Source organism: Acinetobacter sp. WU_MDCI_Abxc222 (assembly GCF_025514755.1).
Lineage (GTDB): Bacteria > Pseudomonadota > Gammaproteobacteria > Pseudomonadales > Moraxellaceae > Acinetobacter > Acinetobacter geminorum.
The window spans coordinates 57,672-173,014 of record NZ_JAHPVG010000004.1 but is presented as its reverse complement, the minus strand read 5'-3'; the positions used below and the strand labels follow the sequence as shown (position 1 = coordinate 173,014).

105 protein-coding genes and 3 pseudogenes (2 of these 108 cut by a window edge) are annotated in these 115,343 nt (G+C 39.7%); 59 read left to right on the top strand and 49 right to left on the bottom strand.

Annotated elements, in window-relative coordinates:
* The 10 genes from KTJ10_RS08750 to KTJ10_RS08705 all read left to right on the top strand — a co-directional run.
* Positions 1–30, top strand: the end of a protein-coding gene (locus KTJ10_RS08750) for a winged helix-turn-helix transcriptional regulator (RefSeq protein ID WP_262441804.1). Its footprint begins 348 nt before the window's first position; only the last 30 of its 378 coding nucleotides appear in the window; its start codon lies off the left edge, out of view; the stop codon is at positions 28–30.
* Between the two features lie 148 nt (positions 31–178).
* Positions 179–628 (top strand): hypothetical protein, encoded by a 450-nt coding sequence (locus KTJ10_RS08745; protein WP_002114763.1) that lies wholly within the window; start codon positions 179–181, stop codon positions 626–628.
* Between the two features lie 35 nt (positions 629–663).
* Positions 664–3,300 carry a type I DNA topoisomerase gene (gene topA, locus KTJ10_RS08740; RefSeq protein WP_005066066.1) on the top strand — a complete coding sequence of 879 codons (2,637 nt, stop codon included), beginning with the start codon at positions 664–666 and terminating at the stop codon, positions 3,298–3,300.
* Between the two features lie 89 nt (positions 3,301–3,389).
* A complete protein-coding gene (locus tag KTJ10_RS08735) occupies positions 3,390–4,148 on the top strand; it encodes a hypothetical protein (RefSeq protein WP_005066068.1) in 759 nt (252 codons plus the stop codon).
* A gap of 126 nt (positions 4,149–4,274) precedes the next feature.
* Positions 4,275–4,856, top strand: coding sequence for an HdeD family acid-resistance protein (locus tag KTJ10_RS08730; protein WP_170247622.1), 582 nt, complete (start codon positions 4,275–4,277; stop codon positions 4,854–4,856).
* A gap of 114 nt (positions 4,857–4,970) precedes the next feature.
* Entirely contained in the window at positions 4,971–6,950 is a 1,980-nt protein-coding gene (locus KTJ10_RS08725) for an ATP-dependent helicase (protein WP_199977410.1), read from the top strand.
* A gap of 73 nt (positions 6,951–7,023) precedes the next feature.
* The gene (locus tag KTJ10_RS08720) at positions 7,024–7,263 is read left to right on the top strand and encodes an RNA recognition motif domain-containing protein (RefSeq protein WP_002115113.1); all 240 of its coding nucleotides are present in this window, start codon (positions 7,024–7,026) and stop codon (positions 7,261–7,263) included.
* A 9-nt stretch (positions 7,264–7,272) separates the two neighbouring features.
* Positions 7,273–7,635 carry an ASCH domain-containing protein gene (locus KTJ10_RS08715; protein WP_199977413.1) on the top strand — a complete coding sequence of 121 codons (363 nt, stop codon included), beginning with the start codon at positions 7,273–7,275 and terminating at the stop codon, positions 7,633–7,635.
* A gap of 80 nt (positions 7,636–7,715) precedes the next feature.
* Positions 7,716–8,219, top strand: a complete 504-nt coding sequence (locus tag KTJ10_RS08710; RefSeq protein WP_005066079.1) for a DUF6586 family protein — start codon at positions 7,716–7,718, stop codon at positions 8,217–8,219.
* Between the two features lie 112 nt (positions 8,220–8,331).
* Positions 8,332–8,610 (top strand): hypothetical protein, encoded by a 279-nt coding sequence (locus tag KTJ10_RS08705; protein ID WP_002114792.1) that lies wholly within the window; start codon positions 8,332–8,334, stop codon positions 8,608–8,610.
* A 36-nt stretch (positions 8,611–8,646) separates the two neighbouring features.
* Here the strand turns inward: KTJ10_RS08705 and KTJ10_RS08700 are convergent, their stop codons facing one another.
* The 4 genes from KTJ10_RS08700 to KTJ10_RS08685 all read right to left on the bottom strand — a co-directional run bounded on the left by KTJ10_RS08700 (position 8,647) and on the right by KTJ10_RS08685 (position 12,524).
* Positions 8,647–10,356 carry a cation:proton antiporter gene (locus KTJ10_RS08700; RefSeq protein WP_005079171.1) on the bottom strand — a complete coding sequence of 570 codons (1,710 nt, stop codon included), beginning with the start codon at positions 10,354–10,356 and terminating at the stop codon, positions 8,647–8,649.
* Positions 10,357–10,503: 147 nt separating this feature from the next.
* Positions 10,504–10,659 (bottom strand): 50S ribosomal protein L33, encoded by a 156-nt coding sequence (rpmG, locus tag KTJ10_RS08695; protein ID WP_001205031.1) that lies wholly within the window; start codon positions 10,657–10,659, stop codon positions 10,504–10,506.
* A 12-nt stretch (positions 10,660–10,671) separates the two neighbouring features.
* Positions 10,672–10,908, bottom strand: coding sequence for a 50S ribosomal protein L28 (gene rpmB / locus KTJ10_RS08690; RefSeq protein ID WP_000048256.1), 237 nt, complete (start codon positions 10,906–10,908; stop codon positions 10,672–10,674).
* Positions 10,909–11,075: 167 nt separating this feature from the next.
* Positions 11,076–12,524: a coniferyl aldehyde dehydrogenase gene (locus KTJ10_RS08685; protein ID WP_262441800.1), complete on the bottom strand. Its 1,449-nt coding sequence runs from the start codon at positions 12,522–12,524 to the stop codon at positions 11,076–11,078.
* A 112-nt stretch (positions 12,525–12,636) separates the two neighbouring features.
* Here KTJ10_RS08685 and KTJ10_RS08680 point away from each other — a divergent pair, with 112 nt between their 5' ends.
* The 5 genes from KTJ10_RS08680 (at position 12,637) to KTJ10_RS08660 (ending at position 16,465) form a co-directional block, all read left to right on the top strand.
* Positions 12,637–13,329 (top strand): TetR/AcrR family transcriptional regulator, encoded by a 693-nt coding sequence (locus tag KTJ10_RS08680; RefSeq protein ID WP_002114968.1) that lies wholly within the window; start codon positions 12,637–12,639, stop codon positions 13,327–13,329.
* A gap of 74 nt (positions 13,330–13,403) precedes the next feature.
* The gene (gene purU / locus KTJ10_RS08675; protein WP_005066088.1) at positions 13,404–14,267 is read left to right on the top strand and encodes a formyltetrahydrofolate deformylase; all 864 of its coding nucleotides are present in this window, start codon (positions 13,404–13,406) and stop codon (positions 14,265–14,267) included.
* 380 nt (positions 14,268–14,647) lie between these two features.
* Complete coding sequence (locus tag KTJ10_RS08670; protein WP_213688911.1) at positions 14,648–15,397, top strand: energy transducer TonB; 750 nt, start codon at positions 14,648–14,650, stop codon at positions 15,395–15,397.
* Between the two features lie 43 nt (positions 15,398–15,440).
* Positions 15,441–16,061 (top strand): MotA/TolQ/ExbB proton channel family protein, encoded by a 621-nt coding sequence (locus KTJ10_RS08665; RefSeq protein ID WP_001011664.1) that lies wholly within the window; start codon positions 15,441–15,443, stop codon positions 16,059–16,061.
* Positions 16,061–16,465 (top strand): ExbD/TolR family protein, encoded by a 405-nt coding sequence (locus KTJ10_RS08660; protein ID WP_000885432.1) that lies wholly within the window; start codon positions 16,061–16,063, stop codon positions 16,463–16,465. Before KTJ10_RS08665 ends, KTJ10_RS08660 begins: the two co-directional genes overlap by 1 nt.
* A 57-nt stretch (positions 16,466–16,522) precedes the next feature.
* Here the strand turns inward: KTJ10_RS08660 and msrA are convergent, their stop codons facing one another.
* The 7 genes and pseudogenes from msrA to lgt all read right to left on the bottom strand — a co-directional run bounded on the left by msrA (position 16,523) and on the right by lgt (position 21,413).
* Positions 16,523–17,047 (bottom strand): peptide-methionine (S)-S-oxide reductase MsrA, encoded by a 525-nt coding sequence (msrA, locus tag KTJ10_RS08655; RefSeq protein WP_004794799.1) that lies wholly within the window; start codon positions 17,045–17,047, stop codon positions 16,523–16,525.
* A 100-nt stretch (positions 17,048–17,147) separates the two neighbouring features.
* Entirely contained in the window at positions 17,148–18,203 is a 1,056-nt protein-coding gene (locus KTJ10_RS08650) for a DUF4105 domain-containing protein (RefSeq protein WP_262441799.1), read from the bottom strand.
* Positions 18,204–18,217: 14 nt separating this feature from the next.
* Entirely contained in the window at positions 18,218–18,727 is a 510-nt protein-coding gene (locus tag KTJ10_RS08645; RefSeq protein WP_262441798.1) for a dihydrofolate reductase, read from the bottom strand.
* 44 nt (positions 18,728–18,771) lie between these two features.
* Positions 18,772–19,614: a thymidylate synthase gene (gene thyA, locus KTJ10_RS08640; RefSeq protein ID WP_017482022.1), complete on the bottom strand. Its 843-nt coding sequence runs from the start codon at positions 19,612–19,614 to the stop codon at positions 18,772–18,774.
* Positions 19,615–19,757: 143 nt separating this feature from the next.
* Positions 19,758–20,145: pseudogene (locus KTJ10_RS08635) on the bottom strand (hypothetical protein); the annotation flags it as partial.
* 9 nt (positions 20,146–20,154) lie between these two features.
* Positions 20,155–20,514, bottom strand: coding sequence for a hypothetical protein (locus tag KTJ10_RS08630; RefSeq protein WP_262441797.1), 360 nt, complete (start codon positions 20,512–20,514; stop codon positions 20,155–20,157).
* 80 nt (positions 20,515–20,594) lie between these two features.
* A complete protein-coding gene (gene lgt / locus KTJ10_RS08625) occupies positions 20,595–21,413 on the bottom strand; it encodes a prolipoprotein diacylglyceryl transferase (protein ID WP_213385075.1) in 819 nt (272 codons plus the stop codon).
* A 93-nt stretch (positions 21,414–21,506) separates the two neighbouring features.
* On the opposite strand from lgt, the gene KTJ10_RS08620 reads away from it, so the two are divergent.
* Positions 21,507–22,286 carry an NRDE family protein gene (locus KTJ10_RS08620; protein WP_262441796.1) on the top strand — a complete coding sequence of 260 codons (780 nt, stop codon included), beginning with the start codon at positions 21,507–21,509 and terminating at the stop codon, positions 22,284–22,286.
* 49 nt (positions 22,287–22,335) lie between these two features.
* On the opposite strand, the gene KTJ10_RS08615 is transcribed toward KTJ10_RS08620, so the two are convergent.
* The 5 genes from KTJ10_RS08615 to KTJ10_RS08595 all read right to left on the bottom strand — a co-directional run bounded on the left by KTJ10_RS08615 (position 22,336) and on the right by KTJ10_RS08595 (position 28,297).
* Positions 22,336–24,528, bottom strand: a complete 2,193-nt coding sequence (locus KTJ10_RS08615; protein ID WP_262441795.1) for a PhoX family protein — start codon at positions 24,526–24,528, stop codon at positions 22,336–22,338.
* 205 nt (positions 24,529–24,733) lie between these two features.
* Complete coding sequence (locus KTJ10_RS08610) at positions 24,734–26,686, bottom strand: PhoX family protein (protein ID WP_086265048.1); 1,953 nt, start codon at positions 26,684–26,686, stop codon at positions 24,734–24,736.
* 175 nt (positions 26,687–26,861) lie between these two features.
* The gene (gene tatC / locus KTJ10_RS08605) at positions 26,862–27,632 is read right to left on the bottom strand and encodes a twin-arginine translocase subunit TatC (RefSeq protein WP_033849475.1); all 771 of its coding nucleotides are present in this window, start codon (positions 27,630–27,632) and stop codon (positions 26,862–26,864) included.
* Positions 27,629–28,066 carry a Sec-independent protein translocase protein TatB gene (gene tatB, locus KTJ10_RS08600; RefSeq protein WP_002114889.1) on the bottom strand — a complete coding sequence of 146 codons (438 nt, stop codon included), beginning with the start codon at positions 28,064–28,066 and terminating at the stop codon, positions 27,629–27,631. The genes tatC and tatB overlap by 4 nt, the downstream gene beginning before the upstream one ends.
* Before the next feature lie 12 nt (positions 28,067–28,078).
* On the bottom strand, positions 28,079–28,297 hold the full coding sequence (locus KTJ10_RS08595) for a Sec-independent protein translocase subunit TatA (RefSeq protein WP_002114991.1): 219 nt from the start codon (positions 28,295–28,297) through the stop codon (positions 28,079–28,081).
* Between the two features lie 254 nt (positions 28,298–28,551).
* Between KTJ10_RS08595 and KTJ10_RS08590 the strand changes: the two genes are divergently transcribed.
* Complete coding sequence (locus KTJ10_RS08590) at positions 28,552–29,427, top strand: AEC family transporter (protein ID WP_262441794.1); 876 nt, start codon at positions 28,552–28,554, stop codon at positions 29,425–29,427.
* Positions 29,428–29,637: 210 nt separating this feature from the next.
* On the opposite strand, the gene rdgB is transcribed toward KTJ10_RS08590, so the two are convergent.
* The 7 genes from rdgB to KTJ10_RS08555 all read right to left on the bottom strand — a co-directional run bounded on the left by rdgB (position 29,638) and on the right by KTJ10_RS08555 (position 38,095).
* Positions 29,638–30,264, bottom strand: coding sequence for an RdgB/HAM1 family non-canonical purine NTP pyrophosphatase (rdgB, locus tag KTJ10_RS08585; RefSeq protein WP_125518863.1), 627 nt, complete (start codon positions 30,262–30,264; stop codon positions 29,638–29,640).
* Between the two features lie 174 nt (positions 30,265–30,438).
* Positions 30,439–31,026 carry a tetratricopeptide repeat protein gene (locus KTJ10_RS08580; protein WP_005804213.1) on the bottom strand — a complete coding sequence of 196 codons (588 nt, stop codon included), beginning with the start codon at positions 31,024–31,026 and terminating at the stop codon, positions 30,439–30,441.
* Complete coding sequence (gene metW, locus KTJ10_RS08575) at positions 31,023–31,616, bottom strand: methionine biosynthesis protein MetW (RefSeq protein ID WP_001217230.1); 594 nt, start codon at positions 31,614–31,616, stop codon at positions 31,023–31,025. Before metW ends, KTJ10_RS08580 begins: the two co-directional genes overlap by 4 nt.
* A complete protein-coding gene (locus KTJ10_RS08570; protein ID WP_002114709.1) occupies positions 31,616–32,776 on the bottom strand; it encodes a homoserine O-succinyltransferase MetX in 1,161 nt (386 codons plus the stop codon). The genes metW and KTJ10_RS08570 overlap by 1 nt, the downstream gene beginning before the upstream one ends.
* Positions 32,777–32,859: 83 nt before the next feature.
* On the bottom strand, positions 32,860–34,557 hold the full coding sequence (gene leuA, locus KTJ10_RS08565) for a 2-isopropylmalate synthase (RefSeq protein WP_005066113.1): 1,698 nt from the start codon (positions 34,555–34,557) through the stop codon (positions 32,860–32,862).
* A gap of 458 nt (positions 34,558–35,015) precedes the next feature.
* Positions 35,016–35,699: a Fe2+-dependent dioxygenase gene (locus tag KTJ10_RS08560; RefSeq protein ID WP_262441792.1), complete on the bottom strand. Its 684-nt coding sequence runs from the start codon at positions 35,697–35,699 to the stop codon at positions 35,016–35,018.
* Positions 35,700–35,806: 107 nt separating this feature from the next.
* Positions 35,807–38,095, bottom strand: a complete 2,289-nt coding sequence (locus KTJ10_RS08555; RefSeq protein WP_262441791.1) for a TonB-dependent receptor — start codon at positions 38,093–38,095, stop codon at positions 35,807–35,809.
* Positions 38,096–38,509: 414 nt separating this feature from the next.
* Between KTJ10_RS08555 and tig the strand changes: the two genes are divergently transcribed.
* From tig to KTJ10_RS08535, 4 genes are all read left to right on the top strand, one after another.
* Positions 38,510–39,844: a trigger factor gene (gene tig / locus KTJ10_RS08550; protein WP_002114878.1), complete on the top strand. Its 1,335-nt coding sequence runs from the start codon at positions 38,510–38,512 to the stop codon at positions 39,842–39,844.
* Positions 39,845–40,037: 193 nt separating this feature from the next.
* Positions 40,038–40,643, top strand: coding sequence for an ATP-dependent Clp endopeptidase proteolytic subunit ClpP (clpP, locus tag KTJ10_RS08545; protein WP_002114870.1), 606 nt, complete (start codon positions 40,038–40,040; stop codon positions 40,641–40,643).
* Positions 40,644–40,748: 105 nt separating this feature from the next.
* The gene (gene clpX, locus KTJ10_RS08540; protein WP_002114726.1) at positions 40,749–42,062 is read left to right on the top strand and encodes an ATP-dependent Clp protease ATP-binding subunit ClpX; all 1,314 of its coding nucleotides are present in this window, start codon (positions 40,749–40,751) and stop codon (positions 42,060–42,062) included.
* A gap of 151 nt (positions 42,063–42,213) precedes the next feature.
* Positions 42,214–42,930: a DUF2846 domain-containing protein gene (locus KTJ10_RS08535; RefSeq protein WP_262441790.1), complete on the top strand. Its 717-nt coding sequence runs from the start codon at positions 42,214–42,216 to the stop codon at positions 42,928–42,930.
* A 24-nt stretch (positions 42,931–42,954) separates the two neighbouring features.
* Here the strand turns inward: KTJ10_RS08535 and KTJ10_RS08530 are convergent, their stop codons facing one another.
* From KTJ10_RS08530 to KTJ10_RS08510, 5 genes and pseudogenes are all read right to left on the bottom strand, one after another.
* Positions 42,955–43,509 carry a DUF2059 domain-containing protein gene (locus tag KTJ10_RS08530; protein WP_033849457.1) on the bottom strand — a complete coding sequence of 185 codons (555 nt, stop codon included), beginning with the start codon at positions 43,507–43,509 and terminating at the stop codon, positions 42,955–42,957.
* A gap of 142 nt (positions 43,510–43,651) precedes the next feature.
* The gene (locus KTJ10_RS08525; protein WP_002115045.1) at positions 43,652–45,178 is read right to left on the bottom strand and encodes a fumarate hydratase; all 1,527 of its coding nucleotides are present in this window, start codon (positions 45,176–45,178) and stop codon (positions 43,652–43,654) included.
* A 228-nt stretch (positions 45,179–45,406) separates the two neighbouring features.
* On the bottom strand, positions 45,407–47,551 hold the full coding sequence (pta, locus tag KTJ10_RS08520; protein WP_262441789.1) for a phosphate acetyltransferase: 2,145 nt from the start codon (positions 47,549–47,551) through the stop codon (positions 45,407–45,409).
* 45 nt (positions 47,552–47,596) lie between these two features.
* A complete protein-coding gene (locus tag KTJ10_RS08515; RefSeq protein ID WP_005066132.1) occupies positions 47,597–48,799 on the bottom strand; it encodes an acetate/propionate family kinase in 1,203 nt (400 codons plus the stop codon).
* Positions 48,781–48,900, bottom strand: a pseudogene (locus KTJ10_RS08510) (hypothetical protein). The gene KTJ10_RS08515 and the pseudogene KTJ10_RS08510 overlap by 19 nt, the downstream one beginning before the upstream one ends.
* Before the next feature lie 659 nt (positions 48,901–49,559).
* Between KTJ10_RS08510 and edd the strand changes: the two are divergent.
* The 5 genes from edd (at position 49,560) to KTJ10_RS08485 (ending at position 55,933) form a co-directional block, all read left to right on the top strand.
* Entirely contained in the window at positions 49,560–51,413 is a 1,854-nt protein-coding gene (gene edd / locus KTJ10_RS08505) for a phosphogluconate dehydratase (protein WP_262441788.1), read from the top strand.
* Between the two features lie 20 nt (positions 51,414–51,433).
* Positions 51,434–52,063, top strand: coding sequence for a bifunctional 4-hydroxy-2-oxoglutarate aldolase/2-dehydro-3-deoxy-phosphogluconate aldolase (eda, locus tag KTJ10_RS08500; RefSeq protein WP_262441787.1), 630 nt, complete (start codon positions 51,434–51,436; stop codon positions 52,061–52,063).
* Positions 52,064–52,248: 185 nt separating this feature from the next.
* The gene (locus KTJ10_RS08495) at positions 52,249–53,607 is read left to right on the top strand and encodes a GntP family permease (RefSeq protein ID WP_262441786.1); all 1,359 of its coding nucleotides are present in this window, start codon (positions 52,249–52,251) and stop codon (positions 53,605–53,607) included.
* A 17-nt stretch (positions 53,608–53,624) separates the two neighbouring features.
* Positions 53,625–54,137, top strand: coding sequence for a gluconokinase (locus KTJ10_RS08490; protein ID WP_130127805.1), 513 nt, complete (start codon positions 53,625–53,627; stop codon positions 54,135–54,137).
* Positions 54,138–54,304: 167 nt separating this feature from the next.
* Positions 54,305–55,933, top strand: coding sequence for an NADP-dependent glyceraldehyde-3-phosphate dehydrogenase (locus KTJ10_RS08485; RefSeq protein WP_086265039.1), 1,629 nt, complete (start codon positions 54,305–54,307; stop codon positions 55,931–55,933).
* A 117-nt stretch (positions 55,934–56,050) separates the two neighbouring features.
* Here the strand turns inward: KTJ10_RS08485 and KTJ10_RS08480 are convergent, their stop codons facing one another.
* Complete coding sequence (locus tag KTJ10_RS08480; protein WP_199992582.1) at positions 56,051–57,316, bottom strand: glutamate-5-semialdehyde dehydrogenase; 1,266 nt, start codon at positions 57,314–57,316, stop codon at positions 56,051–56,053.
* Between the two features lie 299 nt (positions 57,317–57,615).
* Between KTJ10_RS08480 and KTJ10_RS08475 the strand changes: the two genes are divergently transcribed.
* Positions 57,616–58,929 (top strand): alpha/beta fold hydrolase, encoded by a 1,314-nt coding sequence (locus KTJ10_RS08475; protein WP_182917638.1) that lies wholly within the window; start codon positions 57,616–57,618, stop codon positions 58,927–58,929.
* Between the two features lie 56 nt (positions 58,930–58,985).
* On the opposite strand, the gene KTJ10_RS08470 is transcribed toward KTJ10_RS08475, so the two are convergent.
* Both KTJ10_RS08470 and nagZ read right to left on the bottom strand, forming a co-directional pair.
* Positions 58,986–59,828, bottom strand: coding sequence for a class I SAM-dependent methyltransferase (locus KTJ10_RS08470; RefSeq protein ID WP_262441785.1), 843 nt, complete (start codon positions 59,826–59,828; stop codon positions 58,986–58,988).
* 80 nt (positions 59,829–59,908) lie between these two features.
* Positions 59,909–60,928, bottom strand: coding sequence for a beta-N-acetylhexosaminidase (gene nagZ / locus KTJ10_RS08465; protein ID WP_101664124.1), 1,020 nt, complete (start codon positions 60,926–60,928; stop codon positions 59,909–59,911).
* Between the two features lie 192 nt (positions 60,929–61,120).
* Between nagZ and KTJ10_RS08460 the strand changes: the two genes are divergently transcribed.
* The 14 genes from KTJ10_RS08460 (at position 61,121) to KTJ10_RS08395 (ending at position 75,778) form a co-directional block, all read left to right on the top strand.
* Complete coding sequence (locus tag KTJ10_RS08460; RefSeq protein WP_057086332.1) at positions 61,121–63,304, top strand: carboxy terminal-processing peptidase; 2,184 nt, start codon at positions 61,121–61,123, stop codon at positions 63,302–63,304.
* A gap of 137 nt (positions 63,305–63,441) precedes the next feature.
* Positions 63,442–64,731 (top strand): glycosyltransferase family 4 protein, encoded by a 1,290-nt coding sequence (locus tag KTJ10_RS08455; protein ID WP_262441858.1) that lies wholly within the window; start codon positions 63,442–63,444, stop codon positions 64,729–64,731.
* Between the two features lie 24 nt (positions 64,732–64,755).
* Positions 64,756–65,307, top strand: coding sequence for a phosphatase PAP2 family protein (locus tag KTJ10_RS08450; protein WP_017482038.1), 552 nt, complete (start codon positions 64,756–64,758; stop codon positions 65,305–65,307).
* 99 nt (positions 65,308–65,406) lie between these two features.
* Positions 65,407–65,607, top strand: coding sequence for a Fe-S cluster assembly protein IscX (gene iscX, locus KTJ10_RS08445; protein ID WP_004698764.1), 201 nt, complete (start codon positions 65,407–65,409; stop codon positions 65,605–65,607).
* Positions 65,608–65,720: 113 nt separating this feature from the next.
* Positions 65,721–66,152 (top strand): nucleoside-diphosphate kinase, encoded by a 432-nt coding sequence (ndk, locus tag KTJ10_RS08440; RefSeq protein WP_000963851.1) that lies wholly within the window; start codon positions 65,721–65,723, stop codon positions 66,150–66,152.
* Positions 66,153–66,276: 124 nt separating this feature from the next.
* Positions 66,277–67,512: a 23S rRNA (adenine(2503)-C(2))-methyltransferase RlmN gene (gene rlmN, locus KTJ10_RS08435; RefSeq protein WP_002115097.1), complete on the top strand. Its 1,236-nt coding sequence runs from the start codon at positions 66,277–66,279 to the stop codon at positions 67,510–67,512.
* Between the two features lie 14 nt (positions 67,513–67,526).
* The gene (gene pilW, locus KTJ10_RS08430) at positions 67,527–68,327 is read left to right on the top strand and encodes a type IV pilus biogenesis/stability protein PilW (protein ID WP_181949727.1); all 801 of its coding nucleotides are present in this window, start codon (positions 67,527–67,529) and stop codon (positions 68,325–68,327) included.
* Positions 68,318–69,109 carry a helix-turn-helix domain-containing protein gene (locus KTJ10_RS08425; RefSeq protein WP_262441784.1) on the top strand — a complete coding sequence of 264 codons (792 nt, stop codon included), beginning with the start codon at positions 68,318–68,320 and terminating at the stop codon, positions 69,107–69,109. The genes pilW and KTJ10_RS08425 overlap by 10 nt, the downstream gene beginning before the upstream one ends.
* A 21-nt stretch (positions 69,110–69,130) precedes the next feature.
* Positions 69,131–70,246: a flavodoxin-dependent (E)-4-hydroxy-3-methylbut-2-enyl-diphosphate synthase gene (ispG, locus tag KTJ10_RS08420; protein WP_262441783.1), complete on the top strand. Its 1,116-nt coding sequence runs from the start codon at positions 69,131–69,133 to the stop codon at positions 70,244–70,246.
* Entirely contained in the window at positions 70,243–71,535 is a 1,293-nt protein-coding gene (gene hisS / locus KTJ10_RS08415; protein WP_044101238.1) for a histidine--tRNA ligase, read from the top strand. The genes ispG and hisS overlap by 4 nt, the downstream gene beginning before the upstream one ends.
* A 28-nt stretch (positions 71,536–71,563) precedes the next feature.
* Positions 71,564–72,262 carry a YfgM family protein gene (locus KTJ10_RS08410; protein WP_017398816.1) on the top strand — a complete coding sequence of 233 codons (699 nt, stop codon included), beginning with the start codon at positions 71,564–71,566 and terminating at the stop codon, positions 72,260–72,262.
* Positions 72,262–73,407, top strand: a complete 1,146-nt coding sequence (gene bamB, locus KTJ10_RS08405) for an outer membrane protein assembly factor BamB (RefSeq protein WP_262441782.1) — start codon at positions 72,262–72,264, stop codon at positions 73,405–73,407. The genes KTJ10_RS08410 and bamB overlap by 1 nt, the downstream gene beginning before the upstream one ends.
* Before the next feature lie 188 nt (positions 73,408–73,595).
* On the top strand, positions 73,596–75,005 hold the full coding sequence (der, locus tag KTJ10_RS08400; protein WP_005066184.1) for a ribosome biogenesis GTPase Der: 1,410 nt from the start codon (positions 73,596–73,598) through the stop codon (positions 75,003–75,005).
* Between the two features lie 116 nt (positions 75,006–75,121).
* Positions 75,122–75,778 (top strand): 4'-phosphopantetheinyl transferase family protein, encoded by a 657-nt coding sequence (locus KTJ10_RS08395; RefSeq protein WP_262441781.1) that lies wholly within the window; start codon positions 75,122–75,124, stop codon positions 75,776–75,778.
* A 71-nt stretch (positions 75,779–75,849) separates the two neighbouring features.
* Here KTJ10_RS08395 and secB read toward each other — a convergent pair whose 3' ends face one another.
* From secB to rsgA, 4 genes are all read right to left on the bottom strand, one after another.
* Positions 75,850–76,308 carry a protein-export chaperone SecB gene (secB, locus tag KTJ10_RS08390; protein WP_002115005.1) on the bottom strand — a complete coding sequence of 153 codons (459 nt, stop codon included), beginning with the start codon at positions 76,306–76,308 and terminating at the stop codon, positions 75,850–75,852.
* 27 nt (positions 76,309–76,335) lie between these two features.
* Positions 76,336–76,593, bottom strand: a complete 258-nt coding sequence (grxC, locus tag KTJ10_RS08385; protein WP_002114715.1) for a glutaredoxin 3 — start codon at positions 76,591–76,593, stop codon at positions 76,336–76,338.
* Positions 76,594–76,604: 11 nt separating this feature from the next.
* Complete coding sequence (locus KTJ10_RS08380) at positions 76,605–77,021, bottom strand: rhodanese-like domain-containing protein (RefSeq protein ID WP_000443006.1); 417 nt, start codon at positions 77,019–77,021, stop codon at positions 76,605–76,607.
* 98 nt (positions 77,022–77,119) lie between these two features.
* On the bottom strand, positions 77,120–78,181 hold the full coding sequence (gene rsgA, locus KTJ10_RS08375) for a ribosome small subunit-dependent GTPase A (RefSeq protein ID WP_005066188.1): 1,062 nt from the start codon (positions 78,179–78,181) through the stop codon (positions 77,120–77,122).
* A gap of 125 nt (positions 78,182–78,306) precedes the next feature.
* Between rsgA and orn the strand changes: the two genes are divergently transcribed.
* The 3 genes from orn to KTJ10_RS08360 all read left to right on the top strand — a co-directional run bounded on the left by orn (position 78,307) and on the right by KTJ10_RS08360 (position 80,699).
* Positions 78,307–78,873: an oligoribonuclease gene (gene orn / locus KTJ10_RS08370; protein WP_000099436.1), complete on the top strand. Its 567-nt coding sequence runs from the start codon at positions 78,307–78,309 to the stop codon at positions 78,871–78,873.
* Positions 78,874–79,026: 153 nt separating this feature from the next.
* Positions 79,027–79,758 (top strand): Bax inhibitor-1/YccA family protein, encoded by a 732-nt coding sequence (locus tag KTJ10_RS08365; RefSeq protein WP_004794670.1) that lies wholly within the window; start codon positions 79,027–79,029, stop codon positions 79,756–79,758.
* 137 nt (positions 79,759–79,895) lie between these two features.
* Entirely contained in the window at positions 79,896–80,699 is an 804-nt protein-coding gene (locus KTJ10_RS08360; protein ID WP_031944198.1) for an enoyl-ACP reductase, read from the top strand.
* A gap of 69 nt (positions 80,700–80,768) precedes the next feature.
* Here KTJ10_RS08360 and KTJ10_RS08355 read toward each other — a convergent pair whose 3' ends face one another.
* From KTJ10_RS08355 to leuS, 6 genes are all read right to left on the bottom strand, one after another.
* Complete coding sequence (locus KTJ10_RS08355) at positions 80,769–82,163, bottom strand: efflux transporter outer membrane subunit (protein ID WP_086265082.1); 1,395 nt, start codon at positions 82,161–82,163, stop codon at positions 80,769–80,771.
* A 22-nt stretch (positions 82,164–82,185) separates the two neighbouring features.
* Positions 82,186–84,180, bottom strand: a complete 1,995-nt coding sequence (locus KTJ10_RS08350; protein ID WP_002114873.1) for a MacB family efflux pump subunit — start codon at positions 84,178–84,180, stop codon at positions 82,186–82,188.
* 2 nt (positions 84,181–84,182) lie between these two features.
* The gene (locus KTJ10_RS08345; RefSeq protein ID WP_017398821.1) at positions 84,183–85,523 is read right to left on the bottom strand and encodes a MacA family efflux pump subunit; all 1,341 of its coding nucleotides are present in this window, start codon (positions 85,521–85,523) and stop codon (positions 84,183–84,185) included.
* Positions 85,524–85,630: 107 nt separating this feature from the next.
* Positions 85,631–86,620, bottom strand: a complete 990-nt coding sequence (holA, locus tag KTJ10_RS08340; RefSeq protein WP_057086334.1) for a DNA polymerase III subunit delta — start codon at positions 86,618–86,620, stop codon at positions 85,631–85,633.
* Between the two features lie 18 nt (positions 86,621–86,638).
* A complete protein-coding gene (lptE, locus tag KTJ10_RS08335; RefSeq protein ID WP_002115142.1) occupies positions 86,639–87,148 on the bottom strand; it encodes an LPS assembly lipoprotein LptE in 510 nt (169 codons plus the stop codon).
* Positions 87,149–87,175: 27 nt separating this feature from the next.
* Positions 87,176–89,800 carry a leucine--tRNA ligase gene (leuS, locus tag KTJ10_RS08330; protein ID WP_199992588.1) on the bottom strand — a complete coding sequence of 875 codons (2,625 nt, stop codon included), beginning with the start codon at positions 89,798–89,800 and terminating at the stop codon, positions 87,176–87,178.
* A gap of 534 nt (positions 89,801–90,334) precedes the next feature.
* On the opposite strand from leuS, the gene KTJ10_RS08325 reads away from it, so the two are divergent.
* From KTJ10_RS08325 to KTJ10_RS08310, 4 genes are all read left to right on the top strand, one after another.
* On the top strand, positions 90,335–92,059 hold the full coding sequence (locus tag KTJ10_RS08325) for an acetolactate synthase 3 large subunit (RefSeq protein ID WP_005079103.1): 1,725 nt from the start codon (positions 90,335–90,337) through the stop codon (positions 92,057–92,059).
* Positions 92,059–92,550: an acetolactate synthase small subunit gene (ilvN, locus tag KTJ10_RS08320; protein ID WP_002114824.1), complete on the top strand. Its 492-nt coding sequence runs from the start codon at positions 92,059–92,061 to the stop codon at positions 92,548–92,550. The genes KTJ10_RS08325 and ilvN overlap by 1 nt, the downstream gene beginning before the upstream one ends.
* Before the next feature lie 32 nt (positions 92,551–92,582).
* Positions 92,583–93,599: a ketol-acid reductoisomerase gene (gene ilvC, locus KTJ10_RS08315; protein ID WP_004698717.1), complete on the top strand. Its 1,017-nt coding sequence runs from the start codon at positions 92,583–92,585 to the stop codon at positions 93,597–93,599.
* Positions 93,600–94,061: 462 nt separating this feature from the next.
* Entirely contained in the window at positions 94,062–96,116 is a 2,055-nt protein-coding gene (locus KTJ10_RS08310) for a GGDEF domain-containing phosphodiesterase (protein ID WP_086265023.1), read from the top strand.
* A gap of 348 nt (positions 96,117–96,464) precedes the next feature.
* On the opposite strand, the gene KTJ10_RS08305 is transcribed toward KTJ10_RS08310, so the two are convergent.
* Positions 96,465–97,037: a TetR/AcrR family transcriptional regulator gene (locus KTJ10_RS08305; protein WP_130173199.1), complete on the bottom strand. Its 573-nt coding sequence runs from the start codon at positions 97,035–97,037 to the stop codon at positions 96,465–96,467.
* A 327-nt stretch (positions 97,038–97,364) separates the two neighbouring features.
* Here KTJ10_RS08305 and KTJ10_RS08300 point away from each other — a divergent pair, with 327 nt between their 5' ends.
* The 7 genes from KTJ10_RS08300 (at position 97,365) to KTJ10_RS08270 (ending at position 106,796) form a co-directional block, all read left to right on the top strand.
* Positions 97,365–98,228 carry a hypothetical protein gene (locus KTJ10_RS08300; protein WP_130173198.1) on the top strand — a complete coding sequence of 288 codons (864 nt, stop codon included), beginning with the start codon at positions 97,365–97,367 and terminating at the stop codon, positions 98,226–98,228.
* A gap of 231 nt (positions 98,229–98,459) precedes the next feature.
* Positions 98,460–100,052, top strand: a complete 1,593-nt coding sequence (locus tag KTJ10_RS08295; protein ID WP_002117155.1) for a peptide chain release factor 3 — start codon at positions 98,460–98,462, stop codon at positions 100,050–100,052.
* Between the two features lie 69 nt (positions 100,053–100,121).
* Positions 100,122–100,964 carry a hypothetical protein gene (locus KTJ10_RS08290; RefSeq protein WP_130173196.1) on the top strand — a complete coding sequence of 281 codons (843 nt, stop codon included), beginning with the start codon at positions 100,122–100,124 and terminating at the stop codon, positions 100,962–100,964.
* Positions 100,965–101,054: 90 nt separating this feature from the next.
* A complete protein-coding gene (locus tag KTJ10_RS08285) occupies positions 101,055–101,996 on the top strand; it encodes an RsiV family protein (RefSeq protein ID WP_262441856.1) in 942 nt (313 codons plus the stop codon).
* Positions 101,996–102,808 carry a TatD family hydrolase gene (locus tag KTJ10_RS08280; RefSeq protein WP_262441780.1) on the top strand — a complete coding sequence of 271 codons (813 nt, stop codon included), beginning with the start codon at positions 101,996–101,998 and terminating at the stop codon, positions 102,806–102,808. The genes KTJ10_RS08285 and KTJ10_RS08280 overlap by 1 nt, the downstream gene beginning before the upstream one ends.
* A 124-nt stretch (positions 102,809–102,932) precedes the next feature.
* A complete protein-coding gene (gene acnA / locus KTJ10_RS08275; protein ID WP_262441779.1) occupies positions 102,933–105,689 on the top strand; it encodes an aconitate hydratase AcnA in 2,757 nt (918 codons plus the stop codon).
* 345 nt (positions 105,690–106,034) lie between these two features.
* Complete coding sequence (locus tag KTJ10_RS08270) at positions 106,035–106,796, top strand: tRNA threonylcarbamoyladenosine dehydratase (protein WP_262441778.1); 762 nt, start codon at positions 106,035–106,037, stop codon at positions 106,794–106,796.
* Positions 106,797–106,859: 63 nt separating this feature from the next.
* Here KTJ10_RS08270 and KTJ10_RS08265 read toward each other — a convergent pair whose 3' ends face one another.
* Complete coding sequence (locus KTJ10_RS08265) at positions 106,860–106,982, bottom strand: hypothetical protein (RefSeq protein WP_199977468.1); 123 nt, start codon at positions 106,980–106,982, stop codon at positions 106,860–106,862.
* Positions 106,983–107,078: 96 nt separating this feature from the next.
* Here KTJ10_RS08265 and KTJ10_RS08260 point away from each other — a divergent pair, with 96 nt between their 5' ends.
* Positions 107,079–107,978, top strand: coding sequence for a LysR family transcriptional regulator (locus KTJ10_RS08260; RefSeq protein ID WP_262441777.1), 900 nt, complete (start codon positions 107,079–107,081; stop codon positions 107,976–107,978).
* 31 nt (positions 107,979–108,009) lie between these two features.
* Here the strand turns inward: KTJ10_RS08260 and KTJ10_RS08255 are convergent.
* From KTJ10_RS08255 to KTJ10_RS08230, 6 genes and pseudogenes are all read right to left on the bottom strand, one after another.
* A pseudogene (locus tag KTJ10_RS08255) lies at positions 108,010–108,404 on the bottom strand (hypothetical protein).
* A 178-nt stretch (positions 108,405–108,582) separates the two neighbouring features.
* Positions 108,583–109,092, bottom strand: a complete 510-nt coding sequence (locus KTJ10_RS08250) for a hypothetical protein (RefSeq protein ID WP_262441776.1) — start codon at positions 109,090–109,092, stop codon at positions 108,583–108,585.
* A 335-nt stretch (positions 109,093–109,427) separates the two neighbouring features.
* A complete protein-coding gene (gene dusA / locus KTJ10_RS08245; RefSeq protein ID WP_262441775.1) occupies positions 109,428–110,432 on the bottom strand; it encodes a tRNA dihydrouridine(20/20a) synthase DusA in 1,005 nt (334 codons plus the stop codon).
* Between the two features lie 142 nt (positions 110,433–110,574).
* Positions 110,575–111,765 (bottom strand): MFS transporter, encoded by a 1,191-nt coding sequence (locus KTJ10_RS08240; protein WP_262441774.1) that lies wholly within the window; start codon positions 111,763–111,765, stop codon positions 110,575–110,577.
* Positions 111,766–111,780: 15 nt separating this feature from the next.
* Positions 111,781–112,191 carry a RidA family protein gene (locus KTJ10_RS08235; RefSeq protein ID WP_046812611.1) on the bottom strand — a complete coding sequence of 137 codons (411 nt, stop codon included), beginning with the start codon at positions 112,189–112,191 and terminating at the stop codon, positions 111,781–111,783.
* A 68-nt stretch (positions 112,192–112,259) separates the two neighbouring features.
* Complete coding sequence (locus KTJ10_RS08230; protein WP_262441773.1) at positions 112,260–113,186, bottom strand: DMT family transporter; 927 nt, start codon at positions 113,184–113,186, stop codon at positions 112,260–112,262.
* Positions 113,187–113,424: 238 nt separating this feature from the next.
* Here KTJ10_RS08230 and KTJ10_RS08225 point away from each other — a divergent pair, with 238 nt between their 5' ends.
* The 3 genes in view from KTJ10_RS08225 to KTJ10_RS08215 are tightly spaced (at most 12 nt apart) and all read left to right on the top strand, a layout consistent with a single transcriptional unit that may run on beyond the window.
* Positions 113,425–114,552, top strand: a complete 1,128-nt coding sequence (locus KTJ10_RS08225; RefSeq protein ID WP_032052909.1) for a Re/Si-specific NAD(P)(+) transhydrogenase subunit alpha — start codon at positions 113,425–113,427, stop codon at positions 114,550–114,552.
* Positions 114,553–114,563: 11 nt separating this feature from the next.
* Positions 114,564–114,878: a proton-translocating transhydrogenase family protein gene (locus KTJ10_RS08220; RefSeq protein ID WP_000230434.1), complete on the top strand. Its 315-nt coding sequence runs from the start codon at positions 114,564–114,566 to the stop codon at positions 114,876–114,878.
* A 12-nt stretch (positions 114,879–114,890) separates the two neighbouring features.
* A protein-coding gene (locus KTJ10_RS08215) for an NAD(P)(+) transhydrogenase (Re/Si-specific) subunit beta (RefSeq protein WP_017387605.1) crosses the window boundary here: on the top strand, positions 114,891–115,343 show its 5' end (the start). 1,002 nt of this gene lie beyond the right edge of the window; 453 of the gene's 1,455 nt are visible here — the first part of the coding sequence; the start codon lies at positions 114,891–114,893; its stop codon lies off the right edge, out of view.

Genomic DNA, 115,343 nt, shown 5'->3' with positions numbered 1-115,343 from the left:
ACACTTGTTAATGGCCATCTGAATCCTTAATGATATTTGTGTCAGCTCATCGCAATTTGCACTGTGAAATCTGACTATTTTGAAGCGTGCCCCTGTATCGGGCATTATTTTTATGATGAAACTTGCGTTTTCTGGTCAGCTTATGCAACTCTAATAAAAGAGATTAATAGGTTTTGCTATGGACAATATGGGAATTTGGGTTACCGTTATCATTGTTCTTTTCGTACTAGGCTCCATTTTTGGTTTAAGAGTGAGCCCACGTGAAAAGGCACTTGGTATTATGCGTGATAAAGCTCGTAAAATGGGTTTACACCCACGTGTAATCGTTGCACCTGAATGGACACATGTCCCAATGGCGACTGAAAAGCGTGCCAGCATGGTTGCTTATTATAGTGTATTGATTCCCGATGCCCGTTTATCTTTAATGCGTGCTCGTGTTGTAGACGGCAAATTAAAAGTGGTTCAGGGTGATGAGAAATTTAATGATTCTCCCATTGCATTAAAAGGGATTTATGCTATTGATATGCAGGCAAACTGTGTAGGGCTTTATTGGGATGAGGAATCAGACCTGAGAGCAACACAATTAGATGAGATGAAGGCTTATCTGTTGAACTTGGCTAAAGCCTGATTTTTAAATTTATTGGTATAGGAATAACATTTTATATGGCGAATACCTCGCGCTCTGCATCTCAAAGCACAGCATCTACTGCACCTGCTGCACATAAACGTGCCTTAGTGATTGTGGAGTCGCCTGCCAAAGCGAAAACCATCAATAAATATCTGGGTTCGCAATACATTGTAAAGTCTTCTGTAGGTCACGTGCGTGATTTGCCAACAGGTGGCAGTAAATCAACTGAGAAAAAGCCGGCTGCGCGGACGAAACTCACTGAAGCAGAAAAAGAACAAAAAGCCAGTCAGGCTTTAGTTAATCGTATGGGGGTTGATCCTGAACATGGTTGGGAAGCTCATTACGAAGTTCTGCCAGGTAAGGAAAATGTTGTTGCTGAACTAAAAAAACTCGCCAAAGATGCCGATGCAATCTATCTCGCAACGGACTTGGATAGAGAAGGGGAAGCCATTGCTTGGCACCTAAGAGAAGTTATTGGTGGTGATGACAGCCGTTATCATCGCGTGGTATTTAACGAAATTACTAAAAATGCCATTCAAGAAGCATTTAAACAACCTACGCGCCTAGATTTAAACCGAGTTAATGCTCAGCAAGCACGCCGTTTCTTAGACCGTGTTGTTGGCTTTATGGTTTCACCATTGCTGTGGGAAAAGATTGCCCGTGGTTTATCGGCAGGTCGTGTACAGTCTGTAGCGGTGAAACTGGTTGTAGAGCGTGAAAGAGAAATTCGTGCTTTTATTCCGGAAGAATACTGGCAAGTTTTTGCAGACACGCAAGCCAAGAAAGATGACATTCGTCTTGAAGCAGTTAAGCAAGCTGGTAAAACCCTTAAACTGAAAAATAAAGCTGAAACTGATGCTTTATTGGATGTTTTAAAAGGTGCTGAATATAAAGTTGCACAGCGTGAAGATAAACCGACTAAGGTAAATCCAAGTGCACCGTATATCACTTCAACGCTGCAACAAGCTGCAAGTACACGTTTAGGTTTTTCTGTAAAGAAAACCATGATGCTGGCACAGCGTCTATATGAAGCAGGTTTTATTACCTATATGCGTACTGACTCAACGTTCTTGAGTGATGATGCAGTAAGCATGGTACGTGCTCATATTGAAAGCCAATTTGGTGAGAAATATTTACCGGCGAAGCCAAACCGCTATGGTAACAAAGCGGGTGCTCAAGAAGCCCATGAAGCGATTCGTCCTTCAAATGTTGCACTTACAGGTGATCAACTTGCGGGTGTAGAGCGTGATGCTCAGCGTTTATATGATTTGATCTGGCGTCAGTTTGTTGCATGTCAAATGACTCCAGCAGAATATTTATCTTCAACTTTAACGGTTGAAGCTGCAAATGTTGAATTGAAGGCAAAAGGCCGTACGCTTGTATTTGATGGTTTTACACGAGTGCGTGGTGCTAACAAGTCTGATGACGATATTATTTTGCCTGCAATTAAAGTAGGTGAAATTTTAAAATTAGAGAAGTTAGACCCCAGTCAGCACTTTACTAAACCACCTGCACGTTTTACTGAAGCTTCTTTGGTTAAAGAACTCGAAAAACGTAGTATTGGTCGTCCTTCGACTTATGCAGCGATTATTTCTACAATTCAAGAACGTGGCTACGTTAAGTTGGAAAACCGTCGTCTTTTCGCCGAAAAAATGGGTGAAATCGTGACAGATCGACTTGATGAAAGTTTCAATAACTTGATGAACTATGCCTTTACAGCAGACCTAGAAGGGCAGCTCGATAAAGTTGCAACAGGCGAGCGTAACTGGAAAGAGTTACTTGATACTTTCTATGGTGACTTTAAGAAACGTCTTACCAATGCTCAAGGCGAGCACGGCATGCGCCGCAACCAGCCGGTTGAAGTGCCAGCGGTACATTGTCCTGAATGTTCACGTCCAATGCAGATTCGTACAGGTACAACAGGCGTATTTTTAGGTTGTTCTGGATATAACTTACCGCCTAAAGAACGCTGTAAAGGAACCTTGAACTTAACGCCAGTTGAGTCCTTAGCTGCTCTTTCTGATGATGATGGTGCTGAAACCGCAGACTTGATGTCAAAACATCGTTGTGCGAAATGTGGCACAGCCATGGACAGCTATGTGATTGATGGTGGTCGTAAACTGCACGTATGTGGTAACAACCCTGACTGTGATGGTTTTGAGCTTGAAGAAGGTGAGTTCAAGATTAAAGGCTACGATGGCCCAACCATTCCGTGTGATAAATGTGATGGTGAAATGCAGCTTAAGACTGGTCGTTTTGGTCCGTATTTCGCTTGTACAAGCTGTGACAATACTCGTAAAGTCTTGAAAAGTGGTCAGCCTGCACCTCCACGTGTAGAACCGATCAAGATGGAACATTTGCGCTCAACAAAGCATGATGATTATTTCGTGTTGCGTGATGGTGCTGCTGGTTTATTCTTGGCTGCAAGTAAATTCCCGAAAATTCGTGAAACACGTGCGCCAAAAGTTGCGGAATTGCGTAGTGTTGCCGCTCAGCTTGATCCTAAATATCAATTTATTTTACAAGCACCAGACGTAGACCCTGAAGGTAATCCGACAGTTGTGAAATTCAGTCGTAAGAATCAATCACAATATGTAGGCTCGGAAACTCCAGAAGGTAAACAAACCAAATGGAACCTAATTTATCAAAATGGTAAATGGGTTGAGGGCTAATTAAGTCCACAATAAAAAATGCTAGCTCAGCTAGCATTTTTTATATCTAAAACAATAAAAGAAAATTTTTAAATGTATGGGGAAAAAGAATGTGGAAAAACATTCGAGTTTTATGTTTGTTAATTATTTTATTGATTGTTGCTGTTCAGGCATGGCGAGATCAAAACCAAGACTGGAATCAACCTATTGTTGTCGTTTTACATCCTATTAATGCAGATGGTTTGCAGACAACGCAGAGCTATATCCATCAGTTAAAATACACTGATTTTGAGAGAATAAGAAATTATTTGGGAGAATGGTCGCAACACTATCGTGGTCAATCAGGAAACTTTGTAATTCGTTTAGGTCAGCCATTACAGCAACGACCTCCTGAGGTTCCTCAAAATGCCAATATCTTTCATGTGATGTGGTGGAGTTTAAAGTTCCGTTTTTATGCATGGCGCCATCAACAATCTGAAGACAATGGGGCATCACTTAAACTCTATTTAAATTATTATGATCCCAATTATCAAAAAGTTTTGATCCATTCGACTGCTTTGGAAAAAGGTCGTATTGGTAGTGTGAATTTATTTGCGACTAAAACACAAGCTTCCCAAAATCAGGTTGTGATTGTTCATGAGCTATTACATGGCTTTGGGGCACAAGACAAATATGATTTAAAAACTGGTCAACCGCTTTATCCTCTAGGTTACGCGCACCCTGAAAAAGTGCCTTTATATCCGCAAACTGACGCTGAAATCATGGGTGGTCGAACACCATTATCTGAGCAGAGCAGTAAAATGCCGAATGGTTTACATGAAACGATAATAGGTTTACCTACAGCTCAAGAAATTGGTTGGGTGAAATAAAATTGTGGATAAATACTGCTTTATCCACATTAATTGATAAGAAACGATGCAGATTTTATACAGACAAAAAATGTGAAGTGGATCACTATTATTAGGTAGATGAAATTCTAATACCTGATAATAAGAGTGGCCATGATGAAAACTGTCGGTAATGATTTGGTGCGCAATCAGTTACATGCTGATCGTAAGTGGTATTTGATATTAGGCTTTGTGCTTATTGGCTTCGGTCTGATTTTGTTTAGTTCATTACCATTTGCGACCTTTTCTGTCGTTTTTTTATTTGGAATACTCATGATGGTCGGAGGTGTTTTACATCTTGTTGCGGCTATTAGTGTTTTTAAAGGCGCAAGCCGATGGTTATGGGCACTGTTTGGTGTACTTTATTTAATAGCGGGTTATTACGCTTTTTCTACTCCTGTAAAAACAGCGGTAGTTTTAACAAGCTTACTATCGATTGCACTTATCATCGCTGGGACTATACGTACAATAAACGCGATTTTACTTAAGCCAATTACGGGCTGGGGCTGGACTTTATTTTCCGGATTATTAACACTCGCTACAGGTATTTTAATTTTGGTTTCTAAAGATTCACCTTTTTGGGTGTTAGGAATGTTCCTTGCTATTGATATCCTATTTCAAGGAATTAATTTTCTAGGTTTGGCTTCTGCGATTAAGCATCTACCATCTAGTTCAAAAACAGTATCTTAAATAAGAATATTGAATCAAAGAGCACTTTAGGTGCTCTTTTTGTTTTTAGGACGGGCAGACGCATCTATGGTTGGGTCTGTTAAACTATGTCTTGGTGTTTTAGCGATATGTGTTATGAGTCTTGCAAAATTAATTAATGAACTAAATGCTCAGCAAAAAAAAGCAGCCACGACATCTGCGCAGAACTGTTTAGTTTTGGCGGGTGCTGGTTGTGGCAAGACAAAGACAATTGTTGCACGTGCCGCCTATTTAATTGATCAAGGCTTACCAGCGAATCAAATCCAGATTTTAACTTTTACTCGACGTGCTGCGAGTGAGATTGTTGCAAGAGTAGAGCAGCATGTAGGAGCACAGGCAAAGGGCCTAAGAGCTTCGACTTTTCATACTTTTTGTATGTATTTACTGCGCCGTAATCCACAAGCTTTTGGCTTAAATCAATTTAGTATTATTGATCGCGATGATCAGTTACTGATGTTCCGTTTATTAAGAGGTAAAGACAAAGATAATGTTTTACCTAAAGCGGCAGAGCTGTGTGATTTATATTCCTATGCAAGAAATACTCAAACCAAGCTTTCTGAAGCACTGCTTAAGCAACTTCCAGAAGCATATGAGCACAAGGCACAAATTGCTGAGTTGATGAAAACTTATGAGCAACGTAAAAGAGAGCGTAATTTTTTAGATTACGACGATATCTTGTCGATTGTGGCTGTTCATTTACAAAACTCAGAAGCGTTGACCAATTGGGTGGCAGGCTTTTGTCAGGCATTGCTAGTTGATGAAATGCAAGATACAAACCCTTTGCAATGGGCTTTATTGCAGCCCTTAATTGGTAAAGTGAAGTTATTTTGCGTGGGTGATGATGCGCAGTCCATTTATGGCTTTCGTGGTGCAGACTTTGAAAATATTCACTCTTTTAAAGAACGAATACCCGATGCAGAAGTACTTACACTGGCTTTAAATTATCGCTCGACCCAAGAAATTCTAGATTTATCAAATTGGTTGTTGGAACATAGCCCAATTGATTATCAAAAACAGCTACAAGCGCATCGTGGCCAAGGGCAAAAGCCACAGCTACATTTGTTTGGCAATGAATTTGAAGAAGCAAACTGGATTGCACAAGATTTAATAACGCGGCATCAGCAAGGTGCAAACTGGCATGACCACATGGTGTTAGTCCGTTCTGGCTATAGTGCCCGATATCTAGAAGGGGCTTTTATTGCTGCTGAAATACCTTATCGTTTTATTGGTGGGGTAAAGCTTCTTGAGTCGGCTCATGTAAAAGATGTACTGAGCCTGTTACGTATTGTGAGTAACCCTCACGATGATTTGGCTTGGATGCGTTTTTTAACCTTGTGGGATGGGATTGGCGATGTTGGAGCGAGTAAGTTAGCCCAAGAGTTGATGGGAATTGTTGATGTCGAGGAGCGCTGTCAGCGACTTGAACGCCATGGCAAGGTACCACTACAAGCGATTTTAATTTTAAAACAGTTAGATGTATTACAGCAGCATGTCGAGGCAAGTATTGGCTTGGCTCTCGATGCTTTAGGTGAACAGCTAGAGCAAAATTATAAAACTAAAGATTGGTCGCGTCGTTTAAAAGACTTTGATTTGGTTAAGCAACTTGCACGAAAGCATGCGTCGTTAGGTGAATTCCTTGAGGAATATGTACTTGAGCCAATTTCAGTTTCTGAAATTGAAAAAGCTGCTGATCAAGATTTGGTAACTTTAATTACGATTCATTCAGCTAAGGGTGCCGAACAGAAAGTTTGTTATGTACCTCACGTATCGCCAAATCAATATCCTTATGCAAGGGCTCAGGGTGATTTTGATGATGTTGAGGAAGAACGCCGTGTGCTATATGTTGCCTTAACGCGTGCTGAAAATGAATTAATCTTGACGAAGCAAAATCTTAATACGTGGTCGCAAGACACTTATGATGAGCAAGGTCGTAAAGTTGAGAGTTATTTCTTAAATGATCTGCCTGCACACTTGGTTCAAGCAAAAATTCATAGGCAAGTACCTCAGCAATTTACTAAAAAACAATGGAACAGATCTCCTGCAGTAAATTTAGGTTTTGGTATCGATCTGGACTAAACTACTGTATAAGACGCTGTGATTACTTAAATGTATATTGGCCCTCCCTTTTATTGCCAATTAAGGTTAGAAAATGAAAATATTAGTTCGTAATTTAGATCGTGCTGTAAGTGAAGCTGAAGTTTTAGAGTTGTTTAAGGCATATGGTAAAGTTGATACATGTGTTCTTGTGACTGATAAAGACACAGGTAAATCGAAAGGCTTTGGTTTTGTTGAAATGCCGAATCCACGTGAAGCGATTAAGGCAATTAAAGGCTTAAATACGCTTAAAGTTAAAGGCTATGGAATTCGAGTTAAAGCAGCCGAAGAATAAGTTTTCCTGATGAAAAGACAATTTTTAGCTCTCTCGATTGTAACGCCCAATGGTATTCGTATTGCTGAAGGTATCAAAACACTTGAAGTGCGTTCATGGGTGCCTACGCAGTTACCAGTGAAGGATCTATTAATTGTCGAAAACCAGAACTTTCTGGTTAAAGATACTGATGAAGAGGAAGGGGTTGCTGTCGCTTTAGTTGATGTCGACTCTGTTCATGCTTGGCGAAATGAAGAAGTCAATTTAGCCTGTGCATCTGCTTGGAGTGAAGGCTATTTTGCTTGGATCTTAAGTAATGTCCGTCCTATAAAACAGCCAGTGAAAATTTTAGCTAAACGTAAAATTTATCAAGTTGAGCTGGATTTACCATAAATAACGTTGATTTTATCAATGGAGTCGTTAAGCTAAGAATAGCTATTGCAATGGCGATTTTAGAACAGGAAAGTTTAGTTATGTCACGTGTTGCTCGTTATCATGCCGATCGTACCAATCAGAAGCTCTATTTTGCACGTCTAGCGTGTCAACAGGCAGAGCAGACCGATCATGTGCAGCAGGTACAAGCTTACCGTGAAGCAGCTGTATTTCATTTACATGGCGCAATGTTAGCGTTCTTACAAGAATTAGTACGTTATTACCGTTTAAATGATTTGCAACCCACCTTAAAATCTATAGAGGAACATATGGCGGCAAAAGGGCAGGTTTCTCCTGAAGTATCCGTTTTGCAGCAATTGGCAAAAGATGGTTTTGTTGCAGAGTTAAAACGAGCTTATCGTATGTGCCAATACGCCCCAGAACCAAAAGAACCGACTCCGGAAGAAGAGACTTCTTCTAACCTCATTATTAAAGTGACACAAGGGCCTCAGTCTTGGTTGCCAGATGTTAAAATCTTGCGTGAATGGCATCGAGAATTAAGTCATTTAATTGATGGTTTTCGTAACGAAATGGTCGAGTTCTAAAATTAAACTGCCTAGATGCTTGAAATTTAGACTAGGTGTGCCTATATAAATAAGACAAGAGATGCAAAGTGCAAGGGTGCTTTGCCACCATGTTGAAACATGGAGGAAGTATATGTCTATACAGCAATTGAAAGAGTTATTTGGAAATCAAGAAGCAGTGTTGGAATTAGTTCAACTCGAAGGTGGTGAACTCGCCTTGCGTAATGCAGGTTCTGAGAATGAACCCTTGGTTAAAATTCAATTTAGCGATGAAGTCAAAGCAATCTTGGGTGAGCAGACTCCAGTTGTTGCTCAGCATATGATTCAGGCTGCATTGTTTGGACTGCTGGAAAAGCAGGTAAACGAGTGGCAGGCTGAGGTATTAGACGAACAGCCTAAATTCTTGAGTTAAAAAAAGCGTACTCTTGAGTACGCTTTTTATATGGAGTTAATGAACTGTTGACTGATGAGCAAGCTCGATCTGATTTAAGATGTGGTGGCTCATATTCTTTGCCATTTCTTCTTTTGCATAGAACACCTCTCCAATATTTTCGTCACGGATAACCGCCGCCTCTTCTTTGCTTTCCGCGCAAATTAATACCTGAATTTGTGGGTTTAATTGCTTGGCAATCGCCACAATACGGTGAATATCTAAAATATCCATAGGTGAGATTACTAAGAGTCGTGCATGCATGATATGTGCTTGAATTAAAACACTCGGTTCAGTAGCAACACCACTCACAGCAGCAATATTTGCATTACGTAGTTTTTCTACGATTTCACGATTCTCTTCTGCAATAACGACTTTAATATTCTCATTAATTAAATTTTCAGTAATACGTCTTCCCACACCGCCATATCCCACAATCACAACCTGATCACGTAAGTAAGCTTGATCAACTTCATCGGGTAACATTGCTAATGGGTCACCACTACGTTCAAGCAGTCGAGCTAAGTGAGAGCGCTCACGAATCCAACGTTGTACAGGTTCAATCGCTGAGAAGATGAAAGAGTTAAGCGTAATTGAAAATAAAGCGCCCGCTAGAATTAAATTCTGAGCTTCTAAGCTTAATAGGCCTAAAGAAACACCCAAGGTCGCCAAAATAAATGAAAATTCACCAATCTGTGCAAGGCTTGCCCCGACTGTTAAAGCTGTATTGATTGGATAGCGGAAGAATAAAACCAGTGCCATTGCAGCAAGAGTCTTACCCACCATAATAATCGCGATAACAGCTAAAATATGTAGCGGACTCTCCACAAGAATATGTGGATCAAACAGCATACCCACAGAAACGAAAAATAAAATCGAGAAAATTTCACGTAGTGGGAGAGTCTCTTCTTCTGCACGATGGCTAAAGTCTGATTCTTTAACGACCATACCCGCAAAGAATGCCCCTAAAGCCATTGAAACCCCAAAGATGGCATAAGAGCCGTAAGCAATCGAAACAGCAGCAGCGACGACGGTCAGTGTAAATAGCTCTCGTGACCCTAAACGAGCAACGAATTGCATAATAATAGGTACAACACGCTTGCCTACAATAAGCATAAAGGCAATAAAGCCAATCACCTTTAATAAGGTTATCCCAAGGGTTAACCAGATATTACCGTCTGCACCTGCCGGTGCTTTTCCACCGAGTAAAACAGCTGTAGCCGGAAGAAGTACTAAAACCAGTACCATCACTAAATCTTCGACTAACAGCCAACCCACAGCAATTTTGCCGTTAACTGAGTCTAAAAGACCTCGGTCTCCTAATGCTTTTAATAATACAACCGTGCTCGCACACGATAGACTTAAGCCAAAAACGAGTGCAGACCCGAAACTCCATCCCCATAGCATTGAAACGCCAATACCAAGTAAGGTTGCAACAGCGATCTGTAAAATTGCGCCAGGCAAGGCAATACGACGAACTAGTAATAAGTCTTTTAATGAAAAGTGCATCCCTACACCAAACATCAGGAACATGACCCCGAGTTCTGCAAGCTGGTTGGCAAGGTGGATATCTGCTTCTATACCCGGTGTATTTGGGCTAATAATAATTCCGGCAATTAAATAGCCGATAAGAGGGGGGAGTCGTAATCGGGCTGCAATATAGCCAAAAATGAGGGCAACGCCGAAACCAACAGCAAGTAAAATAATTAAATCTACGTCATGCGGCACTAAAAACTCCTTTTACGTGAGTTAGGCTAAAAACAAGCATAAAAAATGCCAAGGCGGAATGTAGAGAAAGTTTAACAAAAAGGTGGGTATAAAAAAAATGCAAAAAAAAACGACTTCATAAAGAAGTCGTTTTTTTCGAGGCTAAAATTATTTGATTTTAGCTTCTTTGAAAATCACGTGTTGACGGATTTTTGGATCAAATTTTTTGATTTCCATTTTTTCCGGCATAGTACGTTTGTTTTTAGTCGTGGTATAGAAGTAACCTGTACCAGCTGAAGAAACGAGGCGAATCTTATCACGCATTGCTCAGACTCCTTAGATCTTTTGACCTTGAGCACGAAGGTCTGCAACAACCTTTTCGATACCCAATTTGTCAATAATACGCATACCTTTAGTGGTTAAACGAAGACGTACAAAACGTTTTTCGCTTTCTAACCAGAAACGGTGGTGGTGCAGGTTCGGCTCGAACCGGCGCTTGGTTTTGTTGTTGGCGTGTGAGACGTTGTTACCAACGACTGGACGCTTGCCGGTAACTTGGCAAACCTTAGACATGGTGTAACTCCATTGATTCAGCCAACAGCAAATCTGTGGCCAGTCATACTAAATGTAAACGGATGAATTCATTCAAGGGGCGTTTTATACCAAAAATACGATTAAAAGACAAGCGAAATTGGTAAAAACGAGGCATGATTTAGTATAACAGATCATGCCTTGATCAGTTAGCGCAACAAGGTTTTCGAAATGAAACGATGAATCGGCTTATTGAACGGTGGAAGAATGTATTTAAGGCTATAAAGTTTTGGATTTGACATCACCGAACGCTCATGAGAAAGGCTAAAAAAGCCCTCTGGTCCGTGATATTTACCCATACCTGATGCACCAATTCCGCCAAACGGTAAATCATCTTGTGCAACATGGGTAATCACCATGTTAATTCCGAAATGCCCTGAATGGGTGTGCTGTGCAATATAGTCAGCACGCGCTTGATCATAATCAAAATAATACATCGCTAGAGGACGTGGACGACTATTAATGAATTCGATGACTTCTTCTATTTGGTCATATTCTAAAATTGGCAGAATAGGCCCGAAGATTTCATTTTGCATAATATCCATTGCGGTCGTCACGCCAGTGACTAAAGTTGGCGCAATTTTACGGACATCATCTAAAATTTCATTTTGCGGATTAATTTCAACAATACGTGCACCTTGATCACGGGCATTTTCAAGATAACCCTGAATGCGGTTGTACTGTTTATCATTAATAATAGAGGTGTAGTCTTGGTTGTTGCGGAAATGAGGATACATTCCAGCCACAATCAATTTAAAGTTTTCGATGAACTCAGCAGTTTTGCCTCGTGGTAAGAAAATATGATCTGGCGCAACACAAGTTTGTCCTGCATTCCATAATTTACCTACAGTAATACGCTGGGCAACATCTTTCATGTCCATTGATGCGTGTACTAAGGCAGGAGATTTTCCGCCCAACTCAAGAATAACTGGAACTAGATTTTGAGCTGCGGCTGCCATCACTGTTTTACCAACAGAAGTTGAGCCTGTGAAAATCATTTTGTCAAAAGGCAAATGACTAAACGCATCTGAAATAACGCCACCACCATTTACCACAGCAACTAATTCTTGTGGGAATGCTTCTGCTAATGCACTTTCAAGGACACGTCCAAAATTTGGAGAGGCACTAGAAATTTTGATCATGGCATGGTTGCCTGCAGCTAGTGCGCAGATTAGAGGTCCAACCGAAAGTAATAATGGGTAATTCCATGGTGTAATAATACCAATCACACCCATAGGCTGATATTGTACCCAACCTTTTGCTGGCTGATGTAATACACTGATATGGCGTTTTGAAGGTTTCATCCACGCAGTCAGATGCTTACTGTAATATTTGATTTGTTCCAAACTCGTGAGTAGTTCACCAATTTTTGTTTCCATAATTGCACGATTGCCGTAATCAAGGTTAATTGCTTCGGCAATCTGATCTTGATATTTTACCAAGACTCTTTTAAGACGAGCTAAACGATCAATACGCTCTTTAGCAGTGGGTACCGGATGACGTAAATAAGCGAGCTTTTGTTGTTCAAGCAAGTCATGTAAATGCTTAACATCATAAGGAAGCTGAGTCTCTGGATTTGTTTTTGTTTGACTGTTCATCGGTACTTACCAAATATACTGATATACTTATTTTTTAGAGTAAATACTCTAAATAGTCAAGTCGGTTTATGTGTTTAAGTCTTAACCATGTGAATTATTAAAGGTTATTAAAATGTCTCTACCTAAAGCTCTGAAGACAAAAGACCGGATTTTACAAATCAGTTTGCAGCTTTTTAACGAGCGAGGTGAACGGTCGGTTACAACCAATCATATTGCGGCGGAGCTAGGTATTAGTCCTGGAAACTTGTATTACCATTTCCGGAATAAGCATGAAATTATTAAAGAATTAATGTACCAATATCAGGTTGAGACTTTGGAAATGCTTTCTTTACCTGAAGACAGACCATTAACGACCAATGACAAAATCAACTATTTTCAAGTATTAAGTGGTCAACTTTGGAGTTACCGTTTTATCCATCGTGATGTCTATCATTTAGTTGAAAGTAACGAAGACTTTAAAAAGATTTATCCTCGTTTTGCGGGACAGGTCATGCAACAGGGGCAAAAGATTTATCAAGCCTTTGTCGATGCCGGCCTTATGAAAATGACGCCATCTGAAATTGAAGCGCTCATTATTAACTTATGGATTGTATTAACAAACTGGACAAACTTTTTATATATGTCTGGTCACATTAGTGACAATAACCATTTAGAAGAGAAATGGGTTTGGCAGGCATTACGTCAAATGGTTTTCCTTGAAGGTCCTTATCTTATGGGGGAAAGTCGAGCAACTTACGAGCAGTTGCTTGATTCACTGGGGCCTTCTGATCTATTCGCCAGCTTGTCGTCGTTAAAAGATGAATAGTTGTACTTGCCTATTTAGAGCGCTAGAATACTCGGCTTATTAAAAATTTGACTCAATTAAGTGATATTAACCAAATGAATATGACCACTGCCAATACAGCCCGTTTACTGATTACTTGTGAAGACAAGCCTGGGATCGTACAGGCTGTATCGAGCTTTTTGTACCACCAAGGTGCAAACATTACCGCGCTTGACCAGTATGCGACGGAAGCTCAGGGTGGACGTTATTTCATGCGTGTTGAGTTTGAACTTGACCATTTACAGTCACGCAAAGATGCATTAATTCAAACATTTGCTGCCAACGTTGCTGAGCGTTATGGCATGCAATGGCGTCTTGCTTTCGTAAACGAAATTAAAAAGGTTGGTATTTTAGTTTCTAAAGTCGACCATGCTTTACTTGAGTTATTGTGGCGTCATGCACGTGGGTCGTTACCTTGTGAAATTACACACGTGATTTCTAACCACGAAGATTTACGTGAATCTGTTGAGAACTTCGGTATTCCATTTACTGTAATTAAAGTAACTAAAGACAATAAAGCTGAAGCTTATGCACAAATTGATGAAATGATGCAGGGCAATGACTTGTTAGTTCTTGCACGTTACATGCAGATTTTAAGCGAAGATTTTGTTGCGAAATGGGAAATGAAAATTATCAATATCCACCATTCTTTCTTGCCAGCTTTCGTGGGTGCTAATCCATATAAGCAAGCTTATGAAAAAGGTGTGAAGTTGATTGGTGCGACAGCTCACTATGTGACGGCTGACCTAGACCAAGGCCCGATTATTGAGCAAGACGTTGAACGTGTAAGCCACGATTATAATGTTGAGCAGTTACGTGAACTTGGTGAAGATGTAGAGCGTAATGTATTAGCTCGCGCAGTAAAATGGCATTTAGAAGACCGTATTATTGTTGATGGTAACAAGACAGTTGTTTTTTAAATAACGCTTATTTAAAAAAAGCACGCTTCATGCGTGTTTTTTTATATCAAAAAAAATATTGAAATGATATAACGTAACAATATTGAATGAGTTTATGGTAAGATTTGATCTCTTCATAGTGAAATTAGCCTAACTATATAAGTTAGATTAAACACTTTGTGAACAAGAGATACGCGTTCATGTAACTATGAGAAAACAAAAGCAAAGACACTCAACTGATACAAATTAGTGATATTGAGCAAATGTTTTTCTCAAAAAATAGTTGCAAATGAAAACACTTCTCATTTATTATTGTGGCACTTTATTGTTCTATCCGATGTTTGAAATCGTTTCTACAAATAGAAATCTGAAATCATCATCCATTAGGTAATTAGATTCTTATGAGTCAATCTTCCGCAGCCTTAAACTCTCCCAATCCGATGAAAAAGAAAGTCATCACGGCGCTAATTGCGGTTGCAATTGGTCATATCGGGGTCTTATGGGCGGTCAGCCATATTAAGCCTGCTGAATTAAAGCCAATCGAGAAGAAGCCTTTACAGGTACGTTTCGTAAAAATTCAAGAGCAACCAAAACCACTACCTCCTAAGCCAAAGGAACCGCCTAAAAAGCCGGAACCTAAAAAAGAGGTAAAAGAAGTTAAAGTTGTTGAAAAGCCTGTGACACCACCTAAAAAAGTGGAAAAAATTCAACAGGTGAAAAAAGCTGAAACACCAAAAGAAACAGTAAAGACAGAACCTAAAGTTGAAACCAAAGTGGTAACGACAACTATTACTGAAAAAGTTATTGAAAAACCAAAACCAGTGGTACAAGAAGCGCCTAAAGCTCAACCTGCCCCAGATCCATCACCGAAACGCGTTTCAATTGGTGGTTCGGGTGTACAGTGGAGCCGCTCACCACGTTTAACAGTTTCTTCAAAAGATTTACAAGGCGAAGCACGCTCTGTCATGGTACTCATTGAAGCCGATGAAAAAGGCAAAATTATTAATGTACGAGTGACTAGAAGTAGTGGTATTTCAAGTCTAGATGACAAAGTAGTCCGTGCTGTTCGCGGTGCGAAATTTAAACCTTATATGGAAAATGGTGTTGCTTATCCAATTAAAGCAGAGCAACCCTTTGATTTAACCCCTTAAATGAATTTGAGTCCCAACGGCTAACCTTAATCAGGAGTTCAATATGAACTTTTCAATCTATTGGCAACATGCAGATGCAGTGAGTAAAACCCTGTATTTCATCTTATTGGCAATGTCGATTGCTACCTGGACAGTTTTCATCTTACGTTTGATGGGGACTCGCCAGCTAAAACAACAAGCTTATGCTCAACTTTCTCAGGCTATCACTTCGTTAAAAGCAAAGTTACAACCTTTGAGTTTTGAACAGCGTAAAGCGGTTGCAGAGCAGGCATTACTTCGTCAGATTTCTGCTGAAAAGGCCAATGCTGATAAAGGTATTTCTGTTTTAGGAACAATTGCTTCAATTGCACCATTCGTAGGTTTGTTTGGTACTGTTTGGGGTATTTTCCATGCGCTGGTTGCCGTAGGTAAAAGCGGACAAGCAGGTTTGGCTCAAGTGGCTACACCAGTAGGTGAAGCACTTATTATGACTGGTCTTGGTCTTGCAGTTGCGATTCCAGCGGTATTAGCTTATAACATTTGTGTACGTGCAAACCGTGGTCTTGCTCATGACTTACAAGATCAAGCGCACAGCTTGTTAATTGACACAATGTTGCAGCAAGACTCAACTGTAAAGTCTGATGTTAAAACTGCACAGCAAAGTTACGTTGGAGGTCAAGCTTAATGGCTTTTCAATTGGGTGAAGACCACGATAGTGGCATGAATGAGATGAATCTCATTCCGCTAATCGACATTATGTTGGTGTTAATGATCATCTTTTTGGTCACAGCAACAGTTGCCAACCCATCGATTCCATTAACGCTTCCTAAAACAACTGCTGAAATTATTGATCCACCACCAAAAGCAATTACGATTAGTATCAATGCAAATGGTGAAGTGGCTTGGGATACTCAAGTAATTAGCCTAGATGAGCTTCAAAAACGTTTTCAAGAAGCAGGTCAAGGCGATGTTAAACCAACAGTTCAACTTCGTGCTGATAAAGAGTCGAAGTACGATACTGTTGCTCAGGTAATGTCTCGCGCCAGTGAAGCCGGACTGAGCGATATTGCCTTTGTAAGTGAAAACTAAAATTTAGTTTACTCAATAAAAAAGCAACCAAACTGGTTGCTTTTTTATTGTTCTGATTTATTGGTCTTTCATCAGATGCTGGAATTTACTATATAGCTTGAGCAGCTTTGGTGGAATCGCAAAGTTGCAATAACCTTGTGAAGGATTCTTTGCATAGTAATTCTGATGATATTCTTCTGCTGGATAGAATGTCGGAACAGGGGACAGCTCAGTCACAATATCAAGATCGTCATTTTTTAGAGTCTGAATCGTGTGTTCCGCTGCCTGCTTTTGCTCTTCATTATAATAGTAAATAACAGAGCGGTATTGTGTGCCGATATCATTACCTTGGCGATTTAAAGTCGTTGGATCATGAGTCGCAAAGAACACGTCGAGTAACTGGGAGTAAGTTACTTGCTCTTCATCAAAGTCGACTAAGATCACCTCAGCGTGCTGGGTGTCTCCTTGACATACTTGCTCGTAGGTAGGGTTAGTGGTGTGTCCACCTGCATAACCACTAGTTACTTTTTCTACACCGCGTATTTGTAAAAATACAGCTTCGACGCACCAAAAACAGCCGCCGCCAAATAATGCCTGTTGCATTGTTTTTCCCTCTATTTCCTGCCTATTACAATAGGGTTTATGTATTTAAAATACAAAGTAAAGCATGTATAAAAAAGTAAAGAAAAGTGCATTACTTATTTCATTTAGCTTTAGGTAAACCTTGTCGAACGATTTGAGAGAAGTGTTCACTACTCTGATCTGAGAGCTGTTCAAAATTTTCAGTTCTTGGGTTGATATGCGCAATTTGATACCACTGTTTTAAACTGATATTTTGATTAAGTGCTTTAAGGTCATATAAATAATTAGGTAAGTAACCCGAAGCGATTAGACGATAATCTTTGGGAAGCTGATATGGGTTAATTGCTTGAACCATATCAAAAATTAAAGTTGTACAGTTACTCGTAAGGGTGTTGTACCACTCAGGCTTCTTGCGTAGCTCATCCGATTTCTTAAGATATTCTAAAAATAGCGCTTTTTGCTCGCTACGCGGCATATTGACTGGAAAATTATAAACTTGCTCTTTACGGATGTTGCTACGCGTATAGACAATATCTTTTTCATCAGAAGCAATTAAGCTAAGTTCATATTTTCTAAAAAAGCCACCAATTGCCGAAAACTCTTCAGTTTTTTCTTTGCGAATCTCTATTGAGAAGACTAAAGGTTGCTGATTCTTAAATTCGAAGCTTACCAGTGTATGAGCAATTTGTGGTCCCATCCAGTAAGAGGCAATGATGTTTATGCCATTTAATTGCTTAAGATCAAATGTTCGGGTTTCCCATCGCACATCATAAGTTCCGTCAGGATGCCAGTTGAAGTTACGAACATTGTGCAAAGTAACTACATCGCCGTGCTTTTCGTAACTCAGCATATTGGCAACTTCTGGGTTCCAATCACGATCTTGACGTGCGGTAATCGAAAAATACCAGACTAGTGAACAAGCAAAAGCAACAAGGTAGATCAGGATATCAGTACGGCGGCTAATAAGATGGCCTTCAACATATAAGCCAACCATACTGAGTGCAAAAGCAATCCAGATGCCAATAAGTATGCGACTACCTAACCAGCCAAAAGGTTGTTGGACCCAGAGCGCTACGCATACCCAAATACTAGAGAACACAATAAACAACGTGAATAGACTATGTAACAGCCCAAAAAGTAGAGCAATAATAAATTCACGTGTTCCGATATTGTGCATAGGCATCCATAAAATTATTTTTTATAAGTCGCAAACTCGAATGAAGTTCCTGATTTTTCATCAACTTGCTGTTCACTCGCAATTTTATGAAATTCACTCGGTATTGTTGGATAATGTGCATCACCTTGCACATCTAAGTCAACATGAGTAAGTTCAAGACGGTCTGCAATCGACAATGTTTGCTTAAAGATTTCACCACCACCAATAATGAACAAAGCTTGTTTTTCGGTATTCTTTACATCTTCTAAAGCTGCATTTAAAGCATCTTCAATTGAATACGCAACTTTAACGCCATCAAATTGCCAGTTAATATCACGGGTAATTACCCAGTTCACACGGTTTGGTAGAGCACGGCCCATAGACTCAAGGGTTTTACGACCCATCACGACCACGCCACCTTGTGTGATTTCTTTAAAGTGTTTTAAGTCGGCAGAAATATGCCATGGCAACGCATTGCCTTTACCAATACAATGATTTTTGTCCATTGCCACAACGTGGACAACTTCTATATTTTGCCATGCCATAATCTTATTCTCTAAACCGTAATCTAATGAAATTTAAGCCGTCGTTATACTGCAACTGGTGCTTTAATTGCAGGATGTGATTCATAACCTACAATTTCAATATCTTCAAATTTGAAATCAAATAAATCGGTTATTTCTGGATTTAGTTTCAATTGGCATAGCGGTAAAGGCTCACGGGTCAATTGAAGTTTAGCTTGTTCAAAATGGTTGGCATAAAGATGCGTATCACCACCAGTCCAGACAAAATCACCTACACCTAAACCGCAAACTTGAGCAATCATATGGGTGAGTAGGGCATAACTCGCGATATTAAAAGGTACGCCTAAAAACACATCGGCACTACGTTGATAAAGCTGACATGACAATTTGTTATCTTGTACGAAAAATTGGAAGAGCGTATGGCAAGGCGGTAAAGCAACTTGTCCAGCTTCATTCGGGTTCCAGCCAGAAACAATTAAACGGCGTGAATTTGGATTGGTTTTAATTTCATTAATTAACCATTTAATCTGGTCGAAACCATCTTGGTTATAAGAGCCGTCTGCATTTTTGGTTGCGCCGAAATTACGCCATTGATGACCATAGACTGGTCCAAGTTCATGCTCTGGACGTCCAAAGCGAGCAGTTTGTTCTGCGGTTGCCCATTCATCCCAAATTGAAACTTTATTGTCTTTTAGATATTGGACGTTGGTGTCACCTTTTAAAAACCAAAGTAACTCAATCACAATCGAGCGGAAATGAACTTTTTTTGTGGTGAGTAAAGGAAAACCTTTAGAGAGATCAAAACGCATTTGATGACCAAATACAGAACGGGTTCCTGTGCCTGTACGGTCGCCTTTGTCACCGCCATTATCAAGGATATGTTGTAGTAGGTCTAAATATGCACGCATAACACTCTCGAGTTCGGATTAATTCCATAAAATAGAAGGGAGATAGCTCAGAAGATAAATAATTACTCAATAGAGCTGCTTCATCATGAACCACTGAAGATGATACCTGTTGTAGCTCAAGATGAAAATCTAAAATTAGTTCTAAGATATTTTTGCTGAATGTGTTTAGTTAAATCTTTTAGCTCGATTTTGATAAATCGAGACAAGAAAAAAGCCAACTAGTACAAAGCCTAAAGCTTGTATGAGGTGAATCCATTTATGCTGAACAGGGAGCAAATACATCAAAATAATAATGATCAAAATAGGATAGATTTTGATTAAAATCCTCAAGCCCGATTTGCCTGATGTGTTGTTTGAAAGTTTAGTATTCAAGTAATGCCCAATATGTAAACCAAACCCGAAAATAAGGCTGAGTATTGTATAAATAGGGGATAAGTGCTGAACTTGATTGGCTGCATAAACTGCAACACAAACAACAATAATGAATATAAGTTTGATATGACGTGGTGCGTTGTACCAATAAGCCAGCATATATTGAGCCTATTTATTAAAAAGTGATTGAGGTGAAAAAATAAAAGCAGCAAGCGCCATAAAAGCGATTCCTTGCACACCCCAGATCAGCAAGTTCGGCATTGTTTTTACAAAAATAAGTGCAAATAAAAGAGCGATAGGAATCCAAGTCAGCAGGCGGTAAAGTAGGCCAGTTGGATTTTTCTGAGCAAAATGTAATTTAAAATAGCGGCAGATTAAAAAGATAACACCCGTGCCAGTAAACATTAAAATCGTATCTAAGGGCAAAGGCAGGTATTGATATAGCCCAATACAAATAGCCAAAGTAATAATTAAAATCACTAATTTTTTAAATGTCGGGACTTGTGTGTCAAACCAGAATTCCAGCATGGCATATCTTCATTTTTAGGAGAGTAAAAACTGTAGCATAAAAAAGAAAAGAGGAGCCGAAACTCCTCTGATTTATCATATTAACTGTTCTTTTGTGGACCCCAGTCATAAATTTTCTTTTGGTAGGCATACCACATCATCCAAAGGCCAATCAGCAACATTGGAACGGTAAGGATCTGACCTTTAGTCATCCAGCCAAACAGAATAAAACCTTGATCGGCATCTGGTTGACGGAAGAATTCCATTACAAAACGTGCAACGCCGTAGCCCATTAAAAATAGAGCAGAAACAGCCATACGTGGACGTGGTTTTGAACTAAACCACCACAAGATAATAAATAGGATTAAGCCTTCACAAATTGCTTGATAAATTTGTGATGGATGGCGTACCAGTTGTAATGGATCAGTTGGGAAGATCATACCAAATGGATAATTTGGGTCAGTTACTGCACGACCATATAACTCCCCACCAATGAAGTTACCAAATCGCCCAAACATTAAGCCAGTCGGTACACATGGGGCAATAAAGTCGAGGGTTTGGAACCATGTTTTTTGGTATTTTTTACACCAAAATAACATCGCAATCATGACGCCTAAAAAGCCGCCGTGGAAACTCATGCCGCCTGTCCAGACTTGAAATAGCCAAATCGGGTTTTCGAGAAATTTATCAAACTCATAGAACAGGACATAGCCGATACGACCGCCCAGAACGACACCTAAAGCACCGTAAAACACCAGATCGGAAACCATGTCCGATGTCCAGCCATCACGCTGTTTGGCACGGTAGGAGGCAAGTCCCCAAGCGCATAAAAATGCCAATAAATACATGAGTCCATACCAATGGACTTGAAGAGGTCCTAGATGTATTGCGACCGGATCGATATTAGGATAGGTCAGCATTGCTGCTCCTTGATCTTACGTTTTGACAGATTGTAGCGGAATGATGTGAAAAATGTTGTACATTCAATGTGTAAAGATAGGGAATAAGAAAAGATGTGTATTGTGGCTTTAGCATGGCATGTTCTGGATGATATGCCCTTATGTCTTATGTCAAATCGGGATGAGTTCTACCACCGACCAACAGCTTTATTGCATCAGTGGCAACACACACCAATTATTGCTGGGCAAGATTTACAGTCGGGTGGTACTTGGATGGGTGTAACTCCTCAAGGTCGATGGGCTGTGTTAACCAATTTTAGGGATGGGCGAGATCAAAAAACATATGAAACTTCTCGGGGGCACTTAGTTCAGGCTTTTTTAGAGTCTGATTTATTGCCGATTCGATTTGCTAAGCAATTAGAACAGCAGCAACAGAACTTCGCTGGCTTTAACCTGTTTATGGGAAATGCTGATCAAGCAGTTTATATGAGTAATCGTGGTGAAGCACCGCAAGTATTAGCCAATGGTGTTTATGTGGTTTCGAATGGCTTAATGTCTGAACATTGGGAAAAAACCAGACATTTAAGAACACGTTTTACGCAAGAGTTTTTGCCTATGCTTCAGCACCAGACGGAAGAGTTAACTTTGCAACACGCTGCATGGGATATTCTTGAAGATGAACGTAAGGTCACAACTGCATTATTACCCAATACGGGCATTCAGCCAGAAATGGAAGAGTTATTGTCATCGACTTTTATTCAAAGCCCTGTGTATGGCACACGTTGTTCAAACTTTCTAAGAATGACCAATAATGAATGGCTTTGGCTGGAAAAGACTCAGCAAGGCGAGCATAGTGGGCAAATTGTTCAGCAGCAGGTTCTCTTAAATCGATGATAATAAAAATGCCGATCAATCGACCGGCATTTTCATAGTTATAAACGAATTAGCCCGCGATCACACCGCCATCTTTACGGGTAATCACAACAGTTGCTGAGCGTGGGCGCGCAGTTTTGTTGTTTGGATCTTTCTGGGTTGCTGGCCAGTTACTTGTTGGGGCATCATATTTTTTAGACTTTTCCCCAGGGTGTTGAACATTAATGAAAATTGCTTTGTGGTCTGGAGTCATCGCAATACCTGTAATTTCACACTCTTTGGGCCCAACAAGGAAGCGACGTAGCGTTTCATCTGTTACTTTAGCACCCACTAAAGTTTGCTGACCATTTGACGTAGTTGCAGTAGTACCATCTCCAATCTGGCCTGGTAACGCAGCAAGCATCATACAGTTAGTGACATCAGTGTATGCGCCATCATCTGTTTGAATCCAAAGTACACCACGTGGGTCAAACCACATACCATCTGGAGATGACAAATCATTGTTGTCTGTCAGACCCGATAAGTTAATGTTTGAAGCCATAGATGCTTCTGCACCAAACAGATAGATATCCCATTTGAAGGTTTCAGCAGTGGTTTTGTCATCAGTTTCTTTAAAACGGATGATATGACCGTTTACATTACCTTTTTGTTGCTCTTCTTTACCTTTGATATCTGTGTAATTACGTGGGTTAGCTGCATCGGTTGGGTAGCTTGAACCACGATTCGAGTTGTTAGTTAGAGTGACATAAATTTCGCCGTTCACTGGATTAACTGTACACCATTCTGGGCGATCCATTTTTGTAGCGCCGACGGCGTCACCCGCCAAACGTGCAAATGTCACAACATCCGCTTGAGATTTAAATGGGTAGGTGGTGTTGCTTTCATTTAAACCATTTTTGCCATAAGCAAGTTCAATCCATTGACCTGACCCATCATTATTAAATTTGGCAACATACAGCTTACCTGCGTTCATATATTTGTCACCAGTCGTATAACCACCATTTATATCCTTAGCATCCCAAGCAGCCGTTGATACAAATTTATAGATATACTCGCCAGTTGAGTCATCGCCCATATAAAATGCTAATGGTTGACCTACTACGGCACGACAAGCACTGTCTTCATGTGCAAAACGACCAAGTGAAGTACGTTTAACTGGATTTTGACGTCTATCAAATGGATTAATCTCAACCATCCACCCGAATGTATTTGGACCGTTACGATAGTCTTGGGTAGCTTGTGCAGCATTTACGTCGGCATTCCAGCGGTCATATAAGTCTTGTGACTCTACTTGACCAATTGCTGTTTCCCAGCCGTAACGTGAACCAGATCCTGCTTTTAAGCCATAGCGTTTCAGTGCAATAATTTCTTCTGGAGTACGTAACGCGTCATCAGTCGTACTACGAGCAAAGTAACCAATAAAGTTTTCTTCGGTAGTTAAGTATGTGCCCCAAGGGGTATGACCATTACCACAGTTATTATGGGTGCCACGTGTTTTACGGGCAGTCGGTGAGAAGCGAGTTGCAAGCAAGCCAGAACCAGCTGCTGCACCTGCAAAATTCATTTCTGTTGATGCTGTAATACGGCGGTTAAAAACAGAACTTTTATCAATTACTACTTTTTGAGTTATTGGATCTTTTTTAATGTGAACAATAGATACGCCATGTGCATTTGTTTCACGAATCACTTCATCTTCAGGGCGGCGTCCATCAACTTTTGTTGGACCTTTTGGGTGAAGGAAGGTCTGGTTGATATATTCGTGATTCATCACCAATAAGCCTTCAGCTGAAACATTCCCATCAAATTTGTCTGTTGAAGTATTTAAACCAAAGAAATGCATGCCGTCATGGCAGTCACCAGAACGTAAAAGGAAGCTTGGGCCAGATGGAATATTGTTGTCATCCCATTCGCCAATATCAGGGTTGATTGAATCACCTAAAGCATAAATGACATTGGCTTCATAACCTTCAGGCACTGTCACAATATCATGTAAATTTTTAGCAACTGGGGTAAATGTGAGTTTTTCTGGTTTTTTATTTGGATCTACAGGTGTAGTTCCGCCATTGTTTGAACCTGAATCATCATCGCTATCATTACAGCCTGTTAAGGTAGAGGCTAAAGTTAGCGCTACAGCACCACTTGCTGCTTTAGTAATTAAACTACGGCGACTGATGTGTTGTTCTAAGATGTCGCGGAAGTGGATATTGTCAGAAGTATTATTATCCAATTCTTGGTCTTCATGATATGGCGTCAGCTCTGTCATGGGAAATTCCTAAGTAAATAAAGAGATTGTTCTAAAATTCTTCATGAGCTTAGTTTGTGAATGTGACGAGGCGTTGACGTTTTGATGATAAGTTAATGAAAAGTTCTGTAATTTTTCATTTAATTTTCATAAAAAGTAAAAGCTGAATGTAAAAACATTAAAGCTGACCTTAGCCAGCTTTAATGTTTAAAGAGGTTATGAAAAATTATTTAGTTGTGATTGAAGGGGCAATTGGGTCGGCTGTAATATAGCCGACGTTAGCACTATAACCATTATTGTAATTTTGGTTAATTAATGCCTTAACATCCTCAGGTACACTACTACTATCGCCTGGATGTTGGAAGTTGCTCATGATGTAAGTCCAACCGTTGATTGAATCTACAGCATGTAAACCTGTTGACTCTGCACCTGCTGGTGTAGAAAGTAAACGTGTTAACTCTTTGGTATCTACATTGTATGCCCACAAGAAGTTGTTCACGTGGTTACCTGAGTCTTCACCAATGAATAATGTGCGTAAAGTTTCAGAGAACTTCAGATTGTCTGGGCTAGCAATTTTGTCTGGGTTCGCTGTATTACCTAAACTATCTTTCGTAGCAAGATCTTCACCCATGAGTAGCATATATGAGTAAAGAGGAACCCACTCACTATTGATTGCACTGCCTTCATTGTCTGTAAAGCTATTACCTAATTTATGTGCAAGTACGCCACCAGCAGTAATTTTTTTAGAGAATGCGACATTATGTCCAGCGACATAACCTTTACCGCCAATGACCATTGAATCTTGAATATTAGCTAAAGCAGAGTACGCAATTTTATCTTTAATATTTACGTTAGTACCTTCCATCTTGGTAAACGCCATACTTGCACCTTTTAGTGCTGCATAACGATGTGTTTCCAAGAAAGCGGCCGCTTTTTCCATACCTGGTTTAAGTTTGACCCAAAGCTGTTTCTTTGCCAAAGTGATTTCAGTATAACTAGCATCATTTGGGTTAGTTGTTAAACTTTCCATGATGTCAGTTGATTTAATCCCACCAGCAACTAAATCCTCAATTTCTTTACTAGTCGCATGGCCAAGTTTGATCCATTGAATGCTAGCAGTTGAGGTTTCAGTTAGAGTATTAATGTATTTAGCAACATAGAGCGTACCTGCCGATAAATCTTTTTCTTTATCAGCAACGAACATGAAGAAACCACCGTTGGTGTAGTCATCTCCCATAAGCGCTGTACGGTTGTCTGGCATAACATGGATAAGTTCGTGAGAAATACGACCTAAACAATAGTGCTTTTTAATGCTACCCGTACCATCAAGGTTAACTGTTACTTCTGGCAAATGACCGTAGTTATAAGGGTTTGCTTTAGTTTCATCACCAAAGAAGTATTTACCAAGATATTTTGGATCTGTACCGCCAATGCCTTGATTGAATGCATCTGGTTCGTATTCTTCACTTGATAAGTGAGTGTTCCAAGGTGATAAGCTAGCACCGCAAGTAATCCATAAACCGTGTACTGGTGCAGTATCAACGTTGAAGTATTTTTTAAGTTCTAGGTGACCTGTTTTTTGGTCTTGATCCAACGTTAAAATTGCGATTGGAGATGGTAGTTGACCGTAAGTATCGCCACCTGCTTGGTCTTTAGAGTTATATTCAAATTGAACAACATGGAACACAGGATTTGCTACACCTTCAACTTTCGCACCTTCTAATTGAATTAGAGATGAACCATCTGGACAGTCTGAAAAGAATTGACGTTCTTTGCCAGCAATTGATTTATCCATAATTGGATTGCCATTAACATCAAAATAACCACCCGCGATAATTGTTCCACCACCGTGCTTTGGTACGCTATCACCTGTTTTAAAGAAGGGTTTATAAGCGAGTTGGTATTCAGTACTGGTTGAATTTTCCCAATCAATTTTTAATTTAGAATTCACTAAAGTAGTTGCGCGATCTGCTGCAGTTGTTGGCGCTGGCATTGCTGTGAATTTTGCATTTTTAAATTTGCTTGGTTGTGGTGTTGGAGTGATTGCTGAACTGTCATCACTATCATTACAACCTGCTAACGTTGCTGCCGTAGCCATCGCTCCTAATGGTAGAAAAGGAATCCCCGAAAACCATTTTAAAATTTCGCGACGCGTTGGTTGAGTAGAAGCAGTTGTCATAAGAAATCCGTAAATTTTGTGGGTATATTTGTTGAGTTGATTCTATGGACTGAAAATGACACTTTTCTTACATTTTTAAGTCACTTTGAAGACAGTTTATTGCTTTGTAGAATAAAAAGTGTTCTACATAAAAAAGCCTGAACTTCGAGGTTCAGGCTTTTTCTTAAAAATCATTTTATTCAGCAGAATGGACTTTTCTTTTCTCAAGAATTTTACCAAAGAGTAGGCCAAGTTCGAAAAGCAACCACATTGGAATTGCTAACATTACCATTGAAATTGCATCTGGTGGTGTAATAAACATCGCTACAAAAAAGCATCCAACAATGATAAAACGTCGCTTTTCAGCAAGGCTTTTTGTATTTACCACACCGATTAAAATAAGGAGTAGCGTCGCGATTGGAATTTCAAAAGTCAGTCCAAAAACTAAAAATAGCTTTAAGCAAAAGCTTAGGTAGCTATTAATATCCGTCATTGGTGCGACAGTTTCAGGCGATACACTAATAAAGAAATGTAAAATTGCCGGAAGGGTAATGTAATATGCAAAAGCAACGCCCGCATAAAACAAGACAATACTACCGATGAGTAATGGCAGTGCTAAATGACGTTCTTTTTGATAGAGTGCTGGACGAACAAATGACCAGATTTCATAAAGAATAAATGGCATTGCCAGCACAAGTGCGACAAATAAATTGAGTTTAAAAGGCGCCATAAAGGTTGCAGTGACATCTGTTGCAATCATTGACGAGGAGGTTGGAAGTTGCAGCCTCAAAGGTTCAGATAGTAATTGGTAAGTATTATTTCTAAAAGGTAATAAGCAAAAAAATAAAAATAAGGTTACTCCGACAATCCTAAATAAATGACGTCGTAAAACGACCAAATGGCTCATGATTGGCATTTGGTCTAAATTTTCCTGATTATTTACAGTGGTTGAAGGCAGTTGGTTCATACGGCAATCTTCAATTTAACAGGTGATGTCTCTGAAATATCAGTTGATGATGCTAAAGGCATAAATTTTCTAATGTATGGGACTTTATAATGGCCTGATATAGGAAGACATATCCGAATAGGTTGGGGCACTGATTTGGTTGCCTCAGCCTTATCTATATTTTCAGAAATATTCTGCTTTTGAATTTCTTCAAGCTGTTGTTGTACTTTACGTTCTAGTGCTTCAATGCGGTTGAGTTCTTCTTGCATCTCTTTTCGAAACTCAGAAAGACGCAACTCTTGATCAATCTCATTTTGCAAATTGGTAATATAACGTTTTAGGCGAACATACCAACGACCAGCAAAGCGTGCAGCTTCTGGAAGTTTATCCGGACCTAAAACTAAAATTGCAATAATTGCAAAACAGAGTAGCTCTGTCATTCCTACATCAAGCATGGTCGAAAACCTTTAGCTTTTTACTGATGTGCTGTCAGGTGTTTTGACTTGGGCATCAATTGTACGTGGAGTATTAAGAGCAGTAGTCTCATCTTCTTCACGAACTGATTTTTTAAAGTCTTTTACTGCCCCGCCTACGTCTTTACCGATATTTTTTAATTTCGACGTACCGAATAATAAAATAACGACAATTGCAAAAATAACGACATGCCAAATAGATAAACCGGCCATGATCTTATACCTCTTTTCAGTTTGCTTTATATCAACAGGTTGCCATGACAGGAATGTGACATTTATATGTCATTTTTAAGACAATGAATGGCTGCCAAAATCTAAAAAGTTAATTTTATAAACTGCATATCTCCTTTTTTTTTATTTATACATAGTTTGAAAAGAGTCACTTAAATTACTTGAAATGGAGAGTACATTTCATTTTGAAAAGGTGTAGCATAGCAAGCTGATTTTAATGAGCAAGAGGAGAGAGCGTGGCGCTACTACTGCCTGTATTGGCATTTATCACAGGACTTCTACTTGCTCAGACTTCCATTGCAGAAACCATAAAACCTATTCTTTCAGCTTGGCTTGCCCGCTTACTGATTCCAATTGTTATTATTTACAACATGGTATTTTATCAGTCAGGTAGTTTGAGTTTAATGCTGTTTAGTTTCGGTTCAGCATTTCTTATTTTCTTTGCCTATTTAGCTCTATTTAAAGACAGGTTATTAGCGCTTTGCGTGAGTTATACCAACATGGGGTGGCTAGGCTTTCCCTTTGCCATGGCTTTATTTGGCCCTGATGCTACGGCTCCTATTGTGGCCTTATATATTGGTATGTCTCTTTTTGGAAATGCATGGGCTGTTACGGCAGTCACCACTGCACCACAAAGTAAACTCAACATATTAAAAAAGGTTTTAACTTCTCCACCATGTATTTCAATATTTTGTGCACTTTTACTTAGGTCGTTAGGTGCTCAACATATCGAGCATCCTGCTATACATTGGGTATATGAAGTTGCCAAGTTTGTCATGACTTTTGCTGGTATGTGTGTGCTGGGAATGTGGCTACGCCGTACTCGTGTGCATTTGAAAGACTTAATTTACAGTACAAAAGCTCAAGCATTTAAAGTAGTGTGCGGATTTATTCTCTGTGGCTTAACTTATAGATTTTTACCCATTCCAAATATCAGCCAGCAAATTGGAGTGATGTTTTTAATGTTCTGTCTGCCGCCAGCTGCCAATATTGTAGCACTAGAAACACATTACCAAGGGACGGGAAGATCTGCTGCTTATATTGCTTCGGGGACGATTGTGAGTTGTGTGTGTATTGCGATTTATGCTGTTTTTTTGCATTTTTATTTCTAAGAAAGATGATTAGATCAGACGGCCTTTGAATGGTGGTTATATGCTTATTTTGTGTATGTAGGCAATATTTACTTTTGTTTCGTCAAAAGTAACAAAACCATTTGTCGAACTGACGACACATCCTTGATGTCGCAGTTCGACAGGCGACATCCATGTCGCCTAGCACGATAGCAAATGGCTTTAACGTTAAACTAAAACCGATATAAAGTTTTATTTCTGCAAGCTCTCTCTAAATAACTGCATCGCTTGTCCACGATGACTAATCTTGTTTTTGTCTTCTTTAGACAATTCAGCGCTAGAAACTTGTAGCTCAGGCAACCAGAACAGTGGGTCATAACCAAAGCCATTTTCGCCACGTGGCGCTTCTAAAATTTCGCCGTACCAGATGCCTTGGAAAATTTGTGGTAATGGGTCTTCCGCATGAGTGACTAAAGCAAGTACACATACAAACATACCTTCAATCGCTTCACCATTTTTACGAAATGGCAAAAGGTCATTTAATAATTTGGCATTGTTCGCTGCATCGTCACCATGCTCTCCAGCATAGCGTGCTGAGTAAATACCAGGTGCGCCGCCTAAGACTGGTACACAAATACCAGAGTCGTCAGCCATAGCAGGTTTACCTGAAATTTTAGAGGCATGGCGAGCTTTAATAATGGCATTTTCAATAAAGCTTAAACCATCTTCAATTGCATCAGGAATATTAAGGCGACCTTGAGGAATAATTTCTACTGGTAACTTAAGCTGTTCAAAAAGTTTTTCAAACTCTGCGACTTTACCTTTGTTATTGCTGGCAAGAACTAAACTGCCCTGATCAAACCAATGTGGGGTAGACATAATAAAACCAAACTTTATAGCTAATATCGAACGTGAGTTATGTTACGTGTTTTTTAAGAGGGGATATAGAGGGAAATAAATAGAATATAAAATGGGACAACCTAAACTAAAGCCACCTTGTAGAGCATACAAGGTGGCTTTAGTCGAGTAAGGTTTTTTACGGATGAACCGTTATTATTGTGCTTGAATCCATTTGTCCGCACGGTCACGTGCTGTACGGATTTGTTCTTGAGTTAAGTTTGCTGCTAGAGCAGTTTTCTTACCTTCAGATAAGCTAATCACTTTATTGTCGAGCATGCCATCACGAGTTGAAAGCTCATACCATTGGTAAGCACCAACGTAGTTTTTCTTTTGCTCTTCCATCATCGCAAGGTTATAGCTTGCACGGTTATCACCATTGCTTGCTGCTTTTTCAAAGTATTTACGAGCCATAGACTCATCTTTTTTAACACCAATACCATCGGCATACATGCGGCCTACGTTTAATTGTGCTGGCGATAAACCTTGATCCGCTGCTGCTTTAAACCATGCGAAAGCCTGTTTGTCATCTTTTGCTACATCTTTACCATATTGATAGTGTGTACCAAGATAAAACTGTGCGCCTGCTTGACCAGCTTTTGCTGCTTTCTGAAGATCGTTAATCCCCATTGTTGAAAAACGTGCAGCCTGACTCGCAACCGATTGTGGCTGGGCGATATAATCTGCATGAGCCTGCATACTTAGCAGTCCTGCAAATAGTGTGCTAAATAATGTCTTTTTCATAGTGCACTCACTCGATAAATAGCGACTTCACCAAACAAATTAGGAACATGTTTGCTTAACAGGCTTCCCTGCTGATTTCCATTGACGGCGAGTCGATTAATAATTTGTATCTGATTTTCAGCACATAGTGCTTCGAAATCTTTAAATGTACATAAATGAATGTTGGGGGTGTTATACCACATATATGGTAGAGCATCCGATACAGGCATCATTCCTTTTAATGCAAGAAAAGAGCGAGTCTTCCAATGTGCAAAGTTTGGAAAAGTAATAATTGCCTGCTTACCCACACGCACCATGTCTCTTAATAAAACATCGGGTGCATCTACGGCTTGCAAAGCTTGTGCCATAACCACATAGTCGAAGGACTGGTCTGCAAAGCGGCTTAAGCCGAGATTCAAATCTTGTTGAATAATATTTAACCCGCGACTGACGGCAATTGCAATCTTTTCTTGATCAATTTCTAAGCCATAAGCACGAATTTGATGCTTTTGGCTCATATGAGCGAGTAATTCACCGTCACCACACCCTAAATCGAGTACGCTTGAGCCGGGTTTAATCCACTTTTCTGCCAGTTGTTGATCAATACGCATTAGCTTGCCTCCAGTGATGTCGATTTTAAGTGTTCTTCACCGCCTAAGAAAGCGCGCATGGTTTTGACATACAGTGGAATCGGGAATAAGAACGAGTCATGACCTTGTTCAGCATCAATGTCGAGATAACTTACAGGCTTATGATTGGTAATAAGTGCATCTACAATTTCTTGTGAGCGGCTTGGTGCAAAACGCCAGTCAGTTGTGAATGAGACAATAAGGAACTGGCATTTAGTTTTGCCCATTGCTTCAGTTAAAGAATGACCGTACTCACGTGATGGGTCAAAATAATCTAAAGCTTTGGTCATGATGAGATAAGTATTGGCATCAAAGTTACGGCTGAACTGTTCACCTTGATAACGTAAATAGCTTTCGACTTGAAACTCGACATCAAAACCGTACATAAATTTGCCAGATTTTAAATCACGGCCAAATTTTTGTTTCATAGCTTCTTCTGAAAGATAGGTGATATGACCGACCATGCGAGCCAGAATTAGTCCGCGTTTCGGATAACTATCATTTTCTAAATAACGGCCATGATGGAAGTCTGGATCAGACAAGATTGACTGACGAGCAACCTCATTAAATGCGATATTCTGTGCTGAAAGCTTTGGTGCACTGGCAATAATCACACATTTTTGTAGGCGGTCAGGGTAGTCTACGGACCATTGTAGTGCTTGCATGCCTCCTAATGATCCACCAACCACTGCATACCAGACATCTACACCCAAACGGTCAGAAAGCATGGCCTGAGTTTTAACCCAGTCGCGTACCGTTACTAATGGGAAATCAGGTCCATAAGGGCGATTGTCATTTTCAGGATTTGGTGAGGTCGGGCCAGTTGAGCCATTACAGCCACCAATATTATTGAGCGAAACTACAAAAAACTTATTCGTATCGATTGCCTTACCCGGGCCAATACAACTATCCCACCATCCAGCTTTTTTATCATCTTCGTGGTGATAACCTGCTGCATGATGATGTCCGGAAAGAGCATGACAGATTAAAATTGCATTTGATTTATCAGCATTTAAAGTGCCGTAAGTTTCGACCATTAGTTCAAAACGTGGCAAAACACGATCACATTCAAGGTGTAATGGTTCTTCAAATTGGAACTTTTGCGGAGTGACTAACCCCACTGAATCAGCTGGAAAAGACACGGGAACATTTCGCCTTTTAAATCTTTCAGGAATAAAAAGAAAGGATACCAAGCTAGGTATCCTTTCCAAAGTCTTTTTTTTAATTAAACAGCGGCAGCAACAACCTGATCTGTACTTAAAACACCTTGATCAATCAAACGGTTGGTACACGCAATAATTGCTTCAATGGATGAGGTGACTGTATTGTCATGAACACCAGCACCAAACGAACCTTTACCAGTACCTTTTACTTGAAGTTCAATTAAAGTTAAGGCTTTCGCATTTGCACCTGAACTAATACTACGTTCTTCATAGTTCAATACGTCAATTGGTAATTGAAGAGCATTTAAGAATGCAGAAATTGGCCCGTTACCTTCACCACGAAGTTGTTGTGTTTCACCTTCGACATCAATATCAAGTTCGATAATTTGAGTGCCATTAATGTCAGATAACTTGTAGTGTTTGACTGTGTAGTGATGATTCTTCACATCAACATACGCGTCTTTAAATAACGTCCAGATTTCTTTAGCGTTAATTTCTGTACCGTTCTCATCAGCATATTGTTGAACAACTTGACTGAATTCGATTTGCAAACGACGTGGTAATACAACGTTGTAGTTTGATTCTAATAAATAAGCGATACCACCTTTACCAGACTGACTATTTACACGAATTACAGCATCGTAGTCACGGCCCAAATCTTTCGGGTCGATTGGTAAGTAAGGCATATCCCAGATTTCTTCGTTTTTCTGGTACTCGAAGCCTTTTTTGATCGCATCCTGATGTGAACCAGAGAATGCAGTAAATACCAAGTCACCTGCATATGGATGACGAGGGTGTACAGGTAAACCAGTACATTCTTCAACTGTTGCAATCACTTCATTAATGTTAGAAAAATCTAACTCAGGCGCTACGCCTTGGGTATACATGTTTAATGCAATTGCTGCAACGTCAACGTTACCTGTACGTTCACCATTACCGAACACACAGCCTTCAACACGGTCAGCACCCGCCATAATAGCAAGTTCTGATGCAGCAATACCACAGCCGCGGTCATTGTGGCAGTGAACAGAAATGATTACGCCATCACGACGCGCCAAATTACGATGCATCCATTCAATTTGGTCTGCATAAACATTTGGTGTAGAAACTTCTACAGTCGCTGGCAAGTTTAAAATCACTTTATGATCTGGACGTGCATCCCAGATTTCTGTGACGGCATCACAGACATCTTTAGCGACTTCTAATTCAGTTGCAGAGAAACATTCTGGACTGTATTGGAAAATCCAGTCAGTTTGAGGATATTGAGCCGCATACTCTTTAACTTTTTGAGCAGCATTAATTGCTAATTGTTTTGCGCCATCAACATCTACATTCAACACCTTTTGACGGAAGGTTGGAGAGTTCGAGTTATAAATATGTACAATCGCTCGTTTAGCGCCTGCCAAAGATTCAAAAGTACGTTCAATTAAATGGTCACGTGCTTGAACCAAAACTTCAATGTATACGTCATCAGGAATATGATTTTCTTCGATCAACATACGAGTAAAATCGAAGTCAATTTGAGACGCAGAAGGGAAACCGATTTCAATATGTTTAAAACCGATTTTCACAAGCATTTTGAACATTTTGAATTTTTGTTCCATGTTCATCGGTTCAAAAATTGCTTGGTTACCGTCACGTAAATCGGTACTCATCCAGATTGGCGCTTTTGTAATTTCGTTATTTGGCCATTGGCGATCTGGTAAATCCACACGTTGGTACATACGGCGGTATTTTTTGCTAGGGTCAGCCAACATCATGAGAAAACTCCTTGTCTCGTAGCGCGGTTGCTCTGGATATATTTAAAAGGCAACGTCTCTACTTAATATATGGTATCTAATTCAGAAAAATTAAAGGTAATTTTGAAGTGCTGCTTTAAAAAGCAGACAAAATTTTTATACGCGCGCTTGGCGCAGCATCAGGAGTTGCAGATGATGTCTTGCTTGAGTAGGCTGGGCAAACAAGTAATTCGTTTTCATCTCTAGACCGTGAAATAATAAGTTTGGTGGTTTGCAGGTAATCTTGTTATTTAGATATATCATATCTAAACAATGATTACACCTTGTGCAAAATTCTTATCATAATTTTAGTTAAGTTGTTTAGAAAATAATTTTCTAATTTTGCGCCATTTTGTTTTTTGTGGGAAATAATTTTCATATTTTTGCCTTCTTAAGGTAAAAAAGATTAGCTGGTCTTAAAAAGGCAAAAATAAATATAGTTACAGTTCTGACCACATACGAATTAAATTATGATAAATGTTCGTGAGCTTCATGACTTCTGAATAGTTATCGCCATGTGCTTTACGTAGTTCTCGAATGCTCTCATCAAGATTAAATAAAAGGTGGCGTTTACTATCGTCACGGACCAAACTTTGTACCCAGAAAAAAGAAGCAAAACGAGTACCTGAGGTAATACTACTGACTTCGTGCAGGCTGGTCGAAGGGTAGAGTACTACATCACCTGCGGGTAATTTGACTTCGTGATAACCATAAGTGTCTTCAATAACGAGGTCACCGCCTTCATATTCATCAGGTTCGCTTAAAAATAGCGTACAAGATAAATCGGTGCGGAGCTGCTCAGAAGTGCCACGGATAAGACGAATTGAGTTGTCCACGTGAAAACCGAAGCTTTCATATTTATCATAACGATTAAAAAGCGGTGGAATAATTTTGTGGGGTAGGGCCGCAGCCTGAAACACTGGATTTTGCCAAATTGCTTTGATGACAATATCACTTAAATGATGAGTAAGCGGGTCTTGTTCAGAGAGTTGCTGATTTCTTTTAACAGAAGCAGATAAGGTGCCAGCCGTCACTTTTCCACCTACCCAATTGGCTTCTTCCATAAGTTTACGAAACTCGGCAACTTGCTCTTTGCTTAAAACATTGGGGATATGATGAATCACAGCAAACACCTTTTAATATAGATACTTCATTTGTAAAAATAGCCTCATGACGAGGCTATTTTATATGAACTTCAATTAATTCCATAAATAAATTATGGAATTTAACCTTAGTACTTAAAGTTAATCGCTAAGACAGCATTACGACCATTGCCTTCAAATGCGTAGTGAGCTGCATGTGCACTAGTGAAATAACGCTTATCAGAAATATTATTAATATTAAGCTGTAAGTTTACGTTCTTGTTCACGTCGTATTTAGCCATAGCATTGTAAATAGTATAGGTTGGCAAGTATTTCGGAGCAGTTGTGTTCACAAAAACTTGATCACGATATTCAACACCAGCGCCTAAAGTCAATTGAGGCATTACTCTGTAAGTAGACCATAAGGTAGCGCTGTTCTTCGCTACAAATGGTAATGGTTTACCTTCTTGAGCAACCGCATTGTATGCCGCTTCAGTGATTTCACTATCTAAATAGCTATAGCCTGTAGAAACGTCCCATTTGTCGGTAATTTTCCCATTCAAACTAATTTCAAATCCATCAACTTTACTTTTACCAGCATTAGCTGTCGTGTTCGGATCAATTTGGATACGTGTATTTTGCTTTTCAGTACGGAAAACTGCTGCTGTTAAATTAGCACGGTTATTAAACAGGTCCCATTTAGTTCCTAACTCGAAAGTACGAGCTTCTTCTGGTTTTAGATCATTTGCACTCGCACTTGCAGCACCTGAGTCGCTAATAGAATCTGAACCAGTATCACCTTCAGCGAGCACACCTACTGGGTTTGCTGACGTAGCATAGCTTAAATAAATACTACCATCTTCTGTTGGTTTAAAAACTAAACCAGCTTGGTAAGAGAAGTAGTCTGTATCGCTTTCTAATTTATCACCAGCTTTATGAGGAGTACGTCCACTTACGTCCTTATTATATTTTTTCTCAGTTTCAAATTTATCCCAACGAACGCCTAGGTTAAGTAACCATTGTGGATTAAATTCGATACTATCTAAAGCATACACGCCTACATTATGACTACGTGTCGTAGATTGTGCTGTGATAGATCCACGCTTATCTGTGAAGGCACCATTTCCAGGATTATTTAAACTCGTACACCAACCATTTGCTGCTGCAGCTTCTGAAGTACAATTTTTAATATTGCTGTCTAAAATAGTAGATGTGGTTTCACCTTTAGCATTAGTAAATGTATATACACCTTGGTCGGTCTCTTGGAAGCTCCATTCAGTTCCGACATTAAAAGAATGTATTAATGAACCAGTATTAAATTTACCTCTCAAAGAAAGCTGATCGCTATAAGCATCGCTATCTAAGATACGGCTTAAAGCGCGGCGAGCGATTGTGCCTCTGTAAATGTTACCCTTAGAGTCATCAGCATTCGTATAAACATAATCAGATTTAGATTTGTTGTAAGTTGCTACATTCGATAAGGTAAGATTTTCATTAAAATCATGTTCTAACTTAAATGTACCAATATGGTTTTCACGTTTATCAAAATCACGTGCTTTCCAACCATAGTAGGTTCCTGCTTTTACATCAACAGGTTTACCATCACCAGGTGTTACTGTCACTCCTGGAGGAGGAGTTGTTGGATTTGCATTGTTAAATGGGATACCGGCATCTGGTTCATCATTACTACGTAAATAGTAGTAGCTCAGTGTTCCGCGAGTTGCCGTATCTAAACCAAATGCAAGACTTGAGGCAATACCGGCACGAGCATATTCAGCGCCGTTACTCTGACCAGCTTTTTCATTTTCGTGACCCATGATAACTACACGACCAGCAATGCCATTTCCAAAGTCTTTGTTGGCATCAAGTTGGATATGACGATAGTTATCAGTACCGCCTTGGATACTGCCTTGATAAACGTCACCTTCATGAGCAACTTTAGGAATTAAGTTAATACTTCCGCCAACGCTACCACCACCACCAAGAGCAGAAGAAGAGCCTTTGATGACTTCTACTTGTTCAATGGCAAACATATCGCGATTTTGAGACGTTGTATTACGAACACCATCAACATAAATAGAAGACTGACCGCTATAACCACGAATGTAAGGCATATCGGTAAACGGTGTACCACCTTCACCAGCACCTAACGTAATACCAGGTTCATAGCGTAACGCTTCGAGTAGGGTATTAGAGTTTGTATCTTTAATTAATTTTTGAGAAAGAATAGAGACTGATTTTGGTGTGTCTTTGAGAGGAGCTACGAATTTAGAGTTTGCAGACTGATCTACTTTTAAAGATTCTTCTTGAGTCGCTTTAGCATGAATTGTTGGTAATTGTGAAACTGCTTCTTGCGCGATGGCTGTTGTTGCAATCATTGATAGCGATGAAGCTATTGCAGAAGAAACAATTTTTTTACGTGTTCTAATCAAAGACATAACTTCAGGACTCTAAAACTAAAAGGTTATGCGAATAATAATAATTCTTATTTATATGTACAGTTTGTGTTAATTGGATTTGCCAATTGAATTATGAAGAGAAAATGAATAATTGAATGGTAAATTGTACTTTTATGTAGCTAATCTACTGATTATTGGTAATTGTTTATTAAAGCGATTAAATTCAAAGTTTAATTGTAATTTTAGATTTATAAAGAATAACTAAAAAATTAGTTTTACTTAAGTACTTATGAAAAATATTTAAAGAATCATAAAATTACTGTGAAATTTACTAGAATAATGTCCTTCACTTACATGAAGTGATCGGTTAATTTTGTATATCTTGAAAGTTGTCATATAATACAGCACTTTTTTAAAAACTGTTCCTACTAACTAATTTTTATCGAGGAAGCCATGCAAGTAACGACTGAAGCGGTTTCGGGCGTTGCCCGTCGTTTAAATGTGTCTGTACCGACGAGCCGTATTAACGAGCAATTTGAAGCTCGTTTGAAGCGCACTGCCAAAACTGTGAAGATCAACGGCTTCCGTCCAGGTAAAGTACCTGAAAACGTTGTTCGTCGCGAATACGGTGCAAGCATTTATCAAGAAGTTGTAAATGACATCATTCGTGATAGCGTTTTTGAAGCAATTCAACAAGAAAAAATCAATGCGGTAGGTATGCCGAACATTGAGAAAGTTGAACATAAAGAAGACGCTTTAGTTTTTGAAGCAACTGTAGAAGTTTATCCAGAAGTTGAAGTAAAAGCATTTGACGGCTTAGAAGTTGAACGTAAATCAGCTGAAATCAAAGACGCTGACGTTGACGCTATGATCGAAAACTTGCAAAAACAACGTCAAACTTGGGCTGTAACCAAGGGTATGGCGAAAAAAGACATGCAAGTGACTTTTGACTTTGAAGGCACTATCGATGGTGAGAAGTTTGAAGGCGGTTCTGCTGAAGACTTTAAACTTGTGTTAGGTTCAGGTCGTATGATCCCTGGCTTCGAAGATGGCATCATTGGCATGAAAGCTGGTGAAGAGAAAGTAATTGACGTTACTTTCCCTGAAGATTACCAAGCTGAAAACTTGGCTGGTAAAGCAGCTCAGTTCAAAATCACTGTGAAGCAAGTTGAAAAATCTAAACTTCCAGAAATTGATGCTGAATTCTTAAAAATCTTCGGTGTAACTGAAGAAGAAGGCGTTGAGAAGTTAAAAGCTGACGTTCGTAAGAATATGGAACGTGAAGTTCGCAATGGTTTACGTAACCAAGTTAAACAAGCTGCTTTTGATGCTCTTGTTGCTGCGAATGAAGTTGAAGTTCCAACTGCAATGGTTGCTCAAGAAATTGACCGTCAACGTCAACAAATGGTTCAACAGTTCACTCAACAATTTGGTGGTGCAGGCGCGCAATCTTTTGACAAGAGCATGCTTCCTGACGAATTGTTCAAAGAACAAGCAGAGCGTTCTGTTAAGCTTGGCGTATTGGTAAGCAAAGTTTTAGCTGATGCTAAACTTGAAGTTGATCAAGCTCGCGTTGATGCTTACATTGACGACATGGCTTCTTCTTACGAAGATCCAACTGAAGTGATTGAATACTTCAAAAATGATGCTCAACAACGTGCTCAAATCGAAGCAGTTGTATTAGAAGATCAAGTTGTTGATCACATCTTAGCTGGTGCTAAAGTGACTGACAAAGCTGTATCTTATGATGACTTATTGAAAGAACAACAAGCTCGCCGTATGGGCTAATCTTTTAAGAAGTCAGAAAAAGGCGCCGAAGGCGCCTTTTTTGTTTTTCATTATGTGGTCAATTTGAGTGCGGCATTAAGTACTTAGGTATAAATAATATAATATTTCAGTGCGAACCTTTTGCAATTTGAGAAATTATCCCGCATATTGTTGCCATAGGTTAAGTCACAAAAAATTTAGGAATAAATAACGTATGTATGTTCCAACAATTGAAAATGCTTTAGTTCCTGTTGTGGTTGAACAATCTTCTCGCGGCGAACGTTCTTTTGATATTTATTCACGACTTTTACGTGAGCGCGTCATTTTTTTGACAGGTGAAGTTGAAGATAACATGGCAAATCTGATTGTTGCCCAAATGTTGTTTTTAGAAGCTGAAAATCCTGATAAAGATATCCACCTTTATATTAACTCTCCAGGTGGATCTGTGACAGCGGGTATGGCCATTTATGACACGATGCAGTTTATTAAGCCTGATGTCGTGACATATTGTATGGGTCAAGCTGCTTCAATGGGTGCATTCTTATTAAATGCGGGTGCTAAAGGCAAACGCTATTGTTTAGAAAATGCCCGTGTCATGATTCATCAACCATTGGGTGGTTTCCGTGGTCAAGCATCGGATATTGAAATCCATGCGCGTGAAATTCTCTTTATTAAAGAGCGCTTGAACCGCTTAATGGCAGAGCATAGTGGTCAAGACTATGAAACCGTTGCTCGTGATACTGACCGTGATAACTTTATGACAGCCCAAGCTGCTAAAGAATATGGTCTGGTAGATCAGGTGTTAAGTAAGCGTCCATAAGGACCTTCTTATATAAATAACTTGAGATGTTGAAAAAGATCTCCATTTAGTTATTTATGCAGTGCATCTTGCCCTAATATTTAAGATTCTATTTGTGGAGTGAATATGTCCGAACATCCTCAAGGACAAAAACATTGTTCATTTTGCGGTAAAACGCAGTCTGAAGTCGGGAAACTGATTGCAGGTGAGGACGCATATATTTGTAATGAATGTGTGGATGTCTGCTTAGACCTTGTACAAACCAGCCAACAGGTTGAAGCAGGTGACTGGGCGAGTAAGGCATTGCCAAAACCACATGAAATACGTGCTGCGCTTGATCAATATGTTATTGGTCAAGATCTTGCCAAAAAGACATTATCTGTTGCGGTTTATAACCATTATAAACGCTTAAAAGTTGGTCATAATGGCCATGTGTCTAAAGAAGTAGAAATTGCTAAAAGTAATATCTTACTGATTGGACCTACTGGCTCAGGTAAAACTTTACTTGCGCAAACATTAGCTCGCCTTTTAGATGTTCCATTTGCGATGGCAGATGCAACAACATTAACCGAAGCTGGTTATGTGGGTGAGGATGTTGAAAATATTGTGCAAAAGCTTTTGCAAAAAGCAGACTACGATGTAGAGAAGGCTCAGAAAGGCATTATCTATATTGATGAGATTGATAAGATTACTCGTAAATCTGAAAATCCATCAATTACGCGTGATGTGTCTGGTGAAGGTGTACAACAAGCATTATTAAAAATGATTGAAGGTACAGTTGCTTCGATTCCGCCTCAAGGTGGTCGTAAGCATCCACAGCAAGAGTTTATCCAAATTGACACCTCAAATATCTTATTTATTTGTGGTGGTGCATTTTCTGGTTTGGAAAAAATTGTACAACAGCGTCAAGAGAAAGGCGGTATTGGTTTTACAGCTGATGTTAAAAACAAAGATGAAACCAAAAAGCTTGCTGAATTGTTCCGTCAGGTTGAGCCAACTGACTTAGTGAAATTTGGTTTGATTCCAGAATTCATTGGTCGTTTACCAGTGATTGCTACACTTGAAGAGCTAGACGAAGAAGCTTTAATGCAAATTTTGACTGAGCCAAAAAATGCATTAACACGCCAGTATCAATATCTTTTCACTATGGAAAATGTTGATCTGATCTTTGAAGACTCTGCATTGCGTGCAGTTGCTAAAAAAGCGCTTGAACGTAATACGGGTGCGCGTGGTCTGCGTTCTATTATGGAAAACGTACTGCTTGAAACTATGTATGATTTACCAAGTCGTACAGATGTTGGAACAGTCATTATTAATGAAGCAGTTATTAATGGTGAAGCAGAACCTGTTTATCAGGCTGAACGCCAACCTAAAGAAGCTGCAACGCATGAAAGTGTTGCTAAGGCAGATTTAAAGGTTATTGATTCGAAGTCTGCATAGATTTCATTCATCTAAAAAGCATGAATCGCGTTAGTGATTCATGCTTTTTTTGTTTTCAATTTATATGGGTAGTGTTAATCTTAAAATATAAAATACGCATAGTTTTGCGGTGTAAAAAATAAATCAAAAACAAAACGCTTTGAGGGATGCCATGCGTTATTTAATCGTATCTTTGTGCTGTGCCGGACTATTTGTAGGCTGTCAAAGTTCATCTCATTTAGAAAAAAATCCGAGTGAATTGACCGCGACTCTACCTAAAGTTGATGTTGAAAAAGAACCTGGTTTATTAGATCAATATCATTTAGGCGGTTTTACTGTGGGAGGGTGGGTCAACCAAAAATTGGGTCAGACTTTTGCTCCAATCAAACCACAAAATGAACAGGCTGCTGTAGTTTATCTATATCGACCGGACACAAAATGGAATCGTCAGGAAATTGCAGCGATTAATCTCTTTGTGAATGGTAAGCGCATTCCGAGTCTATTACATAATCATTATTACTGGATTGAGCTACCAGCAGGAACGTATCGTCTTTCAGCAAGTCGCCCTTTACTTGGTATCCATTTTCAAGAACCAAAATATATGGATATCACTGTTGAGGCGGGAACGTCTTATTATTTGAAATATGATGAAGAAAATAAAATGGACCGAAGTGAACATACTGGTCCATTTATGTTAATGCAAGACAATATTGGACGTAGAGAGATAGCATTTACCGAGCTTAAATCTTCTAGCTACAACTTTGTTGCTGAAGATACTTCAGGAAAGATCCGTCATAAACCACAAGAATTAAAGCCAGCCAAATATGATGAGAAATCAGATGTGCATCTGATTAAACCATTTAAATTATGGAATCCTTTAACTTGGTAATGAGCTGCAAAAGATAAAGAAAAGTTAAGACTTTTCTTTATCTTTCATCAACGGTGCAAGAATTTTAAGCATCTCTTCTTGCATATGATCTCGTGCTTTAGGGTCATTAAAGGTTTGCTGCCCCAGCTCCATCATATATTCTGAAATTTGCCCCATAATCTGTACGTTCTTGCGTGTAATCGATTGACCTTCTGGGGTTTTTAAAAATTTCAGATTAGCCTGAATTTCCTCTTCAGTATAAGTCTTAAGATAAATATCCTGTAAGGCTTGGGTGGTTTTTGGGTTGCTAATGAGCTGATTGCTCGAATCTTTTAAGAGTGAACCTAACTTTTTCGCGGCCTCTTTTTCTTTTGGACCTAAAGTTTTGATACCCGTGATATTACTAACGATCTGTTCTGCCTGTTGATCATAGTAAGGCGTTAATTCATCAATTGATTCTTTAAGCAGGTAATCAATTTGGCTCATTTGCATGAGTTCTTTAACTGAACTTAACTTGGCAGGAGAGGCAAACAAGCTTGTGGTAATACAGCTTAGACAAAGGCTGATTGAGAGATTTTTAAGGATAGGGCGAATAGTCATGAAATGACCTATATTCAATGTTTGGCGAGAGGGTGCTTCCATTAATAGCACAGATTGACGAAGTAATTGTTACAATTCTTTTCAGATTTTAAAATAAAAAAAGAATGCATAAAAAAAGCACCGAATTCGGTGCTTTTCTTGATTAGCCAGCTGCTGCATCGACTACTGGAATTTTTCCAATTTTCGCTTGCCAGATTTTTGGAGCTACTGCGTGAATTGAAGTACCGTTTACATCAACTGCAACAGAAACTGGCATATCTTCAACTACGAATTTGTAGATTGCTTCCATACCTAAGTCTGCAAACGCAACGACTTCAGCTTCACGAACAGCTTTAGATACGAGGTAAGCCGCACCACCAACTGCCATTAAGTAAGTTGCTTTGTTGTCTTTGATTGCTTCAATTGCTGTAGGACCACGGTCAGCTTTACCGATCATACCGAATAGGCCAGTATGTTCTAATACTTTACGTGTGAATTTATCCATACGTGTTGCAGTTGTAGGGCCAGCAGGACCAACGACTTCATCACCCACTGGATCAACAGGGCCAACGTAGTAAATAAATTTACCTTTAAGATCAACTGGTAATTCTTCGCCATTGTCGATCATTTCAACCATACGTTTGTGCGCAGCATCACGACCTGTGTACATTGTTCCGCTAAGAAGTAATGTGTCACCTGGTTTCCAAGAATCCATTTCTTCTTGAGTAATGGTATCAAGGTTTACGCGTTTAGACTGTGAAGAGTCCCAAGTTACAGATGGGTAGTCTTCAAGTTTTGGTGCTTGAATATGAGCTACACCTGTACCATCAAGCTGGAAGTGAGCATGACGAGTAGCAGCACAGTTAGGAATCATACCTACTGGTTTACCAGCAGCATGACATGGGTAATCTTTAATCTTAATATCAAGAACAGTCGTTAAACCACCAAGACCTTGAGCACCAATACCAAGTGCGTTTACTTTTTCAAAGATTTCGATACGAAGCTCTTCGATTTTGTTCTCTGGTCCACGACGAAGTAATTCGTCCATGTTAATTTCTTCCATGAGCGCTTCTTTAGCAAGCATCATGGCTTTTTCAGCAGTACCACCAATACCAATACCGAGCATACCCGGAGGACACCAGCCTGCACCCATTGTTGGAACAGTTTTAAGAACCCAGTCAACAATCGAGTCAGATGGGTTAAGCATCGCAAGCTTAGATTTGTTTTCTGAACCGCCACCTTTAGCAGCAACAGTAATATCTACTTTATTACCCGGAACGAGTTTGTAGTGAATTACAGCAGGGGTATTATCTTTTGTGTTTTTACGACCAAATGCAGGGTCAGCAAGTACAGATGCACGAAGAACGTTACTGTTTTCAAGGTAACCTTGGCGAACACCTTCATTTACTGCATCGTCTAAGCTCATCGTTAAATCAAATTTAACATCTAAGCCCACTTCAAGGAAAACGTTAACAATACCAGTATCTTGGCAAATTGGACGATGACCTTCCGCACACATGCGAGAGTTAATTAGAATCTGTGCAATTGCATCCTTTGCGGCTTTGTTTTCTTCGCGATCATAAGCACGGCTCATCGCTTGGATAAAGTCTTGCGGGTGATAGTACGAAATAAACTGTAGGGCGTCCTTGATCGATGTAATCAAGTCATCTTGTTTGATAATCGTTGTCATACCAGAAAATCTCTTGAGCGGGCTGTTAGCTAGCGGGCTAAATTATATGACAAAAAGACAGTGTTGTGGGAGATTGGTTGATCTTTTGACCGAAAGTCGCATAAGAACATATTGATGTGATTTAAAAGAGACAGATCGGAAAATTATTTATTTTTGAATGACTAAAATAAAAAAAGCCATTTGAGCGGACATCAAATGGCGAGAGGTAGTAAAGGTTAATTATATTAATTATTTGGCGGCGGCTTGCTGTTCTGCCTGAATTGCCGTTAACGCAATGGTAAAGACGATGTCATCTACCAATGCTCCACGAGACAAGTCATTGACTGGTTTGTTGAGGCCTTGCAGCATTGGACCTACACTGACTACATTTGCAGCACGTTGTACCGCCTTATAAGTTGTGTTGCCTGTATTTAAGTCTGGGAAAATAAATACATTTGCGCGGCCAGCAACGCGTGAGTCTGGTGCCTTTTGACGTCCTACGCTTTCAACTGAAGCTGCATCGTATTGAAGTGGACCATCAATCAGTAAGTCAGGACGACGTTGCTGCGCAATTTGAGTTGCTTGCTGTACTTTTTCAACATCAGCGCCTGTTCCGGAAGTACCAGTTGAGTAGCTGATCATGGCAATACGCGGGTCAATTCCAAAAGCTTTCGCTGAGTCAGCAGACTGAATTGCAATTTCAGCAAGTTGCTCTGCTGTCGGGTCTGGGTTAATTGCACAGTCGCCATATACATAAACTTCATCTGGTAAAAGCATAAAGAATATAGATGAAACTAGTGAATATTCAGGTGCTGTCTTGATGAGTTGGAATGCTGGGCGAACCGTATTTGCAGTGGTGTGTACCGCACCAGAAACTAAGCCATCGACTTGATCTAAGGCTAACATCATGGTGCCAAGCACTACGGTATCTTGAAGCTGTTCTTTCGCTTGAAGCTCGTTGAGTTTACCTTTACGTAGCTCAACCATTGGTGCAACGTATTGGTTACGAATACTATCAGGGTCGACAATTGCCAATTCAGCAGGTAATTCAATACCGCGTGCTTTTGCAACATCGTGCACAGCATCTGGTTTAGCTAACAAAATACAGTCAGCAATACCACGTGCCTGACAAATTGCCGCAGCTTGAATGGTGCGCGGTTCATCACCTTCAGGTAGCACAATCCGTTTTTTAGCTGCAATTGATTTTTGCACTAATTCATGACGGAAAGCCGATGGCGACAGGCGAGGGGTTGCGGCATTGTTGCTGTGCTGCTTAAGCCATTCAACATCAATATGACTTGAAACAAATCGAGTCACTTGCTCAGCACGTTCAGTGTCATCGGTTGGAATTTCATTACCAAAATTAGATAAACGCTGAGCAGTTTCAAGTGTGTTTAAACGGGTATGTAAAATTGGCAACCCTTGTTTAATCGCACTTTGACAAAACTCTAAAAGCTCTGGTGCTGGTGCTTCTCGTTCTGTAAGTACTAAACCTGCCAGAGGAATACCATTGCTGGTTGCCAAACTACTTGCGAGTAATACGTCGGTACGCTCAGATGCGCTAATAATCAATTCGCCTGCAATAAACTTATTCAGTTCATATTCAATGCTTGAAGCAATTAAACTCGAATGCAAAATACGACGTGTTTTCGCTTCACCTTGATGTACCCATTGCCCATCAATGACATTTGCAATATCGAGAGTTCTCGGTACGCTTAGCGTGTTACTAAAAGGAACAAGTCCAATAATCGGTAAATCACTAGAACCAAAATAACGATTATATTTTTGCAGTTCGGTCGTAAATTTTGCGATTTCTTCAGTCGGTCGTAATGATGGATCAAACGCAACAGGAATTTGTGCTGTTTCTTCAGTTAATCCACGGGTACGCATGAAAAGCACGCCGGCAGTACGATTTGATGTTGCTCCACCAAATTGACGTAAATGAGCATCTACTTTTTCTGCTGCTTTTTTCGGGTTTTGGATATCTGCTGTGCTGACCAGCACGACTTCTGCATCAAGTGCTTGTGCAAGACTTGCATTGAGCTCACTGGCAAAATGGTCTTGTCCGTTTGGTAATAAGCCTTCCACAATAATGACATCATGGTCTGCTGCAACACTACGATGAAGGCTAACCGCTTCTTCAAGTAATTCATCTACTTCCCCAGCGGCAATAAGCTGAGTTAATTTTTCATGCGAAATAGATTGAACAGTTTTACTTTGAAATAAATGACCAAATAATGAAGTGGTTCGGTCAAGATGCTCTTGGTCTTCTTGAGAAAATGGTTTTAAAAAGCCTGCTTTAATCCCGTTACAATCAAGTGCGTAAATCATGCCTAAGCAGGCAGAGGTTAAACCAACCCCTTCGCCTGTAGGAATCAATAAAATTGTATTCATATAAACCTATAAATAAACGAATATCGAGTTTTCGCTAAGCTCTAATTAAGCAAGGCTTGCTACAGATGCTGTATTTTCTGCTGCTTCAACAACTTGACGAGTTTCTTTGGCAATACGGCCTTCTTCATCTGTAGGAATGACCCAAATTTGAGGTCCTGTTCCGTTGTCGATTCGGCCTTCAGTGCCACGTTTTAGGTTGTTGTTTTGATCTTTATCAAGCTGCAAACCAAAATGAGGTAAATACGCTAAGGTTTTTTCACGAATATAAGCTGAGTTCTCGCCAATACCGCCCGTGAAGATTAAGCCGTCTAAAGTTGGCAAACCACAGCTTAATGCAGCAAGTGATTTTGCTAGGCGATAGCTAAACACTTCAATTGCAAGACTAGCATCTTCGTTGCCATTTTCAGCAGCTTCAATGACTGTACGCATGTCGTTAGAGAGTTGTGATAAGCCTAGTAAGCCACTTTCGTTATTTAAAACTTTATCAATTTTAGCCAAGTCCCAACCGAGATTTTTCGCAAGGAAGCTATGTAAGCTTGGATCAACGTCACCACTACGTGTTCCCATCACTACACCTTCAAGTGGAGTAAGACCCATAGAAGTATCAACACTTTGTCCATTCCATACTGCGCAAGTTGAACTGCCGTTTCCTAAGTGGGCTGTTAACCATCCACCTTTTTTCAGGTTACCTGCCAGCTCACTCGCTTTATCAGACACATACGCATGGCTTGTGCCATGGAAGCCATAACGGCGGACGTTATGGTCAGTATATAAAAATTTAGGAATTGCATAACGGTATGCATGCGGTGGCATGGTTTGATGGAAGGCAGTGTCGAATACGGCAACTTGAGGTAATTCAGGGAATAGACGTACGGTTGCATCAATACCAATTAAATGTGCTGGGTTGTGAAGTGGGGCTAAAGGTGTCGCAGCACGAATACGTTCAATAATTTCAGGAGTGAGTAATTCTGCTTTGGTTAAACTACCACCGTGTACAACACGATGTCCGATTGCTTGCGGTTTGTAGTTGGCAAGACGTGCAAGTAAAGTTTCTAAAGCTTTGGCATGGTCAGCATAAGGGATTGAAAGTTCAAGTGGTTCACCACCTACTGTAATTCCCTTAATACGAGCATCAGCTGCCCCCAAGTTTTCTGCTAAACCGTAAATACGATCTTCACGACGCTCTGAAACTAGTGCGTATTTAATAGATGAAGAGCCGCAATTGATAACTAATACTGATGTAGCCACGTTGAAATACCCAAGTCCTGATTTAAAATAGTTTTCCTAACTTCCTATTCAAGATGTATTATTTTTTGATACAGATTGAACGGGTTGTCATGTTTTAACATGTGTTGTTTTTCTGTCCAAGATAGACTTTAGCCCATTAGACTTAAGCACTATCGACCATCAAATTATTTGTAACTAACATTTGTCCAGTATAAAGCTTAACCACTGTATTCCTTGTTTTTTTATACGTGTAGAAACGAGTTTTTTGTATATATTTATGAAAGGTAAATTTCTATTTAATGTATTTTTCAAATATTTGGTATAAATTTTTTAAGAAAAAAGAAGTGCTGTTATTTTAATCAAACTATAGGGGAGTATTACAAATAATATACGTAAATGAAATTAAATTTTAATCGTTTATATATAGGTTAAAATATATAAATCATAAACATTTTTAATATAAAACTTAGTATAAAAAAGCCGGTATAAATACATTTATAAGAATATTTTATTGCTTTGATATTATGAGAATTTTCTCGTAGTTATTAGAAGCTAATATACCAGTAAATATAGTCAAAAATAAAACCAGCTTCTTGTTTAAAACTTAAACATAATTTGTATTTAATACCCATGCTCCGGTATTACCGTAAAATTTACTAGGGCTTGCATGTCGCTTTTTGCCTTAATAATATTGTTCCTTCCCCTTATCAAATGATGATGAAATATATCATTTGGTCTATTTTTATGTTCCGGCTTATCCGGTTGTACAGGAGCGTCCAGCATGGACTTGCCGAATCCAGTATTGGCAAAAGTGACCGAGCGTGTAATCGCACGTAGTCAAAAAACTCGTTCTGCATATTTACAACGTATTGAACATGCACAAGGCAAATTTCCTGCTCGTGGAGCACTTTCATGTGCCAATCTGGCTCATGGTTTTGCCAGTATGGACGATAATGAAAAATTAATTATTAAAGTAGGCCGTGAACCAAATATTGGCATCGTATCTTCATACAACGAAATGCTGTCGGCTCACGCACCGTATAAAACATTTCCAGATTTAATTAAAATAGCCGCTCGTGAGAATGGCGGCGTGGCACAGTTTGCAGGTGGTGTGCCTGCGATGTGTGACGGTATTACCCAAGGTAATGCTGGCATGGAACTATCTTTGTTCTCTCGTGAAACCATTGCGATGAGTACAGCGATTGCATTGTCTCATAACATGTTTGACGCAGCTTTATGTCTTGGTGTTTGCGACAAGATCGTGCCGGGCTTGCTCATTGGTGCTTTGCAGTTTGGCTATTTACCTACTATTTTTGTGCCAGCTGGCCCAATGACCAGTGGTCTATCTAACGATGAGAAAGCCAAAATTCGTCAGCAATTTGCAACGGGTCAGGTTGGCCGAGATGCTTTGTTAGAAGCTGAGTCAGCTGCTTATCATGGGCAAGGGACTTGTACTTTTTATGGTACAGCCAACAGTAATCAGATGCTGATGGAAGTCATGGGCTTGCATTTGCCAAGTGCCGCATTTGTTCATCCTCATACACCATTACGTGATGCACTCACCGCAGAAGCAGCGATTCGTGTACTTGATTTAACAGTTGAGCGTGGAAACTACACGCCGATTGGTCATGTGGTCGATGAAAAAGCAATTATAAACGGTATTGTGGCTTTACTCGCGACTGGTGGTTCAACCAACCATACTTTGCATTTGATTGCGATTGCTCGTGCCGCTGGCATCTTGATTGACTGGGATGACTTCGATGAGTTGTCAGCTGTTGTTCCATTACTCGCAAAAATCTATCCAAATGGTAAAGCTGATGTAAACCATTTCCAAGCTGCAGGTGGGGTCGCTTTCCTCATTCGTAATCTACTTGAAGCTGGTTTGTTGCATAACGACGTAACGACTGTGGCTGGTAAAGGTTTACAGCACTACACCAAAGAACCAAAACTGATTGATGGCAAGCTCACTTGGGTTGACGGTGTGGTTCAAAGCCTTGATGACAAAGTTCTACGTAGCATTGATGCGCCGTTTCAACCAGATGGTGGCTTGCGTTTAATGCAAGGTCGCCTTGGCCGTGGCGTAATCAAGATTTCTGCTGTTGCGCCAGAACACCGTAAAGTTAAAGCTCCAGCAATTGTGTTTGATTCTCAAGAAGCAGTGCAAGCTGCATTTGATCGTGGTGAATTACACCGAGACTTTATTGCAGTTGTTCGTTTCCAAGGTGCGCGTGCTAACGGTATGCCTGAATTGCATCGTTTAACGCCTGTGTTGGGTGTTTTACAAGATCAAGGTTTCCACGTTGCTTTAGTCACTGATGGGCGTATGTCTGGTGCTTCAGGCAAAGTTCCTGCGGTGATTCATTTATCTCCAGAAGCCTTACTAAATGGGCCGATTGCTAAAGTTCAAACAGGAGATATGTTAATCATTGATGCCGAAGCTGGCGTACTCGATGTTGAAATAGATGATGATGTATGGCAGTCGCGCCCTGTTGCACAGCCAGAACATCAGGCAGAAAACGAAGTTGGCTTTGGCCGTGAATTATTTGGTGTTTTCCGTGCTGCTGCTGCGCCAGCTGAACATGGGGCATCTGTATTTGGTGCATTGGTTGGTGAAAATTCACCAGAGCAGATTTGAATCAAAGGAACTGAAAAATAATGATTAAAATTGAAGATATCGTCAAATTAGGCCCAGTCATCCCTGTATTGGCATTTGATTCTGCCGAGGAAGGTGAAGATGTATCACGTGCTTTACATGCAGGTGGCGTAAAAGTTCTTGAGATTACCTTACGTACTGCTGCTGGTCTTGCTGCTATCGAGCGGGCTAGCCAATTGGCTGATGACATTGTGGTGGGTGTGGGAACGATTACCAAGCCAGAACACTGTGCTCAAGCCAAAAAAGCAGGTGCTCAATTTGGGGTATCCCCTGGTTTGACTAAAGATCTGCATTTGGCTGCGCAAGATGCTGGCTTACCTCTATTGCCGGGTGTGATGACACCAAGTGACCTGATTCAAGCGATTGAATTGGGTTATGACATTGTGAAGTTCTTTCCAGCTCAACAAGCAGGTGGTGTTGAGATGCTAAAAGCATTTTATGGTCCATTTTCAAACTTGCGCTTTTGTCCGACTGGTGGAATTACGGCAGAGTCAGCGCCAGATTTCTTAAAACAACCTAACGTGGTTTGTGTAGGTGGTTCATGGTTAACACCTAAAGCTACTGTAGCTGCACAAGACTGGGCTGAAATTACTCGCTTGGCACAAATTGCGAGTCAGTTGAGAGCTTTGTAAATGTAGACAATATTTATAAAAAATGAAGTGCATTCTATGTGCTTTAAAGGCTGTATTGATGTGACCAGTTTGTGCTGGTCACACCTAAATATAAAAATTTAATGTCTTAACAGTAGGAATTACTGTGGTTGAAGACCCTTGTTTAGGCAGTGTGCCTAAATAATTATTCCAAGGAGAAGTGTCCCATGGAGACGGTTCAGGGTGGCATGTTACTGATCTACACTGCAATCGCGATTATTGCTTTAGTGGTCATGATCGCGAAGTTTAGAATTTATCCATTTTTAGTTCTTATTATTGTTTCACTCGGTTTAGCCTTGGCTGTTGGCATGCCAATGGGTGATATTGTTAAGTCTTATGAAGCCGGTACAGGTAAAACCTTAGGTCACCTTGCGATTGTAATCGCACTAGGAACGATGCTCGGTAAAATGATGGCCGAGTCTGGTGGTGCAGAGCGAATAGCAATTACTTTAATTAAGTGGTTTGGTGAGAAAAATATTCACTGGGCCATGATGTTTATTGCCCTTATTGTTGGCCTTCCCGTATTTTTCGAAGTAGGTTTCGTTCTACTCATTCCAATTGCATTCAACATTGCTAAACGGACAGGCAAATCTTTATTAGTTGTTGGCCTGCCAATGGTTGCCGGTTTATCGGTTGTGCATGGCTTAATTCCACCACATCCAGCAGCATTGTTGGCAGTACAGGCTTATCATGCTGATATTGGTAAAACGATTGCTTATAGTCTGATCGTTGGTGTGCCAACAGCTATTGTTGCTGGACCATTGTATGCACTTTGGATTAATAAATACGTTAAATTGCCCGAAAATAATCCGTTAGCGAAGCAGTTTATTGAAGCAGATACGAATAGAACTCGTGAGCTACCAAGCTTTGGGATTACCTTATTCACAATTATGCTGCCTGTAGTATTAATGTTGGTTGGAAGCTGGGCTGATCTGTTCTTTGCACCACAGACTTTCGCAAATGATTTGCTACGTTTTATTGGTACTTCTGATATCGCATTACTCATTGCCGTACTGGTCAGCTTTATTACCTTTGGTACGATGCAGGGCTTTAACCGTGAACAAATTGAAAAATTCTGCGGTGGATGTTTAGCTTCTATTGCAGGGATTATGTTGATTGTAGGTGCTGGTGGTGGTTTTGGCGGCATTTTGCGTGACACTGGTATTTCTAATGAGATTGTCTCTACAGCGTTGAAAGCAAACCTGTCGCCGTTGTTGTTGGGTTGGTTTGTTGCAGCATTAATTCGTTTGGCAACAGGTTCTGCAACGGTGGCTATGGCTACAGCGTGTAGCATTGTTGCTCCAATTGCAGCTACGGCTGGTGTCGCAGTTAGACCAGAACTTTTAGTGCTTGCGACGGGTTCAGGTTCATTAGTTTTCTCACATGTAAATGACGCAGGATTCTGGTTAATCAAAGAATATTTCGGTATGACAGTGGGACAGACGCTCAAGACTTGGTCGGTATTGGAAACGATCATTTCAGTGTTGGGTTTATCTTTCACGCTACTGCTTAGCACTATTTTATAATTAAAGGTGAGTAATCCATGATTGTGATTGCAATGGGTGTCTGTGGAACAGGTAAAACCCTAATTGGTGAATTGTTATCAGAGCGTTTGGCTTGTGAGTTTCTTGATGGAGATACGCTTCATTCAGCTGCAAATAAAAGTAAGATGAGCCAAGGCATTCCTTTAACTGATGAAGACCGCTTGCCATGGTTACAGGCAATTCGTCAGGTCATTGAAACCAAACAAAGAGACGGTGAAACAGCTGTATTTACATGCTCATCTTTAAAGCGAATGTATCGCGATATTTTAAGAGGGCAGGATCAGAATGTTAAGTTTGTGTACCTAAAAGGCTCTTATGAGTTATTACAGCAAAGACTGGCAGAAAGATCTGGTCATTTTTTTGACCCGGCGTTGCTACAAACACAGTTAGATACGTTGGAAGAACCTGATATGAATGAAGCAATTGCTATTGATATTGCTCTCACACCAGAACAAATCATTGAGCAAGTCATTCAGAAGCTAGGAATGACTGATAATGTGTGTCGGGGGTAAATTCATCTAGAAAGATTATCAACGCTTTAAGTTATTCACCTTGTGATTTACGGTTCAAGCAAGGTGAATACGGATAATAATAGTGATATTGACCCGAAAAAGACCTGATTACAGTGGACAGTTCGGGGATATATAAAAGACATACGAATAATAAGGTATTAAGAAGAATGAATCAGTTAAATAATTTACAGCATAAATTCCCAGTAGAGGACAGTATTCCTGAAAGTGTGCGTCTGCCTTCTCAAATTCATCAGCGTGTCTCACTAGTGGATGGTGAGTTGAGGTTGTGGGCTGGTGCAACCAAGAAAACATTATCTCCAATCTGGATTCAGCAGCCTGACGGTAGCCTACAGCAAGTTGAACTTGGTAGTTATCCAGTCATGGGTGAAAAAGAAAGTGATGAAGCGTTAGAGGCAGCGGTACGAGCTTACAACAATGGTCGTGGCGAATGGCCAATGATGAAGGTTGGTGAGCGTATTGCCTGTATGCAAAATTTTATTCAGCGCATGGTGGAGCAGCGAGATCTGATCATTAAGCTGATCATGTGGGAAATTGGTAAAAGCTTGGCTGATTCAGAGAAAGAGTTTGACCGTACGATTACCTATATGCGTCAAACGATAGATGCTCTGAAAGATCTGGATAATGCTAACTCTCGCTTTGTCATGGCTGAAGGTACGATTGGTCAAATTCGTCGTACTCCACTAGGTGTCGTGTTGTGTATGGGGCCATACAACTACCCACTGAATGAAACTTTTGCGACTCTGATCCCAGCCATGCTGATGGGTAATACCATCATTTTTAAACCACCTCAATTTGGGACCTTGTTGTTCGAACCATTACTAGAAGCATTTCGTGACTCATTTCCAAAAGGTGTGATCAATACCATTTATGCACCAGGTTCTTTAGTGGTGCCGCATTTGCTGGCATCTGGGCAAATTAATGTGCTGGCACTGATTGGTTCTAGTAAAGTAGCTGATCACTTGAAGAAGCAACATCCTAAATCTCACCGTCTGCGTGCAATTTTGGGGTTGGATGCGAAGAATGCAGCTATTATTCTGCCGGATGCCGACTTGGATCTGACAGTGAAAGAGTGTCTGCTGGGTGCATTGTCATTTAATGGTCAGCGTTGTACCGCGCTCAAAATGCTGATGGTACATCGCTCGATAGCCGATGAATTTGTTAACCGCTTAACGACTGAACTAGCTAAACTGAAAGTGGGTATGCCATGGGAAAAGGGTGTATTTATTACGCCGCTACCTGGTATGCACCGTACAGCCTACATGACTGACGTCATTGAAGATGCCGTGGCTAAAGGGGCTCAAGTAGTTAATCCGGAAGGTGGTGAATTCTGCAAAACAATGTTCTATCCTGCCGTAGTTTATCCAGTGACTGAGGGGATGAGACTGTATCGTGAAGAACAGTTCGGTCCAGTGATACCAGTCTCTGTTTATGATGACATTGAAACTGTGCTGGACTATGTCACTACTTCTGATCATGGGCAGCAGGTGAGTATTTTTGGTAGCGACCCTGAGCAAATTGGTCATTTAGTTGATCCGTTGGTCCATCAGGTCTGTCGTGTAAACATCAATTGTCAATGTCAGCGTGGCCCTGATGTATTCCCGTTTGGTGGTCGTAAAGATTCTGCGGAAGGCACACTTTCTGTACATGATGCACTTCGAGCATTCTCTATTCGTTCTATGATTGCTGCTAAACAGACAGATGACAGCAAAGGCATGTTGGCCTCTATGGTGTCTGAACACTACTCTAAATTTGTGAATACTGACTTTATTTTCTAATAAATATACGATTAAGAAAAACCAGCCTTCGGGTTGGTTTTTTATAGTGACTCATAACTTGAATAATAAAAAACGCCTGATCAAGATCAGGCGTTTTTGTTTAAACCAATAGATTAATTATTGACGAATTTGACCGTCACCTAAAACAATCCATTTTTGAGAAGTTAAGCCTTCTAAACCAACTGGACCACGAGCATGAATTTTATCTGTAGAGATACCAATTTCTGCCCCTAAGCCATATTCGAAACCGTCAGCAAAACGAGTTGAAGCATTAATCACAACTGAGCTTGAATCTACACGAGCTAAGAATTGACGAGCTAAAGTGTAGTTTTCAGTCACAATTGCATCAGTGTGATGTGAACCATATTTGTTGATATGGTCAATTGCTTCATCAATACCGCTAACAACTTTAACAGCAAGAATTGGCCCTAGATATTCGGTATACCAATCTTCTTCTGTTGCAGGTTTTACAGATGCGCCCAAAATGCGACGTGTTTCTGGACAACCGCGAAGTTCAACTTGTTTTTCAGCATAAAGTTCAGCAATGCGTGGTAAGAAAACATCTGCAATTTTTTCATCAACGAGCAGAGTTTCCATCGCATTACAAACGCCATAACGATGTGTTTTTGCATTTAAGGTAATTGGTAAAGCTTTTTGCAAATCTGCTTGTGCTTCAACAAATACATGGCAGTTACCATCAAGATGTTTAATCACCGGAATACGCGCTTCGTTGGTTACACGCTCAATCAAGCTTTTACCGCCACGTGGAACGATTACATCTACATATTCAGCCATGGTGATGAGATGGCCAACAGCTGCACGGTCAGAAGTTTCAATGACTTGTACTGAATGCTCAGGTAAACCGGCAACTTTTAAACCATGCTTAATTGCTTCTGCGATTGCTTTATTTGACTCGAGTGCTTCTGAACCACCACGTAAAATAATGGCATTGCCCGATTTAATCGCTAAAGATGCAGCTTCAAGTGTTACGTTTGGACGTGATTCGTAAATCATACCAACCACACCCAAAGGTACACGCATTTTTCCAATTTGAATGCCTGTGGGGCGATATGCAAGATCAGTGATTTCCCCAATCGGATCGACCAGTGCAATCACATCTTTTAAACCTTGCAACATGCCTTTAATACGTGCAGGTGTAAGCTCAAGACGATCAAGTAAGGCACTGTCGAGCTGGTTGCTACGACCTTTATCCATGTCGATTTGATTCGCTGCCAAAATAGCTGCCTGATTATTTTCTAAAGCAGTATAAATAGCAGAGAGCGCATGATTTTTTAGTGAGGTAGAAGCACTTGTAAGGACACGAGAAGCCTCGCGTGCTTGTTGCCCAACTTTTTGCATATATTGTTCAATTGAATCTTGCATAGCATTTTTTAATCATTTACCAATGACTACGATAGTAGCAGTCAAATGCGGAACAATGAATGGCTTTTTTTCAAAAATGTGACCGCTATAAAAAAACATTTAAATATTTTGCAAACTATTAGCGGCTTAAACAAGATGAGCGGTCATTTCAGCGATTGCGTATATTTCAGACAATTGTTTAGAATGTTATTGTGCAATACAAACTAATACAAATTTTAAAGATTTGTGCATAAAAGATTACGTGTTCAAGAAGGAACTCTTGCAGCATAAAAAAATTACAGCAAGGAGGAAGCAAGGATATGAATTCCATTATTCAAATGGATTCGGAGATCAACCAAGCTTATGCCGGTTTTGGCTTTTTCGATATCTACCATAGAGATAGTTTTAAGCAACCTGCTCGTACAACATGGATTGACGGTTGGAAAATTGAATATATGGCAATTGCCGATCCAAAAACGATTCACAAAACACCGATTGTGATTGTTGGTGGTGCTTTCCAGAATTTTAATTCTTATAAATATTGTGTTGAACAGTTGTTTGAAAGTGGTCCTGTTATTTTAATCGATTTACCTTCGATGGGTGCAAATCAGCAAATTACTAATCGCGATACAGGAGTATCTGCGGGAACTTTAGAATTACCTGATTTATCTGAAATGTTAGGACGTTGGTTAGATATCGTTGGAATACAAAAAGTTTCTGTGATGGGAATGTCTTTAGGGTCCGTGATTGCCTCTTGTTTTGCTCATCATCGTCCCGACCTGATGGATCGTATGATCTTGATGGGGGTTATGCAAAAGACTCGTAAAAGTTGGCGAATGATTTTGGAAGAATCGCTCAAACTCATGCAAGAAAACCGTATGGAAGAGTTTGGGCAAGCTGTCATTTTGTATTTGGTGAATCATGCAAAATTAGAAAAAACTCGTATGTCACCAACTGCTAAGAAGTTGTTTTTTAGACAAATGGCTGAATTTACGGGGACTGAGCGGGAGCGTTATGAAATTAACTGTAATCGCCTTTTGCGTTTAACAGATGTACCTATCCCAGAGTGCAAAACGCTAGTTGCAGCAGGGCAATACGATAGTTTTACTCTGCCTCATGAAAATGCCAATTTTGCGTTGCAATGTCCTGATATGGAATTTGCCCTTATTGCAAACGCAGATCATGTACCGCAGCTACAGCGTCGTAAAGAAACTATGAGTTTGTTTACTTCATTTTTAAAAGGTGAATCTATCCAAAATCTGGATGGCATTATTCCAATGACGCGTGATCAAATGCAAAAAATGGAACGTCGTGGTGAGGAGCGAGTCCCAGTTTTACAACCGCATACTCAACTTACCCATAGAGAGTTTGATGTACAGGTCCCTGTATCAATTGTTGATGTGACTTTCTTCGGTATGTATTTAAAAATGAATGATGTTTCGCAGCTTGATTTTGTGAATGACCATCCACGCGATTTGGCACTTCATTTAGAAGATGAAGAAGGTAGTTTTGCGATTGAGTGCTTAATTTTTGAAAGTACAGCGCAGGGTATTCGAGCTTTATTTAAACATGGTAGTTTTGAGCTTGCTGATCGGTTAAGCCGTTTTATTGCTCGTCAAAAACAAGCAGCTTAATAATATATTTATAGATGGGAGCTCGTTTATTTCGAGCTTCCATTTTTTTATATTTATTATTTTATTTGAGAATGAATAATCCAGACTAAATCGCCTAAATGCTCTTCATGGTTATCTTGAGAAACTTGCCCAAAGAATATTTGTGGCTGTTCAATAGTAACCTGCTCAAACTCTGTATCTTTAAAAAAGTCTTTAACCTCTTGTGGACTTTTGAAATGAAAACTAAAAGAACTGCGAGACATTATTTTAAGTAACTTACTACTATTCCAAATAATACTGGCGAGTTTGTTTTTAATGGGTTCAGGATATAAGTCGGTTAAATAGTGAAGCTTTTTAAAAGTGGCACCATAGTGGCCAATCGCTTGGATCAGTTGTTTTAATAAAACTTTATCAAAATAGTTAATCAAGCCTTCACTGATTACAACCAATGGGCGGCTAGGGTCAAATACCTCAAATGCTTGTGCAAAAGCTTCTGTAAATAAATCAACTGATAAAATTTCAGGCGCATTCTTTTCAATTTGTTGTAACGCATTTTGTTTGGTTTGTGCCATATCGGGCAAATCAAGCTCCCGATAGGTAATAGAAGGGTAATGCTGCCTAAACCACCAGCCACGTGGCGACAGGCCACATGCTATTTCTAGAACTTGTAAATCAGGATTTTTTTGAATTAATTTTTCTAAATGATGATCAAGCATGGTGTGGCGTTGTTTTAGTGTAGTGCGCATGCTGCCACCCACATATTTCTCTGCCCATGATTCTAGCGGGTGAACTAAATAAGCCAGTGATTTGCCTTTGGTTGTGGCAAGTGCTTCATGAGAAATCCCCATTTGATACCAGATATAACCCGTATAGTGGGCTGTAAAAGAGATGTGGCGGTGTTTTGAAAGTTGTTGTGTCATTCGTCCTGAACTCGATTTATTGTTTTTGTGTGTTTTGACTGATGATCAAGATCATCAGTCAAATATAGGTTTAACTCAATTTAGATCGAATTTTTAAACTCTTCAATGGCTGTTTTGACAGCTTGCCACTCATTTCCAAGCGATAAAGTTTCACCAATCTGAATTTGTGGAATTTGGCCACGCATGCGTTCTAAACGCTGTTGATTTGGTAGTGCTAAGTTTGTAATACCTTCGAGCGCTGTACAGGCTGCACTTCGATCATTACACACCAACCCCATGTCACACCCAGCTGCTAGAGCAGCCTGAATACGAGCATCCGCACCACCTGCGACACATGCAGCCTGCATACTTAAGTCATCAGAGAAAAGTACACCATTAAAATTCAAACGTTTGCGTAGAACTTCTTGAATCCAGAAAGGTGAAAAACCTGCTGGATTTGGATCAACTTGATCATAAATCACATGTGCAGGCATGAGTGCATCTAGCTGAGGCATAAGCTTAATGAAGCTTTGCATATCATGGTTGTAAATTTCGTCATAGCTACGACTGTCGATTGCGGCCGCAACATGAGAGTCAGCTTTTACTGAACCGTGACCCGGGAAGTGCTTGCCTGTATTTGCCATGCCGGCTTTTTTCATACCTTGCATAAATGCGCCTGCAAGCGGGGCAATATCATCAATATTTTTAGAGAAGCCACGGTCACCAATTACATCACTAATAGCATTTAGGTCTAGAACTGGCGCAAAACTGAAATCGATGCCGACAGCAAGAACTTCAGTTGCCATTAACCAGCCGCACTGCTCAGCCAGTTCAAGTGCTTTTTGGGGTTGAGTTAAATATAACTCTCCGAAACGACCCATGGCTGGTAATAGGGTGAAACCTGATCTTAGGCGCTGAACTCGGCCACCTTCTTGGTCAACAGCAATCAAAATATCTGGGCGAATTTGACGCATATGGTCGGTTAAAGCACGCACTTGTTGTGGAGATTCAATATTTCGTGCAAATAAAATCATGCCACCGACTTGCGGAGCGCGTAATAGTTCAATATCTTCTTGAGTAAGTTCTGTGCCGGCGATGTCCAGCATCAATGCGCCAATCATATTGGTTCCATTTGAATTTTGATTGAAAAACAATAAGCGAATTTTGCAATGTTTTGCTACATTTTGTCAGTACAGAATATGATAAAACTACACGGTATAAACAATTTAGTTGGTTAAGATTTTGAATCTGCTTAGTTCATATCGAAAACAGAGCGTGTAAGATAGGAACACCCAAGGAAGTATTAAAAATTTATGAAACTTCAAACTATAGCTTGTGCAGTAGCGATCGCGACTGGCGGTTTATTCTTCTCTCATACGATGAATGAAGCGAGAGCAGCAACCAATACTGCTGCGGTTTCTCAATCGATCCAGCCAACGCAAGAACAGGCTTTGGTAGCTCGCCAACTGGCAACTTTAGTAGATCGCCAACATTATTTAAATATGCGTCTGGATGCGACCACATCAAATCGTATTCTGGATATGTATTTAGATAGTCTTGATCCAGATCACTCACTATTTCTAGATTCTGAAGTTCAAAATTATAAAAAACTATATGGTTCAAATTTTGGTGCTTCATTAAAAGCGGGGAATTTAACTGGACCGTTTGCAATTCATCAGCAATATCGTGAACGCTTAAAACAATTTTATGAGTTCATGTTAGCTGAGTTAAAACAACAGCAAAATTTAAAGCAGCCAAATAGCTATATTGAAGTTGATCGTGAAAAAGCACCGTATTTTAAAACGACTGCTGAGCAACAAAACCATTGGCGCAAAATGTTGGTTTCACAGTTAATCAACTTAACCATTAGCCGTGAAGAAGAGCAGGCGAAACAAAAAGCGCTTAAAGAAAATCCTTCACTTGCTGATGGTCAGGACTTAACTGGCCCAGAAGATTTAACACCAGCTCAAACGTTAACTAAACGTTATACGCGTCAGCTTGAAAGAATTAGTCGTGTAAAAAGCGATGACGTCTTGGACAAAACTTTAAATGCAATGTTGGCGACCTATGATCCACATAGTAACTATTACCCGCCAATTGATGCGATCGAACTTAATCGCCAAACTACTTTGCAGCTCGAAGGTATTGGGGTGTCGATTCGTCCAGAACGTGGCAACGAAGATTACACAAAGATTGAAACCATTGTAGAAGGTGGTCCTGCAAGTAAGTCTGGTCAAGTGAAATCAGGAGATCGAATCATTGGTGTCGCCCAAGAAGGCGAGAAAATGGTTGATGTGATTGGCTGGACAAGTTCTGAAATTGTTGGACTCATTCGTGGTAAACGTGGAACAAAAGTCACGTTAAAACTTCTTGGCGCTGGCGCATCAATGAGTCAGGCACGTAACGTGACATTAGTACGTGATGTTATCCAAGAGGAAGATGCTGGTGTTCGTTCACGCACAGTTGAAGTGACACGTGATGGTAAAAAGCATGTGTTGGGCGTAATTGAAATTCCATCATTCTATTTCGACTATCGTTCACGTCGTGCAGGTCAACAATACCGTTCAGTTTCTGAAGATACTGCAAATGCTTTTGAAGCGCTAAAAGCGAAGAAAGTAGAAGGTATTATTATTGACTTACGTAATGACCCAGGTGGCTCATTAGAAGAAGTTGCACGTATGTTGGGTCAGGTGATTAAGTCTGGTCCGGTGGTGCAAATTCGTGATGGCAATGGCAACGTAAGCGTGTTTGAAGATAACGATGGCGGTCAGCAAATTTATACAGGCCCACTCGCGGTATTGGTGAACTTGGCATCTGCATCGGCAAGTGAGATTTACTCTGCTGCAATTCAAGATTATGAGCGCGGTATTATTATTGGTAGTACAACAACTGGTAAGGGTACAGCTCAGGTACAACTTGATACTCTGGCATATGGTCAAGCAACTTTAACTCAGCGTAAGTTCTATCGTATTACTGGTGGTAGTACACAAAATAAAGGTGTAGTGCCAGACATTAAACTCGTTGATATCTATAACGAAGAGTTTGGTGAGCGTAAATCGAAGAATGCATTGAAGTGGGACACAATTCCTACTGCACCATTTAAACGTGAAGGTTCTGTTCAGCCTTATGTGACAAAGTTGTCTCAATTCTCTGAACAACGTGTTGCCAATGATGCTCAGTTTAAATATCTAAATAAACGTACTGCGATTGCTAAGGTGACGAGTGATCAAAAACAAGTGGTACTTGATATTGATAAGCGCCGTGCTGAATTACTTGGTTTAGAGAAACAAACTTTAGATGCAGAGAATGAACGCCGTGCTGCAACGGGTCAAAAGCCTTTTGCAAACTGGGAAAGCTATCAAGCTTCATTAGATGCTCTAGCTGAATCTCGCGCTAAAATGAAAGCATCGCAACGTCCAGCGTTACCAGAAGAAGAAACTTTTGTGACTGAAGCTGCTAATGTACTCATGGATTATGCAAAATTGCAAAATCGCTAATAGTTACTAGAATTTAAGAGAAAGCATGCTGTCATCAGTGTGCTTTTTTTATTTTTCATGTCAGTAAACTGTCATGCATTTATCATCAAAATGTCAAAAAAACTGCTTAATCTTTAAGCATGAAAATAAATACATTGATGGATGGCGCTATGCAAAGTTCATACGCGACAGCACTATTAAAACAACAGCAACTTCCTGAAAGCTTCCAATTCTTTTTTAAACAAAAGCAGCAGCTATCTAATGCACATTCATTGCATGATTTGGTGCGCCCACGTTTAAAAATTGCGATTGTGACGGAAACTTGGCCACCCGAAATCAATGGTGTGGCACTATCATTATTACAGTTATGCCAAGGTTTACAAAAACAGGGGCATAAGATTTTACTGATTCGCCCAGAGCAAAAAGCAAAATGCCATGACTTTACACCAGAGCAAGAATGTTTGGTTATGTCGCAGGCGATTCCCAAGTATCCAACTTTACAATTTGGTTGGCCACAATATTTAAAAGTATCGAAAGCTTTTGAAAAGTTTGTCCCAGATGTCGTGCACATTGTGACTGAAGGGCCATTAGGTTTAACTGCCATGCAAGCTGCTAAGGCAAAAGCTATTCCAGTTTCTAGTGGCTTTCATTCACCATTTCAAGACTTTAGTCGATTCTTTGATTTGGCTTTTTTAGTCAAACCGATTCAAAAATATCTGTGCTGGTTTCACAATAACACTCAAGTAACTTGTGTGCCGAGTAAAGATACTCAAGAAGCATTACGAGGTTTCGGTATTACTTGTCCACTGGTTGTCGTTGGGCGTGGCGTAGATACAACAAGATTTTCACCGAAGCATCGCTCTGAAAATTTGCGAAAACAATGGGATGCTGATGAGAATACTCGCGTTATGCTTTATGTGGGGCGTTTGTCACCGGAAAAAGAAGTGCAAGTACTTATTGAAAGTTACGCGAACCTGCAAAGCATTCAGCTACATAAAACTAAATTAGTGATTGTGGGAGATGGCCCAGATTTTGCTCGTTTAAAGTCACTACCTGAAGCGAAGGGTGTTATCTTTACCGGAAGTCTGAGAGGTCAAGATTTGGCTGCTGCCTATGCGAGTGCAGATGTATTTGTATTTGCGAGTCAAGTTGAAACGTTTGGTAACGTAGTTTTAGAGGCAATGGCAAGCGGTTTACCAGTTATAGCGTATGATTATGCATGTGCACATCAATACTTAACACATGGTGTGAATGGCTGGTTAAGCCCACTTGGACAAAAAAACCACTTTATACAACAAATTTATCAGCTTCCTTCGGTACAACAACTTAGAGAAATGGGCGTACAAGCCTGTCATAAAGTACAGCAAAGCGGTTGGCAACTTCCGGTTCAGCAATTGGAGCAGGCATTTTATCAGGTAGTGAAGGAGCCCTCGTTGGACTTCACCTAAGTATCCTAAGATAGGAGAATGACCATGAAATTTAAGAATGCAAAAATAAAAATACTCGATTTAGACTTGAGAGGCTGTTTATATCTGAACAATTTCTCTCACTCACAGCGTGTTGCCCTTTTTTTCAAAATTATCAGTCGTGTTGGTGATGGTCCGTTTTGGTATCTAATGCTGGCAATCGTGTGGGGTATGCAAGGCATTACCTATAGTTTGCAAATCATCTACTTGTTATTAGGTGGTTCTGTCGGCACAGCAATTTATAAATTTTTAAAACATAAAACCACGCGGCCACGTCCTTATCAGGTGCATCAGGTGATTGTGCTCGGTGAAAGACCGCTTGATCATTTTAGTTTTCCATCAGGCCACACACTTCATGCGGTCATGGTGACAATTGTATTGGGTTACATTCAGCCAGTTCTGCTTGCGGCGATGTTTCCTTTCATGGTGCTTGTCGCTTTGTCTCGTATGGTACTGGGTCTTCATTATCCAAGTGATGTGATTGTTGGTGCGCTAATTGGTGCAGCGGTCGCGGCTACGATTATTTTTGTGGCGCCATTATTGAACATCGCTTTATAAGCATCGGTAATTTTTATCAGCTTAAGCTATCGATTAGGTTTGTGGATTTGCTAAAGTACACAGTTCGTGATTTAGCAGATTAAACAGATAGGAGCCGCTATGGGCTTACGTTGGACAGATACGATTGATATTGCCATTGAATTGTCAGAAGCACATCCAGAAGTTGATCCGCAATGGATCCGTTTTACCGATTTACATGCATGGGTGTGTGCATTGCCAGATTTCAGTGATGACCCAAATAAATCGACAGAAGGATTGCTAGAAGGCATTCAGATGGCCTGGATAGACGAAGTTCGCTAAAAACAGTAGAAAAAATCGCAACTTTTACACATTCAAAGCTGATTATTGCCTATGACATCGGTATAATGCGGCAAATTTTTTAAAGTTTAAATCTTAAAATAAAGGAGCCACTCATGGCTATTGAACGTACTTTGTCTATCGTAAAACCTGATGCAGTGTCTAAAAACCACATCGGTGAAATTTTTGCTCGTTTTGAAAAAGCGGGTTTAAAAATTGTTGCGACTAAAATGAAACACCTTTCTCAAGCTGATGCTGAAGGTTTCTATGCTGAGCATAAAGAACGTGGTTTCTTTGGTGACTTAGTTGCATTCATGACTTCTGGTCCAGTTGTAGTATCTGTTCTTGAAGGTGAAAACGCAGTTCTTGCACACCGTGAAATCTTAGGTGCTACAAACCCTAAAGAAGCTGCTCCTGGTACTATCCGTGCTGACTTCGCTGTAAGCATCGACGAAAACGCTGCTCACGGTTCTGACTCAGTTGCTTCTGCAGAGCGTGAAATTGCTTACTTCTTTGCTGACAACGAGATCTGCCCACGCACTCGTTAATCGAAAGCATTCAAACCAGATAAGTGGTATACTACTTATCTGGTTTTTTTATTCTCTTAAGAGAATATTGTTTGATTCTTGAACAATATCTTCAGTTTTTTTGACATGGTTTAGGTAAATACACATGAGTTCTGCAGTGGTCGTTTCATCTGAAAATCTTGATGGACAGCAGCAATCTTCGTCCACGCCGGTAATCCCTGCTGCCGAAAATAAAGTGAATTTACTCGGCATGTCTCGTCCTGAGTTAGAAAAATTCTTTGAAGATATTGGTGAGAAGAAGTTTCGTGCCGGACAGGTCATGAAATGGATACATCAATACTTTGTTACTGACTTTGCTGAAATGACCAATATTTCTGGTAAACTACGTGCGAAGCTTGAACAGATTTGTGAAATTAAAGCACCTGAAGTGGTTCACCGTCATTATTCAAAAGATGGTACACGTAAGTGGGTGTTTCGCGTAGGTGAGGGTGCAGGTTCTTTAGTTGAAACTGTATTAATTCCTGCGGAAGATAAAACTGGGTTACGTAAAACGCTTTGTATTTCCTCTCAAGTGGGCTGTGCATTAGATTGCTCATTTTGTTCAACAGGTAAACAAGGTTTTCAACGTGATTTAACGCCAGATGAAATTATTGGGCAACTCTGGATGGCAAACTATTCTTATATGGAAGAAGTGCCTGTTGCCGAGCGTGAGCGTTCAGTGACCAATGTGGTGATGATGGGTATGGGTGAGCCATTACTCAACTATGATGCTGTATTAAGCTCAATGCAGATTATGCTTGATGACTTTGCTTATGGCATGTCAAAACGTCGTGTGACTTTATCAACGTCGGGTGTTGTACCGAAAATTGACCAGCTTGCAAAAGACATTGATGTCGCTTTAGCCATTTCTTTACATGCGCCAAACGATGAATTACGTAATGAGCTTGTGCCAATTAATAAAAAATATCCATTGGCTCAGTTAATTGCAGCATGTCAGCGTTATATTGCCAAAGATGGTAATGAAAGTACGCGTAAACATGTAACGATTGAATATGTGATGTTAGAAGGCGTAAATGATCAGCCTGAACATGCACAGCAAATGATTAAATTATTAAAAAATTTACCAAGTAAAATTAACTTGATTCCATTTAACCCGTTCCCGCATGCGCCATATGGTCGCTCAAGCAGAAATCGTATTATCTCGTTCCAAAAAACTTTGTCTGATGCGGGATTTGTGTGTACGATTCGTCAAACACGTGGTGATGATATTGATGCTGCATGTGGACAGTTAGTGGGTCAGGTGGCTGACAGAACCCGCCGTGCAGAACAGTGGCAGAAAAAAGTCACACAGCGTCAAGAGATTTTGCGTACACAAGGATAAATTGAGGGCAGGCTTTGAGTATTCCAAAGTTAAAAACGGTCTTATGTATGGGGATTGCAGTTGCATTTCTGGCAAGTGGTTGCCAGACAACGCATACGCAAAAAAAAGACCCAGAGAAAGCGGTAAAGGTGCGTACACAACTTGCTGCTGAACATATCCGTTCGGGTGACTTGGACTCAGCAAAGCGAGCTCTTGATCAAGCTTTAAGTGTAGATAGCCGCGATGCTACTGCAAATATGATGATGGGTATTTTGCTACAGCAAGAAGGTAGCAAACCCAATTTAGAAAAAGCAGAACATTATTTCAAACGAGCAATTTCATCTGAACCGGATAATGCTCAAGCACATAATAATTATGGTACTTATTTATATCAAATGGAGCGTTATAATGATGCGGTTGAGCAATTTCGTATTGCTGGCGCAACATTAGGTTATGACCAACGCTATCAGGCATTAGAAAATCTGGGGCGTATTTATTTAAAGTTGGGTGATGTTACGAATGCTGAAAAAACATTCAAACAAGCACTCCTTGCTAACCGCGACTCTTATATTTCAATGTTAGAGTTAGCGGAAATTTTTTATTTGCAGCAGCAGATTCCGGCTGCTACACAAATGTATGAGCAATATGTTCGTACAGTGGGGCAGAAAAATCAGGGTGCAAGAGCACTTTGGATTGGTGTAAGAGTGGCTCGAGCCAATGCGGATAAAATGGGAATGCAAGTGTTAGTAAACCAGTTACGTGCCTTGTTCCCGGAAAGTCCAGAATATCAACGTTATTTGCAATTACAGTATAGTACTGAGGCCGTATGGAAATAAATCCTAATTCACAGCAGCCAACTGGCTCAAGCTTACCGACTTCTGCTTTAGGAAATATTCAACGTCCTGGTGAGTATTTACGTCAAATTCGAGTTGCTCAGAATAAAGAGTTAGGGCAAGTTTCTTTAGATTTAAATATGCCGGTTAAGACCTTGACCGCTTTAGAGCAAGATGACTATAAATCATTGCCGGAAGCGACTTTCATTAAGGGTTATTACCGTTCATATGCAAAATATTTAAATACGGACGCGACCGCAATTATTCAGCGTTTCGATGAGATTTATGCAAATGATACTGGGTTGTTACCAAATCATGCCTTAAATAATTCACCAATTAAAATCATGGGTAAACTCCCGGGTTCTAATAGTGATCGTAATAAGAAATGGTTAAAGCGCGTACTTCTTGTTGTTGTAATTCTTGCTGTTGTGTCATTGCTTGTTATGGGTGTCCAAAAATGGACTTCAAAGAAAGAAGATGCTGATTTACCTAAAGTAAATCAATCGAATGTTGAAGTTTTACCTATGCAAGGAGCTACCACCTCAACAGTGGGTGATCAATTGGTGTTAAACTTTAACCGACCAACTTCTGTTCATATTGTTGATGCAACAGGTAAAGTTTTGGCGACAGGTCGTCAGTCATCAACTTTAAGTTTAAATGGTGAGTCTCCATTTCAGATTCGTCTTGATGATGCAACGGCTGTGTCATTAAGTCTAAACCAAGAACAGATTTCATTGTCTCCATATACGGTAAACGGTAAAGCAGAATTCCGTTTATCCCGCTAATACCATGAGTTGAGCGATACAATGATAGAGAACCCAATTAAACGTCGACCAACACGTAAAATCCGTGTTGGTTCGGTGTATGTCGGTGGCGATGCACCTATTAGTGTGCAAAGTATGACAAATACCGAAACTTGCGATGTCGATGCAACCGTTGCTCAAATTGAGCGTTGCGTTGATGCAGGTGCTGATATTATGCGTGTTTCGGTCCCATCTATGGAGGCTGCTGAAGCATTTGGCGCGATCCGTAAACGTGTTTCAGTTCCATTAGTGGCTGATATTCACTTTGACCATAAGATTGCTTTAGCTGTTGCAGATTATGGTGCAGACTGTTTACGTATTAACCCAGGTAATATTGGCTCAGATCAGAAAGTGCGAGAAGTGGTTGCTGCGGCGCGTCATCATGGCATTTCTATGCGTATTGGGGTCAATGCGGGTTCTTTAGAAAAAGATTTACAAAAGAAATATGGCGAGCCTACAGGTGAGGCGCTGCTCGAATCAGCACTACGTCATATTGATATTTTAGATCGTCTCAACTTCCATGAATTTAAAGTCAGCGTAAAAGCATCAAATGTGTTTTTAACCATGGATGCTTATCGTTTACTCTCAAAGCAAATTGATAACCCATTACATTTAGGTGTGACTGAAGCTGGTATTTACCGTACAGGTACTGTGAAGTCAGCGATTGCCCTTGGCGGATTGTTGATGGAAGGTATTGGCGATACGATGCGTATTTCGCTTGCCGCCGAACCGGAAGATGAAATCAAAATTGGTTTTGATATTTTAAAATCGCTAGGGCTTCGCTCTAACGGTATTAACTTTATTGCTTGCCCAAGTTGTTCTCGCCAAGAATTTAATGTTATTCAGGTAATGCAAGCATTGGAAGAGCGTTTAGAAGATATTCGTACTCCAATGGATGTGTCGGTAATTGGCTGTAAAGTAAACGGTCCGGGTGAAGCAAAAGAAGCTGACATCGGGGTTGTTGGGGCTGCGCCTCGCTCATTGGTTTATCGTAATGGTGAAAAAAGCCATTTAATCGATACCGATCAATTGGTTGATGAAATCGAAACTATGGTTCGTCAACGTGTCCAAGAGCTTGAAGAAGCTAAATCTAAAGAAATTATTCGTAGTTCATCATGAGTTCAATCGTCGCAATCAAAGGTTTTAATGACATCTTGCCAACGCAAACAGTAGCGTGGAGACGTCTCGAGCAACATTTAGCATCTTTAATGGATGCTTATGGATATCAACAAATTCGTTTGCCGATCGTTGAACAAACGGGCTTGTTTAAACGTGCTATTGGTGATGCTACCGATATTGTTGAAAAAGAAATGTATACCTTTTTTGACAAAGGCAATCCACCAGAGTCTTTAACCTTACGTCCGGAAGGTACAGCAGGTTGTGTTCGTGCCTTAGTTGAACATAATTTGTTGCGCGGTGCTACGCCACGCGTGTGGTATATGGGACCTATGTTCCGTTATGAGAAGCCACAAAAAGGACGTTACCGCCAGTTCCACCAGTTTGGCGTGGAAACTTTCGGTGTTGCGACTCCTGATATTGATGCTGAATTGATTATGTTGACCGCTCGTTTATGGAAACGTATGGGCGTTGCTGATAAGGTTCAGCTTGAGTTAAATACTTTGGGCGAAACGGATGAGCGTACAGAGTATCGTAATGCTTTGGTTGCGTTTTTAAACGAGCATAAAGATGCGTTGGATGAAGATTCACAACGCCGTTTAACAACGAATCCATTACGTATTTTAGATTCTAAAATTGAATCTACTCAGAAAATTTTAGAAAATGCGCCGAAATTACATGACTTCTTGAAAGAAGAAAGCTTGGATCATTTTAAGCAGTTACAAGATTATTTGACAGCTGCTGGCATCCAATTTGTCATTAATCAAAAATTAGTGCGTGGTCTGGATTACTACAATAAAACCGTTTTTGAATGGACAACTACCGCTTTAGGTTCGCAAGGTACTGTGTGTGCTGGCGGTCGCTACGATGGTTTAGTTGGTCAGCTAAAAGGTAAGCCAGATCAATCTGTACCTGCTGTTGGTTTTGCGATGGGTATGGAGCGTTTATTGCTTCTACTTGAGCAAGTTGAACAAGCTCAAGTTATTCGTGATTGTGAAGTCTTCTTGGTTGCAGAACCTGCTTACCAAACTAAAGCTTTGATTTTAGCGGAGCAATTACGTGACCAGTTAGAAGCTGCAAATAGCAGTATTCGAATCAAAACAGGTTCACAAGGCAGCATGAAGAGTCAGATGAAAAAAGCTGATCAGGCTGGGGCTGTTTACGCCATGATTTTAGGTGAGCGTGAATGGGAAGCACAGCAGCTTGCTATCAAAGAGTTAGCAACAGCTGAGCAGTCTCAAGTTGCGTTGGCTGAGCTTGTACCATTCTTAATCGAAAAATTTACAAAATAAACTGAAACATCTGGAAAAGGACAATCACATGAGCGTAAGTGATGAAGAACAATTCGACAGCTTAAAGTCGTTCGCCAAAAAATATGGTTCTGCCATGATTAGCGGGATTCTCATTGCATTGATTGCCTTTTTTGGGTGGGAATACTGGCAAAAAAGAAATCTTGCGAGCAGCCAGACAGAAACTGCAAAAGTACAGCAGTTAATGGATGAAGCAAATGCAAGTGCTGATAATCCTAATGCTTTAACTTCGGTAACAGCATCGGCAGATAAAATCGTAAAAGATGATATCGATTCTGTTCAGGCGATACAGACTCAGTTTGTATTAGCAAAATTAGCTTATGAAAAACAAGACTATGCCGCTGCTGAAAAAGCATTGAAGAAAGTCGAAAATTCAAAAGTAAAAGATGAAGGTTTGATTCAGGTTGTAAAATTGCGTTTAGCAGATGCACAACTGGCGCAAAACAAATATGATGAAGCACTAAAAACCTTGTCTGGTAACGTCGATCCTGCGTTTAAAGCAACAGTAGAAGAGTTACGTGGCGATATCTTTGTTGCTAAGAAAGATATTGATTCTGCTAAAAAAGCGTATCAGGCAGCATGGGATTCGTTACTGGAACGTAAACAAGAACGACAAATTTTACAAATTAAACTCGAAAGTGTTGGCGTTTTAGTTGAAGATCCACAGATTGAGCGCCCAATTTTGGAAACACAGGTGGAAGAGTCTTAATGAATCAGAAATTCAAACTGCCTTTGGCAATTGCAATCGCATCAGCTGTACTGGTGGGATGTTCTAGCAACAAAGTAAAAGAAGCAAAACCAAATCCACTACCGAAATTGACTGAGTCGAAAAAGACTCTAGTGCCCGTGTTTTCGCGCAGTGTTTCTTCTACAGATAAGGCAGATCCGTTACGTTTGCAGCTTGATGCAAGTGAGGGCGTGGTCTTTACACTTGACCCAAAAGGTGAGGTCGCTGCATATCGTGGTAAGCAACGTCTTTGGGAGAAAAAAGTCAGCAAATTAGGGTTGAGCTCTGGTGTTGAAGCTGCTGAAAGAATTGTTGTTGTTGGTAATAGTAAAGGTCAACTTTTTGCTTTAGATCAGGCAACAGGTGAACAAAAGTGGACTGCGCAGTTATCTGGTGCACTATTAAGTCCTTCTTTAGTTCAGTCTGGACGCGTTATTACCATTGCAAACGACGGTACTGTATTTGCGCATGATGCTGCTTCAGGCCAACAAGTTTGGGCTTATAAATTACCAAATGTCCAATTTAGTTTACGTGGTCAAGCATCACCTGTGAGTTTAGATGACCGTACGGTATTAATTGCTTCAGCAAATGCGTATATCTATGCAATTGATACCATTAGTGGTATACCACGTTTCCAACGCCGTGTTGCAGTAAGTGAAGGTCGTTCTGATATTCAACGTTTGATTGATATCGATGGTGATCCTACTGTTGCTGGACAGTTTATGGTAACGACTAGTTTCCAAGGACAAGTGACCGTAACTGATCTAGCTTCGCAACGTGTAGTTTGGAGTGAAGACTCAAGCAGCACCAAGCGTCCAGAAGTTTATGACAATAAAGTATTTGTTTCATCAACTGATGGTAAGTTAACTGCTTATGATTTAACGACAGGCGAACAAGTTTGGCAAAATGATAGTTTATTAAACCGTCATTTAAGTAACCCTGTTGTGTTGGGATCAGATCTTATTGTTGGTGATTTAGATGGCGTATTACATCTTGTTGATCCTGCAACAGGTAAGTTGATTGGTCGTTCAAAAACAAGCGGTGAGGTCAATACATTACGTGTTATTGAGAACCAACTTTACGTTTCGACCAGAAAAGGCGATTTAAGTATTTGGCAGAATCGTTAATTTCGTTTGCTTGTGCTAAAATAGCCGCTTAACAAATTACGCTGTTAAAAAATATCGGGGTGTTTGAATTAAATCAGTTCAAAGCCCCGTCTTTTATTATGGTCATATCTGACCTTAAAATATATCTCCTGTATTGTTTCTAATGCTCATGCCATGAGATATGGCTGGTCTTGAATTAAGGTTATTGTATGAAACCCGTTATTGCGCTCATTGGTCGTCCGAATGTCGGAAAATCAACGTTATTTAACCAGATTACCAAGAGTCGTGATGCACTTGTAGCCGACTTCGCGGGTCTGACTCGTGACCGTAAATATGGTGATGCGACTTATCAAAATAAGTCTTTCATTGTTGTTGATACTGGTGGTATCGGTGAGAGTGAAGGCGGTATCGATAACTACATGGCCGAGCAGTCAAAAACAGCGATCAATGAAGCAGATATTATTATTTTTGTGGTTGATGCTCGTGCTGGATTGTTAGCTTCTGATGAGCAAATTGCTCGTGAACTACGTACTTTAGGCAAGAAAATTTATCTTGTTGCGAACAAGGTAGATGGTGTTCATGCTGAAGCAGCGTTGGTTGAGTTCTATAAACTTGGTATGGGTGAACCATTACAAGTTGCAGCGAGCCATGGTCGTGGCGTACAGCAAATGCTGGAAGATGTACTTGCAGAAGTTCCAGAAGATGAAAATCCAGAAGAGCATGACAAAGATACTGGTTTACGCTTAGCAATTATTGGTCGTCCTAACGTTGGTAAGTCAACACTGGTCAACCGTTTGCTTGGTGAAGACCGTGTGGTGGCATTTGACCAACCAGGTACAACTCGTGACTCTATTTACATTCCTTTTGAGCGTGAAGGCCGTAAATACACTTTAATTGATACAGCGGGTGTGCGTCGTAAAGGTAAAGTTGATGAAATGATTGAGAAGTTCTCAATTGTTAAAACTTTGCAAGCCATGAAAGATGCACATGTTGTAGTGGTTGTAGTCGATGCGCGTGAAGGTATTGTTGAGCAAGACTTGCATTTAATTGGCTATGCGCTTGAAGCTGGTCGTGCCATGGTTATTGCTATCAACAAATGGGATAACATGTCTGAATACGACCGCAAGCAATGTAAGCTTGATGTTGAGCGTCGTTTTGACTTTATTCCATGGGCAAAAATCCATTTAATTTCTGCTTTACATGGAACTGGGGTAGGTGATTTATATCCTTCTATCCACCGTGCTTATGAGTCTGCGAACTTAAAAGTATCACCAGCTAAATTGACTCAAATTTTGAGTGATGCGACAGAAGCTCATCAACCACCAATGATTAGCGGTCGTCGTATTAAAATGCGTTATGCACATATGGGTGGACAGAACCCACCGACTATCGTCATCCATGGTAATAAGGTTGATAAGACACCTGCTGATTATCGTCGTTACTTAGAAAACGTGTTTCGTAAAGTATATAAACTAGAAGGTACACCAGTTCGTATTGACTTTAAAACTTCTGAAAACCCGTTTGAAGGACGTAAGAGTCAGGTTGATGAACGTACTGCTGCACGTCGTCGTCGTTATATTCAGAAATTTAAGAAAGCAGAGAAAAAATTTAACCGTTAAGTTTTTTACTGTTCAAAAACCCAAAGTTTTCTTTGGGTTTTTTATTTTATTAGCTAATAATTTATAGGCGCGTTGTTAATTTTAGCTTTGAGTTATGAAGGGGGCGGATTAATAGGATGAATAGTAAATATATAGATGTTTATATAGTAAAACTTAATAAGTTTTTAAATGAAGAACAACAAGATTTTCCCGACTTCCGTACATTTAATCATTATAAAAAACAACAAATACAGAATGTTAGAAACAAACTGATTGCAGAGGAACTACAACTCACTTCAACGGAATTAGAGTTTGCCAAGCATGAACATGGTAAACCTTATTTATTGAATCACACTTTGCATTTTAATCACTCACATAGCCAACAATACTACGCTTTAGCCATGAGCGAACATGTTAAAGATATTGGCGTAGATGTTGAGGAACTGGATCGAAATGTACGCTTAGACGCTTTAGCAAAACATGCCTTTCATCCCGATGAATATGAAACATGGCTAAGCTTAGAACAAGATAGAGAATATTGGTTCAAAGTCTGGACCACGAAAGAAGCCGTTTTAAAAGCTTCAGGATTAGGGATACGTTTAGATTTAAATACGTTAAATACTCAGGCACATCCTACTGATCATGGTGGAGTCTGTTCTCACCCACTTAATGGGACATTTGCTTATCAGAATTTTATTGTTGGCAATATGATATTAACCGTTGCATGGCGTTCAGAGTTATCTTGCCGTGGTTTTCAATTTCCGTCTATTCAGCTTCACTCACTTGATCTTTAATAATCTAAATAGCACACATAAAAAAACCGCGTAATACGCGGTTTTTTTTATTAAAAGGAGAAGCTAAAAAATTAAGCTTGACCTTCAACAGCAGCAGCTTGAGCACGTTGCATATTCGCTTCGAACTCTGCATCAAAGTTGATTGGAGTAAGAAGTAACTGTGGGAAGCTACCTTTAGTTACTAAATCATTTACAGCTTCACGTAAGAACGGGAACAAAATATTTGGGCAGTATGCGCCTAAAATATAAGGTAAACGCTCTTCTTCAATGTTGTCGATCAAGAAAATACCTGATTGAGTTACATCTACAATGAACGCTGTTTCATTGTCGTTATCGGCTTGTACCACAACTTTTAAAGAAACTTCAAAGTGAGTCGGGTCAATCTTTTCTGCAGCAGAAGAAAGATTGATATTAAGTTCAGGTTGCCATTGTTTAGTAAAAACCTGCGCCCCTGGAACCTCAAAAGAAATATCTTTTGTATAAATACGCTCTAAAGCTAATTGTGGTTGAACTTGTTGTTCTTCGCTCATTGTTTTTTCCTTAATATGGATGCGATGTTAAGCCAATAATTCGTCGAGTTTACCTTCACGCTCTAAAGCATAAAGTTGGTCAAAACCACCGATAAACTGATCGTTAATGAAAATTTGTGGGACAGTACGATGATTTGTGCGTTGCATTAATTCAACACGTACTTCTGGTGCTTCAACAGAAAGATTTACTTCTTTATAAGCAACACCTTTACGCTCAAGTAACTGTTTAGCACGAACACAATACGGGCATACAGAAGTTGAGTAAACAATGACATTTGCAGCCATGATAATTCTCCTTAAGCTTTTGGTTTGCTTTTAACAAGAGGTAAGCCTTGTGCTTTCCAGTTACTAATACCACCATCAAGACGATAGCTATCGTGGTGAGCAACTTTTTGCAAAGCACTTCCAGCAACTTGCCCCAAGTTGCAAATAAATACCAATGGACGGTCACTTGCTTTTAATTCGTCAGCATGACTTGCGATTTGGCTATACGGAATATTGCGACTGCCACTAATGTGACCTTCGCGGAAATCTTTGCTATCGCGTAAGTCAATCAAAAGAGCATTTTTCGCTTTCACTAAAATACCAAGCGACTGTGGAGAAATTTTACGACCATTACGTTGACCTTCAAAAATGAAGAACAACACGATCAAGACTCCGAGCGTACCAAACAAAATGGGGTGATTCCCCATAAACTCTAACCAGCGTTCCACAAGTCACCTAAAAAAATTAAAAAACAAAATTGACCTAGAGTATAGCGTATATAGATGGTGATCAAAATCACCACTTCAAGGGCAAATAGGGCAGAAAATCAGTTTTTTTGCTGCGCTTCTTGAATCTCATCGATTAAACGCAAAAAGCTATCTAGTCGTCGTGGCAAAATTTCACCCGCTTCAACGGCCTGTTTAAGCCCACAATTCTTTTCATGAGTATGTGTGCAATTACGGAATTGGCAAGATCCTAGATGTGCTGCAATGTCAGGAAAGCCCATACGAATTTTTTCTAAATCGAGATGCCAAAGCCCAAACTCACGAATTCCCGGAGAATCAATTAAGGCACCATTTTTCCCGAAGTTGATTAAGCGCGTAGAGGTTGTCGTATGTTGTCCAAGTGCAGAGTTTTCAGAAATAACATTAGTTTTTTGCTCTGCATCTGGAATGAGCACATTAATTAAAGAGCTTTTTCCTACGCCGGATTGCCCTACAAATGCTACGGTTTCACCATCTAAACGCTCAGATAAAGCAGAGATATCTCCCTTCTTGGACTGACAAATCATCACCTCATAACCCAAGGTTTTATATTCTTCTAATAGGGTAAGAATTGGGTCATTTTCAGTGAGTAAATCAGACTTATTGAGGACCAAAAGAGCAGGAATGTTTGCATCTGCACAAGCAACTAAATATCGATCGATTAATGTTGGAGCGGGTTCAGGAAGCGGTGAAAATACAATCACAATCAAACTGATATTCGCGGCCACTGGTTTAACTTTGTGATAGCGGTCAGGGCGGGTAAGTAAAGATGTACGTGGGTGAATGGCTGTGATAATGCCTAAACCCGTATTTGGGTCTGCCTGCCATTTAACACGATCACCAGTTACAAGTAACTCAAGGTTAGTTCGGGTATGGCAACGCCAAACACTATTGAGCTCGATCGGCTTCCAGAATGGTTCTGGTTCTCCTTCGGCAACTTGTGGTTTTTCTGGGTGATGTTCAGGCACAGAGAGGGCTTGTACTTCAAGTTGACGGCCATAATGTTGTACAACGAGTCCGTCTAGATCCTGTGAAGTATCGATCTCTTCTTGGCGAGTTTTATGCTGTTTTTCAATACGACGTTGCTGTTGTTCAGTTAAACGACGCTTACGAATTAAAGCCATTCATATCCCAAAAAAACCATTGTTTGAAGACCGCAAAAATAGCATGAAGCAGCTATAGAATTACAGCGCGGAAGCAAGAAATTTGCTACTATTGATGTTTTTACGGCATTTTAGAACGTACATTCATGAGCAGTACTTTAAATACACGATTAATTTGGATTGATCTGGAAATGACCGGATTAGATACCGATAATGACCAAATTATTGAAATCGCAACAATTATTACAGATGATCATTTAAATGTACTTGCCGAAGGTCCAGTTTTGGCTATTCATCAACCTGATCGTATTTTAAATGCAATGGATGAATGGAACACTCGTCAACATGGGCAGTCTGGTCTGATTGAACGAGTTCGTCGCAGTAAATTAACAGCCCGTGATGCTGAGTTACAAACTTTAGAATTCCTAAAAAAATGGGTGAATCCAAAAGTTTCACCAATGTGCGGCAATTCAATCTGTCAGGATCGCCGTTTCTTACACCGCCTTATGCCTGAACTTGAGCAGTATTTCCACTACCGTAATCTTGATGTGTCTACAGTAAAAGAGCTTTCAAAACGCTGGCGCCCTGAAATTATGAGTGGTCTGAAAAAGAATGCATCTCATTTGGCAATGGATGATATTCGTGACTCAATTTCAGAGTTGAAATATTACCGCGAATATTTCTTTATTATGAATACTGATGGTAAAGATTGATTACATTATAGACGTGATATGAAAGGAGGCTTATGCCTCCTTTTTTATTGTATAAAGGACATTGTTACAATAATGCCAATTGCTTAATTTGGCTTTCATATTCATTTTGCTTAAAATGATGTTTTAAATTTTTATTATAAAAAGAGAGCATTTATGCAAAGTAATAACCCGATACTGACTCGCGTTGAAACGGTCAGTGACTATAGTCAACCGATGACTGTGCAAGGTGCGATTCAAAAATCTGTTATGTTGACGGTCATTGCAGCTGCGGTGGGTGTCGCTTTATTTTTCTATGCAGCCTTTACTGCAAATGTTGGTATTGCTTACGCGGCTTCAATTGTGGGTGCAATTGGTGGCTTGGTTTTAGCTTTAATTACAACGTTTAAACCAACGACTGCGCCAACATTGGCAATTCCGTATGCCTTATTTGAAGGGGCTTTTTTAGGTGGTATTTCGTTTACTTTCCAGTTGAAATACCCAGGTGTACCACTTCAGGCTTTGTTAGCAACCTTTGTCACCACTTTGGTGATGTTTGGTTTATATAAATTCCAAATTATCCGCGCAACTGAAAAGTTTAAGTCAGTTGTAATCTCTGCATCTTTGGCAATCTTTATTGTATTTATCGTGCAGATGGTCATGCGTTTAGCTTTTGGTTCAAGCGTTCCTTATATTTTTGAAAGTAACTGGTTAGGTATTGGTTTTGCTGCATTTGTCGCTGTCATTGCTTCACTTAACCTGATTTTAGATTTTGATTTAATTGAAACTAATGCAGCTTATCGTGCACCAAAATTCATGGAATGGTTGTGTGGTATCGCATTACTTGCAACTTTAGTATGGATGTATATTTCTTTCTTACGTTTACTAGGCTTACTGTCTGACGACTAAGATTGAATTCATCTAGAAGTCGCTCCTTATCAGGAGCGATTTTTTTTCGTGCGATTTTTGAAAAAAGATGCATTATGCAATTTCGAAAACCGCCGAATATTGGCATTATGCTTGAAATTGTTTTGAGTGAGATCGGCATGACACAAGGACTTTTAGCAGGTAAGCGCTTTTTGATTGCAGGCGTTGCTAGTAAATTATCAATTGCTTTTGGTATTGCCCAAGCATTACACCGTGAAGGTGCAGAGCTTGCGTTTACTTATCCAAACGAAAAATTAAAAAAACGTGTGGATGAATTTGCTGAGCAATTCGGTTCTAAGCTTGTGTTTCCATGTGATGTTGCTGTTGATGCTGAAATTGATAATGCATTTGCAGAACTTGCAAAACATTGGGATGGTGTAGACGGTGTTGTACACTCAATTGGCTTCGCACCTGCACATACACTTGATGGTGATTTTACTGACGTGACTGACCGTGAAGGTTTTAAAGTTGCTCATGACATCAGTGCATACAGCTTTGTTGCAATGGCACGTGCTGCAAAACCTCTATTACAAGCTCGCCAAGGTTGTTTATTAACTTTGACTTACCAAGGTTCTGAGCGCGTTATGCCTAACTATAACGTTATGGGTATGGCAAAAGCGTCTTTAGAAGCTGGTGTTCGCTATTTAGCATCAAGCCTTGGCGTTGATGGTATCCGTGTAAACGCGATTTCTGCGGGTCCAATCCGTACTTTGGCTGCTTCTGGTATTAAATCTTTCCGTAAAATGTTAGATGCTAATGAAAAAGTTGCACCATTAAAGCGTAATGTAACCATTGAAGAAGTAGGTAACGCAGCGTTATTCCTATGTTCACCTTGGGCTTCAGGTATTACTGGTGAAATTCTATATGTAGATGCTGGTTTCAATACTGTAGGTATGAGCCAAAGCATGATGGATGATGAATAAGTTTTGAAATTTATTCAGGCATAAAAAAAGCCGTAGTTAAAGGACTACGGCTTTTTTTATGGGCGCAAGTTATTGCGGCAGTTCTTTTACAGGTGAACCACCTAAAGCTTGCATCAGAGTGACATAAGCGTTGTATTGGCTTTGCTTGGTTTCAACGAGACTTAATCGTGCAGTACGTGTGGTCTGCTGTGCATCAAGAAGTGTTTTTAATGCGACAGCACCATAACGGTAACGGACTTCTGTTAAACGTTCAGTTTTTTCTGCAAGTTCAACATTACGCTCTTGTAACGCTACTTGTTTGTCGAGTTCTGTACGACTCGATAAAGCATTTTCTACATCAGCAAAAGCCTGATAAAGCGTTTGACGATATTGAATAATCGCTTTTTCATAATCCAGATTGCTAATCGCGATATCTTTTTTCATATCGTTATATTGCAAAAACGGTAAGCTCAAACTCGCCCCAAGCGTGAGGGCAGGGTTACGTAATAACTCTGTTAACGATGTGCTGCTTGAGCCCAAACTACTGGTTAAGCTAATCGATGGATAGTAGCTCGCCTTAGTAGCATCTTTAGTCGCTAATGCTTTTCTTAAACGTAACTCACTCGCTTGCAAATCAGGGCGGCGCGATAAAATATCGGCAGGTAAACCAGCACCAATTGCAGGTAGAGCAGTGCGTGGTAAACGCTTTGGCTCTTGAATGTTTAATTGCTGCAATGGTTCATGCAATAACACTGCAATGGCTGTGCGTGTTTCAACCAGTTGTTGTTCAATCTGACTTAAACTCGCTTTTTGGCTCTGTACCGACTGTTCTGCTTGAGTCAGATCTACACCGGAAACGGCACCAGCTTTATATTGAATCTGTACCAAGTCATAAAGCTTTTGAGAGGTTGCTAGACTTTGCTGTGCGGTTGTATAACGCTCATTTAAATAACCCAGTTGCCAATAAAGTTTGGCAGTAGTTGCAATTAAACTTTGCCCAGTAGCTTGTAAATCTTGTTCTGTCGCTAAAGCTTCCCATTTACTTGCTTCGGTTTGGCGTGCAAGCTTGCCAAACAAATCAAGCTCATAGCTTACTCCCGCACTCATGGAAAGACCATTAGCGCTGTCATCTCCCGAATTTAAATCGAAAGAATGTCCAGTAGAAACACTAGAGCTAGTTCGCAAGCCTTGCTTATTAGCTGTTAAATCAGCTTGTAGACGGGCTTGCTTTAAAGCAATACCTGCAACTGCTAAATCACTGTTGCGCTCTAATACATTGCTTACAAGCTGATTGAGCTGTGCGTCGTTAAACAGTGTCCACCAACGGTCAGAATATTGATCGGCAGACATGGTTTTTGTTTTTGCTGTGTCATACTGAAAACTACCCGGAACTTGTACTGCAGGTGTTTCATAAGGTGTTTTTACTACAGCTGCACATCCTACAAGAGAACCTGTGAGAAGAAGTGCTGTGCTGAGTTTAGTCATAGAGAAAGACATGCAATTTTCCTTATTCTCGAGATAGTGCGGCAACAGGGTCAAGTTTCGCGGCATTCTTGGCAGGCAAGAAACCAAATACGACACCAATCAGTGTTGAACAGACAAATGCGGCAATAATAGAAGTGCTTGAATAAGCTACGCTAAAGTTACCGCCAGCAAATTTATTAATAAGTTGTCCAAGTCCAAGCGATAGTAAGACGCCAAGCACACCACCAATTAAACATACTAAAATTGCTTCAATCAGGAATTGCTGCAAAATATCACTTTGACGCGCACCTACGGCCATACGTACGCCAATTTCCTGAGTACGTTCAGTCACCGAAACCAACATAATATTCATTACCCCGATACCACCAACGACCAATGAAATTACGGCAATTGCTGAAACCAGAAGGGTCATCGTGCTGGTTGTTTTCTCAATAGTCTGACGGATACTGTCACTGTTCATGGTGAAAATATCTTGTGCACCATGGCGCTGGGTTAATAAATTCACAATCGCATTTTCTGCGGCAGCAGTTGAATATTTGTCATTAATACGAACCACGATATTACGTACATTAGATTGTCCTAACATACGGCTCATCACGGTTGTATAAGGCATATAGACATTTAAAGTGTCATCTGAGCCCATGCCGCTCGTTTGCGGTTCTACAACGCCAATAATACGAGCAGGTACACTACCGAGTAATACTACTTGACCGATAGGGTTGGTACCGTCACTAAAGAACTGCTTTTGAGTATTAGTATCAATGACCACATCCTGTGAGCGATCACGGACACTACGTTGATCAAAAGTTTGTCCATCTTTAAAGACCAAACCTTTCACATCGAAATAATCGTTACTCACACCATTAATGGTCGCGTTCGCTTCATTTTGTTGGTAACGCATGGTTTTGGATGTACTAACGATTGGGCTGACTGCACTAACATACGGTTGAGTCATTAACGCATCGGCATCGGCAGGCACCAAGGTTTTAAAACTTGCAGTTTTAGAGTTGTCACCAAAACCACGGCCCTGAAATACTGTAATCGTATTTGTTCCCAGGCTACTAATATTACTTAAAATTTGCTGTTGAGAGCCTTTACCTAATGCGACAACAGTAACAACCGATGCAATGCCAATGATGATCCCCAGCATGGTTAAAAAAGTACGCATGCGGTGGGCATTCATAGACAGTAAAGCCATTTGAAAGGCTTCAGATAAACGGTCTAAAGTAGAGCGCCATGCAGAAATACTTTTGCCTTTCTTCTGTTTACCTTGCAAAGCAGGCGCCGCATCAGGATCAGATTTGATTGGTTCAGCTGCTTGATCTGGAACATTAGGGCGGTCACTAATAATTTCTCCGTCACTAATCTCGATAATGCGAGTCGCATTTTTTGCAACTTGCATATCGTGGGTGACTAAAATAATAGTGTGACCTGCGGCATTGAGTTCACGCAAAATACGCATCACCTCAACACCACTATGAGAGTCAAGCGCCCCTGTTGGTTCATCTGCCAGAATAACGTCACCGCCATTCATCAGCGCACGGGCAATAGAAACACGTTGCTGCTGACCACCAGAAAGTTGGCTTGGTCTATTGAGGGTTTTAGTACCTAAACCTAATTCGGTCAGTAAAGCCGTTGCGCGTTGTTTACGTTCAGAAGGGGTAACACCTGCATAAACAGCTGGAACTTCTACGTTACCTTCAGCAGATAAATCACCCAATAAGTGGTAGCGCTGGAAAATAAAACCAAAATATTCACGGCGTAGTCGAGCGAGTTGATCTGGCTCAAGTTTACCGGTTTCTTGTCCATTAACCTTGTAACTACCACTCGTAGGTCGGTCCAAACACCCCAAAATATTCATGAGGGTCGATTTGCCGGAACCAGACTGGCCGACAATCGCAACCAGTTCACCTTCATAAATGGTCAGGTCAATACCTTTTAAAATTTGTATCGTGCTTTCGCCAGCAGGGAATTCCCGGACTAGATTGCTGACTTCAAGCAAAGCTTGTTTTGTCATGCTTACATTCCCATTGGGCCACTACGGCGACGGTTATTACTACTATTTGCTGATGCAGCAGAAGTATCTGCACTATCGGCAATCACAACTTGATCACCTTGTTTTAAGCCCGCAAGAACTTGCGCATTTACACGGTTGTTAATACCCACCAAAATCTGAGTTGGTTTAGTTGTGCCATCGGCTTGTAATACACGTACAACACTTAACGTTAATTTACCTTGTTCAACCAGTTGTTTTTGTTCAGCAGTTAAATTTAAACGTTCTAAACGAACACCACTACCTGAATTTTTTCTTTCTGCACTTGGAGTCGAAGCAGCTTTATCTGTAGATTGACCAGATTTTCTTTGGCCTGAAAATTGTTTAGAACTCAGTGCTGATGAAGGAACAAGTAGGGCATTTTTAGCTGAATCTAATACGATATAAACTTGTGCTGTCATATCAATACGCAATTTACCATCAGTATTTGGCACATCGAATAACGCATTATAGTAAACAGCTGAACTGGTTGTTGAGCTTGTTGTACTTGTTGATTCACTAGAAATTGAGTCTGGAGCTGGTTCAATCTGACGTAATGTTGCATAGCGCTTAGTTTCATCACCTAAAGTTGTAAAGTAAACCTGTTGTCCTTTTTCAACTTTCATAATGTCAGCTTCACTCACCTGCGCCTTAATCGTCATGTTTTGTAGCTTTGCAATTTTGACAATTGTTGGAGCGCTTTGGTTTGCGTTTACAGTTTGGCCTTCTTCGGTCACAATCGCGACAACGGTACCATCAGTTGGAGCAACAATACGTGTGTAACCAATATTGGTTTGTGCCGTAGATTTTGTCACTTTTGCAGATTCGATCTGTGCATCTAATGCTTTAATTTGCGCCTGAGCTGTTTTATAGCTTGCCTCAGCCGATTCTAAATCTGCACGAGGCGTTGCATCTTGCGCATACATTTGTTGCTGACGGCGGTATTCAAGTTGTTTTTCATTTAAAGAAGCAACTTGTTGAAGGCGCTGCGCTTCTAAATTTTTAATATTCGCATCAGAAGTTTTTAAACTATTTTCTTGGGTGGTTGAGTCAATTTGTGCGATAAGTTGACCTTGTTTCACTTGATCGCCCAACTGTACATACATCTTTTTGACCTGACCAGATACCTGTGCACCCACACTAATCAGTTTGGTTGCATCAAGTGTACCTGTTGCAAGGACATTATTTTCAATATCTCCGCGTGTTACCTCAGCTGTAATATATTGAGGCTGCTGCTCTTTAGGCTTTAAAAATTTCCAAGCTAATACAGCAATAATGGCTATACAGACGATGATAATAACAAGTTTGATTGGCTTTATTTTTGGCATGGCGAGAGGTCGAAAAGTCTAAAATTTAATTTAGTATAAAAGCGAAATGAGGATAAAACGTGAATTTTTATGATATTTCAGGAATGAAGAAAAATGATTCGGCCGAATTATTGTATAAATAGTGTTTTCCCACATAATTCAGCAATAGCCTGCTGCATTAAATGTTGGGCATTTTCATTCGACATTCCTTTAATTGCCGCATCAACTTGCAATAGAAGGGTTGACCAGCCTAAAAACTGTTGAGGATTTAATCTTCTTAAAGCTTGTTGATATAAACCAACCTTTGTTTTCCAGATACCAAGTTGTAATGCATTATGAGGCTGCTCAAATAATTGCATCAATAAACGCATTTCTTTACTTAGTGTCCATAAGATCAGACTTTCTGGCTCACCAGCTGCAATTAAATATTGAAAAATCTTAATGGACTGAGCGAGATTACCTTCTAATAAAGCATCGCTTAAATCATAAGTGGTGTAACGAGACTGATCTTGTAAACAAGCATACAACTGTTCAATTTGAATTAGTTGCTGGTCTGGAAAAGTATCTCTTACACGCATCAAGCTATTTTTAGCTGCGAGTAAATTATGTTCATGATGCTGCATGAGCCACTGCCAGGCATCATTATCGAGTTGAATTTCAAGTTTCTCTGCTTCGGCAGATAAAATTCTTTGGCGGTCTTGCGGATAGTTTGCCGTAAGGGCAACGATAACACCATTTGCTTCAACAACTTGGAAAAAAGCAGACTTTAAACTACTACTATCTTGTTTAGGTAAAACAATTAAAAGTAAGTTAGTTTCATTATGTTGGATATAACTTTTAAGTTGTTTTAGCCCATTTGCGTCAGGCTTTATATTGCCATGTACTTCAATGGCAAGCTGCTGAGAAAATAAAGATAAGCTGTTAAGAGCGTTAAAAACATTTTTCCAGTCGCTTACACTACTAATATCGTAGCGCTGTCTTTCAACTTCTTGTTGTTGCCAACTTTTACGAAAAGCATCTAATAAATTTTGTTCCAGCAAAGGTTCTTGGCCATGCAAAATCCACGCACCCCGTGCTTCCGGAATGCGTTTTAAGGCTTGCAAATAGTCAATTTTCATTGCTGATAAAACTGGAGATTAAGGTTGAGCTTTTGGTAAGCGGTTTGCTGAAATCTGACGAGTAATTTGTTGTGCAATGTCATCAATTACAATACGTTGTAAATAAGATTCTTGCTGATTTTCGGTGTTAACCGTTGCAAGATCATATTGATAACTACGAGATGCAGTTAATGAACGTGGTTCAGTAATTTTGTTACCTTGACGGTCTTCAATCTGGAAGGTTACGGTTAAGCGTAATAATACTTCCGTTAGTTTTCCGTTTAAAAGCTGACGACGTGGTGTGTATTCTAAAACACGGAGTACATAGGCATCATTATCATTACTGAATTGAACACCATTTGCAGCCAAATAAACTTTTAACTGGGTTTCTAAATCATCAGTTTTAGCTGGTAACTCAAGGCTTAACTTTTTATAAACAAGCGGAGTTGCAGTCGGGTTGGTTCCTTTTAAATGAAATCCACACCCGACTAAGCCTGCACTAAGGCCTAAGGTTAAAACAACAGCGGCTAAACGTTTGGCAAAGTGCATGCTTGATCCTCTCATTAATAACTTTAATTAAACCACGAGGTTAACTAATTTATTTGGAACCACAATTTCTTTCTTTGTTGGTCCTGTTAAGAATTGTTGAACTTCTGGAAGGGCCTTAGCTTGAGCTAATAAATCTTCTTTAGAAATATCAACAGAAACTTCAAGTTTACCGCGAAGTTTACCGTTAACCTGTACAACAATCGTTTGCGTATTACGAGTTAATGCAGAAGCATCGACTTCAGGGAATGTTGCTGCTGTTACATCTGTACCAAACTGAGCCAATAATGTTTGACTTAAGTGCGGTGCAAATGGAGCAAGTAAAGTTAACAGTGTGGTGATCGCTTCACGTTCTACAGCAACGTCGTTGTCATCTTTTGCTTCAAACTTATTGCTTGCATTTAACAATTCCATCAAAGCAGCAATCGCAGTATTGAATGCATGACGACGTTCGATATCATCACTTACTTTTTGGATAGTTTCGTGAGTTTTACGACGTAAATCTTGAGCATCTTTAGACAAGTTAGCAGCATCAATCGTAGAAGCTTGGTTGCCCTTTTCAAGGAAGCTCGCTACAAGGCGCCATACACGTTTCAAGAAACGATTTGCACCTTCAACACCTGCATCAGACCATTCTAAAGATTGATCTGGTGGAGCAGCGAACATCATAAATACACGTGCTGTGTCTGCGCCGTATTGATCAATAATCGCTTGTGGGTCGATACCGTTGTTTTTCGACTTAGACATTTTTTCTTGTCCGCCGATCACAACTTCTTGACCATCACCTGAATATTTTGCAGAAAGAATACGACCTTTTTCATCGCGTTCTAATTCGATATCAGCAGGGTTAAACCAAGTTTTCTTACCATTTTCTGCTTCACGATAGAATGTATCTGCAAGCACCATGCCTTGAGTTAACAAGTTGGTAAATGGCTCATTACCTTGCACAACACCTTCATCACGCATCAATTTATGGAAGAAACGTGCATAAAGTAAGTGGAGAATCGCGTGTTCAACACCACCAATATATTGGTTTACAGGAAGCCAGTTTTGAGCTGCTTCAGGTTTAACCATACCGCCAGTAAAGTCTGGAGATGCATAGCGTGCGTAGTACCAAGATGACTCTACGAAAGTATCCAAGGTATCTGTTTCACGACGTGCATCGCCGCCACAGCAAGGACATTTAGTTTCATAGAATTCAGGCATTTTATTAAGCGGATTACCTGAACCATCTGGAACAACGTCAGTTGGTAATACAACCGGAAGCTGGTCTTCTGGAACTGTGACTTGACCACAAGTATCACAGTTAATCATTGGAATTGGACAACCCCAGTAACGTTGACGAGAAACACCCCAGTCACGTAAACGGAATTGAACTTTAGAATTTGCTAAACCTTGTGGTTCTAATTTTGCAAGGAATGCATCGAATGCAGCTTGGAATTCCAAACCGTCAAACTCGCCCGAGTTAACAAGTTTACCTTCTTTAGAACCGTACCATTCTTGCCACTCAGTTGCAGAGTAATCTGCATCGTCAGCACCTTTGGCGTCAATCACTTGTTTAATTGGTAAATTGAACTTGTTAGCAAATTCAAAATCACGTTCGTCATGCGCCGGTACAGCCATAACTGCGCCAGAACCATAAGACATTAATACGTAGTTTGCGATCCAGACAGGAAGCTCTTCACCAGTTACAGGGTGCTTTACAAACAAGCCTGTTGCCATGCCTTTTTTCTCGGCTGTTGCCAAGTCAGCTTCTGCAACTGAACCCATGCGGCACTCTTCAATAAATGCAGCCAATTCAGGGTTGTTTTCAGCAGCTTTAAGCGCAAGAGGGTGTTCTGCTGCAACGGCAACATATGTCACGCCCATTAGAGTGTCAGCACGTGTTGTATAAACAGTTAAGCCATCAGCATAAATTTCGGTATTGGCAGATGGGAAAGTAATTTCCATGCCTGTAGAGCGACCAATCCAATTACGTTGCATGGTCAACACTTGTTGAGGCCAGCCGTCTTGTAGGGTGTCTAGATCGTCTAATAATTCTTGTGCATAGTCCGTAATACGGAAGTAGTACATTGGAATATCGCGTTTTTCAACCAATGCACCTGAGCGCCAGCCACGACCATTTTCAACTTGCTCGTTTGCTAAAACAGTTTGGTCAACCGGATCCCAGTTTACTGTTGAAAGTTTACGGTAGATTAGGCCTTTTTTATAAAGCTGAACAAATAACCATTGCTCCCAGTGATAATATTCTGGTGTACAAGTTGCGAATTCGCGATCCCAGTCTACAGATAGACCTAATTTTTTTAATTGATCACGCATGTAAGCAATGTTTTCAAATGTCCATTTTGCTGGAGCAACTTTATGGGCAATTGCTGCGTTTTCCGCAGGTAAACCGAATGCATCCCAACCCATAGGTTGTAATACGGTTTCACCTTTTAAACGGTAGAAACGGCTAATCACATCGCCAATTGTATAGTTACGCACATGCCCCATATGCAGCTTGCCACTTGGGTAAGGAAACATTGACAGGATGTAGCGATGTTTACCTTCGACAGTGTCGGCAACTTTAAAGACTTTACGATTTTCCCAATCTTGTTGAACTGATGGTTCAATCGTGTTTGCTTGATATTCGGGGTCAATGTGAGAAATAGTCATAGACGTAAGCTATACAACAAAAATTGATATTAAAGATTGTTGCACAGCATAGCGCAAAATCGACAAAAATGCAGTTTTGGGATGGATTTATTTTCCGTTAAAAATTAAACAAGAATAAACCTGAAAAAAGCGGGGTAGTCATAAAAAAAGAAAAGTGGAAAAATCAAATAAGATGAAAAAATAGTCAGTTAAAAAATAATCATAGAAAAGTGTTTCTTTAATCTTGACTTTAGTGAATTAAACAACAAAAATGCTTCCTTTAGTTTTATATGCGATTATTTGATCACCCTTCGAATAACCGTCATGTTTTGTAATAGACATTCTCTCTAGCCGAGAGATTGATTTTACTTAAAGTATGTATATCCAGACATGCTTTATTAATGTTAAAAAAGCTTATACGGCTGAAAAACAGAAATTTTTCTATTGCAACGAAAACTAGACAATATGTGTGCTATAACAGTGCAGACAATTCAATGAATGAAACACTATTTGTGCCTTCCATAAATAGTGATAAAGATTTTAGGGTGAATCACGTTGGAACTTTTATCTGGTGGTGAAATGCTCGTTCGTGCTCTTGCGGACGAAGGCGTTGAACATGTTTTTGGTTATCCAGGCGGCGCTGTATTACATATTTATGATGCGCTATTTCAACAAGACAAAATCAATCATTACCTCGTACGTCATGAACAAGCTGCTGGTCATATGGCAGATGCTTACTCGCGTGCTACAGGTAAGACTGGCGTAGTACTGGTCACTTCTGGACCTGGCGCAACTAATACTGTGACTCCAATTGCAACAGCTTATATGGACTCAATCCCAATGGTGATTTTGTCTGGCCAGGTTGCATCACATCTTATTGGTGAAGACGCTTTCCAAGAAACTGATATGGTGGGTATTTCACGTCCGATCGTGAAACACAGCTTCCAAGTTCGTCACGCAAGTGAAATTCCTGCAATTATCAAAAAAGCATTTTATATCGCAGCAAGTGGTCGCCCTGGTCCAGTTGTAGTTGATATTCCTAAAGATGCGACAAATCCTGCAGAAAAATTTGCGTACGAATACCCTGAAAAAGTGAAGATGCGTTCTTATCAGCCACCTTCACGTGGTCATTCAGGTCAAATTCGTAAAGCGATTGATGAGCTTTTAAGTGCAAAACGCCCTGTAATTTATACGGGTGGTGGTGTTGTTCAAGGTAATGCATCGGCATTATTGACTGAACTCGCACATTTACTAGGTTATCCAGTAACTAACACACTTATGGGCCTTGGTGGCTTCCCTGGCGATGATCCACAGTTTGTGGGCATGTTGGGTATGCACGGTACTTATGAAGCAAATATGGCGATGCATAATGCTGATGTCATTCTTGCAATTGGTGCGCGTTTTGATGACCGAGTAACCAATAACCCAGCAAAATTCTGTGTGAATGCTAAAGTTATTCATATTGATATTGATCCGGCGAGCATTTCAAAAACAATTATGGCGCACATTCCAATTGTAGGGGCAGTTGAGCCTGTACTACAGGAAATGTTGACGCAATTGAAACAATTAAATGTGTCTAAGCCAAACCCTGAAGCAATTGCTGCGTGGTGGGATCAAATTAATGAATGGCGTAAAGTTCATGGCTTAAAGTTTGAAACCCCGACTGATGGCACAATGAAGCCACAGCAAGTTGTTGAAGCTTTATATAAAGTCACTAATGGTGATGCCATTATTACTTCGGATGTTGGCCAACACCAAATGTTTGGTGCGTTGTATTACAAATACAAACGTCCACGTCAATGGATTAACTCAGGCGGTTTAGGCACCATGGGCGTAGGTTTACCTTATGCAATGGCTGCTAAGCTTGCTTTCCCTGATCAACAAGTTGTTTGTATTACTGGCGAAGCTTCAATTCAAATGTGTATTCAAGAGCTTTCAACATGTAAGCAATACGGCATGAATGTGAAGATCTTGTGCTTGAATAACCGTGCTTTAGGTATGGTGAAGCAGTGGCAAGATATGAACTATGAAGGTCGTCACTCAAGCTCATACGTTGAATCATTGCCTGATTTTGGCAAGTTGATGGAAGCTTATGGTCACGTTGGTATTCAGATTGATCATGCTGATGAACTAGAGTCGAAGCTTGCTGAAGCAATGGCGATTAATGATAAATGTGTATTCATTAATGTCATGGTGGATCGCACAGAACATGTTTATCCAATGCTGATCGCAGGTCAGTCTATGAAGGATATGTGGTTAGGTAAAGGGGAGCGTACATAATGAGACATATTATTTCTGTACTCGTTGAAAACGAAGCTGGTGCGCTTTCTCGCCTTGTTGGTTTATTTAGCCAACGTGGATATAACATTGAAACACTGAATGTTGCGCCAACCGAAGACCCAACTTTGTCACGCTTAACATTAACAACTTATGGTGATGACCATAAGATTGAACAGATTACAAAGCAGCTCAATAAACTTGTTGAAGTTGTAAAAGTAGTTGATTTATCAGAAGGTTCACACATTGAGCGTGAACTGATGTTGATTAAAGTAAAAGCGTTAGGTGCTTCACGTGCTGAAATTAAGCGAACAGCGGATATTTTCCGTGCGCAAATTGTAGACGTGACACCAACTACCTATACCATTCAAATAGCAGGGACAACTGAAAAATTAGATGGTTTTATCGATGCGCTTGCAGAAAACACTATTCTAGAAGTCGTTCGTTCAGGTGTATCTGGTATCGCCCGTGGCGAAAAAGTATTAGCCATTTAATTTTTTAAAAAGTATTTTAGCGGAGAACACAAATGCAAATTTTTTACGATAAAGACTGTGACTTATCAATCATCCAAGGCAAGAAAGTAGCGATTATTGGTTACGGTTCTCAAGGTCATGCTCATGCACTTAACCTTAAAGACTCAGGCGTAGACGTAACTGTAGGTTTACGTGCAGGTTCAGCTTCTTGGAAGAAAGCTGAAAATGCAGGTCTTAAAGTTGCAGAAGTTCCTGCTGCTGTTAAGCAAGCTGACCTCGTAATGATTTTGACTCCAGATGAATTCCAATCACAACTTTACCGTGACGTGATTGAGCCAAACATCAAAGAAGGCGCGACGCTTGCATTTGCTCATGGCTTCTCTGTTCTTTACAACCAAGTTGTTCCACGTAAAGACCTAGATGTAATCATGGTTGCTCCGAAAGCACCTGGTCACACTGTACGTTCAGAGTTCCAACGTGGTTCAGGTGTTCCTGACCTAATCGCAATCCACCAAGATGCTTCTGGTAATGCACGTAACGTTGCTCTTTCTTATGCTTCTGGCGTAGGTGGCGGCCGTACAGGTATTATCGAAACTTCATTCCGTGAAGAAACTGAAACTGACTTATTCGGTGAGCAAGCAGTTCTTTGTGGTGGTGCGGTTGAATTAGTGAAAATGGGCTTCGAAACTTTAGTTGAAGCTGGTTATGCACCAGAAATGGCTTACTTCGAATGTTTACACGAGCTTAAATTGATCGTTGACTTAATGTTCGAAGGCGGTATCGCTGACATGAACTACTCAGTATCTAACAATGCTGAATACGGTGAATATGTAACGGGTGTTGAAGTAATCAACGAACAGTCTCGTGAAGCAATGCGTAATGCGTTGAAACGTATTCAATCTGGCGAATACGCGAAGATGTTCATTCAAGAGGGTGCATTAAACTACCCATCTATGACTGCTCGTCGTCGTCAAAATGCTGCACATGGTATTGAAGTAACTGGTAATAAGTTACGTGCAATGATGCCTTGGATTCAAGCAAACAAAATCGTTGATAAAGAGAAGAACTAAGATTTCTCTTTAGCTTGAAACGTGCGTTAGCGAAGTAAAACTTCGCTCTTGCACTCGGGCAGAGTGATACTCTGCTAGTCCTCGTTCATACCATGGATTCAAGCGAACAAAATCGTAGATAAAGAGAAAAACTAATTTTCTTTATCTGAAGCGTTAAAAAAAACCCTGCTTAAAGCAGGGTTTTTTATTTATATTATTTTTATTGAATGAGAAAATTGCCCTTGAGGCAACTTGACTAGATTAAATAAATCCTATATTTTTCATATAATTGGCTGCTTAAATTTTATTTACTTTATTGATTTATAAAGTAAAAAATACTTGACCAAAAGATAGATAATGTTATTGTTTATAACTGACTGAATAAGTCAAATTTACTAAAATTTCTTTAACATGTTTAATTGTATTTTGGGCAATGAGTTGAACAAAATAAAAAAAAGTATTGAATAATCATGGAAGTCCAATATGGGTCATGTTGATTACGATAGCACATTGATCGTCGGCTCTTTTATTGCAGCTGGCTTCATTTGCTATATTGTAATTTCCATGGAGCAGCTAATATTCAAGCAAGTCTATAAGAAATTTGAGTCTTTAATTTTATTTATCAATGGTTTGCTACTCGCATTAGCAATTAGTATCGTCCATATTGTTGGTATACAAGCTTATCATCTGTTTGATACAACTAACTCTAATATTCCTTTAATTGCAGTTTCTTATGCCATCAGTGCTTTGTTATCTTGCATTGCGATGTGGTTGACTTCACGTTTTACACTCCCTTTATTCAGACTCATTCTGAGCTCGATTATCATGGGAATTGGAATTTCAGCCTCATATTACATTAGCATGCTAGGTTGGAATATTAATGTTTATAAAAAAGATTACACTTCGTTTTTACTTTTATTTTCTGTATTAATTGCAATGAGTGGTTCAGGGCTAGCATTTTTACTCGCCTATAAATTAAAAGATACGGAACGATACCGTTTAACTTTAAAAGTCGCATTTTCAGTTATGATGACCCTAAGTATTATGGGGATGCACTATACAGCACTTATCGCGACAAATATTACTGATAAATTTATTAGCCAATATCAGGCTGAACATGATTTATTATTATTTACAATTATTTTAGTTACGTGTTTGGTGCTCGTAGCAAGTTTTATTGTTGCCATGTTGGAGCAACGTCTCACTCAGCAAAATTTAGAGTTGCGCAAGGCAAATAAAGAATTAGCTAACTTATCTATACAAGACAATTTAACCAAATTACCTAACCGCCTTTATTTGGTTGATTATGCAGAAGTATTACTTTCAGATCACCGATATAAAGACCAAAAAATTGCTTTCTTATATATTGATTTAGACCGATTTAAATCAGTGAATGATGCATTCGGGCATCATGTAGGAGATCAATTACTGATTCAAATGGCAAACCGTTTACACTGGCAACTCAATGAAAAATGTAAACTGCTTAGGATCGGTGGTGATGAGTTTTTACTGATTGCAGAAAATACAAATGCAGAAGAAGCAGTTATTTTGGCTGAGAAAGTTCTGCAACTAATTCAGGAAAGTTATCAAATTTCAGGTAAAGAAATTAATATTTCTGCAAGCTTAGGCGTAGCACTATTCCCTGAACATGGACAAAATGTTCAGGATCTACTTATGAATGCTGATGCCGCGATGCTCATGTCTAAAGAGCAAGGCCGGAATACTTACACCATCTTTAGTTATTCAACCCATCAACAAGAAACGAGAAGTCAGTCAAAACTGATCAATGACCTTTATAAAGCCGTAGAAGAAAAGCAGTTTATTTTATATTACCAACCAAAATTTAACACGAATCTTGAAGTCTGTGGTGTTGAAGCATTAATTCGTTGGAATCATCCAGCTTTAGGTATACTCACGCCGCATATGTTTATAGAAGGTGCAGAAAAAACGGGTTTGATCATTCCAATGGGATATTGGGCACTCGAACAAGCTTGTCTACAAATTCAGGAGTGGGAACGTAGTAACACCCCATTTTATCCAGTCGCAGTAAACCTATCTGCACTACAGTTCGAAAATAAAAAGTTATTTAGTACACTGGAAGGATTATTAAAAAAATATCAGATTCAACCTCACCATTTAATTGTTGAGATTACTGAATCGACAGCAATGCGTCATATTGACTTGAGTATTCGAGCTTGTGAGCGGCTACGTGATATGGGTATTCGGGTCGCAATTGATGATTTTGGAACAGGCCATTCAAGCTTTTTGTATTTAAAAGATTTACCTGTAGATGAGTTGAAAATTGATCGTGGCTTTATTGTTGATTTAAAGCCGGGCTCTAAAGAAGAAGTTATTCTAGAAAGTATTATACATTTAGCTAAAAAGTTAGGCTTAACTGTAACAGCAGAAGGGGTGGAAACCCAGCAACAGGTTGAGATTTTAACGCGTTTAGGGTGTCAACAGTTCCAAGGTTATTTGTTGGGAATGCCAGTTCAAGTCGATGAACTCATTGAGTCTCAAGGGGCTCACTTCGCTTAATATAATCTATCATCAATTTTATAATTTATATTCTTAAAATAAATAATTAAGATAATGCTAGTTTTTGAAAGATATTTATATGTTTTCAAAATTAATATACTTCGAGTATAAAGTATTGCTAATAAATTAATGGATATATTCTATAAAGAATAAAAGTTTAAATAGATTTTTATGGAGTATTGTGAAGTATGTATAATAATTAGAGTTAATTAAAATATTCACTTTTATAAAATATAAATATCTTAATTTTAGTGATTGTTTTTAGTTGGTGGAGTTGGAGATTGGGCCCCACCGGATTAAAAATATTTTATATCTTATTAAAATATAAAAGTTTAATTGAGTTGTAAATTAAATAGCTACACATTCTTGAGTTGTTTCGAACTCAATAAGTTTATTTATATAAGACCATGTTTCTTCTGAATTAATCTTTTTTTTGTTTATGGTGCCATCAATTATGATTCCATCTACGATGTTAAGAAAAAGTCCAGTTAGTATTTTTGTATTTTCTACTTCTAACTCCGAAAGGGCTGAAAAAACCAATGAGTAAATCCATTCCCGATACTCATTAATTTGATGCTTAATAGAGGGATATAGTTGCATGACTTCGATGGTCGCTTTTTTAAATAAGCAGCCATTAAAGTCATCTGTATTAATCCAATCAATATACCAGTTGAATATTTTCTTTAGTTTAATTAATGGGTTATTGGTATTTTTTATTTTTTCCAATATTGAATATTGGATCTCTAAGTTTCTCTTATAAAGACATTCTTCAATTAAAGCTTCTTTAGAGGCAAAGTATTTATAAAAAGTCATTTTTGCAACATTTGATTCGGCAATAATGCGATCAACTCCAACGGAAGTATAGCTTTTTTGGTTAAAGAGGGCTGTTGCTGTTGTTATAATATTTTCTCTTTTTGTCATCGGGTTCCCCGTTACGGATATTTTTTGATTAAGTTTGCTATTGTAAAGTGTATAAGCTTAAATAAAACTTATTTTATAATATTTAAAAAATTATATTTATTCAATAGCTTGGTTAATTTAAAAAAACAACATATTATATATTTAATTGGCAATAGTTTACTTTTTTAAATATTATTAATTAATCCGTTGATTTGTTGAGATAATACACATAGTATCAACTTGTTAAGTATAGGTGTACGGAATTTATTTTAGCAATTGAATGCAAAATTGGAATAAAGGGAAAGCCTGTAACTTAACTATAAGAAAAACTTTTTACAGAGAATCATTATGTTAAAAAAATTTGAAGACTTTAATAATCCAAGAGAAAAAGCATTGCAGGGGATGAGAAATAGTATTCCTGCAAAACAATGGGATGAAAATTTACAATTTCTTCAACAGTTAAGAAAAACAATTGCAGAATTACCAGTTTGTAAGCATCCTGCTATCGAATTGTTAAACAGTGGATATCTTGATAAGCAAAGTTTAATACGTATTCATTTGGAATATCGTCATGCGATAGTGCAAATTTTCACTGATGCTTTATTAAAGGCTCAGTTTTTGACAAAGCAGTTGGAACCTAAACTCCATTCTGGAGCTAAAATGTTTCCAAGGGTATTATTAAGTTTAAATATACTTGATGAGTTTGGTTTTCGTCCTGGGCTAGATAAAGATAATTACTATTTGGGGAATCCTGAATATGCTCATTATCCTTTATATGAAGATTTACTTAATGATTATGGCTTAACAGAAGATGATCGCCGTAATTATAGACCATCAAAATTTGCTGATCAGGTTAGGTCATTTTTAGAGTCTTCTTATGATAGTTATATTAATGTTGTGGCATTATTAGCTGTTGCTGAAGAAGAAGTCATTCTTTTTAGTCCTCCATTACGACAAGCAACCAAATTTGTGAATATTGATGTTGAAGGTGGGGGTTATTACCATGTTCATGGGGTATCTACTGATGAAGCATCAGAGGCTGCTGACGATGATCATGAAGATGACCTTTGGTTCGCGTTAGCGCAAGCAATTACAAAAGATGATTATGAAAGCTTAACCAAGTTATGTATTGATTATTGTGCTTTATGGAATGAATTCTGGGATGCACAAATTGCAGATGTCCAATTTATTGAAGAAAAAAAACTGGCATAACTATTCTACTAATTCTTAAAAAAGTTCATCTACGATCAGATGGGCTTTTTTATTATAAAATTTCTAAGACGCTAAGCCATATTTTAAAAAAAGTATTTAAAAAGCTTGTGAGTGGCTCATGGGTTATCAACAACCATTAAACACTTCTATAAATCTGCTACAATTACGCCAATTTTTATTTTGATCGACTTTAGGTCTTTGGCACTGCAATCTCCGCAGTAGGTGTATTTCATGAGTTTTAAAGATGAGTTAGCGGCACAGGTTGCTCAACGCCGCACATTTGCCATCATTTCCCACCCCGATGCCGGTAAAACAACCATGACAGAGAAATTACTGTTATGGGGTAAAGCAATTCAAGTTGCAGGGATGGTAAAAAGCCGTAAATCTGACCGCGCAGCTACATCTGACTGGATGGAAATGGAGAAAGAGCGTGGGATTTCCATTACCACTTCGGTTATGCAGTTCCCATATAAAGGTCATACTATTAACTTGCTCGATACACCAGGGCATGAAGACTTCTCTGAAGATACTTATCGTACTCTAACCGCTGTTGACTCGGCACTTATGGTGATTGACGGTGCAAAAGGTGTCGAAGAACGTACCATCAAATTGATGGAAGTTTGTCGTATGCGTGACACTCCTATCATTTCATTTGTAAACAAGATGGACCGCGAGATTCGTGAACCACTTGAGTTGCTGGATGAAATTGAGAATGTCCTCAATATTCGTTGTGTACCTATTACATGGCCATTAGGGATGGGACGTGATTTTGCGGGTGTATACAACATTCTTGAGAATAAGTTGTATGTCTACAAAGCAGGCTTTGGCTCAACGATTACAGATATTGAAGTACGTGAAGGTTATGACCACGCAGATATCCGTGAAAAAGTAGGTGAGTTGGCTTGGGCATCTTTTGAAGAGTCACTTGAGCTCGTACAAATGGCGAACGAACCTTTAGACCGCGAATTATTTTTACAAGGTAAACAAACTCCAGTTCTATTTGGTACAGCATTAGGTAACTTTGGTGTTGACCATGTATTAGATGCATTTATGAATTGGGCACCAGAACCTAAAGCTCATCCAACACAAGAGCGTGTTGTTGATGCAAAAGAAGAAGGCTTTTCTGGTTTCGTATTTAAAATTCAAGCAAATATGGATCCGAAACACCGTGACCGTATTGCCTTTATGCGTATTTGCTCAGGTAAATACGAGAAAGGTTTGAAAATGAATCATGTACGTATTGGTAAAGATGTTCGTATTAGTGATGCATTGACATTCCTTGCGGGTGAGCGTGAGCACTTAGAAGAAGCGTGGCCAGGTGATATTATTGGTTTACATAACCATGGCACAATTCAAATTGGTGATACTTTCACTAGCGGTGAAAACTTGCACTTCACAGGTATTCCTCACTTTGCTCCAGAAATGTTCCGCCGTGTACGTTTGAAAGATCCATTAAAGTCAAAGCAGTTGCAAAAAGGTTTGAAAGAGTTGTCTGAAGAAGGCGCAACTCAGGTATTTATGCCACAAATTAGCAATGATTTGATCGTGGGTGCTGTGGGTGTACTTCAGTTTGATGTGGTTGCTTACCGTCTGAAAGAAGAATATAAAGTTGACTGTGTTTACGAGCCTGTAAGTGTAAATACTGTGCGTTGGATTCATTGTGATGATGACAAGATTCTCAATGAATTTAAGAAAAAAGCACATGATCAACTTTCTATCGATGGTGGTGGTCACTTAACCTATCTTGCGCCAAGTCGTGTGAACTTGCAGATTATGCAAGAGCGTTGGCCTGATATTCAGTTCCGTAACACACGTGAACACTAATCTTTAAGATTTGACAGACAGCTTCGAACAGAAGCTGTTTTGTTTTGAAAAATAAGAAAGGATGATGAAATGAATTTGAATAGAAAGACAGTTATTGCACTTTTAGTTGCGGTAATCATATTACTTTTGGCTATTTGCCTTTTTGTCTGGAAAAGCTCTCAACCTTCATCATCTTCTCAAATAAAATCAGCTTCTACCCAAAATCAAAATATAGAGAAAGCTGAAGTACTACCATTTCTAAACTTGCAGCAAGTAAAAGCTGATTATGCTTTACCATTTTGTGAGAAGAAAAATTGTATTGATGTCGATATTCAAACGATAAAGACCCAAGATGCATGGCTAAATGAATGGATCGCGAAAAGTCAGGCTAAGGTAATTCAAGATCAAATTGATTTGAAAAAAGACTTAAGTTTGCAGCAAGCCATTAATGCTTATGTTAAAAAGTCTGATGAATGGCAAGATAAATATTCAAAGAATCGGGCTTACGAATTGCATCTTCATACCCGTATTGCATCGCAGCGTAACCAATACGTTTTATTGCAATTAGGACTTGATACCAAGCAAGAAGAGCTCACGATTAAAGATCGTTATTACTTTTTTGTGGCCGACCGAAAACTGCATAAGAGCTTAACTTTGTTAGATGTTTTAAAAAAGGATCAGCAAACAGCTGTGCATCAAATGGTGCAGGTCGCATATCAAGATTGGTTAAAAAAGCAGACTGCTGACATAAAAAAAGAAGCACCAAAAACTTTATATTGGGGGCAGGCAGATTGGTTCTTTGATGGTGAAGGCGTTGGCTTACATTATCAGGCAAACCAGATTACTAAAGAAGCTCCACAGCTCGATATTTATTTATCTAAAGAACAGACCAAAAAAATATTACAACCCGAGGTTTATGAACAAATGTTTTAAGATGGTAGCAGAATTTGCAACCTCTATTTATATGCGCTAATTTCTTAGAAAGGCACAGCGTAATCTCCTTAGAATAAAAGGCAAAATATGATGTTATCTTCTAAAGCTTCACTGCGATTAACTTTGCTTGCTTCTGCTATATTTTTGGCAGCATGCCAACCTAAAGCTGATCCTAAGGATTCTCAAGAGCAGCAGAAACCAGCAGTCGAGGAACAAAAGCCAGTAGAGTTGACTTTGAAGGGTGAAACAATTCCTAGTAAGGTGGTTTTACCTGATTGTGATGGTAAAACTTGTCCAGAATTTACGGTAGAGCGCTTACAGAGTAATTTTCCTTTTATTGACAAAATTATAGATCAACAAATCTTAAATACATTAAATCAAATTTTAGAAATTGCTGAACCTGATGCTAAGAATACGCAAGCGGAACAAAAAGCAGAAGCTTCAGCGGCAGCGGGTGCAGAGCAAAAAAATAGCTTTGATACACTGGTGCAACGCTATGCAAATTCATTTATTGATCTAGATAATGAGCTAAAAGCTTTAAGTAGTAATCATCAGATTAATCTTTTAGTTAAACCTAAGATTTTGCAGGCTCAAGGTAAAGTTGTAACTGTAGTGCTTAATAGTAGTAGTTATTTAGGAGGGGCTCATGGCTCTGCTGCACAGCATTATTATAATTTTGATTTAAAAGAGCAAAAGCAAATTAAGCTTGAAGATTTATTACGCCCTCAGCAAAAAGCAAATTTAGAGAAGTTAGCTCATGAAGCCTTTAAGACATGGGTAACGGACTCTAAATTGGCTGATAATGTTGCTGACTATGAACAAGCATGGCCATTTAAATTATCTAATAACTTCTTATTGGGTGAGCAAGGTTTAATCCTTCAATACGGTGAGTATGAAATTGGACCATATGTGGTTGGACTCCCTCGATTAGTCATTCCTTATGATCAATTGCAAGATGTGTTGAAAGAGGAATATTTGCCACAGCCTAAAGTTAAACCAGCTTCGGCACCAGTTGCAAAAAGTGCTGGCTAATGCATTTGTTTGATACTCATACCCATTTTGATGTTGCCGATTTTGATGAAGACCGGCAACAGTTAGCAGTCGACGCTAAAAAGGTGGGTGTTGACGCTTTAGTGTTAATTGGGTTTATGCAGTCACGCTTTAATGAGTTGGTGCAAACTCATCATCAGTTAAAAAGCTGGGAAAATGTGCCTGCTTCATATTTAGCACCAGGTTTACATCCGTTTTATATTGAGCAGCATCAACCAGAACATTTGACTCATCTTGAACACATCTTGCAGCAAGAAAATTGTGTGGCAGTGGGTGAAATTGGCTTAGATACTTTTTTAAAAGAACATAAAAAGCCAGATGTATATGCAAAGCAAAAACAATATTTTGCTGATCAGTTAGAGCTGGCAACCCAATACCAAAAACCAGTGTTGCTCCACATTCGAAAAGCGCATGGTGATGTGCTTGCTATATTAAAATCTCAAAAATTTAAATTGGGAGGCATTGCTCATGCATTTAGTGGTGGGGTAGAAGAGGCAAAGGGTCTTATTAAGCTTGGTTTTAAAATTGGTGTAACGGGGCAAATTACCAACCCAAATGCGAAAAAGCTTCATACTGTGGTAAATGCTATAGGTGCCGAGCACTTGGTGATTGAAACAGATTGCCCAGATATGACACCGCTTTGTTGTCAAACCTCAACTGAACAGCGTACTCGTAATACCCCTGTTAATTTGCCTTATGTTTTACAAAGTTTGGCCGAAAATTTAAACATGCCTGAGTCAGATTTAGCTGAGTTGCTGTGGAAAAACTCTCAATCTGCTTTGAAATTATCGTAATAAAAATCAAAGATTAGAAATAGTAACTAAAACAAAACACAGCGATTAGAAAAGAAGCTTAAAGTAAGAAAACAACATGTAAAAACGTGAAAAATAACATTGCCAGACATGGGAGGATAACCCAATGGCTAAGTATAGCAATATCAATAGTTTTAATGCTTTACAGACGCTAACAGTAGGTTCCAGCAATTATCAGATTTTTAGCTTAACCCAAGCCGAGAAAAAGCTAGGTGACATTGCCAGACTGCCGAAATCATTAAAAGTACTGTTGGAAAACTTATTACGGTTTGAAGATCAACATAGTGTTAAAACGGAACACATTCATGCTTTAGCTGAGTGGCTAAAAAACCGTAGTTCCGATCAAGAAATTCAATATCGACCTGCACGGGTTCTAATGCAAGATTTTACCGGTGTTCCCGCTGTAGTTGACTTGGCTGCAATGCGTGCTGCAATGGCACAAGCGGGTGGCGATCCTGAAAAAATTAATCCGTTATCACCTGTAGACTTAGTGATTGATCACTCGGTGATGGTGGATCATTTTGCTGATGATCAGGCTTTTGAAGAAAACGTTCAGATTGAAATGCAGCGTAATGGCGAGCGATATCAATTTTTGCGTTGGGGGCAATCTGCTTTTAATAACTTTAGTGTTGTGCCGCCGGGTACGGGGATTTGTCATCAGGTCAATTTAGAATATTTGGCTCAAGCGGTGTGGCTAGGTGAAGATAATGGACAAACCTTTGCTTTCCCTGACACCTTAGTTGGTACAGACTCCCATACCACCATGATCAATGGTTTAGGTGTATTAGGTTGGGGTGTTGGCGGGATTGAGGCGGAAGCAGCTATGTTGGGTCAACCCATTTCTATGCTGATTCCTGAAGTCATTGGTTTTAAATTGACAGGAAAATTACCAGAAGGGATTACTGCAACAGACTTGGTGCTGACTATTACTCAAATGCTTCGTCAAAAAGGTGTCGTGGGTAAATTTGTAGAGTTCTATGGAGATGGCTTAGCCGATCTACCTCTTGCTGACCGTGCAACCATTGCCAACATGGCGCCAGAGTATGGTGCGACTTGTGGCTTCTTTCCGATTGATGAAGTGACATTGGGATATTTGAAATTAACTGGTCGTCAAAGTGATCGTATTGAACTGGTTGAAGCCTATAGCAAAGCACAAGGCTTATGGCGTAACCCTGGTGATGAACCTGTTTTTACAGATACTTTAAGTTTAGATATGAGCACGGTTCAGGCAAGTCTAGCTGGTCCAAAACGTCCACAGGACAAAGTTCTTTTATCTGATGTGCCGAAAACCTTTAATGCTTTAATGGAGTTAACGCTAAAACCGGCTAAAGAAGCTAAAGAGCGTTTAGAAAATGAAGGCGGTGGTGGCACAGCCGTAGAGGCAAAAAAAGCAAATATCCAGCATGAAAGTCCGTCATGTGTGATTGAAGGAAAAGAGTATCCATTAACTCATGGTGATGTTGTTATTTCAGCGATTACCTCTTGTACCAATACTTCTAACCCAAGTGTAATGCTAGCCGCAGGTTTGCTTGCAAAAAAAGCGATTGAAAAAGGCTTGCAGCGTAAACCATGGGTGAAAAGTTCACTTGCACCAGGCTCGAAGGTGGTGACGGATTATTTGCTGGCTGCTGGGCTTACACCGTATTTAGATGAGTTGGGTTATAACTTGGTGGGATATGGTTGTACAACCTGTATTGGTAACTCAGGTCCACTACCCGGACCAGTTGAAGAAGCAATCCAATGCCATGATTTAAATGTTGCATCTGTACTTTCTGGTAATCGTAATTTTGAAGGACGCGTACACCCATTAGTTAAGACAAACTGGCTTGCTTCGCCACCTTTGGTAGTCGCTTATGGTCTTGTTGGTAATATTCGTACTGATTTAACTACACAACCTATTGGGCAGGGTAAAGATGGACAACCTGTTTACTTAAAAGACATCTGGCCAAGTCAGGCTGAAATTGATGCTGTCTTACAGAAAGTAAATACAGACATGTTCCATAAAGAATATGCTGCGGTCTTTGATGGTGATGAAAGCTGGCAAGCGATTCAGATTCCAAAAAGTAAAACCTATGAATGGGCTGATGATTCGACTTATATCCGCCACCCGCCATTCTTTGAGGGCATTGGCGAACCTCCAAAACCAATTAAGAATATTGAACAGGCACGTATCTTGGCAGTACTTGGTGACTCGGTAACAACTGACCATATTTCACCGGCAGGTAATATTAAAAAAGACAGTCCGGCTGGCCGATATTTGCAAGAGCAAGGTGTTGAACCAAAAGACTTTAACTCTTATGGTTCTCGACGCGGTAATCACGAAGTCATGATGCGAGGTACTTTTGCCAATATTCGTATTAAAAACGAGATGCTAGGTGGTGAAGAGGGTGGTAATACCATTCATGTGCCAAGTGGTGAAAAGCTTGCTATTTATGATGCAGCAATGCGTTATCAACAAGAACATACACCGCTTGTGATTATTGCTGGTAAAGAATATGGAACAGGATCTTCACGTGATTGGGCTGCCAAAGGAACAAACTTATTAGGCGTGAAGGCTGTCATTGCCGAAAGTTTCGAGCGTATTCACCGTTCAAACTTGGTAGGTATGGGCGTGTTGCCCTTACAGTTTATTGATGGGCAAACTCGACAATCTCTTAACTTAACTGGTCATGAGGTGATATCAATTCGGGGCTTGTCGGATGGCATAGAGCCTCATCAAATTCTTGAAGTTGATGTAAAAGGGCCAAATGGAGTAGCGAGTCATTTTAATGTGTTGTGTCGAATTGATACGTTAAATGAAGTTGAGTACTTTAAGGCGGGTGGTATTTTGCATTATGTACTGCGGAATTTGATTGCTTCATAAATCCATAAACTTAGCATGGTCTTATAATGAATGTGTATGAGCTCATATTGGATTTATAGGCTTATCTTTACTTTTTAAGGATAATGAGCTGTGACTAAAACAGCGCAAGGCAAAAATCCTTTGTCGGGCTGATGGTATGTCCTTATACCACAGCCCAACTGGGCGGCATCCGTGCCGCCTGTCACGTTAGTAAATGATGACTTCAGTCTTAAATAATACAATTTATAATGACAGACTTATCGTGAGTTTAAATATCCCAATCCCAAGTTTTCTTTGATATGAAATACACTTTCTTTTGAAAAGAAGTAAAATACCTTCCGTGTTTTATATCCCCACAGAGTAGCAATGACTGATATCCAACAAGATGAATATGACCGTCGTTTTGCAGGTGTAGCCAAAGTTTATGGTGATTCATCGTTCCAGCACTATGAAAAAAGTCATGTGATGGTGATTGGTATTGGTGGTGTCGGTAGTTGGGCAGTAGAAGCTTTAGCACGTACGGGTATTGGCGAAATTACATTGGTCGATATGGACGTGGTTGCAGCATCAAATGTAAACCGTCAGCTACCTGCAATGACCTCAACATTAGGCTGTGAAAAAGTTGAGATTATGGCAGAGCGTTGTCGCCAAATTAACCCACATATTAAAGTAAATATTATTGATGACTTCTTAACGCTTGAAAATGTCACAGAGATTTTAAACCCTGTACCAGACATTGTTTTGGACTGCATCGATGACGTTAAAGCTAAACTGGCTTTAATGCTGCATTGTCGTTTTAATAAAATTCCTTTGATTGTTTCAGGCGGAGCAGGTGGTAAGCTTGATCCACTTAAAATTCGCGTGGCCGATCTATCAAAAACAGAGCAAGACCCAATGTTAGCGAAGCTACGTAGTCAACTTCGTGCTCGCGGCATCTGTAAAAAGCCAAAAGAGAAATTTGGCATTACCTGTATTTACTCAATCGATAATCCATTTTCAAGTGCAGATGTCTGCCCATCAGCTGGCTTGCGCTGTGGTGGCTATGGTTCAGCGGTAGTAGTGACTTCAAGTTTTGCAATGATTGCTGTCGCTGAAGTTTTGAAAAAGCTTGATTTAAAGAAAGCCTAATTTAAATATTGAAAAGGCATGTGCTTAGGTGAGTGCATGCCTTTTATTTTTGAGAGAAACTATTTAATCATACAGCTCTATGTTGTCTTGCTGGGTGTGTGTGGGTAGCTGCTGATCATAAAATTTAAAGCACCATAAAATTAGAACAACAACGGTGAAGATGGTGAGTCCTTTTAAATACTTCATGAATAATTCAATCAAGTGAATGGTCTTGATAAAATTCTAGCGAAGGCTATCTATCTAATCTAATATATAAAATAGACCTAATAATCTAATTTTGAGATGATTATGCTCACATTAAAACAATTCCAATATTTTATAAAAATTGTTGAAGAAGGGAGCTTTACCGCGGCTTCAGAGAAACTCTTTATTGCCCAATCTGCTTTAAGTCGGCAAATTAAACTATTAGAAGAAGAAATTGATTTTCAGTTATTTGATCGAGTTGATAAAAGAGCAAAACTCACATCAGCTGGTGAAGTCTTTTATAAAAAGATAAAAGATAATATGGCCTATTTAAATGAAATTATTGGTCTTTCTAAAAATATTGCAGAAGGAAAAAATCGCCAGATTAAAATCGCTCATTCGAGCAGCATTATTATGGACGATAAGAAAATTCAGATATTAAAAGAAATTAGCTTAGCCAAGCAGATAAATTTTGAGATAAATACTTTGTCATCTGAGCATCAAATTCTAGCTTTAATGAGTGGAGAAGTTGATATTGGTTTGATCAGACCACCAGTTCGACACACTTTAGATGAGATCAATATTGTTAAGCTATATGAAGAACCTTTAATGGTGGCTGTGCATGTTGATCATGCTAAGTTTGCAAATAAACAAGAGATTCAAGTCAAAGACTTAAAAGATGAATACTTTGTTTCGACTCCACATTCTAAGCGCGGAGGTTTGAGTTATTTAGTCTCAAACTTGTGTGTAGGGGCTGGCTTCTGGCCTAAAACAGCGATGATCCAATCACGTAAGCTAAGCCAATTACAGTTAGTCGCTGCAAATTTGGGTATTAGCATTGTTCCTCAAGAATTTGAACAAATATTACCTAAAAAAGTAAAATTGATTCCTCTAGAAAATAAAAATCTTTTATCTGAAGTAGTTTTAGCTTACAGAACAAACCAGAGTGATCTGATTCAACCTTATGTTGAGCATATCTACCATCTACTAAAAGTGTGAGAGGAGATATGTTTCACCTATGCTGAAACAATTATTGTGGTCCAGTGTGTTCACTAATAGTAAATGTATATTCAGTATCACCCTCTAACTGACGTTCCTGAGATAGGATGTCCATTTTGGGGCGCTTATCTTGGTAAAATTCCAAATTGATACAACCACTATTGTTAACCGCATAGCGAATATAGTAACGATCAGGCTTTAGAAAAAAGTTGTTTCTTCAAATGAGCGAAGAGATAGTATTTTCTTCTTGTCGTGATAAATCACGGAAGGACAATCTAGTAGTCCATTTAAATATTGTTTTCGTATCACATGGATCCGAGCTTTAGGAGTGGTTTCTTTTAATAAATATTGAGGTTCATAAATCCGTTTCTCGGGTACTTTTTTAAAAACCTCTATAATGTTTGTATCGGAGGCGGCATAAGTCATGCTAAACGATGTCAGTAAGTAAAAGCTCAGCAGTATTCTTTTCATAAAGTTCCATCATTATTTTTGATAAGTACAATATGAAAATAAAGCAAAAAAGAAGCCAAGCTGGATTTAAAATACTCGTTTGATCAGTTGTTTGAAACAATTAAAGCAATTGAGTATCTAGTTTTTAGGTAGATTACCCTAGTCGATAATAAGTATAAGTTACGCTGTCATCTTTATAGACATCATAGCTATTTTGTTTGAAGTCAGAGACCCATTCACTTCCAGTGTACCCTGCGATATGTCCATAAACGTGGTTGCGGGTTCTGTGAATGATGTAAATGTCACCTTCTTGAGGTTCGTCGAAGGCTGGATCAATTTCTTTATAGCCAATCTTTTTGAGGGTATCGCCCCAATCTGAAGCTGCGATTGGGTGGTTTTCAACATTAGCACCAGCAGATTCGAGTGCAAGACGGATACTACGTGCGCATCTAGCTTTGCTGCGTCTAGAGGTAACGCTTTCTAATTTTTCTACAAACTTTTCTACATCGATCGGTGGGTTGGTTGAAGTTTTAGTTTGATGATTATTGGGTTTCATGGTGAAAGGATAAGGTAGGCTGGGTGCGCTGTGCGATACAACAATGGCTGCCTGATTTGAATCCTGATACATGTAATTATCAGCTACTTGTCCGTCATAAATAATCATCGTGAAATCTCTACCGTGCTACCCATATCCATATTAAAAAAATCACCACCTACCTGTGGCGTTCAGAGATACTAATAGGCGTATCTTAAAAGTTTTGTTTATGTTATGTAATAACGTATCTTTTTTCCAGAGGTGCCTGCCTTGGAGCGAAAATATACTTATCAAAAGAGGTAGTCAAAAATAGTGAAATTTAAATTATTGATATCATTGTAAATAAATAACTAATCAGAGCTTAAATTTGAATATTTTGTTCCAACATTTGCGAATATACTCAAAATCTAAGTCTCTGATTTAAAATGCCACATTTTCTTACAATTTAAGAAGTCGTCGCCAACTTAAACCTGCTGCTCTTTTACATACTCTTCAGTGCGAATCATGGCTGCTCGCATGTTCTGAATTGCATTTTCAATATCAGCTAAAGTTTTTGCGTTTCCGCCACTTAGTGCTTGGCGCCATTTACGAGCACCCGGTAAGTTTTGAAATAAACCTAAAATATGACGTGTAATGATTGAAAGGGGAGCACCTTCAGCCATGCGTTGCTCAATATAAGGTAGCATTTGTTCCATAATATCGAAACGGTCTGGTGCTTCTAAGTTCCAAAGTTGGCCAAGCTCAGCAAGTAGGTAAGGGTTGTGATAGGCTTCACGGCCAATCATGACACCATCAACATGTTGTAAATGAGCTTGAGTTTCGGCAAACGTTTTAATACCGCCGTTAATTTCAATAGTTAGATGTGGACGTTCTTGCTTTAAGCGGTATACATCTTCGTAGCGTAAAGGGGGGACTTCTCGATTTTCTTTTGGAGACAAGCCTTTCAATATCGCAATACGGGCATGCACAACGAAATACGTACAACCTGTTGCAGCGACAGTATCTACGAAATGTAGCATTTCTTCGTAAGACTGCATGTCATCAATACCGATACGGTGCTTTACTGTGACAGGAATATTAACCGCCTTTTGCATGCTGTGAATGCATTCAGCAACCAAGTCTGGCTCTGCCATTAAACATGCACCGATTTTATTGTTCTGTACGCGGTCACTTGGGCAGCCTACGTTGAGGTTGACTTCATCGTAACCCCAGTCTTCGGCCATTTTTGTGCAGGTTGCAAGCTCTTGTGGGTTTGATCCACCAAGTTGCAATACGATCGGGTGTTCTTGAGCGTTATAGTCTAAATGACGTTTTGCATCGCCAAATAGAATCGCACCTGTAGTCACCATTTCTGTATAGAGCACAACGTTTGGGTTAAACAGTCTTGCAAAGAATCGGTAGTCCTTTGTAGTCCAGTCCATCATAGGTGCGACAGAAATACGAGGTTGTAACGATTGAAGTGATTGCATAGCCAATAGACCCAAAAGTCGCTAAATTAATGAAAGGGCAGCATTATACGGGGTTTAGCCCTGAATCGACAGTGGCATTTAACCGCATAATTTATAACCGCCCTTGTGCTGAATATAGAAAGATGATTTTTAACAAGTTAGGTTATGAGTGTGCCATTTGCTTTTTTTGTAAGAAAGCATCAATCACACTAAATAAAATACAAAATACAACGAGCCCCACACCTGCAAGGCAGGTCATGGTCCATCCCCCATGATTCCAAGCAAAAATTCCTAATGCTGAACCAGCTGCGCCGCCAATAAAATAAGTGGTCATATAAATGGCATTAATCCGTGATTTTGCATCTGGACGTAAGCGGAAAATAATGCTCTGGTTGCTGGTGTGAACGAGTGCGAGTGCTAATTGAATTAAAGCAAATCCAATAATATAACTAGAAAGTAGAGTTTGTCCGAAGTAGAAACAAATCCAACTTATCAAGAACAATCCACAGCCCATCCATGTAAGTAATCTTGTGTAGCCTTGATCGGCATATTTACCAATATAGCGTGTTGATAATGCCCCAAAGATACCGACTAGAGGTACTAGCCCTATAAATAGATCTGGTAAATGGTGTGCTGAGGTGAGAAGTAATGCGATGGTTGAATACAAAGTACTTACTGCTGCAAAGGCAAAAGCACCTGTAAGTGCTCTTAATAAGAGTCTTTTTTCTTGCTTTAAAAGCTGAGCCATGGAAACAAAGATTTGCCCATAGTTCATTTTCATACGTAAGACATAAGGCAAGCGACTTTTTAAAGTAAATGCCAACAGAAGCATTAATACACCGCTTACGACATACACTATTTTCCAGTGGAAAAGGTTGGAAAATAATCCAGCTAGACTGGTAGAGAGTAAAATCCCGACTAATAAACCACTCATTAAAAAACCAATGATCTCGCCAGTTTTTTCGGGTTTTACGGTCATTGTGGCAAGTGGAATCAGGACTTGGGCAGCAACAGAAAACAATCCCGCTAAAATTGTACCAATCCACAACATGGGTAAGTTTACAGCAAAAGCAGATGTAAATAGACCAACTGCGCAAAGCACCATCAAAAATGGAATAGCTTTGGCTTTATTGACAATATCACCCAATGGGACAATAAAGAGTAAACCGAGGGCATAAGACACCTGAGCAAATGTCACTGTTAAAGCGGCTTGTGCTTGAGTTACAGCAAACTCTTGCTGAATAGAGTGAATTAGAGGCTGACAATAATAATTCACACCTGCACATAATCCGCATGCTGCTGCCATCAACCAAAGCAAAGGTTTATTTTGACTGATATCTTCAGGGGTAGACATGACGTTCTCTCAGTTTTATTGGGTGTATGCCGTTGCTTCAACTTCAATAAGCATGTGTTCTAGTGCAAGGCGCGGCACAGGAATAAGTGTACAGGCAGGAAAAGGATGATTTTTCCATAAATTTTGCATAATTTTAATCAAAATTTGATGTTTTTCGACCGAGTGGTCAACAACTAAAACTCTCAATACAGCAATATTGCTAAGCTCTGCATTGGCTGCTTTTAAAGCATGTTGAATATTATCAAAAACTTGGTTCGCTTGTTCTTCAAAACTTGGGCTTAATTCACCTTGGGAATTTTCGCCTCCTTGACCTGCTAAATGAATAATATTCTTAAAGCTCTCCACTACAGCAACATGACTATAAGCGTTTGGCGTTGGGTTATATAAAGTTGATGGATTTATGATTTTAAAAGTTTCTTGACTCATTGGAGCTCAACCATTCATTAAAATTTAGATGAGTATCCAACCTCAACTTAAGTTGAGGTCAAGAGAATTTAATGTTTTAGTCTTTTCTTTCTGAGTGTAATCATCATGACACCGACAATATTAAGAAGGCAGCCGATCCATTGCCACATATTGAGATGTTCATTTAAAAAAGCAACGGCAAGCAAAATCGTTAAAACTGGTCCAATTGAAGCAATCATTGCAGATTGAGAGGCACCTAATCGTTCAATGCTTTGCATGAGCATAACGGTGGGTAACACGGTGATTAAAAAGCCTAAGCCAATGCCATACCAAATTACACTAGAGGGAAGTTGTAATAGAAGTTGAATTGGATGAGGTGTACTTAATGCGTAATGAGTTAATGTGCCGATACAAGCCACAGTTAAGGCTAACCCTGTGAAATTCCAAGAGCCAAATTTCTTAATGAGAGGTGGCGTCAGTAACAAATAGCCGGCGAAAGCCACGGCACTTGCAAATACGAAACTTGTTCCTAACCAGAAGTTGCCCTGAATTGGTGCATTGTTGTGCTCCTGAAGCATAACCAGTACCGTTCCACCATAACTAAGAAAAATGGCAAATAAACTTTTTACATCTAATTTTTGTTTGTAGAGTAAGCTTGATACGATGACTGTAAGCGTGGGATATAAAAATAGAATAATTCGTTCCAAAGAGGCGCTAATAAACATAAGGCCCATGAAATCGAGCCAACTTGCAAAGTAGTAGCCTAATAGACCAGCAAAAATTAAAATTAGCCAATCCTTCTTTTTTATGCCCTGATTATGATGCCTGTTAAACCAGCAAATTAATAGAAAGAACGGTAAGGCGCTTAACATGCGTAAAGCCATCAAGATCGTACCGTCTACTAATGGAGAAAGGGCATAAGTCTGTTTAATAAAAATTGCTTTGGTACTGAATAGAAACGCAGAGCAAAGAGCAAAAAAAGACCCGATTTGAAACGAAGATAAAGAAATTTTCATATACAGGACTGTATAAGAGAGACTATTGTCTGCAAAAAAAGAAAAACCTTCCCATATTACACCCCTAAACAAATATCGTGAATCATCAGTTCAAAATATGGGTATTTATTAAATAAATAGTGGGTGGTATTTTAAAAAAGTTCAATTAGAATCCAAATTCTGTACAAAGAATACACATGGGGGAAACATTGCAGCTTGCAATGTTTTTGACAATGAGAAATTAGCTTGAGGAACGCTCATGCAGATCGGAATCCCAACCGAAACTGTCGTCGGTGAAAATCGTGTAGCTGCTACGCCAGAGACAGTAAAGAAGTTGATTAGCGCTGGTCATAGCGTTGTGATTGAACGTGGTGCTGGTGTAAAGGCTGCGTACATTGACAGTGCTTATGAACAGGTCGGTGCAACCATTACGGATGATGCCTATACGGGTAGTCAAATTATTTTGAAAGTTCGCGCACCACAGGGCGCGGAAATTCAGAAACTTGCAGCAAATACCGCTGTTGTAGCAATGTTTGATCCTTATCGTAACACCGAGCTAGATCAGTTTGCGAATCAACAAGTGTCTGCTTTTGCTCTAGAACTGCTTCCTCGTACGCTTTCTCGTGCACAAAACATGGATGTGTTGTCTTCTCAAGCAAACTTAGCTGGTTATAAGTCGGTTTTACTTGCTGCTGCTGAATATCAACGCATGTTCCCAATGCTTATGACTGCTGCGGGTACTGTAAAGCCTGCGCGTGTTGTAATCATGGGTGTTGGGGTTGCTGGTCTTCAGGCGATTGCAACTGCAAAACGTTTAGGTGCAATTGTTGAAGCGACCGATTTACGTCCTACAGCAAAAGATCAAGTTGAGTCTTTAGGTGGTAAGTGGTTAGACGTACCAATGTCTGAAGAAGAGCAACAACGTGCAGCGGATGCCGCTAAAAATGGTTATGGATGGATGCCGGGTGAGCAATACATCAAAGACCAAGCTGCAATTGTAGATAAAGCTGTTTCTAATGCTGACATCGTGATTACTACTGCATTGTTACCAGGTCGTGATGCGCCGCGTCTGATTAAAGCTGAGACTGTTGCCAAGATGAAACCGGGCTCTGTCATTTTAGATATGGCTGTTGAAACTGGTGGTAACGTTGAAGGCTCTAAAGTTGGTGAGACTGTGTTTACAGAAAATGGCGTGAAAATTTTGGGTGTTCCAAATATTCCGGCAACTGTAGCAACAGAAGCTTCTGCATTGTATGCGCGTAACGTTTTTAATTTCGTAGAGACCTTATTCGACAAAGAGAAAAACTTTGCGATTAATCAGGAAGACGAAATCCAAAAAGCCCTATTGGTCACTCATGGCGGTCAAGTACTGCTTAAGCGTGGTTAAGGAGATTTCTCATGGTTGAAACTATTACAATTTTCGTCCTTGCCATCTTCGTAGGTTATTACGTGGTTTGGGGTGTTACGCCAGCTTTGCATACACCACTTATGGCAGTAACTAATGCGTTGTCATCTATTATTGTGGTAGGTGCGATGTTGCAAACTGTAGGTCTGCCAGTTTTAGGTGTGGATGCTAACGTTGCATTTCAAAGTGTGAATGTGGTGAGCGTACTCGGTGCGATTGCAGTATTTTTGGCAAGCATTAATATTTTCGGTGGCTTTGCAGTAACTGCACGCATGCTGGAAATGTTCAAGCCTAAGCAAAAGAAATAAGAGGGCTTTGACATGGAATTTATTCAAGCAAATGCAAACTGGTTGTACCTTGTTGGCGCAATCCTCTTTATCTTGACGCTTCGTGGTTTATCTGGTCCTAAAACAGCAATTCAAGGTAACCGTTACGGTATGATCGCAATGGCGATTGCAGTTGTAACAACCTTCTTTGTTGCGAATAACCCAGTCATCTGGATGATTGTTGGGGCGATGGTGTTAGGTGCAATCGTAGGTATTGCGCGCGCACGTACAGTACCAATGACGCAAATGCCAGAAACAGTTGCGCTTATGCACTCATTGGTGGGTTTGGCTGCTGTTTTAATTGCGATTGCTGCAATTTTACATAACAACCAACTTACTGAACTATTCGCTCAAAATGAAGCGGCTTTAACAGCAGCTGGCGTGCAACATGCACACATGAGCAAGGTTCACTTATTTGAGTTGTTTGTTGGTTGTTTCGTTGGTGCG

Coding starts and splice junctions, on each gene's coding strand:
- KTJ10_RS08745 (WP_002114763.1), top strand. CDS start 179: ATGGACAATATGGGAATTTGGGTTACCGTTATCATTGTTCTTTTCGTA.
- topA (WP_005066066.1), top strand. CDS start 664: ATGGCGAATACCTCGCGCTCTGCATCTCAAAGCACAGCATCTACTGCA.
- KTJ10_RS08735 (WP_005066068.1), top strand. CDS start 3,390: ATGTGGAAAAACATTCGAGTTTTATGTTTGTTAATTATTTTATTGATT.
- KTJ10_RS08725 (WP_199977410.1), top strand. CDS start 4,971: ATGAGTCTTGCAAAATTAATTAATGAACTAAATGCTCAGCAAAAAAAA.
- KTJ10_RS08720 (WP_002115113.1), top strand. CDS start 7,024: ATGAAAATATTAGTTCGTAATTTAGATCGTGCTGTAAGTGAAGCTGAA.
- KTJ10_RS08715 (WP_199977413.1), top strand. CDS start 7,273: ATGAAAAGACAATTTTTAGCTCTCTCGATTGTAACGCCCAATGGTATT.
- KTJ10_RS08710 (WP_005066079.1), top strand. CDS start 7,716: ATGTCACGTGTTGCTCGTTATCATGCCGATCGTACCAATCAGAAGCTC.
- KTJ10_RS08705 (WP_002114792.1), top strand. CDS start 8,332: ATGTCTATACAGCAATTGAAAGAGTTATTTGGAAATCAAGAAGCAGTG.
- rpmG (WP_001205031.1), bottom strand. CDS start 10,659: ATGCGTGATAAGATTCGCCTCGTTTCTTCAGCTGGTACAGGTTACTTC.
- rpmB (WP_000048256.1), bottom strand. CDS start 10,908: ATGTCTAAGGTTTGCCAAGTTACCGGCAAGCGTCCAGTCGTTGGTAAC.
- KTJ10_RS08685 (WP_262441800.1), bottom strand. CDS start 12,524: ATGAACAGTCAAACAAAAACAAATCCAGAGACTCAGCTTCCTTATGAT.
- KTJ10_RS08680 (WP_002114968.1), top strand. CDS start 12,637: ATGTCTCTACCTAAAGCTCTGAAGACAAAAGACCGGATTTTACAAATC.
- purU (WP_005066088.1), top strand. CDS start 13,404: ATGAATATGACCACTGCCAATACAGCCCGTTTACTGATTACTTGTGAA.
- KTJ10_RS08670 (WP_213688911.1), top strand. CDS start 14,648: ATGAGTCAATCTTCCGCAGCCTTAAACTCTCCCAATCCGATGAAAAAG.
- KTJ10_RS08665 (WP_001011664.1), top strand. CDS start 15,441: ATGAACTTTTCAATCTATTGGCAACATGCAGATGCAGTGAGTAAAACC.
- KTJ10_RS08660 (WP_000885432.1), top strand. CDS start 16,061: ATGGCTTTTCAATTGGGTGAAGACCACGATAGTGGCATGAATGAGATG.
- msrA (WP_004794799.1), bottom strand. CDS start 17,047: ATGCAACAGGCATTATTTGGCGGCGGCTGTTTTTGGTGCGTCGAAGCT.
- KTJ10_RS08650 (WP_262441799.1), bottom strand. CDS start 18,203: ATGCACAATATCGGAACACGTGAATTTATTATTGCTCTACTTTTTGGG.
- KTJ10_RS08645 (WP_262441798.1), bottom strand. CDS start 18,727: ATGGCATGGCAAAATATAGAAGTTGTCCACGTTGTGGCAATGGACAAA.
- thyA (WP_017482022.1), bottom strand. CDS start 19,614: ATGCGTGCATATTTAGACCTACTACAACATATCCTTGATAATGGCGGT.
- KTJ10_RS08630 (WP_262441797.1), bottom strand. CDS start 20,514: ATGCTGGAATTCTGGTTTGACACACAAGTCCCGACATTTAAAAAATTA.
- lgt (WP_213385075.1), bottom strand. CDS start 21,413: ATGCTGACCTATCCTAATATCGATCCGGTCGCAATACATCTAGGACCT.
- KTJ10_RS08620 (WP_262441796.1), top strand. CDS start 21,507: ATGTGTATTGTGGCTTTAGCATGGCATGTTCTGGATGATATGCCCTTA.
- KTJ10_RS08615 (WP_262441795.1), bottom strand. CDS start 24,528: ATGACAGAGCTGACGCCATATCATGAAGACCAAGAATTGGATAATAAT.
- KTJ10_RS08610 (WP_086265048.1), bottom strand. CDS start 26,686: ATGACAACTGCTTCTACTCAACCAACGCGTCGCGAAATTTTAAAATGG.
- tatC (WP_033849475.1), bottom strand. CDS start 27,632: ATGAACCAACTGCCTTCAACCACTGTAAATAATCAGGAAAATTTAGAC.
- tatB (WP_002114889.1), bottom strand. CDS start 28,066: ATGCTTGATGTAGGAATGACAGAGCTACTCTGTTTTGCAATTATTGCA.
- KTJ10_RS08595 (WP_002114991.1), bottom strand. CDS start 28,297: ATGGCCGGTTTATCTATTTGGCATGTCGTTATTTTTGCAATTGTCGTT.
- rdgB (WP_125518863.1), bottom strand. CDS start 30,264: ATGTCTACCCCACATTGGTTTGATCAGGGCAGTTTAGTTCTTGCCAGC.
- KTJ10_RS08580 (WP_005804213.1), bottom strand. CDS start 31,026: ATGAAAAAGACATTATTTAGCACACTATTTGCAGGACTGCTAAGTATG.
- metW (WP_001217230.1), bottom strand. CDS start 31,616: ATGCGTATTGATCAACAACTGGCAGAAAAGTGGATTAAACCCGGCTCA.
- leuA (WP_005066113.1), bottom strand. CDS start 34,557: ATGATGTTGGCTGACCCTAGCAAAAAATACCGCCGTATGTACCAACGT.
- KTJ10_RS08555 (WP_262441791.1), bottom strand. CDS start 38,095: ATGTCTTTGATTAGAACACGTAAAAAAATTGTTTCTTCTGCAATAGCT.
- tig (WP_002114878.1), top strand. CDS start 38,510: ATGCAAGTAACGACTGAAGCGGTTTCGGGCGTTGCCCGTCGTTTAAAT.
- clpP (WP_002114870.1), top strand. CDS start 40,038: ATGTATGTTCCAACAATTGAAAATGCTTTAGTTCCTGTTGTGGTTGAA.
- clpX (WP_002114726.1), top strand. CDS start 40,749: ATGTCCGAACATCCTCAAGGACAAAAACATTGTTCATTTTGCGGTAAA.
- KTJ10_RS08535 (WP_262441790.1), top strand. CDS start 42,214: ATGCGTTATTTAATCGTATCTTTGTGCTGTGCCGGACTATTTGTAGGC.
- KTJ10_RS08530 (WP_033849457.1), bottom strand. CDS start 43,509: ATGACTATTCGCCCTATCCTTAAAAATCTCTCAATCAGCCTTTGTCTA.
- KTJ10_RS08525 (WP_002115045.1), bottom strand. CDS start 45,178: ATGACAACGATTATCAAACAAGATGACTTGATTACATCGATCAAGGAC.
- pta (WP_262441789.1), bottom strand. CDS start 47,551: ATGAATACAATTTTATTGATTCCTACAGGCGAAGGGGTTGGTTTAACC.
- edd (WP_262441788.1), top strand. CDS start 49,560: ATGGACTTGCCGAATCCAGTATTGGCAAAAGTGACCGAGCGTGTAATC.
- eda (WP_262441787.1), top strand. CDS start 51,434: ATGATTAAAATTGAAGATATCGTCAAATTAGGCCCAGTCATCCCTGTA.
- KTJ10_RS08495 (WP_262441786.1), top strand. CDS start 52,249: ATGGAGACGGTTCAGGGTGGCATGTTACTGATCTACACTGCAATCGCG.
- KTJ10_RS08490 (WP_130127805.1), top strand. CDS start 53,625: ATGATTGTGATTGCAATGGGTGTCTGTGGAACAGGTAAAACCCTAATT.
- KTJ10_RS08485 (WP_086265039.1), top strand. CDS start 54,305: ATGAATCAGTTAAATAATTTACAGCATAAATTCCCAGTAGAGGACAGT.
- KTJ10_RS08480 (WP_199992582.1), bottom strand. CDS start 57,316: ATGCAAGATTCAATTGAACAATATATGCAAAAAGTTGGGCAACAAGCA.
- KTJ10_RS08475 (WP_182917638.1), top strand. CDS start 57,616: ATGAATTCCATTATTCAAATGGATTCGGAGATCAACCAAGCTTATGCC.
- KTJ10_RS08470 (WP_262441785.1), bottom strand. CDS start 59,828: ATGACACAACAACTTTCAAAACACCGCCACATCTCTTTTACAGCCCAC.
- nagZ (WP_101664124.1), bottom strand. CDS start 60,928: ATGATTGGCGCATTGATGCTGGACATCGCCGGCACAGAACTTACTCAA.
- KTJ10_RS08460 (WP_057086332.1), top strand. CDS start 61,121: ATGAAACTTCAAACTATAGCTTGTGCAGTAGCGATCGCGACTGGCGGT.
- KTJ10_RS08455 (WP_262441858.1), top strand. CDS start 63,442: ATGGATGGCGCTATGCAAAGTTCATACGCGACAGCACTATTAAAACAA.
- KTJ10_RS08450 (WP_017482038.1), top strand. CDS start 64,756: ATGAAATTTAAGAATGCAAAAATAAAAATACTCGATTTAGACTTGAGA.
- iscX (WP_004698764.1), top strand. CDS start 65,407: ATGGGCTTACGTTGGACAGATACGATTGATATTGCCATTGAATTGTCA.
- ndk (WP_000963851.1), top strand. CDS start 65,721: ATGGCTATTGAACGTACTTTGTCTATCGTAAAACCTGATGCAGTGTCT.
- rlmN (WP_002115097.1), top strand. CDS start 66,277: ATGAGTTCTGCAGTGGTCGTTTCATCTGAAAATCTTGATGGACAGCAG.
- KTJ10_RS08425 (WP_262441784.1), top strand. CDS start 68,318: ATGGAAATAAATCCTAATTCACAGCAGCCAACTGGCTCAAGCTTACCG.
- ispG (WP_262441783.1), top strand. CDS start 69,131: ATGATAGAGAACCCAATTAAACGTCGACCAACACGTAAAATCCGTGTT.
- hisS (WP_044101238.1), top strand. CDS start 70,243: ATGAGTTCAATCGTCGCAATCAAAGGTTTTAATGACATCTTGCCAACG.
- KTJ10_RS08410 (WP_017398816.1), top strand. CDS start 71,564: ATGAGCGTAAGTGATGAAGAACAATTCGACAGCTTAAAGTCGTTCGCC.
- bamB (WP_262441782.1), top strand. CDS start 72,262: ATGAATCAGAAATTCAAACTGCCTTTGGCAATTGCAATCGCATCAGCT.
- der (WP_005066184.1), top strand. CDS start 73,596: ATGAAACCCGTTATTGCGCTCATTGGTCGTCCGAATGTCGGAAAATCA.
- KTJ10_RS08395 (WP_262441781.1), top strand. CDS start 75,122: ATGAATAGTAAATATATAGATGTTTATATAGTAAAACTTAATAAGTTT.
- secB (WP_002115005.1), bottom strand. CDS start 76,308: ATGAGCGAAGAACAACAAGTTCAACCACAATTAGCTTTAGAGCGTATT.
- grxC (WP_002114715.1), bottom strand. CDS start 76,593: ATGGCTGCAAATGTCATTGTTTACTCAACTTCTGTATGCCCGTATTGT.
- rsgA (WP_005066188.1), bottom strand. CDS start 78,181: ATGGCTTTAATTCGTAAGCGTCGTTTAACTGAACAACAGCAACGTCGT.
- orn (WP_000099436.1), top strand. CDS start 78,307: ATGAGCAGTACTTTAAATACACGATTAATTTGGATTGATCTGGAAATG.
- KTJ10_RS08365 (WP_004794670.1), top strand. CDS start 79,027: ATGCAAAGTAATAACCCGATACTGACTCGCGTTGAAACGGTCAGTGAC.
- KTJ10_RS08360 (WP_031944198.1), top strand. CDS start 79,896: ATGACACAAGGACTTTTAGCAGGTAAGCGCTTTTTGATTGCAGGCGTT.
- KTJ10_RS08355 (WP_086265082.1), bottom strand. CDS start 82,163: ATGACTAAACTCAGCACAGCACTTCTTCTCACAGGTTCTCTTGTAGGA.
- KTJ10_RS08350 (WP_002114873.1), bottom strand. CDS start 84,180: ATGACAAAACAAGCTTTGCTTGAAGTCAGCAATCTAGTCCGGGAATTC.
- KTJ10_RS08345 (WP_017398821.1), bottom strand. CDS start 85,523: ATGCCAAAAATAAAGCCAATCAAACTTGTTATTATCATCGTCTGTATA.
- holA (WP_057086334.1), bottom strand. CDS start 86,620: ATGAAAATTGACTATTTGCAAGCCTTAAAACGCATTCCGGAAGCACGG.
- lptE (WP_002115142.1), bottom strand. CDS start 87,148: ATGCACTTTGCCAAACGTTTAGCCGCTGTTGTTTTAACCTTAGGCCTT.
- leuS (WP_199992588.1), bottom strand. CDS start 89,800: ATGACTATTTCTCACATTGACCCCGAATATCAAGCAAACACGATTGAA.
- ilvN (WP_002114824.1), top strand. CDS start 92,059: ATGAGACATATTATTTCTGTACTCGTTGAAAACGAAGCTGGTGCGCTT.
- ilvC (WP_004698717.1), top strand. CDS start 92,583: ATGCAAATTTTTTACGATAAAGACTGTGACTTATCAATCATCCAAGGC.
- KTJ10_RS08310 (WP_086265023.1), top strand. CDS start 94,062: ATGGGTCATGTTGATTACGATAGCACATTGATCGTCGGCTCTTTTATT.
- KTJ10_RS08305 (WP_130173199.1), bottom strand. CDS start 97,037: ATGACAAAAAGAGAAAATATTATAACAACAGCAACAGCCCTCTTTAAC.
- KTJ10_RS08300 (WP_130173198.1), top strand. CDS start 97,365: ATGTTAAAAAAATTTGAAGACTTTAATAATCCAAGAGAAAAAGCATTG.
- KTJ10_RS08295 (WP_002117155.1), top strand. CDS start 98,460: ATGAGTTTTAAAGATGAGTTAGCGGCACAGGTTGCTCAACGCCGCACA.
- KTJ10_RS08290 (WP_130173196.1), top strand. CDS start 100,122: ATGAATTTGAATAGAAAGACAGTTATTGCACTTTTAGTTGCGGTAATC.
- KTJ10_RS08285 (WP_262441856.1), top strand. CDS start 101,055: ATGTTATCTTCTAAAGCTTCACTGCGATTAACTTTGCTTGCTTCTGCT.
- KTJ10_RS08280 (WP_262441780.1), top strand. CDS start 101,996: ATGCATTTGTTTGATACTCATACCCATTTTGATGTTGCCGATTTTGAT.
- acnA (WP_262441779.1), top strand. CDS start 102,933: ATGGCTAAGTATAGCAATATCAATAGTTTTAATGCTTTACAGACGCTA.
- KTJ10_RS08270 (WP_262441778.1), top strand. CDS start 106,035: ATGACTGATATCCAACAAGATGAATATGACCGTCGTTTTGCAGGTGTA.
- KTJ10_RS08265 (WP_199977468.1), bottom strand. CDS start 106,982: ATGAAGTATTTAAAAGGACTCACCATCTTCACCGTTGTTGTTCTAATT.
- KTJ10_RS08260 (WP_262441777.1), top strand. CDS start 107,079: ATGATTATGCTCACATTAAAACAATTCCAATATTTTATAAAAATTGTT.
- KTJ10_RS08250 (WP_262441776.1), bottom strand. CDS start 109,092: ATGATTATTTATGACGGACAAGTAGCTGATAATTACATGTATCAGGAT.
- dusA (WP_262441775.1), bottom strand. CDS start 110,432: ATGCAATCACTTCAATCGTTACAACCTCGTATTTCTGTCGCACCTATG.
- KTJ10_RS08240 (WP_262441774.1), bottom strand. CDS start 111,765: ATGTCTACCCCTGAAGATATCAGTCAAAATAAACCTTTGCTTTGGTTG.
- KTJ10_RS08235 (WP_046812611.1), bottom strand. CDS start 112,191: ATGAGTCAAGAAACTTTTAAAATCATAAATCCATCAACTTTATATAAC.
- KTJ10_RS08230 (WP_262441773.1), bottom strand. CDS start 113,186: ATGAAAATTTCTTTATCTTCGTTTCAAATCGGGTCTTTTTTTGCTCTT.
- KTJ10_RS08225 (WP_032052909.1), top strand. CDS start 113,425: ATGCAGATCGGAATCCCAACCGAAACTGTCGTCGGTGAAAATCGTGTA.
- KTJ10_RS08220 (WP_000230434.1), top strand. CDS start 114,564: ATGGTTGAAACTATTACAATTTTCGTCCTTGCCATCTTCGTAGGTTAT.